This is a genomic window from Candidatus Zymogenus saltonus, from assembly GCA_016929395.1.
Classification (GTDB): Bacteria; Desulfobacterota; Zymogenia; order Zymogenales; family Zymogenaceae; genus Zymogenus; species Zymogenus saltonus.
The window spans coordinates 1-114,163 of the sequence record JAFGIX010000086.1 but is presented as its reverse complement, the minus strand read 5'-3'; the positions used below and the strand labels follow the sequence as shown (position 1 = coordinate 114,163).

The window sequence follows — 114,163 nt, the reverse complement described above, 5'->3', positions numbered from 1 at the left end:
TATTTTAAAAACCAACGGGGGAAACAGGCCGCATGATCCACCTTAAAACCCCCGTTTCACTGTCTACCATATTGGGTCCACTTCAGTCCTTAAAGGGATTAGGCCAACCTGCTAAAATATAGCTAAAAATAAACCAGCTTGGGCTAATAGGGCACAGCGCTCCGGAAATGGTATCTTCCTTATGGCTTCCGAAAGGGTAACATCAGCAGGATGCATTATTAATCGAAAGAGAACAAGTCGTGCGCCTTCCTCCTATTTTTGCCTCACACATAAAAGTAGATTCAGTCGAATTTACCGACCCTGTAGTATCTTTATGTACCCCCATTTGCCGCCTATTTTCACCGGGGCTAGACCCTGGGCAAAATCCCCGGAATCATCAAACTGGGGATTGACGACATATTTTCCGGTCTTATCGATGTATCCCCATTTGTTGTCTATAGACACCCGAGCAAGACCCTCGTGGAATTCGTAAGCTAAATCGAACTTTGGATTGATGACATACTTTCCTGTCTTGTCAATGTAACACCATTTGCCCTCTATTATGCCACCCATTTTCACCCAAGCCAGCCCCTCCCTAAAATGCCACGCAAAATCAAACTGGGGCTCTATAACATACTTTCCCGTCTTGTCAATGTAACCATATTTGTTGTCAGGTATCATGTCTTCAGTGCGAAATATTTTCACCCGAGCCAGACCCTCGCTGAATTCGAAGGCATCATCAAACTGTGGCTCAATGACATGCTTCCCCGTCTTATCGATGTATCCGTATTTGCTGTCGATCAATACGCAAGCCAGACCCTCGTGGAAATCACAAGCTAAAGCGAACTGAGGTTTGATAACATACTCCCCAGTCTTGTTGATGTACCCCCATCTCCTGCCTACTTTCACCGGAGCCAAGTCCTGGGCAAAATCCCCAGAATCATCAAACTGGGGATTGACGACATATTTTCCGGTCTTATCAATGTATCCCCATTTGTTATCTATAGACACCCGAGCAAGACCTTCGTGGAATTCGTAGGCTAAATCGAACTTTGGGTTTATGACACGCTTCCCAGTTGTGTTGATGTATCCGTATTTACCGTCCATTTTCACCACAGCCAGACCCTCGCTGAATTCGAAGGATAAGTCATCGGAATAATCAAACTGGGGCTCTATAACATACTTTCCCGTCTTGTCGATGTATCCGTATTCGACACCTATTAACACCGCAGCAAGACCCTCGTGGAAACCCCAAGCATAATCAAACTTAGGGATTATTGCCACGAAGGAACGATCCTCAAGAGTCTTAGTTGCATCGGGATTTGTTCCTTCTGATAGATCAAAATAAAAACAAACCGAAATCCCGGGAACCGCCTTTTCGGTCTTGGTGTCTTCCGTAACGACTGTTGTTGTGTTGTTAGTCCTGAGGGCAACTATCTTGACATCATCAATCACCCGGCCGTCATTTTTCACCAATTCCATTTGTTCATCCGCCAGGCCGTCATTGCAACCAAGGTCGAGAGTAATTATCGTCCCCTCGTTCCCGTCCTCACTAACCAAAGACACAATAGCGCAAATGGTCTCAGTCGATGCTCGAGAGTAAAGCGGCAGGAACAGTAAAATAATTGCGATTAAAAGTAAATTCCTGGTATATCTATCCATCTCATGCTCCTCTTCATCTGCCGTGCATAATCAATCGACGACGTTAGTCAATCTGTTTATGTGTGATTTCCTTTATATAACACGATCAATTCTATCATATCCTGATCTGCCCCCACTAATGGAACCAGTCTTTACGTCGGCCTCTACGCAAATGTTTCGTGTCGAGGTTCCGAATGCCGGGTAGGTACAACTTCAGCGGCCTAGGGCTGTAATCAAGAAAGCGGCTCGGTCTTATCTAGCAAAAGGGCACGATCGAGCAAGGGGGGCGTTTTCTTTGCCCCCCTTTCGTGATCAATTGTAACGGATTGCTGTGCCATATTCGTCGATCGTTCGGAAAACATGAACGGGTTTATTATCATAGACCAAGACCGCTTCTGGCCTCTTTGTGGTTTAAGGGGAGGGATATTTGATAATCCCAACCTTACTTCCAATTTGGACATATGCGATCCCCCCCGAAAACGGCTCTGCCCAGGTCGCATAATCGTCTTTATAGAACGAGGACTTTTCGACATCAATTATAGTCTTACCCGTTTTATCGATGTAATACCAACCGCCTAGCGCATATCCGGTCCATTCCATCACCGGCGCAAGCCCTTCCGAAAATTCCTGGGCGTTGCCGAATTGGGGCGGTATCACAAACGAGCCTGTTTTGTCGATATAACCCCACTTGCCGTCAATCGAAACCGCCGCAAGACCCTCGGAGAAATTCTTTGCTCCATCGAAGGAGGGGTCAATCCTGACATCACCTTTACTATCTATATACCCTCGTTTGCCGTTATCGTCGTAATAAATTGCGAGCCCCTCAGAAAAAATATACATTTCGGGATATGATGAAAAATAGCTGAATTTGGGAGCTATCACCACCTCACCTTTTGTGTTAATGAATCCAGCCTTTCCTTTCAGCACTACTAACGCCATTCCTTCCTTGAAGAGCCCTATTTCGTCGAATCGAGGCTTGACGAAAATATCTCCCAAATCATTGATCATACCCCACTTGTCACCGATTTTTATTCGGGCAGTGTTCTCTGAGAAAGGTTCGGCATCGTCAAACTGCGGCTTTATAATCGCCCTCCCCTGCTTATCAATATAGCCCCATTTTTCACCGACGCAAACGGGGGCCTTCCCCTCCGAGAATTTCCTGGTTTCATTGAACGTGTGGCCGAATATAAACTCTCCTGAGACATCAATAAACATCCATGCTTCTTCTGACTTTACCTCCGCAAAACCTTCAGAAAATGTTTTAACCTCATCGTAGATCGGCTTAATGACAGGAACACCCTTATTGTCAATGAAACCCCATTTCCCGTCGACCTTTACCGGCGCCCGCCCGGAGTCAAAGTCGCCAACGGAAACGTATTTCGGATCGACCAACACGGTTCCGTCTTCTCTGACATAACCGTATAGTTTGTCGACCTTGATCACGGCGATCCCTTCATAAAAGGGGGCGATAAAATTATATTTGGGTTCTATTACAAACGTTGGTGCTTTTGCGGTTCCACCGGCAAAAGAAAAAAGACCTGCACAAACAATTACCGATCCACAAAGGATTAGACGGTAAATCTTTCTGTTCATGGAAAATCTCCTTTTATATGGATTGATCAAATAAAAAAGTTTTTTTATCTTACGACTATAGAGGAGACATGCGGAATAAAAATATCATCCGCGAGTCAATACCGATCCAGTATTATTAATATTAGATACTTTTACCAACGCTTAGTCAATTCCTTTAACTCAAATAAATGGCGTACCCCCCATTAGCAGTATTTATACTTAAATCCATTGAGATCACTGCCGATCATCATTCTCGATATTTACGGCATAAGTTTTGTGGTTATAATGTTTACACAAGACCACATTTCCTGCATTGATTTCCTGTAAACGGGGAATTACTTCTTGTTTTTCATATTCCGTCTGATAATAAAGAATATCAGACAAATCCCAAATAAGATGGAAATAAGAAAAATGAGTATCAACAATTCGTAAATACTTATTATCATATCAATTTCTCTCATTCAAATTTTAATCAACAACTCTATATGCTCTACGTTACTCCACGATAAAACTTTTCGTCCATTCCGGCAAAGTAGGCCTCTTATTATTCTCTCCCATTTCTTGCCATTTTTCATCCGTCAGTCGATCACTCATAGGTTGTTTGAATTCATAGTAAGAAAACACGCCACCGCGGCAAACTCTTTTACCCATGCTGTCATCAATGAGGACGTAGATATTGCACGGAGCACCCACCCCCTCCTCGAGGACCTGTCCGGTATTAGAATCTGTATGAACATCGGCAATTACGTCCATCTTTGTGTCCGTTTCGGAAGTTATCTTATTCATCAACTCTTTGGGGAAATCTGCCAGGGATTCGAGCGTATTTCCTATATTTGATATAGCATCATACTCTTCTTCGGTGAGTTTCTCGTTCTCCAGCTCCTTTTCGGATATTACTTTAAGTCGGGTAAGCAACTTCTCAAATTCAGCGATCTTCTCAGGAACGCCCTCCGGTGCGATACCAAGTGTCGTGAGACTATTTCTGAGGTCACCCATCATCTCCCCGAGACGTCCATAGACCTCCGGATATGGTTCAACATACCCATAGGTTTTCTTTTTAATAAGAATTGACTTTCCCATCATTGTATAGCTCTGCTTGGCGTACAGGATCGTATCGTGGCGAAGCTCCGTCCAGGAACCAAGAGCCGTGGCAAGGGATTTATCCATCCATGCGCTCGATAACATGAATTTTGGGACACCGCTTCCCTTTGGTTGCTGCAAGAGAGGCAATAATGAATACAGCCACCGCCAGTAGAGGTTTTGTTTCCACTCCGCCTCGGTCTTGGTTGAGAATTCCAACCGCAGGATATCAACCTGTTCAAAATAGCCTTTATACTCAGTATCTCCCTCACGGTCAAGGATTTCAGAGGCCCTTTCGGATCCAAACACGGACATTACGTCCAACCCCCTGGGGAATGTCCTGGTTGGCCCAACACTGTCGACAATTCCCCAAGTAAAAGGTTTCCCTGAGCCAGTGAATTCAAGACTCTTTACGCCGAAGACGAGCTGTTGAAAAATATATGAATCTGGGATGAACCGCTGTCCCATAAATCGAAAGCCCTTGTTTGTATCCTCGAACTTGCCGTTTTCTACGAATGCCGCCCCGGACAGTATTTTGGGCGGGCGAAGTTTTTTCGCCTCCTCGATGAATTTGGAGAGAGCTTCAGGTTTTCCGTATCTATCGATCGACCCGCCCGAAGGGAAAATTTCACTGGAAAGCGCCCTGTAATCATCCACGGTAAGATCATCGGCAGTGCCGACAAAATAGGCCGTCGGCTCATAGATTTTCCGCCACAACGAGAGGGTCTCCTTATCTCCCGAGAGAGCATCAACCATGAGCAGCGCCTGGAGCGTCATCATTTGGCCGTGGTTTTCACCCTCCAAACTGCCCCCCTTTAACTTAAAGTCTATCCTGCCATACCACATCATTACATTGAAGTATTCTTCAAACGTCTCATTCCTAGTATAGTGGCCCCTCGGAATGTACTGGGAATAATCCTCGTATGCATATGGTGTATTATAAAAGTCGGGGTTTTCGACGTACCTGAGAAGCTCTCGAAATGCGAATCCTTTGTGAGCCTTGATATTTTCGATTTCCTTATTCACAATTTCGTCGAGGCCGTATTCCACCGTATAGTCCGGATCCCAGATCTTTTTCGGAACGGAAAAATAACCGATGTTCAAAAGCGCCGCCTCTTTCACCATTGGGTCTTTTGCCGCCTTATACTGAGCTATCGAAAGCGCAAGCATTTTGTCGGTAAGGGCCTTTGCCGTATCGGACAGCACTTCTATCTCTAAAATTCTCAGGAGATAATCGAAAAAGACGTGACCCGTGTGCAAAACGGCGTCCGTCGTGACAAATGCCGGCTGGCTTTGGTCGTTAGTACTATTGTAGATTTCGTAGATTTCCTTTTCGCCGCTTTTGGTCACGACAAAACCGTTCTTTTCGAGAAGTTCTTTCGCTTCATTCGAAAGGGTAAGCTGGGTAAGAAGCGCCTCGTAGGAAAATAAGGGGCTTGATGTAAAAATTACGAACAGAACCATGGTAAAAAACAAAATTTTAATCTTCTTCATTTCTTGATTCCCTAAGAAAGTTACAGCAAGAAACTCTTGGTCTCATAGACTTCGGGAAGAACGTTTTCCCCGAGTCCGTATATATTTTGATTACCTGACCTTCGGTGAATATCGCTTCGGGTCATGAGGGTCGATCTGGACACCTTTGTCAACCTCATCATCGAAGATACAATAGGGTACAGGCGATTGTTCGGTCTGCTCCCAGATGTCAAGATTGGGATCTCTGTCAATATTACCCCATATCCTAAAGAGGAATCCTGCCTCGTCGGCCGAGATGAACTCGTACTGGTATATAATGAGCAGATAATATTGAAGTCGATCTTTATCAATGCCGATGGCTACGGGATCCTTAGAGAAGGCGCTATTTTCGGTAAAGTATTCCATTTGCGCCTCATAGACTTTCTCGAAGAGGTAATCTCTCTCGCGACTTATCCTTTCCTTCTTTGACTCAGTGATCTGATGATTCATCCAGAAAAGACAAGCAAAGACCACGGCCACCAGGGCAATTCCGGAAACTATCATCCTTAAAGGATGTACGGGTTCAAGGTAAGCCGGCCGGTTTGGCGTGAGGCTCCGAATTCCAAGGTAAATCATAAATCCGCCGATGAGGACGCCAAAAAAAGGGATGACGGCTATCATGGAAAATTCGCCGAAATCCATTAGCCAATCTAGTCCAAAGTACACCGCTATAACCAAAGCCAGAACCGCAACCCCGATGTATCCGAAAACAAGAAGCAAGATTATCCTTCTATACCTCTTTCTCCGATCTTTTATGAGATATATCCCTCCCAGTTTCAGGAACAGGTAGATAAAAGGTACAATAGATATATAGGGTAATAGTGTAAAAATCCCGTATCCAGTATTCGCGAATGCGGAATCGACGGTAAAGAATATCACGAGAATCGTCATCGTAAGAGTGTATACTTTATTCATGATTCCCTAACTTTACAGGTAATCAGTTCTATGGAACGGTAAAGATCGCCAAGTCACTCTATTGAAAATGAAGGCAACAAAAAAGAAGAATATTATAATAGAATAAGCGTGGTTTTCCTTCTGACCATATGTTTTCGTTGGAAATCTCTGCTTATTGGGCTTATATGTAAAAGCTCCAGTCCCGATGTACTCCTTGAAGCCTTCCATAATTCCACACCCTTCGATACACCCCAAAGCAAAATTATCCAAACAGTGAGGACTTTCTGGTGGCCGGTGAGCAACAATACGGTTTTAATTAACTGACAGGATTGTCCTGCCCCCGATAATGACACCAGTATTGAAGTTAATCTACAGGTGGATTTTACTCTCTCCGCCACTTTTCTGTCAAGACTAAACCATCTATCAGCTTAGAAAGGTACTTAAGACCTGTTTAAAGAAAATCTTGCTCTTTTTTCTGTTTTTTTCAGTATACAATATCATACCAATTCATAGGTTATATCCTGTATTGTGGCGGGTAACAGGGATCAGTACACGCACAGCAGTAATTTCTTGACAATACCGTATTTTTTCATTAGCCTCCTCTAATGTCTTTGCATAGTAGATGAGGTTCGCCTCAACATTGCCTGTTGTCCTGGTCTTATACTTTACGCAGTAGGCGTTAACATCCGGGCAGTACTCCGCGGTGGAGATCCCGGAAATAATAAAACAGCACAAAAAAGCGGCGATGGTAATGAGCCTTTTTATCTTTTCCTCCAATAAAATAGATATCAGCTATTACATTCCTTAATTTACACCCGTTTCACATCAAAATCTGATTCGTAACAAGGGCTCGTTTCCGAGGGGCGGGCTGGGATACGAATATGGAACGGCGGCTCCTTTGAACTGTGGCTCCCGACAAATGATAAGTGTGACCCGACGAATAACACTGGTGGATGTACCGTAAGAATTAAAAGAGTGAGGAAGGAATAAACTATCTTAGAAAAGGTTTTTTAGCTTCTGAATTACTTCTACAATTTATACACAGGATTTGTTTAATCATAAAATATATGAATACCTTTTCCTGATATACTATTACCCGCTTACTAGAAAAGGTAGTGTCAAGATAATTGTGTGCGGGTCGATCCTCTCGTGGACGTGGAGCGACACCGTCGGCACATCAAAGGTCGTCCTTTCCAACTTCCCCGCCCAGTTGAGGTACGGCTCCTGCCTTTTCTTCAACTCCTGAAGGGCGGTCTTTGCTTCCTCAAGGCTCTCGGCAGAAAGGCCGCCGTCAATGATATTCTCGATCTCGCTCCTCCCCGAATCGAACATCAACTCCGGGTCGATATGAGGATCATAGGCGTATCTTTGCTTCCCCTCGTCCTTGTCCGTCTCTGCGGTAACCAGCCCGATGGGGGGATTGTTCATACGATCCTTGTCTTTATGGTCGTATTGGCCTATTCTCTTTTTCTTGCTCATGATAGAACCTTATGATTTTGCTAATGAATAATTGTTTGCATTTGTAAGAATCTATTTATTTTAATGCGTTTTGATACCAGAAAAGCAACTTACAATCAAACTGTTATTTTTAACATTTCTTCTATTTTGTGAAATTCATATCATGTTACGACTTAAATAGAAATATTCCAAAAGGACAATAATTGATAAATAAATTGCAAACAATTTTGAAACAAAGACGAAACAGAAAAGATGTGTTTACCTAACCGATGATGTTTTAGAGATATTTAGGCGCATTAACGGGGCAAGAAGCCACTCCCATAAGTTTGTTTTCATCTACAATAAAAGGAGGCCTGTGAAGAGTATCCGCACCGCCTTTGGAGGCGCCTGCAGACGAGCGGGGATCAAAGACTTCGTGATGCACGACCTGCGCCACTGTTTTGCGACAAACATGAGGAAGGCCGGGATCCACGATTCGGTCATTATGGCACAGACGGGACATAAAACCGCATCGATGTTTCTTCGATACAATGCCGTGGACGAATCTGACGGGAGAGATGCCGTCAACAGGTTATCGGATTATCTCGACGGCGAGACAAAAAAAGTGACACAAAAGCGACACATAAAGCGTTTTAGATTTTTCATGAACCAAAAAAAGGGCGGATTCTTTGCCAAGTTTTTGAAATCATTGGGGAAATTTGGCGCGCCTGGCAGGAATCGAACCTGCGACCTACGGATTAGAAGTAGCGTTTTCTCACCAGTTTATTCAATAATTTTCAATACTTACCGAAATTTAAAGAGACCAAAAACGACCAAAAAAGGCCATAAAATCAGGGGTTTTGTACCGATTATGTATCACTATTTTGGTAATTTTACCGCCCCGGAATAAGGTGGTCATATTTTTCACTCAAATTTAAGTGTTTTTTGGAGGTTTAAAAATGAGTAAAGTTACTTTGTATGACGAAAACGGTAACGCCTTGGGCCTTGTGGCCTATACCGACAATTTAGATCATTGGGACGGCCACAACATGACTTGTGGGGCGACAGGCCGACACTTGGGAGTTGGCAAGCTCAAAGACGGGCGTTTTTATGTATGTCATGGGACGAATTGGCAAGGCGAGAAAAATCACGCCGAGCTTATTTCGGAAGAGGAGGCGAAAAGCCTTGTATTAAGTCATAGGGCCGATATGTATCAGGAGATATTCGGCGAAGAGCCTCCGGTATTGGATTAAACACTTTGGGGGCCGTTTCAGGCCCCCTTTTTTTTATCTTTGACTATATCTTGTATTGTGGAATAATTATTTTAAAGGAGGGTGTGGACATGAAACAGACTATAAAAATTGATAAACGGATTAATGAAAAAAAGATATTAAGAGAGCTTGAGGAAAAACAACGTGAAATACCCAAAATTGTGATAATGAGCGATAAAACAGAAAGAACCTTAAATCCATCGACAATCCTTTTTGTTAATTATTTGAATAAAAATATTAAAGATATAAAATTGAAAAAAGAGATATTTGACATTCTTTATGAATTAATCGAAATTCGTGATTATTATTTCAAGGTAAGTATAGATATTCATAAAAGAGACGATATGTTTTCAAAGGCGAAAGATGCCGTCAAAAAAATAAATTATAGAATTGAGAGTTTAAACGCATCGATAAAACCAGAATTACATACATATTTCTCTAAAATTGGTGATTTCACTTTAAACCCCGGCGTAACTCTCCGTTTTGGTAATAGAGAACCCCGAACAAAAGAACATAAGGCATTTCTTTTATTGAGCGATTTTTTAAAATCAAGAGATTTTCATCTTTTGGGGCGATGCGCTTTTCGTGTTAGAGGGAGAAAATCATGCAATAACCTCTTTTTATCCACGAATAAAACGACAGAACATTGTAGTCGGTGGTGCGGGCAAACCCATTCGAGACTCAAAAAAGACTTTTAATTTCCGCCCTTTGACCCATTAGATTTTGACACCTTTTTCGCATTTCCCATAAAAAGCGTCTAAATAAGTGTATATATGCATATAAATACTCTTGAATTAAGAAAATTATCTTATATAATTAAAGAAAATAAGAATTTTTTGGAGTGTAGGAAATGTCAAAAAATATTGCCTTAAAAACAGAAATCTTAAGACAGGGGATCACGCAATATTGGGTTGCCTCCCAGATCGAAATGATACCATCTCGGTTGAGTGAAATCGTTTGCGGATGGCGGACTCCCTCGGAAGATGAAAAAGAGCGGATCGCCTCGGTGCTTGGAAAATCCGTCTCGGAACTTTTTTCGGAAACCAAAAATGACTAATTTCGAGTTGGTAAAATCCTTGACTGACCTCCCCTCACTTATGGAAGAGGCGGGGCTGGCGATTAATCGGGGGGGTTTTTGTAAGTGTTTTCTCCATGAAGATCGAACGCCGAGCCTCAAAATCTATCCCGACCAAGGGCGGTGGTGGTGTTTTTCGTGTAATCGAGGCGGAGATGTTTTTGATTTTTGCGAATGCTTTTACAAGCTGGACACAAAGTCGGCCTTGTCATTTTTAGCGCAAAAGGCGGGGCTTAATATAATCGGGAAGCCAATCGCCCCGGAAATAAGGCGGGAGATTGAAGAGAAGCGACAAAGGCGAGAACGGGAAAAAATGTTTAAGCAATGGGTAAAGTCGGAAACTTTAAAGTTGGCTGGGTTGTTGTACAAGCTTGACATTATGATCGACAAGATCACCCCAAAATCGCTCGGCTTTGAGTGGAGTAGATTCTTGATGGAGAGCCGGGAAATTTTTGAATATCATTACGAAATTCTTTTAGGGCATGATTGGGAAGCAAAACTCGAATTGTACGAGAGGGCTATTGATGGATAGACAGGAGCTTGAAGAACAGGAACAGATTGCAATCCGAGAAGAGGGCAACAGTACTGACCGCCTTCCCGGCCTCCTCTCCACTTATGACATTCTAAATACAGAATTTCCTGCACCAACTTGGATTATACCGGAGATGTTGTCGGTCGGAGTTGCGATTCTGGGGGGTCGACCAAAAACAGGAAAAAGTTGGATGGGCCTTCAGCTTGGACAGGCGGTTGCTTCTGGGGGAGTTGTTTTCGGAAAAAAGGTTGACCCTGGACGTGTTCTAATTATTGCCCTCGAAGATCACCCTCGCCGTCTAAAAGACAGAATGCAGAAACAAGGATGGTCGCCGGGATTGCCCGCAGATTTTATAACATCAAAATTGTTTAGAGAGCGTTTTGGTGATCTTGGGAAAGGCGGGGGGCAGTTATTGGCAAAGCAGATCGAACGTTGGCAATATCGCTTTGTTGTGGTGGATACGCTGTCAAGGGCCATTGGGGTTGATCAGAATGACGTTAATGCAGTTACCAACGCAATCGGCTCACTCCAAGAAGTAGCTCAAAATCTAAATACTTCCATTCTCCTGATCGATCATCATAAGAAGGCACTTGCCGACCCTGATGCTGTATCTGACATATTGGGGTCTACAGGAAAGGGTGCTGTAGGTGATTGTCTTTGGGGGCTTTACAGACAGGCCGGGAAGGTGGGGGCAAAGCTGATTTTAACAGGAAGGGATATAGAGGAGCAAAGCCTAAAATTAAATATCGATTGGGAGACCGGGCTTTGGAGTTGTGAAGGCGAGGCAAGTCTTTACGAATTGAGCGGACGACAAGGCGAAATTATAGAATTTTTACAGGATGCGGGGGCTTGTGGAATTACAGATATAGGCGATGCCCTTGGAATTAATAAAGGAAGCGCATATAAAATATTAAGCGATCTCGTAAACCGGGGGACAATCCTTAAAAGCGGTAAAGGTCGAGGCGGTGTTAAGTATTCTATCCTTTAGGGGAATATATATATTATGGCAACTAAACCAACCAACCCAACCAAGGCAACCAACCCAACCAAGGCAACCAAAAAGGTTGAAATAGGACAACCAAGTAACTTATTGATATTATTAAGGAAAATGGTGTTAGTTGCTTTAGTTGGTATAGTTGGGCAACTACTATGGTTGCACCATAGAAGGAATCTAAACTTATTAGTAAAAATTACTAAAATGCTTCAAGATCGGCGGGGTTTAAATGGGAATAGTCAATAATTACAGTAATTTAGGAATATTGCCCCTAAAAGAAGCATTATCAAGAGTTGATATTTTAGGGGAAAATAGGTCATTTTGTATCAAGTTGGTATCATCTCACTCTTTTAAGGGAAAAGCGTTGGGAAATCGGGGGGTTGGGGTGTTGAATACTTTACCAGAGATAAGTTATTCGCCATTTTTGGGGGGTTGTCAATGAGTTTGAAGCCTCATTTAAAGGTTGAAATAAATTATTACAGGAAAATGAAGGTCAAGGAATATGACTTTGAAAAGGCGGGTATTTCCCGGAGTGCATTCTTGAACGCCCTGAATGGCGGGAGTTGTGAGATTGTAACGATTCACAAGGCGTTTGATCTTCTCAATGTGCCGGAGAGTGAGCGCAAAAGTCTTATTGAATGGGGGGAAAATGACCGAGGATAAGATCAAGGCGAAATGTGAAGAGATCAGCGATCTCCTGATAAGGAAAAACTGGGATTACGGAAACTCGGTTTTTAATCCGGTCGGGATATTCTCAAAGGCTCCACCGATTGAGGCCCTAAAGGTAAGGATTGACGACAAACTTTCCCGCATCGCTTCAAGTGGGGAAAAGAACTTCAAAGAGGACACTTTACTTGATCTTACAGGGTATTTAATTTTGCTGATTATCGCATTGGAGGGTGAACATGACAGATAGAAATAAAAAGGGCCAGTTTTCAGGCCCAAATGAAACGTCTTTTAAGGAAGGGAATAAAACGCCCTCACAATTCAAGGAAGGCAATAAGCAAAGCCTTAAACACGGGGGAAATGCTTATCTACAAACGGGAGAGGTGCCGGACTTGCCTTGGAAAACGGAGATTGAGGGGGAGCTTGACAGCCTTCGGGCGGGCCTTGTCGCTGATCTCGGCGGTCAGGCCATGATGACGGAGGGTCAATCGCTTTTAATAGATCAAGTTATCCAATTATCAGGGTACACGAGACTTATTGATTTTTGGATTCGAGAGAACGGAGGGCCTTTCGTTAAGGCCGAGGGGGGAGACTTAAAGGTCAAATCCGCACTATCCGCATTTTATCTGGCTTGTCATAACAGCATCCGATTAACTTTGACATTACTAAAACTACATGAACCGAGGTCATTTGAGCGGGCGACTCCCTTTGAGCAATACCTAAACGAAAACGAGGTAAAGCATGAAACCGAAAAAGATTGATTTCATAGAGTTTGCCGAAAAGTTTTTCTATGTGCGAAATAAAGACAACAGCGTATCGCCCATTAGACTTGAACAATGGCAGATCGACAACTTTATCCGGCCCGTGTTTTATGATCTCACCCCGGACGGATTGAGAAAATACGACCTCGCCGTTTTCTCGGTGCCGAAAAAGAATGGGAAAAGCACTCTCGCAGCCTTATGCATCGCATATCTTTTGTTGGCAGATGGTGAGCAATATCCTGAAATCATCTCGCTTGCAAACGACCTTGAACAGGCCCGGCGGATATTCGACTTTGTAAAACGGTCTTTTGAACTCTCGCCAGTACTGCGACAGGAGGTTGTGATAAAGAGAGATCGCATAGAGGCCCGGAATGGAGGCTGGTATCAGGTCATTAGTGCCGACTCGGTGAGCGCACACGGCTATGACTGCTCGGCAATCGTGATTGATGAAATGTGGGGTTTTCAGGATTACAAGCTATTGGAGGCGGTGGCTCCCTCTCCGGCGAGGCGAAATCCCTTGACGCTTGTCGTGACTTATGCGGGAAATCAGCCGTTTCCGGGAAATCCGCTTTTTGATTATTACGAACGGGGAAAAGAGGGCAAAGACCCGAAAATGTACTTTTATTGGTCGCATGAGAATTTAGCAAGTTGGGTTGACGACCAATACCTCGAAAGTGAGAAAAAGAGATTGCCGGAGTTTATGTTTAAACGCCTCCACAGAAATCAATGGACAGTTGGGAGCGATAACTTTTTGACAAAGGAAGACGTTGACGCATCGATTGACCCGGAATTGAGAAATCGGGATAGTGGACAGGGTGAACGGTTTACTATTTCATGTGATCTTGGCCTCCGTTCAGATCGAACCGTGATTAGTGTCGTTCACCGTAATTGGAAATCGGGGCGGATAATTCTTGATCATGTCAAGAGCTTTGAGGGGAAGCGTGGGGCCGAGGTAAACATTGCCGATGTTGAAAGTCATTTAATTCATTTGTGGCGCAACTTCCGACAATCAAGACTTGTGATTGACCCTTGGCAAAGCATCGGCCTGATACAGCGATTAAAGGCCCGTAATGTGAAGATTGAGGAGTTTGTTTTTTCTGGCGGAAATCTCACAAAAATGACCGAGGCCCTTCTTGGGGTTTTCAAAGACCGAACGATAAAGATTTTCAAACATGACGAATTAATCAAAGAATTGCTAACAGTAATGATTATTGAAACGAGTTACGGCCTCCGCATCGATCATAAATCAAACATGCATGATGATTTTGTGATTGCGCTCGGCATGGGCGTTTTTACTTTATCGGGAGAGCCGACACGAATTTATACACAAAAAGATTTTCAAAGCGTGGCCCTATTTTAAAATGGAAAAGCGAGAATATATTTTGAACGATTTAAGGGTTGGGTTGATTTCAAAAGAATTGGCCCAGAGAAAACTTAACGAAATAGAAGAGGACAAAAAAATGGAAAATGAAAAAAAGGAAAACCCGGCAAAAGAGGAGAAGGCGTTTCTGGTCGGTCGAGGCGATCTCGAAGGGGAGAGTTTTATTTTTCAAGAAAATCCGGCTTTGCGGAATGTGCGATTGAAGATTTGTTGCAGGCCCGAACTTTTGGGGGCTGATAGGCGGTGGTATTTGAAAGCAACCGGAGGCACTTTCGGACATGAACATATTTTTATCTCGGACATGATACCGATTAGCATGGACGGGCGGTATCGAATCGAATACGAAAAGACAAAATATGAGATGAAAATTTCTGAAAAAGATTTCGCTTTGGACGGCCCTGTATCAGCCGAAGTTGAAATCGAGAAAATGGAGGGAAAATAACATGGGCGAAATTGAAACGGCATTGGAGAAAATCAAAGAGCAGCGAGAGGCGGAGTTAATGGAGGCGGTCGATATTGTGTGTCGATTTAAGGAGCTTGACAAAGAATACGTTTTAAACGTAATTGCAAAAATGAGCGAAACACACAACATGACACCGGAGGAGGTCATGCGAAAGCGTTTTGGGATTGACGTTGAGGCCCGGCGCAAAAAGAAGGAAGAGGAGGCTTTCCATAAGGCTTTTAGGGAATATCGGCCTAAAACTATCTCGGCCTCGATAGGCGGAGAGCATGACGAAAGTGTCAAGGCCGGAATTGAAAAAGGAAGGCGGCTAAAAGAGGTTTATTCAAAATGGGGCCAAGTGCCCTTTGAAGAGCGTGAAAAGTATCAGGGCGATCCTGAAACCAAAGAAGAGTAAAAACCAAGGCCGGGGTTGTAATGGCCCCGGTCAATTTTTAGTCTATATCTGTATGGAATGTACCAGTTAGTGGTAGTGGGATGAATAAAATACATGAATAAACTATTTAAAATATTTCTTGACATTTTCTTATGCAGATATGGTATAATTTTATTGGAATATTCTAATAAATGGGGTTATTGCTATATGAAAAAGACCAAGCAACTACTTGCTTATTTGATAAAAAACCATCAATCACCAACAATTACTGGTTTAATGAAACTCGCCTATATAAGCGATTTAGTATCAATGGAAAGGCGTGATCTGCAAATGTCAGATTTTGAATATTTGAGATATAAACACGGGCCATTTGATAGAAATATCTATGATTATATTCAAGAATTATTATCGGAGAATAGCATTGTCGAAGAACCAAACTATACTACAAGAGGTGATGAATATATAGTCTATAGATTTAAAGATAAACAGAACGTTTCTTTTGATGAATTAGATGAAGAAGATCAGGCTATTTTAGATGAAGTATTAGAGGCGCTTTCAGGATATGGGGCAAAGGCTCTTGTTGAGATAGCTTATAATACAAAACCCATGAAAAAAATAGGAGCTACACAAAATAATAAGAAAGGTCTAAATCAAGTATTAGATTTATCGGCCAAATGAGTGAAAAGTAAGCTTTTCCAACATACAGGGTTATTGCCGATTTTTCGGAATAATGTTTATTACGATACTAAATCAATTGAAAAATCAACTCGCATAAAAAAACCAAAATATAAACTTGCTGGACATAGTTTTTTAGAAAATTATTTTTTCCACGTCCTTACTACTGATTATGATGCTTGCAAGAAATGTTTAACTGTAAAAATAAAACAAAGTGATTGGGAAGATAAGGTTGGTGGACATCTTGAAGAACGAATATCGTTTTGTGATGTTAGACATTGTGAGAGTATTGTCAAAAATGAACTCTTAAGGAAAATAGAGGATCCAAAAAACGGGTTTAGGTACGTAGCAAAGCTATGTTCTGCTAAATGCGATTCAATAAAGAAATTAAGTAAAAAGGCATTGAAGCGACCAGAAATTTCTGACGATACCAAACGAATTATTGAACAAACCGCTATTGATCCAAAAATTCCTTTAGAAAAGCTGAAACTTATTTAAGAATTATTCGATTAATCTTCAAATAAATCTGTTTGATAAGTCTGTCCCATTAATCTTGCATAATTATTCTTCATCTTCCTCATTATTTAGGAACGGTGAAAGTTTTTTCCCTAAATTGTGACTTTAATTATCGAAATAGTATTTGGATTTCGATTGAGAGGTTATTATGAAAGTTAAATGCAATAATTGTGGATTTGAAGGTAATATAGCTGATAGTCTAATACCAGATGATGGGAAAAAAGTATCTTGCCCTAAATGCAAAACATCTTTTGTAGTTAATAAAAAGACGAAGCCTTTGCCGATTGATCAAGAAAATCAAAGTAATTCTAAAATGACAACATGGGACTACATTAAGGGTGATTACTCAAAATTGGAGTCTACTCCTGAAAAAAGAATTGATACAGAAAAAGAAAAAACAATCACTCCAAAAAATAAGGCTGAAGATATAAACAAAACAACGTTATTTTTGATTCTAATTATTTCTTTAATTGCTGTTACTGCATATGCATATTACTACTTCAACTTTAGTATTTACTCTAAATATCGTGATTTGAAAAAACAACACCCTGATTATGTTCATATTTCCTCTTTGCCTGAAATAAAAACGGGCTCTTTGACTAACGTGCAAAAAGAACAATATGCAAATATGTATGTTGGGAAAAATTGCATAGGTATAGGTGAAGTAGTATCCGTGGAGAAGTATAATAAATCTATTGTCGGTTCTTTTATGGAAGGTTTTACTGAAGGTTTAACTGGAACTTTTACAACACCTAAAAAGGAATTACCTTCATCAGGAGTATTGATAGAATTAAAAAATGCAAATAGCATAACCAAAATCTATCTTCCTGAAAACACAACTTTAAACTATTTTTCGTTAAGTAAAGGACAAAATATCGTTTTTATAGGAGTAATTGAAGCAGTTAGTGTGGGCTATAATATGACTTTTCACGTAGTAAATGTATCATTAGAGTAATAGAACGAAATACTAAAATGATGAAGCACAACGGAATATATGTAACCATCGAGGAGCTTCTTTCGGGAAAACAGCCAAATATGTCGTCTGCCTTGCCTTCACATAAGAAAGCAGAAAAAGTAAACAGATCATTTTTCTAATGAGGTTAACAGAGTATCGTTTTGTAGATAAAAGGAAGAAGGTTTTTTAGAAAGGAGGTGATAAAGTATGGCAACTATTGAAAAGGTTGTTTTTTCAGGGTATAAGCTCCGTCTTATCGAGTACAGAGGAGGTTATTATTTAGAAGCTGAAAACATGAATTTGAAAAACCGGAAGCGTAAAAGATGGGCGGTCAAGACAACGGTTTTATCGGAGGCTAAAGACGAATTTTACAAAGCGAAATCAAAGCTCCAAGAGACGGGACGGCTTGACGTTCTTTTTGAAACGAACCTGAACGATTATATCGAAAGGTTTTTGAGATGGTCAAAGATTCACTCTAATTCGCCACGGACGTATGAATATCATGCGGAGGCGATGAAGGTTTTCCAAGAGTTTATTTCCGAAAAGAAAATCAAAAGTCTCTCGCCGGAGATTTACGATCAATACAAGGAATGGCTTTTTGACAAGGGCCTCGCCCCCCGGACGGTGGATCTAAAATTAACAGGAATAGGGAAAATGATCACAGTTTTGGAGAGCTTGAAGATAATTCCTAAAGGTGTTGTGGAGAGGCCGAGGTTGATAAGGGCAAAAACCTCAAAATCGCCCACTTTTTGGGAAGAGGGGGAAATTTCAAGGATACTTGCATCGGCTCAAAATATGCACATTTACGACATGGTTATCCTTGGATTAAACACGGGCTTGCGTTTGGGCGAGTTGACGCATCTTCGATGGGGCGATGTCAACCTTGACGGTGGATTTATTCTTGTTCAGGGATATTCAATGGATTTTGGAGGAGAGACATTTTCCTTTGAACCTAAAGACCACGAAATCAGGAGAATAAAGCTCAATGCGGCGGCCTTTGAAGTGCTTTCCCGTTTACGGCCTAAATCTGAACTTTCGCCTTGGGTTTTCGCTAACAAATACGGAAAACCCCGAAAAAACAATCTTCATCGAGATTTCAGGATTGTTACAAGACGGGCCGGAGTGGAGGATAAGGGGGGTTGGCATTCCCTCCGGCGGACGTTTGCCGTTCATCTTTTAATGAACGGGGCTGATCTTGAATCGTTACGGCGACTTTTAGGACATAGCGACATTAAGACGACACAGGTTTATTTAAACGTAACGGCCAGATTTTTAGATGAAACGGTCAATTTAGTTGGATTTAGGGGTCAGAAGGAGACGGGTGTTGTTATCCCCTTTAAAAAGGGCATGACTACTTGACTAAAAACGGTGATTTTTTAGCGTTTTTTTTGCGCCTTATTTGGTATCATTTTGGTATCAAGGAGCTTTTGTAAAAAAGTGAAAACGTGTAAGTACTTGAAATCATTGGCGCGCCTGGCAGGAATCGAACCTGCGACCTACGGATTAGAAGTCCGTTGCTCTATCCCCTGAGCTACAGGCGCGTTTGATTGCTACAGTTTTTTATTACTCTCTAAAAAATCCTCCGTTTTAGACTAAACCTGCCCGAGTGAGGGCCGCTGTTTTATCGAGATGATGGCGTGTTCTTCGTGCCATACTATACCTTTCTATTTTCGCAAATCATTGATAGGGATCAACTCCGTCCCAAAGGGGGCAAATCGGTTCTTTCCGCAATCGACATTGGGGCCGAATTCTATCACATTATTGTGTGTCGTCCAAGAAATATTTTTAAGAATCCATCCTTTCCAGCAGAGTCCGGCGAATGGGCATCTTCCCTTTCAGAGATACGCTGTTAAAAGCCGGGTCTTTCGGCAATGTCTCAATCACATTTGAAATTTGGCAAAAGAAGATTTTCTTTTGGCTGTTTTCCCGGTCTCCTCCAAGTATATCACGGCCTGATTATCATCCTTCAAAAAAAGTATTTAAAGCTTGGTCTTTTCGACTTCACTCCTTCGTGGGCAGAACAATCGTGAAGGTGCTGTACTCTCCCTCCTTGCTGCTCACCGAAATACTGCCGCCGTTTGACTCGATGAGATTTTTAGAGATTGCAAGGCCTATCCCCATCTTTCCGGCTCTGGTCGTGGAGAGGGGATCGAAGAGCTTTTTGAGATCCTTTTTAGGTATGCCGGGGCCGTTATCCGAGATGGATAGCAATATAGCGTTGTCATTGGATTTGGCGATTATTTTAAGTTCCCCCCCGTTGGGCATGGATTGGTCCGCATTTATGATCAGGTTGTTGATGACCTGACCCGTTTGAAGGGGATCGACGAACACCCGGGGCAATTTATCCGAAACATCGGTAATTACCTTGACATTACCCGAAGGCGGGTATTTTTCAAGGACCCTTTGCACCAGTTTATGCACCTCTACTTCCTTTTTGTCGGGTGTCTTTGGTCTGGCGAAGTAGAGGAGCAGGAGCATTATCTGTTCGGTCTTTTTTATCTCGGACGTGATCACCTCCAAGACCTTCTGGGCGGCCTCATCGTCTTTTGAGATTTTCTTTTTCAAGGAAAATACCTTTTCCGAAATTATCTCCAATGGCCCGCGAAGCTCGTTGCCGACACCCCTCGCAAACTGCCTCAGAACGGTGTTTCTCGTCTTGTCGACGAGAAGTCCGGGAGCTTCTTTAAGCTCCTTCGTCAATCCCCCGACCATCTGTTTGAAGTGCTTTGAATATTGGTTCAGCCTTTCCTCGGCCTCTTTTTGTTGAGTGATGTCTTTAAAGATTATTGCGGAGCCCATTACAACGCCACCATCGTCAAAAATAGGGGACACGGATATATGAAGATAGGCTTTAACGCGATCGTCGTATTTGTCTATCTGTACCCCCTTTCCGTTTAAGATGGCCTCTTCGTGGGGACAGTCCTGACATGGGGCGTCATGTCCCTGAAGAAGCTCGTAACATTTCTTCCCGACAATCTCTTTAGGCTTCATGTTGAAGGAATCGGCGAGTGCCATGTTTACCTTTATAAACTTGTAGTCTTTGCCTATGATCGCGACCATGTCCGTTATGGAGTCAAATGTGGTCCTCCATTCACCGGAGGCCTGCTTTAACATACCCTCCCACTCCTTTTGTGCCGTTATATCCGTCTTTACCTCTACCACTCCCTCAACCTCGCCGTTGTCGTCCAATACAGGATAGGCCCTTACGAACCAAGCCTTTCCGTCTTCGGAGATTATCTCGGCCTCTTTTGATTTGCGTGTTTTTTGAGCCTCCACAATGGGGCAGCCGACACACGGATCGAGGTTGTTCAATATGACATGATAACAACGGTGGCCCACGAGCTCCCTCTGGGTGATTTTTGCGAACTCGGCTACGGCATTATTCGCCCAGATGACGTTCATGTCTTTTCCGATGAACATCACCATCTCGGAGAGGCTGTCCAAAATAGCCGTTTTCTCTTTTTCCGCCCGGCTTTCCCTCTCCTTTTCAATACGGCTTACTCCCTCTTTTTTTATGTCTGCGGGTTTTGTCGTGGATCGGGTCTCTTCCTTTACGGGCTTTCCCCTTTTTAAGATATTGTCAATTAAGGCCGGAACAAGCTCTAAATATTTTCGTTTGCGGTCCTTTACGATGTAGTTTTCTACTCCCAACTCCAATACACGGGCGATGGCGCTCTCTGTACCCTTGCGCGCGAAGTAGATCGTGGGGGGGAGGATTCCACCGAAGGCGAGGTCTTCTATCAGATTGAGGCTCTCCTCGTTTTCAAGATCGTGATCCACGGCAACGATGTCGAAGACATTTCCTATTATTGTCGATAGGCCCTCATCCCTATTTTTTGCGCTTTCAAAGAGATATTCTTTGCGGGCGGTCTCTTCTTTTATGTAACTCGAAAGGCTTTCATCTTTACCTAAATAGAGGATGCGGGGGGAATTTGAACCGTTCATAGCTCATCTCCGAGTTTGAGTAACGGATACCATAAGCACTTATTCAATTTCTTATACCACAAAGGCGACCTACAACAAAATAATTTGTTTCGTTTCCTTCCTTTTTGTTAAAGGGCGGAGAATTGTCTTGAGCTCCTTCTATCCCGAGCTCTCCATGGGCCACAGCTCATGGAGTTTCTTCCCTTCAAAGGGGGGCGAAGCGGCGCTGTAATAAATCAGAACCGCCTTGCCGTCTTTTATGAGACTGTGGGGTTCATTTGACGGTATAAGTATGCAATCCCCTTCAACAACCCTTTTCTCCTCATTGTCGACGGTCATTGTTCCTCGCCCTTGAGTATGAAATAGCGCTGCTCATTTTCGTGGTTGTGTATATGCTGTTTCCCCCGGGGCCCATCTCCACCAAGGATGTGGTCAAATTCCTGGAGTCGTTGGTTATCTCGGATATGAGAAGGCAGGAAGTTATCCCGTCCCTCATATATCTTGGCGAGTCCGTCTTTCGCATGATCTTCATTTTCCCCTCGTTTTTAGCATTGATTATTTTGGCGTTATCGTATATCTTTACCCGATGATTTTAACAAAAAAACCAAATTTTGTAATATCAAAATACAAGAAAAGAGATTTAAAGATTTTTCGCTTTATGGTAGAATTCCCGTGTCCTTTGAAATTAACTCCTTTTGAATACTTTATAGCGCTGAAAAATCGTCCTTTATATCAGTATGGCGCTGATAATAAACAATAAGGTGTTGCTCCTCTTCGGGTATTTTTGGAGTTGAAGGATGCCGGCTAAGGGCGTTGGTGACAGGATAAAGAGCACGGGCAGGCTTATGCTCGGAAGGGATATAACTCTCGGCCCCCTTGTAAATGCGATAAATGTGGGCTTCGGATGCACAATCGGGGATGACGTTTTGATCGATCTGCCGGCCCTGACGCTGGGTGATTACGTGACGATCGAGCGGGGGAGCGCCATTCGGGGATACAACAGCTGTACCATCGGCCACAACGTCTTTATCGGCGAGTTCTCGATGATCGATACGGTCGGCAACGTCGAGATCGGAAACAACGTCGGGATCGGCGCCCACAGCCAGCTCTTGTCCCACCAGATGTTCGGCGACAGGACGTTCGGCAGCCGCTTTTCAATAAAGGAGAGCCTTACAGTCGGCGATGACGTATGGTTTGCGAACCACTGCATCGTGCTTCCGATAAAGGCGGAGGAGAGATCGATGGCCCTTGCCGGAAGCGTCGTCACGGATAACATGAAATACAACAGGGTGTATGCGGGGGTTCCCGCAAAGGACGTTACGGAGGCCACCGGCCCGCAGTTCGATGAAAAGATCAGAATCGAACAATCCCAAAAGAAATTAAACTCGTTTCTCATCGAGTATGAATCCTACGGCAACAACCTTGCCTTCATGAAGATAACCGATAACCTCGACGAAGAGGAAGAGGAAGAGAGGCTGACCCTCTTCAGCCTGAAGGATCGGCTCTACCTCCCCAGGAGGACGGAGAGGGAGTACAACCTGATGAAGTACCTCCTCTATGACAAGGCGAAGTTCCTCCCCTATACCCCGCCGAAGAAGAAGTGATTCGATCCTGCCGACTTCCGCCGCCTGTCCTTGAGATCTATGCGGCCGGGGATGAGGGCTACATATTATATGTGGAAATCTCCACAGATCCGTATTTGAATTGACACCGGCCCCTTTATTCCATAATATAAAACAATCTTTGAAAGGTAACAATCTATGGAAACGGGCGGCGTACTGATCACGGGGTGCATGGTGGCCGACGGGACGGGGAGCGAGCCGGCCCCCAAGGAGATCCTCGTTAGGAGGGACAGAATCGTAGAGGTGGCCGGGTCCATCGAGGCGGCGGATGCAGAGATATTTCGCGCCGACGGCCTTATCGCCGCTCCCGGATTCATCGACATCCACTGCCATGGCGACTTCGACAGGATGAAATATCCCATAGCGTACGAAAAGCTTACCCAGGGCTGCACCCTCGAAGTGGTGGGAAACTGCGGATTGAGCCCGTATCCGGTAAACGAGACAATAATGATGGATATGGTGCCCCTCATCACGACAATGGTCGGCGGAACGGACTTTACCGGCTATTCGGGTCTGGGCGAATATTACGGATTCCTCGAGGAGAGGGGGATCGCCATAAATATCGCGTCGTTTGCAAGTCAGGGGATGATAAGGGGAAACGTCATGGGGATGTCCCTTGATATTGCCGGTAAGGCGGAGCGCCGTGAGATGGAAAGCCTTCTCGGCGAGGCGATGGAAAGCGGGGCCCTTGGCGTCTCAACCGGATTGATATATCCCACAGGCGCAATGACAAAGACGGAGGAGCTGACGTGGTTGATGACAAGGGGAGTGGAGATGAGGGGGAGCACGGGCGCGGTCCCGGCCTACGCCACCCACATGCGAGACGAGGGTGACGGGATAGCCCTTGCCCTCGATGAGGCCTTTACGGTTGTCAAGGAGAGCAATGCCAAGCTCCAGATTTCCCACATCAAGTGCATGGGAGAGAAGAACTGGGGGAGGGCGGGGGAGGTGATCGAGACAGTGGAGTCCGCAATAAAGAGCGGCCTTGACGTCACGGCCGATGTATACCCGTATCTCTTCTCCTCCACCTTCCTGGCGATGATCGTGTTGATGCCCGGGGCCGACCCTGACAGCGTCTTTGTGTCAAACGCCGTAAGGTCCGACGGCGGGATGTGGGAGGAGGTCGTGGGGCGCTCCATGACGGAGCTGGCCGATATGTGGGGGGTGTCCGCCGACGAGGCGGGAAGGAGACTCATCGCCGAGAGCCCCTCCGCCTTCGGCGTGGGAAGGGGAATGTCGGAGGAGGACATGGTCGAGTTTCTGAGGCAGCCCTGGACGATGATAGGGTCGGACGGGATAGAGGACAAGAGGGGAAAGCCGCACCCCAGGGTGACAAGCACGTTTCCGAAGATCCTATCCAGCTACGTCAGGGAGAGGGGGATTCTGACGTGGGGAGAGGCGATCTCAAAGATGACGGGGAAGTCCGCCGACAAGCTCGGCCTAAAGAAGAGGGGATATATCAGGAAGGGGTACTTCGCCGACATCACGTTGTTCAATCCCGAAGAAATAAAAGACAACGGAACCTTCAGGGAGCCGAACGTGAGGCCCTCCGGCATCCCCCATGTCATGGTAAACGGGGAGTGGGCGCTCTTGAACGGCCAGGTAACGGGGGAGCTTCCGGGGAGGGTTTTGAGGGCGGAGTAGCAGTCGTTTCTCATATAAAGGGAGGGGTGATTATATCGTGAAAGAGAGCATATCATGCAACGTCTTATCTTTTTTCACGACCTTAAAGGCCGCATTTGTGAGTTGAATTCACAGGGTGATTTTAAGGGACACGAGGGGAGTTTTCTGATATAAAAGGTAAAAGTATTTTCATATACTTCATGATTGGAATATCTAAATGTCAAAAAAAGAAATGTCTAAAACCTCGAATATTTCAGTGGTAAGATTCACAGATGCCATAGAGAAGATGGACGAAAACCTTAAGGCGATATCGTCAGGCGGGAAAAAGGTCTTCGGCTACTTTTGCACCTACACCCCGATCGAGATGATTCACGCCGCGGGATTTCTGCCGGTGCGGATCGCGGGAGGCCAGGGGCGGGTGGATAACGCCGATTCTTTAACGCCGAACTTTATCTGCCCCTATGTCCGCCTGGCCACGGAGAGGGCGCTCATGGGCCGATACGATTACCTGTCAGGTGTGATCGAGGGATACACCTGCGATGTAGTCTGCGGGGCGGTGAACGTCTGGGAGGACAATTTCAAAGGGGAGCTCTACCACACGATCCCCCTCCCCTACGATAATTACCCCGCCGACAGGGATTTTTTCGGCGCGGTCTTGGAGGAGCTCAAGGATAAGCTTGAAGGCGTGGGTGGGGCGGTGACGGAAGAATCCCTCGAGGTCTCCCTTGACCTCTACGGGAAGATAAGGGGGATGATCCTCCGGTTCATGGAGATGAGGGAGAAACGGAGCCTTCCCCTTACCGCGGCGGAATTCCTGACGGTGATCAGGGCCGGGTTTGTGACTCCTCCGGAGGACTACCTCTTGATGCTTGAGGGGCTGGCTGGGGAGATCGAGGAAAAGGGCGACAAGGCCGAAACAATAAATAGGAAGGGTATCCCCGTCCTTGTCTCCGGGAGCCTTGTCGAGGAGCCGGGGGTGCTGGAAATATTGGAGGAGTCGGGGGGTGTGGTAGTCGCCGACGACCTCTGCACCGGGTTTAGAAACTTTCATCCGGAGGGGGGGGAGGGAAAGACTTCGACCGAGAGGCTGATAGACCGCTACATAAACCGTTACCCCTGTCCCTCCCGATCCCGGACGGGGGTCAGGGTGCCGAGGTTGGTGGAGCTTGTTAAAAGCTCGGGGGCCAAGGGGGTCGTCTTCCTCTTCCAGAAGTTCTGCTCCCCCCACTTGGCCGACCACCCGGTGGCGGTGGAGATGCTGAAAAAGGAGGGGATTCCCCAGATCGCAATCGAGATGGAGGAGACCGGGATAATGGAGGGGCAGCTGAGGACTAGGCTCGAGGGATTCTTCGAGATGATAGGAAGTTAGATATTTATAGAAAAACGTTTATAGAAAAGACACGTTATGGAAAAGACGAGCAAATCGAAAAAGAGGCTTAAAACCGCCAAGGAGCTTAACAAAATAGTGACCGAGTTCTACCTCGAGGGTCACAGGGCGAAGGAGGAGGGAAAGCCGGTGGGGTGGCTTCCGGTGATGATCGGCACCACCGAGATATTCTACGCCATGGACCTTCAGCCGGTATTTCCGGAGAACTGGTCTCCGGTATGCGCCGCCTTCGGCCTTACGCCCACGGACTTCGAGGTCTCGGAGGGGATGGGCTACTCCCAAGACCTCTGCGGATACTTGAGAAACATCGTGGGCTACGTCTACGGCCTGATGGGAAAGGACGACGTCCCCCTGGGCGGGCTCCCGGAGCCTGACATCATCTTCTCCGGCGGCGGGGGGTGTGTTCCCGCCATGAAGATTTTACAGGCTATGGAGAAGAGGTTCCCGGACGCCGCCCACTTCATCGGCGGCATCCCTCAGGTGGCGCCGGAGAAGATCCAGAGACACCACATCGAGTATGTCAAGAGCGTCTTCACCCGGCTCATAGATTTTCTCACCGAGGTGACCGGCAGAAAGTTCGACATGGAGAGGCTGAGGGAGGCGGTCAGGCTCTCTGATCGGGCGTGCGAGCTCTGGGACGAGATAACCTCCCACCGGCGGTTTATCCCCACCCCCATCTCGGCCGCCGAGATAGGGATCATGTTCGTCATGGTGACCCGCCAGGGGACGCAGATCGCCGTGGACTACCTTGAGAAGGTCCTCGAAGAGGTCAAGGAGCGGGCTGCTGCGAAGATCGGCATCATCGAGGACGAGAAGATCAGGCTCTTCTGGGACAACATACCCCTCTGGTACAACATGGGGCTCTTCAACTACGTGGAGAAGATGGGGGGCGTCTTCGTGGCGGAGACCTACTCCGCAGCATGGTCCATCCGCCTCGACCCGAAGGACCCGCTGGAGGCGATAGCGATTAAGTCGCTGATGTCGTATCCCCTCGTCTCGTGCACCTCCACCCGGAAGAGAAAGGAGATGGTCTTAAAGGCATGCAGGGACTTCCACATCGACGGGGCGGTGCTGCACAGGAACAAGTCGTGCGTACCCATCACGCTGGGGCAGATGGATATCAAGCGGGCGCTTATGGAGGAGCTTAATATCCCGTCTGTCATAATCGACGCCGACCACATGGACGAGAGGAACTTCTCGGTCGCCCAGTTCCAGACGAGGATGGACGCCTTCATGGAGACATTGCTTGAGAAGAAGGGGCTGTCGTAATCATGTAATAGATAATTAATATTTAGAGGAGTCCGATATGAGCGGGAAGACATTGAACGCAATATTCTTGGATCATGCGAATAAGTACCCCAAAAGAGTTATCTTAAAGCACAAGGAGGTGAAGGGGGGAGAGTACGTAGACGTTACGTGGGGCGAGCTTAAAGACCTCGTCCTCTCCTTCACCGCTGGATTGGTCGAGATCGGCGTAAAGCGCGGCGACCGGCTCGCCATCCTCTCCTTTAACCGGATCGAGTGGCTGGTTTCTGATTTGGCCACACTTTTCATCGGCTGCGTCAACGTCCCGATATACCACACTAACACCCCGGAGCAGTGCGTCCATATAATAACGGACTCCGAGGCGGGTTACGTCGTCGTGGAGGACACCGCCCAGCTCGAAAAGATCCTCTCGGTGAGAGATAGGCTCAAGGGGCTGAAAAAAATCATCCTTATCGAGGGGGATGTTCCAAATGGGGATAAAGACGTAATCACGTACTCCGGGATCATGGAAGAGGGCAGGGCGAAGAGGGACAAGCTGGAGGAGAAAATTGTGAAGGCGGCAACGGGCATAAGGCCGGAAGACATGGCCACTATCGTCTACACCTCCGGGACGACAGGCCCGCCCAAGGGGTGTATGCTCAACCACGGGAACATCACCTACGTCATAGACTCCACCGACGATATAATCAAGATAGACCCTGAGACCAACATGTCGATCATGATCCTGCCCGTCTCCCACTTCTTTCCCCGCGTCTCCGGCTACTACTACAACCTGGTAAAGAACATCCCCTTCGTGGTTGCCGAGTCCTTGGACACGCTGGCGGTGAACCTCATGGAGACGTCGCCGACCTACTTCACCAGCGTCCCGAGGATCTTCGAGAAGGTCTACGCCCGGATCGTCTCGGTGGCGGAAAAGGGATCGTTCGTCAAGCGACTCCTCTTTCGCTGGGCTGTTACCGTGGGGAGGAAGAGGAGCCGGCGTCTCAACAACAAGAAGCGGCTTTTCCCGCTCCTTCGCGCGAAGTTCGCGGTGGCCGACGCCCTCGTCTTCAAAAAAATCAGGGCGATGCTGGGGGGCGGGCTGACCTTCGCCCTTTCCGCGGGGGCGCCCTTGTCGTCCGAGGTGGGGGAGTTCATCCACAGCGTGGGAATACAGGTGCTGGAGTTCTACGGCCTGACCGAGACCGTGGGCGGCACCATGACTACCTTCGATCACTGCCGCTACGGCACCGTGGGAAAGACGATGCCCGGCTTCGATGTAAAGCTCGCTCCGGACGGCGAGATATTGATCAAGGGGAACAACTTCATGGGCTACCACAAACAGCCGAAGATGACAGAAGAGCTGATAAAAGACGGCTGGTGCTATTCGGGCGACGTGGGCAGGTGGGACGAGGACGGCTTTCTTGTCATCACCGACAGGAAGAAGGACCTCATCATCACGTCGGGCGGCAAGAACATCTCCCCCCAGAACCTGGAGAACCACTTGAAGCAGATCAAGCTTGTGGCGAACGCCATGGTCTACGGCGACAGGAAGAAGTACCTGACGGCGCTGATCACGCTGGACGAGGCGGAGCTCCTCGACTTCGCGAAGGGGCTGGGGCTTGAGGGCGCGGACTTCGCCGAGCTCACGAAGAACCCGGAGGTCGTGAAGATAGTGGAAGAGGGGGTCGAGAAGGTGAACGCCACGCTTCCCTCATACGAAACGATAAAGAAGTTTCGCATCCTGCCCAGAGATTTTTCGCAGGAGGAGGGGGAGGTGACCGCCACGCTTAAGATAAAAAGAAAGGTCTTAAAGGAGCGCTACAATGATGTCATCGAGTCGATGTACGAGGGGGAGGGGTAGGGGGGTGGCAATTTATACGGTTAATGGATAAAACCTGTTTATTCAGTTAACAGTTCAAAAAGCGCCTGATCAGCGGTGCAACAAAAATATCATTGATACTACAAATCTCTCATGAATCCTATCACTAATCCAACAGGGAAACTCAAGAATAACATAGAAGTAAATAGAATAATTGAATAATTACTATCGAGGTAACTACTTGTTAAAGAAAAAACTTCACTTGCTGTTGGTGAAACTAACTTCGCCGACGCCATAACAATGCATATCCCTATTACAATTGCCATATTTCTTTTATATTGAGGAATTGATATTGCTAATCTATACAAACCATGGACTGAAAATGCAATACTGCATAAATGCAAAATGACTATTATGAAGGGGGGGGAGATACTAAAGAGTCTGTTTCTGTATTTTGAAATAAAATATGAAATCGAAGTCCCAATTGCCAGACCATCCAAAATACGCCCTATGGAAAAGAATGGTATACTGATTAGTAAAAGTCTTTCTCCAGACGAAGAAGCAATTCCTAAAGCACTAAGTGTACCGATGGAAATAGCTATCATTTTTGCCCTTGAATAAAAAGGGCTTTCGTTTAAAGCATTGAATGAGAAACCACCTACCATAGAACCAATACCGATTAGACACAAGACAGCGGAAGTCTTAAAGCTTAAAATCCTAAACGAAGGTGTTATTAGCTCAAAAATAGCAAATAAAATATTAAGTATCTTATATAAATTGTCTGATATCATCAATTGTTCGACTATTTTATTGAAGGCTTTTATTCAATACATCAAGTACTATTCTTAACTAACACATTTTTACAATATATTCAATTGCTATATATATTATTATTAAAAAAACGCCGCCCACCCCATATAATTTGGATTTATCATTAATACCTGATATATATTCAATCCCCGCCCCCAAACACCACATACCCTTCGATGAGTTTTGTCTTGTACCTCCCTATCCCCTTGACCCTGGTCAGGTCACCAACGCACGAAAACGGGCCGTAGCTATCCCTGTACTCGACAATCCAGCCGGCGCTCTTTTCGCCGATGCCCGGGATGAGGGCGAGGTCTTCTGCGGTCGCCTCGTTTATGTTGAAGGGAAGGCCCAGGATGAAGAGCTTCCGGGCGGGTAGGGGTGAGACCTCGATCTTGTCTCCGCCGTCGGCATGAAGGACGGCCACCGATGCGCCGCCCGGCAGTCTCTCATCGAGGGTCTTGGGATTCAAATCAACGTTGTCAACATCAATGCCCCATTTGGTAAGGGCATCCCTTAATGTTGTGCCCGGCGGTAGTATCTCGATAACGCCGTCGGGGTTCGAGACGGCGATTCCTGCGACAGGCTTTGAGGGCCCATTGAGGCCCTTCAGCTCGGCCGAGAGGTGGGTTACGGCAAGAAAGGTAAAAAGGAGCGAGGAGACGATTAGAATCCCCCTCCGGTAGCGAAGGAGACCGGCGTTGTTCTTCATCTCCTTATCCTTATCGTGCATAGCCCTTTATACAATCCTTTATAGAGACTAATCTTCCTCGAGGGCCTTTCTCTTCTTCTCGTCCTTGTAGAGCTTATACTCGATGCTGTCCACGAGCGCCGTCCAGCTCGCCTGGATGATGTTTTCGTGGACGCCCACCGTCTCCCAGGTGTCCTCGTTGTCGCCGGATTCGATCAAGACGCGGACCGTTCCGGCGGTGGCGGCCTCGGTGGTGAGAACCCTCACCTTGAAGTCCACGAGCCGCATCTCGGAAAGCTCCGGGTAGAACTTCATCAAGGCTTTTCTTATGGCGTTGTCCAGCGCGTTTACGGGGCCGTTTCCCACGGCCGCGGTGTGCTCCACCCTCCCGTCCACGTCGATCATGATGGTCGCCTCGGAAAAGGGTACGTCGTCCTCCTGCCTCCGCTCCACGATCACCCGAAAGCCCCGGAGCCTGAAGTAGGGCTTGTAGCGCCCAAGGGTCCTGTTCATCAGGAGCTCGAAGGAGGCGTCCGCCCCCTCGAACTGGTAGCCCTTCTCCTCGAGATCCTTGACGTTCTTGACCAGCTCCTTCGCCCCCTTCTCCTCGTCTGTGAGGTCTACGCCGAACTGCTTCGCCTTGAACTTTATGTTGGAGAGTCCCGACTGGTCGCTCACCAGGATGCGCTGCCTGTTCCCGACCAGCGCCGGGTTTACGTGCTCGTAGGTGAGGGGGTTCTTGGAGACGGCGCTGGCGTGGATGCCCCCCTTGTGGGCAAAGGCGCTCTCGCCCACGTACGGGTAGTGCTTGTTCGGGATGCGGTTCGCCATCTCGTCGACGAACCTCGACACTTCTTTCAGCCTCTCCATCTGTTGGTCTGAGATGCATTCGATGTCCATCTTGAGCTTGAGGTTGGGGATTATCGAGCAGATGTCGGCGTTTCCGCACCGCTCGCCGATCCCGTTTATCGTCCCCTGCACCTGAACGGCCCCCGCCTGAACGGCCGTCAAGGTGTTGGCCAGGGCAAGCCCGTTATCGTTGTGACAGTGGATGCCGAAGGGGATAGAGACCTCCTTTACAACCCGCTCGATGATCTCTTTTAAATCCCACGGCATCACGCCGCCGTTGGTGTCGCAAAGAATTAGGGAGCTTGCGCCGGCGCTCTCCGCCCTTTTCAACGTTTCGAGGGCGTAATCCGGGTTCGCCTTGAACCCGTCGAAGAAGTGCTCGGCGTCGAAAAATAGCTCCCCGGTCTTGTCTTTCAGGTATGCGAAGGTGTCGTATATCATGTCGAGGTTTTCTTTAAGCTCCACCCCCAGCGCCTGGGTGACGTGGATGTCCCAGGATTTTCCGACGATGGTGATGGCGTCGGTCTCGGCGTCGAGAAGCGCCTTTATCTGAGAATCCTTTTCCGCCGTCTTGCCGGCGCGGCGCGTGCTCCCGAAGGCGACCAGCTTTGCGATATTGAAGCGGGTGCCCTTGATCCCCTTGAAGAATTTGTTGTCCCTAGGGTTCGCCCCGGGCCACCCCCCCTCGATGTAGTGGACGCCCAGCTCGTCGAGCTTCTTTGCAATCCTGATCTTGTCGGCGGCGATAAAGGAGATATCCTCCGCCTGGGCACCGTCCCTGAGTGTCGTGTCATATATTTTAACGAGTCTCATAACGGACTCCCATTATAGTTCCTCTTTTATCGCCTTGGCGCCTTCCGCCAGGCCGAAGACGTCGTGGAGGACCCTGACGGCGAGCTCGGTGTATTTTCTCTCGATGGCGCAGGAGACCTTGATCTCCGATGTGCTGATCATCAGGATGTTGATGTTCTCGGACGCCAGGGCCTGAAACATCTTCGAGGCAATCCCGGCGTGGCTCCTCATTCCCACGCCGATGATCGAGACCTTTGCGATGTCCTCATCGGCGATAATCTCCTTGGCGTTGAGCTCTTTCTTCAGCCGCTCCAGTATCTCCTTCGACTTCTTCAGGTCGTTTTTCGGCACCGTAAACGTAATGTCGGCGTTGTTTTCCGCGCTTATGTTCTGGATGATCATATCGACGATTATGTTCGCTTCCGATATGGCCCCGAATATCTTCGAGGCGATGCCGGGCCTGTCCGGCACACTCCTAAGCGTAAGCTTACACTCGTCCACGTTGTACGCTATACCCGATACTACAACCTCTTCCATGTCTTTATCCTCCATGGTAACGTATGTCCCCGGCACCTCCTTGAATGTCGATTTGACCAGAATGGGGACCTTGTATTTTTTCGCAAACTCGACCGACCTCGTCTGGAGCACCTTCGCCCCGAGGCTCGCCATCTCGAGCATCTCGTCGTACGAGATCTTGTCGATTTTCCTTGCCTTGGGGCAGATGTTGGGATCGGTCGTGTAGACCCCGTCGACGTCGGTGCAGATCTCGCAGAGGTCGGCTTCTAAGGCCGCAGCTAAAGCGACGGCGCTGGTGTCGGAGCCGCCCCTTCCAAGCGTTGTGATGTTCCCGTCGTCGTCCACACCCTGAAATCCGGTTACGACGATCACCTTCCCCTTTTTAAGCTCCTCCTCGATGAGGGTTCGGTCGATCTCCTTGATCCTCGCCTTCGTGTAGGCGTTGTCGGTGGAGATCTTTACCTGGGAGCCGGTAAAAGACCGGGCGGGGCATCCCATGCCGTTGAGGGCAATCGACAACAGCGCCACCGTTACCTGCTCCCCTGTGGAGATAAGGACGTCCACCTCCCGCTCGTTCGGGTTGGGATTAAACGCGTAGGCGAGGTCGATGAGCCTGTCGGTCTCCCCCGCCATGGCGGACAGGACAACCACCACGTCGTCACCGTCGTCCCTCCTCTTCTTGACCTTTTCGGCGACCTTTTTTATCAGCTCCTCGTTCCCCACCGATGTGCCGCCGTACTTCTGAACAATAAGTGCCACTTTTGGTTTTAACCCCCCTGTTGAGATTTAAGAAAAATCTATGAGTTTAACCGCGATTTTTTTGTAATTTATTGTATCGCCTGAAAACGTTACGTTGAATTCCCTGTCGTTCTCGCCCAAGATGGAAATCGATATATCGAGGCGGTCGTCCGGGAGGAGTTCGTCTGCCCTCTCCGCCCACTCCACGACCGTAACCCCGTCGCCGTAGAAATACTCCTCGTAGCCCAGATCGATCAGCTCGTCCGCCACATTGAGCCTGTAGAGGTCTATGTGGTAGAGGGGAACCTCCCCCGGGTACTCGTTGATCAGGGTGAAGCTGGGGCTCACGATCCTGTATCCCTCGTCTATCCCCAGGCCCACCGCCAATCCCTGGGTCAGCTTCGTCTTTCCCGCCCCCATCTCGCCGGTCAGCGCCAGGCAGATCCCACCGCCCTTAGTATCATTATCCTCGGCCCCTCTCATGGCTGCAAAAATCCCCTCCCCAAGCGCTACTCCCAACCGAACCGTCTCACCGGCGGAGCGGGTCCTTATCACCACCCCGTCCCCCTTGCGCTCGGACGCGCCCGTTACGGAACCTCCCCTTGAAGTCATCCTTCGCCCCCCGCGGCATAAGGCGGATAGGGGGAAGTCCATCTCATCTCCCCGCCGCCCCAAGCCCGTTTTTTTAAGAATTTCAAATCCCGGGTTTCAATTTAATCCTGCCTGTTTGGCTAAACCCTGTACATGCCCCGCGCCGAAAAGCCATCAATGCCGTCCGATTCCAGGGCCTCGCCGTTGTAAAGCGCCGCCGTTATCCCCGGTATCTCTTCTAATATATCGGCCGTGCCTAAGGATACCTCTCCGACCCTCTCCGCGGCCGAATCACCCGCCATGCCGTGTACATACACGCCGGCTAGGGCGGCCTTCTTTGGGTTTTCCCCGACCGCCAAGAATCCCCCGATAAGCCCGGTCAGGATGTCTCCCACGCCCCCCCTGGCCATCCCGGGGTTGCCGCATGTTGCGATGAAGAGCTCGCCGTCCGGGGCCGCGACGATCGTCCGGGCGCCCTTGAGAACGACCCAGATTCCGTACTCCAGGGCAAAGCCCGAAGCCGCTCCCACCCTGTCTACCTGAAGTTCGGCGCTCCTTTTTCCTATCAGTCTTCCCATCTCCCCCGGATGCGGTGTGATTATTATGTCCGCCTTCCTCTTCTTGAGGACTGAGCAGTCGCCCGCTACGGCGTTAAGCCCGTCGGCGTCGATGACAAGGGGAAGGTTCGATTCGAGGACAAGCCCCCTCACTACGTCGGCGATCCCGCCCTTTGTCCCCAGCCCCGGCCCCAGGGCGAGGGCGTTGACGGAGCTTCCATCCCCCGCGAGATCCAGGACACGATCCAGGGCTTTGGGCGTTAGATAACCCCCGTCGTCCGGGAGGGGTTCTGTCATGGCGGCGGTCGTCTTTACCTCCATGACATCGTTTAAGGACGCAGGCACACCCACGGTGACCAGGCCCGCCCCGGAGAGGAGGGCGCCTTCCGCGGCCAGGGCCGCCGCACCCGTCTTTCCGGGAGAGCCGGCCACTATGAGGAGGTGGCCGAAGTCCCCCTTGTGGGCCTGGGGATTCCTCTTTGCGGTGAGGGAGAAGAACTCCCCCGGGGTGACGAGGCTGGTATCGATCTCCATCCTCTCGACCAGCCTCTTGGGGATCGAAATGTCGAGGACGTAAAGCTCCCCGGCGTATTCAGCCCCGGGGTAAATTATCTCGCCCAGCTTCGGCAGCGCCAAGGCGAACGTGGAGTCGGCCTTAACAGCCACGCCCATGACCCTTCCCGTATCCGAGTCTATGCCGGAGGGGATATCGACCGCGACGACTTTTTTGCGGTGTCCTTTCGGCATACGGGATGAAGCATCAACAATGTCGTTTACGGCAGTGATCATCCGGGCGTAGATCCCCCCCACCTCCCGGTCGAGACCGGTCCCCAACATAGCGTCCACGACGAATCCCCGCTCCTTTATCGATTCGGCGAAGGGGAGGAGGTCTTCGTCCCTCTTAACCTCCGCCACCCCGATCCCCATCTTTTTCAGGATGTCGAGGTTGGTCTTGGACTCCCCCTCCCTGACCTTTTCCGCCTCCCCTGCGATGAAGACGTCAACGGAAACGCCGCGGTTTGCGAGGTGCCTTGCGATCACGAAGCCGTCTCCGCCGTTGTTTCCCCTTCCGCAGGCGATCACCGCGCCCGTCTCCCTGACCTCCGGGAATTTCTCCAAAAAGAGTCCAGCGACCCCGAGGCCGGCGTTTTCCATGAGCACGGCACCGGAGATGCCGAACTCCGCCATCGCCCGCCGGTCAAGCTCTCTGATTATTTCGGCCGTTGCAACCTTCATCCCGCACCCGATAGACTTGAAAAGATTTCTCAACCGCATATAAAAGATCAGGCCCAAGGCCCGACAAATGGATTATCAAACAAATATATTACTGCAAAATTAAGTACAATTCCCCTTTAAGGCCTTGTTGATTTAACCGGTATTCCCCGTATAAATCCATTTACGATATTCCCCACGGCCCCCAATTTTATAGGCCGCCGCTTCCGTCCCGGCCCCCCTCGAAGATGACCACCGCAAAGGCGATGTCCCTTGAATGGGTAAGGCTTACCGTGATCGACTTCCCCCCCATCTCCTCGAAGAGCGCTCTTCCGCCCCCCTGGAGCCGGATGTCCGGCTTTCCCCTCGGCCCCCTTACGACCTCGATGTCTTTTAACGCCACCCCCTGGAATAGCCCCCTTCCCAGCGCCTTCAGCGTGGCCTCCTTGGCGGCGAACCTGGCGGCGTAGGACGCCGAGGGATCCCTCTTCCTCTTGCAGTAGGCGTTCTCCCCCTCGGTGAAGACCCGCCTCTCGAAGCCCGCCCCCCTTCTCTTCAGGGCCAGGGCCATCCGCTCTATCTCCAGGGCGTCGGTCCCAATGCCGATTATCATCCAAGCTCCTTTTTGATGCACTCTATTATATCGTCGACCAGAGTTGAGATGAGTTTTTCGTCCTCCCCCTCCGCCATGACCCTCAACTTCGGCTCCGTCCCGGAGTATCTGACGAGGACCCTCCCCTTGTCGCCGAGGCGCTTTGTCGCCTTGTCGATCTCCTCCTTCACCTTCGGAACGGTGTCGAGATTAACCTTCTCCCTTACCATGACGTTTTTAAGAACCTGCGGGAACTCCGTCATTATTCCGGAAAGCTCCGACAGCTTCTTCTGTTTTCTGACCATGACCGAAAGGAGCTTTAAGGCAGAGAGGATTCCGTCGCCGGTGGTGTTGTAGTTGATGAAGATTAGATGGCCCGACCGCTCCCCGCCTAGGCTGTACCCCCCCTTGACCATCTTCTCCACGACGTACCTGTCCCCCACGGGTGTCCTCACGAGCCTTCCGCCGATCTCCTTCATGAAAAGCTCGAGGCCCATGTTGCTCATAACGGTGGCTACGAGGACGCCGCCGACAAGCTCTTTGTTCTCCATCTTCTCCCTGGCGCAGATCGCCATGATCTGGTCTCCGTTCACCTCAACGCCGTTTTCGTCCACGACGATGACCCTGTCCGCGTCGCCGTCCAGCGCGATCCCGATGTCGGCCCTGTTTTCTTTAACGACCTTGCTTATCACCTCTGGATAGAGGGAGCCGAACTTGTCGTTGATGTTCTCGCCGTTCGGCTCGTCTCCGATGGTGATCACCTTCGCCCCCAGCTCCTCGAATACGGAGGGCGCCACCCTGTACGCCGCGCCGTGGGCGCAGTCCACGGCGATGGTCATCCCTGTGAGGTCGAGGTCTTTGGGAAAGGTGGCTTTTAGAAAAACTACGTATCTCCCCACCGCGTCGTCGACCCTGAAGGCCTTTCCCACCTCCTGGGCCGTGGGGCGGAGCTCGTCGATCTTGTTGGAGAAAATCAGCTCCTCGATTTCCAGCTCCTTCTTGTCCGGGAGCTTGAAGCCGTCGCCGGAGAATATCTTTATGCCGTTGTCCTGAAACGGGTTGTGGGAGGCCGAGATGACGACCCCGGCGTCCGCCCTCATGCTCGACGTTATGAAGGCGATGCCGGGCGTCGGGAGGGGCCCCACAAGGAGGACGTCAACGCCCATCGAGCAGATGCCGGAGGCCATGGCCGTCTCCAGCATGTAGCCGGAGAGCCTCGTGTCCTTGCCGATGACTATCCTGTGTCTCCTGTTGCTGTCCTTAAAAATATAGGCCGTGGCCCTGCCCACCTTCATGGCGGTCTCGGTCGTCATCGGCTCCTCGTTTGCCACGCCCCTGATACCGTCCGTGCCGAAGAGCCTCTTCGTCTCGCTGATCATATATAATTTCCTAAATACCTAAAAAATCTTTCCCTGAATCTATCGCCCAAGACTAATTTATAAAATCAGAGCGGTCCGCTTCCCTTCCAAGATTTTCCCAATCTCCCCCATCCCGTTTGCGTCGAGGCCCAATCGAAACCGCCTTCCACCACCTCTTTTGCCATCGCCTTTTCCTATCGTATCTTCCCGATCCCTTTTCCCCTTCCCCACCCTAATATCGCCGCCGCCCGTCTCCGCCCCCTTGAGATCCTAATTGGAAGGAGAGCCCGAGATAAAATAACTTCCCTACGCCCTTCTCTCTATCGACTCCCTCTTTACGGCGTCGATTACCTCTATTACCTCTTTCGTCTCCGGGACGTTGTGGACCCTGACGATGTGGGCGCCGTAAATTGCCGCCGCCGCCGCCGCCCCCAGGCTCCCCCAGAGCCTGTCTCCCGTCTCCCTTCCCGTCACCCCGCCGATGAAAGCCTTCTGGGAGGCCCCGATGAGGACCGGCCTCCCCAGGACGTAGAAATCGGTGATCCTCTTTATTATCGTGAGGTTGTCGTCCCAGGTCTTCCCGAAGCCTATTCCCGGATCTACTATGATCTTCTCAAAATCTACACCGGCCTTCACGGCTATCTCGATAGATCCCCCGAGATAGTCGGTTATCTCGCCTGTCAGGTCGTCGTAAGTCGGGTTTTTCTGCATATCCTTGGGCGTCCCCTTGATATGCATCAGGACGACCGGGATGCCGAGCTCGGCCGCAAGGGGGGCCATCTCCTCGTCGAACCTCATGCCGCTGATGTCGTTTATCATAGATGCCCCGGCGACTACGGCCTCTTTTGCCACCTTGGACTTGTAGGTGTCGATGCTTATGGGGACATCGCTCCTTTCCCTGACGCCTTCGATTACGGGTATGACCCTGTCAAGCTCCTCCCCGATCGTTATCGACTCGGCGCCGGGCCGGGTGGACTCCCCCCCGATGTCTATTATGTGGGCGCCGTCATCAATCATCTTTAGGGCGCCGTTTAACGCGTCGTCAACTCGGTAGTGCTTTCCGCCGTCGGAAAAGGAGTCCGGGGTGACGTTTACGATACCCATGATTAGGGTTCTGCCCTTAAGGTCGTAATTCCTTCCGCCGACGGGTAGCCTGAAGTTCCCCTCTTCGCACCTACTTATCATGTCTTCCGTCTCTATCTCGGATCGGATTTTATTCTCCCTGCCCACCTCATCCTCCATCTTTCCTCTTCCGTATTTCAAGAGCCTCGTCATTGTTTGAGCAATATCCTTAAAGCAGGCCCGTTCATAAGACCGGGATCGCCCACAAAGCCAACAAAACCACCTACCTTACAACGCCTTTCCCCCAATCATAAAAAGCGTTTATTATATTCAAGCCGGAGTCAAACAGGGGGTCAACCCGAAGGTCAAAACGGAGGCTCAATTATTGGATTAATCTTGATGCAAAAGGTGGGATGAAAATCCGCTGCGCCGTCCGATGAGGCCGTCAACTTCTATTTCGTCTTGGCCGCCGATGTCTCCGTCTTCGCCCCAAGGAGCTCGCCCCGCTTGAATATATCGTCTATCTCCGCCCCCGTCAGAACCTCCTTCTTCAGCAGCTCTTCGGCAAGGGCGTGGAGCTTGTCGATGTTCTTGAGAATGATCTTCTTGGTCTTGTTGTAGCACTCCTTTACTATCGCCTTTACCTCGTCGTCGATCTCTTGGGCGGTCTTTTCGCTGTAGTCCTTGTGCTGGGACATCTCTTTGCCGAGAAAGACCATCTCCTCCCGCTTGCCGAAGGTCAGGGGTCCGAGCTTATCGCTCATGCCCCAGTTTGTTACCATCTTTCTGGCCAGGTCGGTCGATACCTCGAGGTCGTGGCCGGCGCCGGTCGATATTTCGTCGAGAACCAGCTCCTCCGCTATCCTGCCGCCCAGAAGGACCTGGATCCTGCTCAAGAGGAAGTCCCTCTTGTAGCTGTGGCGATCGTCCAACGGAAGCTGCTGTGTGACTCCCAATGCCCTCCCCCTCGGGATGATCGTGACCTTATGAATGGGGTCGGCCTCGGGAAGTATCTGTGCCACGAGGGCATGGCCCGACTCGTGATAGGCGGTGAGCCTCTTCTCCTCGTCGCTGATTATCATCGATCTTCTCTCGGAGCCCATCAGGAGCTTGTCCTTTGCGTGCTCGAAGTCGACCATCTGCACGTTCGGCTTTTCGAGCCTTGCGGCGATGAGCGCCGCCTCGTTGACGAGGTTTTCCAGGTCCGCCCCGGAGAATCCGGGGGTTCCCTTGGAGATGACCGTAAGATTCACGTCGTCGGCCATCGGTATCTTCTTCGTGTGGACCTTCAGGATCTTCTCCCTCCCCACGTAGTCGGGAGTGGGGACGACGATCTGCCTGTCAAACCTGCCGGGGCGCAGGAGTGCGGGGTCGAGGACGTCGGGGCGGTTTGTGGCCGCGATCAAGATTACCCCCTCGTTCGCCTCGAATCCGTCCATCTCGACAAGGAGCTGGTTTAAGGTCTGCTCCCGCTCGTCGTGGCCGCCCCCCAGGCCAGCCCCCCGGTGCCTGCCTACGGCGTCTATCTCGTCTATAAAGACGATGCACGGCGATCTCCTCTTCGCCTGTTCGAAGAGGTCCCTGACCCTCGATGCGCCGACCCCGACGAACATCTCCACAAAGTCGGAGCCGGAGATCGTGAAGAAGGGCACGCCCGCCTCTCCAGCTATGGCCCTGGCGAGAAGGGTCTTCCCTGTGCCGGGCGCACCCAGAAGGAGGACCCCCTTCGGAATGCGCCCCCCCAGACGGGTGAACTTCTTGGGGTTTTTCAGAAAGTCGACTATCTCCCCCAGCTCCTCCTGTGCCTCGTCAATGCCAGCGACATCGGCGAAGGTGACCTTCTTGGTCGTTTCATCCAGGAGCTTCGCCTTGCTCTTCCCGAACGACAGCGCCTTCCCCGGCCCCCCCGCCTGGATCTGCCTCATGAAGAAAGCCCAGAAGATGACCAGCATCAGAACGAGGATCATGATCTGGGCGATCCCCGTCTGGTACCATGGGACCTTCTCCTTTTCCGATTTTATTTCAATGCCGCTTTTCAAGAGTCTGTCCACAAGGGTGGGGTGTTCCGGCATATGGGTTTTATACTTGTTTCCCTTTAAATCCTCGCCGGAGACCTCCCTCCCCTGGATAGTCACCTTGGCGATCTTGTCCTTTCCCGGCTGCTCGACCTTTTTCAAAAAATCGCTATAGGTAAGCTCCTCCACCTTGACCTCCTCTCTCTGCAGGAGGGTCGCCGCAAGGATTATAACGAGGATGATTATAAGCCAGAGGAACATGTTCTTGGTCGATTGATTCATGAGATTCCCTTTTTTATCGTCACTGCCCATTGTTCTCTTCCGAAAACGGCCCTATGAAGATGGCCGTTTAAGGCATCTTTCAAAGGCCCTTTATTATGAGTGTTTAGCTATATTCTTGATTTTAAAATTAACCTTGTAATATTATCACTCTTGCTATATATTGTCAATTAGATTTAGGGTTGCTTTTGAGTTTGTTCAGAATGCCGTTTTTTGCTCCGATTTGGGATTGGAGATCGGGGGAATTACCGATGTCCCGAATCGACACTTAAAGGCCTGACGGGGAGGATAAAATCGAAAAAATGATGGATAAGATGACCGTGGGATTTTTGGGTTCCGGTAACATGGCGGAGGCGCTGATCAGGGGTATCTTGGGCACCGGCCGCGCCGGGGCCGATAGGATAATCGCGACCGATATCTCGAGGGATCGGCTTAAATATATCTCCGAGACCTACAGTGTTAAGACGGCGGAAAATCCGGTCGATATGGCAAGGGGATCCGATGTGATATTCATCGCCACGAAGCCCGCCCAGATCGGCGAGGCCTTGAGGTCGGTGAATGATGTTATCGATCAAAAAAAGCTCGTAATATCGATCGCGGCCGGGATCACGATCGCCTTTATCGAGCAGAGGCTCAAGAAAAACGTCCCGGTAATCAGGGTGATGCCGAACACGCCCGCCCTCGTCCTTGCCGGGATGGCGGCGCTCTCTGCCGGATCGTCCGCGACGGATGAGCATATGCAGATCGCCCTTTCGATCTTTTCCGCCGTGGGGGAGGCGGTCGTGGTGGACGAGGGGCTGATTGACGCCGTGACGGCCCTATCCGGAAGCGGGCCGGCCTACGTCTTCATGGTGATAGAGGCGATGGCGGACGGCGGGGTCAAGGCGGGGCTTTCGAGGCATATCGCCCTAAAGCTCGCCGCCCAGACGGTCATGGGGGCGGCGAAGATGGTGATTGAGACCGGAAGACACCCGGGCGAGCTCAAGGATATGGTGACCTCCCCCGGGGGAACCACCATCGAGGCGCTCTCGGTCCTGGAGGACAACGGCGTTCGGGGGGCGTTCATCGAGGCGGTGGAGGCGGCCTTCCTGAAGGCGAAGGAGCTGGGGAAAAAGGGTTGAAATATTTAGTGGGTGGCAGGCAGAAGGACAATCTCCACGGGGATAATCGCAGCGGGGGCTACAGCAACTGGGGGCCGATTGCAGCAGGGGTGGCAACGGCAGCAGGGGGCCGATCACAAAGGGCAAGGAGGCTGACAGTATAAGGAGGGGAGGGGATTTATACCGTAAGGGGGAGAGGGAAATTCCCTCTCCCCCCGAATTTCAATGCCTCACCTCGCACGGACTACTCGAACCACTTCTTCTTCGCCCTGTCGACCTCGCTGTTCAAAAGCGCCTTGCCGACCTCGTCGTGCTGAATCCAATCTTTGATCCCCCAGTCCCGCGTGTCGGCAAAGGTATCCTTCACGCCCCAGTGGATCTTCTCCACCACCTTAAAGCCGTCGTCGGTCAAGAGGAAGTGGTAGTTAAAGAGCAGTCCCACAAATATTGCAAGGAAGATTGCAAAGACGATAAGAAGCGCCACGGAGCCTCCCAGAAGAAGGACGGGCCCCTTGCTCTTCCTTCCCCCCTTCGATGTATTCCTCTTTTTTGCCACGATTGCCTCCTAATATTAATTAAACTAATTGAACTGGATATACGATTTTAGTCGCCTCTCGAAACCCTACCATATGCGTCGATTCAGGGTTGCTCCCCGTCAATGCCCCTCTACCGTCTCTGTCCGAAGATCGCCGTCCCGACCCTGACCATCGTCGCCCCCTCCTCGATCGCCACTGGGTAGTCCGCCGACATCCCCATCGAGAGCTCGTCCATCGAGACCCCTGGGATATTCTCCGCCTTGATTTTCTCTAGCAGCTCCCTTAAGGCTGTGAAGAAGGGCCTTACCTCCTCGGTGTCGAGGCCGAAGGGAGGCATCCCCATCAGCCCCCGAACCTTGAGGTTTTCGAGGGTCGATATCCCCCTCACCAGGTCTACGACGCCGGAGACCTCTATCCCGGACTTACGCTCCTCGTGGGAGATGTTCACCTGAACGAGGATCTCCTGAACCTTCCCCACGCCCTTCGCCCTCCTGTCGAGCTCGACCGCCAGGGGAAGGCCGTCCACGGAGTGGATCAGGTCGAAGAGCTTCACGGCGTACCTCGACTTGTTCCTCTGGAGGTGCCCGATGAAATGCCACCGGACGCCGCCCGCCCCGGAGCCCGGCATCCCCTCTATCTTCTCCTTCGCCTCCTGCACGTAGTTTTCTCCCAGGTCGGCCGCCCCGGCCTCGATCGCCCGCTCGACCACCCCCAGGTCAAAGGTCTTGGTGACCGTGATCAGGGTGACCCCGGCCGGGTCCCTTCCAACCCTTCCGCACGCATCTCTGATCTGGCCCAGCACCCGCTCGAGGTTCTTCTTGATCTCTTCTGTTTCAACCACGAGACGCATCCTCCCTTCACGCTTAATTTAATATGTTACAATCAGAGGCCGTTTCTACCCGGCGTACTTCAAAGCGCCGAGCTTAATCAGCAGTTCCACCACCTCCGATACCGGAAGCCCCACCACGTTTGAATACGAGCCGTTGATCTCTCTCACCATGATTGATGCGTACCCCTGAACCGCGTAGGCCCCCGCCTTGTCCATAGGCTCCGACGTGGCCACGTAGGCGGCGATCTCATCGATTCCGAGCTCCTTCATCGTGACGAAGGTCTCGGCGTGGCAAGATACCTCGATGCCCTCGTCCTTTGCCGTGACGGAGTATCCGGTTATGACGCTGTGTTTCTTTCCCGAGAGGCTTTGGAGCATCTCCTTGGCGTCCCGGGCGTCCCTCGGCTTTCCCATTATCCGGCCTTCGAGGACGACCACGCTGTCGGCCCCTATCACGAAGGCGTCGGGGTAAATCTCAGCCACCTTAACGGCCTTTTCGAGAGACAGCCTCTCGGCGTGTTCCGACGGGGTCTCGCCGCCTATCAAAGACTCGTCCACGTCAGCAGTTATGACGTCAAAGATAATCCCGACGGAAGACAAAAGCTCTCTCCTCCTGGGTGAGTTGGACGCGAGGACTATTTTCCTTGTTGTGATGAACAACTAAACTCCCCCTCCGCTCTCGAATAAAGACCCTTTTTGCCTCGATTTTTTTAACCAACAGTGTATCTTATCACAACTATTGTATTAAAAAGTACTTGAAAAAAAAAGTCAAGGGTGATAGTTTAACATCCTGAACTTTTTTGAGAAAAATTTTATGAAACAGCTGAATATTGCGTCTCAAAAGCGGATTGAGATGATAGACATCACAGCCGATGTCAAGAGAGCAGTAAAGGAGACCGGGGTCATGAGGGGGGTCTGCCTGATCTACGTCCCCCACACAACGGCGGCCGTTACCATCAACGAAAACGCCGACCCGGACGTCCCGAGGGATATACTGGAAAGGCTCGACAAGCTCGTGCCCGCCGGCGACAATTACCGCCACAGGGAGGGAAACTCCGACGCCCATATCAAATCGAGCATCGTCGGGGCCTCGGAGATGGTGATAATCGAAAATTCCACCCTCGTTCTCGGAACCTGGCAGTCCGTCTTTTTCTGCGAGTTTGACGGACCCAGGAGGAGGAATGCCATCGTGAAGATCATTCCTGAAGCTTAAAAAAATGGAGTTGAAAATGAGAAATGCAGTAAGAACCGGCATAAGAATTGTTTTAAAGGCCCTTTTCCCGCTCTTGGCGATGTCGACATCGACGGCCGTGGCGTGGGACACAAGCAATATATTCCCCATCAACGAAGGGGCGAGGTGGAAATACACCGGAATGTGGGAGAACATCAACACCGGCAAGAAAACCCCGATATCCCTTGAGGCAAAGGTCTTGAGGTTTGTAAACGGCGGCGGGTATCTTGGCGCCCATATGCAGGGACATCCCACAGACATCGAGAGCATTAAATCGGGAGAGGTTGCCAAATCGACCTACGTTTACTACGTCCTCGGAAACAGGGTCTATAAGATCACCAATCCCTCCGACATGAACAGCGCCATGTCGGGCCGCTACGATCCAAGGGAAGACGAGATATTCATGACCTTTCCGCTGAAACCTGGGGCCTACTTCGGGAAGATGGCTGGCGATAATGGGTGGCAGGTGGAGGCGGCGTCTATTCCGATACCGGCCGTCAGGTGCAAGATGGACGGATACATAATAATACTGAAAAAGAAGGACATGATAAAGCTCATGACCTTTGTGCCCATCGTGGGGATAACGTCGTACCAATACTTAAACTACAACACCGGGGATAAGATAAAACTGAATCTCTCGGAATACGTAACTGGAGAATAAAAAAGGAGAGCTTTTATGCGCGTGCTTTCGGGGATTCAGCCTTCCGGTTCCCTCCACATTGGGAACTACTTCGCCATGATGAGGCGAATGATCCGCTATCAGGAAGAGCACACCCTCTTCGTTTTCATAGTGAACCTCCACGCCCTTACCTCTGTGTCGGACGGGGCAAGGCTCGGCGCCGATACCCTTACCGCCGCGGTGGATTTCATCTCCCTGGGGCTCGATCCGGAAAAGTGCTTCTTCTGGGTCCAGTCCGACGTCCCGGAGGTCACGGAGCTGACATGGATTTTGTCGAACGTCACCCCTATGGGTCTTCTGGAGAGGGCCCACAGCTATAAGGACAAGACCGCCAAGGGAATCTCCCCGAACCACGGGCTTTTTGCCTACCCGGTCTTGATGGCCGCCGACATCCTCCTCTATCAGTCGGACGTAGTCCCCGTGGGGCAGGATCAGAAGCAGCACCTTGAGATGACGAGGGATATCGCCATCCGCTTCAACAACGCATTCGGCGAGACCTTTACCATACCGGAGGCGGAGATCGACGAAGACCTCGCGGTAATCCCCGGAATCGACGGACAGAAGATGAGCAAATCCTACGGCAACACCATCGATATATTCGAGACGGAAGAGGCGCTGAAGAAAAAGGTAATGAGCGTCGTCACCGATTCCAAGGGGGTAGACGAGCCTAAAGACCCGGACAACGACAGCCTCTTTCAGCTGATGTGCCTCTTCATTGACACAGACGAGAGGGAGGCATTGAGGGACAGATATATTAAACCCGGGCTTAAGTATTCCGAAGTGAAAAAGGAGCTCTTCAAGAAGATATGGGAGTTCTACGCCCCGTATCGCGAAAAGAGGGAGGGGCTTCTAAAGGATGCGGATACGGTGAGGGATATATTAAAGGCAGGGGCGGAGAAGACGAGGGAGGAGGCGATGAAGACCCTCGATCTCGTCAGGGAGAGGGTGGGGTTGAAATACTGATTTTATACGCGATTCGTTCGCTCCTTTGCCGCAATCTCACACCAAAAACCACCTCTCCTCGGGTTTGGGGCCGGTGTCTTCTGATCGGTTACCGACGCCGTTTTTGATTTCTACTCTCTTCCTTGGATGGACTCTCTCCTCGAAAAAGAATGATTGCCAGTGCTTTATTCCAATGAAGAGCTCAATACCCCTTTAATTGTTCGCTTATATATTTTAGGAATGGTGTTAATGGTTGACACCCGGATTTAATAAAGTCAAGGCTGCTCCTTAATAAATCTCTTTTATCCAACGTCTACCTGAGGGATATGAAAATGATTATCATGGAAACAAAAGTGTATGTGGCGGGACTTTCGGGAAGAGAGGTAACGGATTTTATGCTGAATCCCAGCGACGAAAACTACAGGAGATGGTGGAACGGGACGCATCTCGAGTTTCACTTATTGAAATCTCGTCCGGGGCACGTCGGCGACGTGGTATATATGGACGAGTTCATAGGGAGGCACAGGGTGAAGATGAAGGGGGTGGTCGTGGAGGCGGTCCCTGGGGAGCTGATCGTCTGGCAGTTCAAAAAGATGATTAAGCTGCCCGGACGGCTCTTTCTTAAGCTCAAGGACGACAAAGAGGGGGTGAGAATCACCCACACCATAACGATCGGCTTCGGCGGAATCGGGAAAATTCTCGATCCGATCTTCAGGCTGTTCTTCCACAAAGATTTTGAAGAGGCAATGGAAGAGCACGCAAGGATCGAGTTCAACAAGTTAAGGGAGGTTCTGCATTGATTTAGCAGGACGCGTTTCATATCTATATCGCAAAACCTAAAAAGGCTTTGAGCTTTCCAACCTGAATTTAATATCTTGATTATATTATTTGAGGACAAAATTTGGATTTCAAGGACAACAGAAAAAGAAAAATAGTCTTTGTGAGCCATTGCATCCTGAACCAGAACCTGCGCTTCCCCGGCATCGCCGTCCAGGCCGGGGCGTGCAGCGAGCTGGTGGAGAAGCTGCTGGAAAACGATCTTGGAATCGAGCAGATTCCTTGCCTGGAGCGTCTCGGGTGGGGCGGGGTATCGAGGAAAAACTACTTCAGATACCAGCCCCTTTTTTTCGACTATGCGGACACGTTCCTGTCCGGATTGATCAAGTTTTTCGGGGCGCTGTGGATATACAAGTACGGCCTCCTCTGCAAGAGGGAGGCCAGGAGGATCGTCAAGCATACAAAAGACTACATCGACTCCGATTACTCGGTTGTGGGCATAATCACGGTGAACGACAGCCCGACGGATGGAATAACCCAGACCCTTGACCTCCTTCGGTCGGCCGAGAAGTTAAAGACTATAAAACATGGTCGGGAGATTTTGAGAAATCCCGAATTGGATAAGATGAGAGAGAGCATCCCCCTGCTGTGCGAAAAGGGAACGGGGATATTTGCAAAGAGGCTCAAACGCGAATTGAAGAAAAAGAATATCGATATAAAAATAGTAGGCTACGATCCCTGGGCCGACCAGGAGGTTGAATCGAAAAGGGTTATAAGCGATCTTAAGAATGGCGGATTCGAGCCCTCTAAAAAGGCTTGACTTTCGCTGGATTTTTGCCATAGTACATATTAGCGGATTAACGGTGAGTGTTTTTTTACTATACAAGGGAGGAACGAAAAATGAAGAGAACAATTAAATGGGCAATCGTCCCGGTCTTCGTGTCTCTTCTGGCGGTACAAATCTTCTTCTCGGCCGGCTTGGCCCAGGAGACGACGGTGTCCTTCGACAACGCCTGGAGCTTTTCCGACGGGCTGGCCAGGGTGGCGGTGGGAAAGAGCATCGGATACATCGATAAAACCGGAAACTTCGTCATCAGGCCCAGCTTCTATCAGGTATCGATTTTCTTCTATCCAGCCTACGATTTTTACGAGGGGCGCGCCCAGGTTATAATCGCGGAAAAGAACGGTTTTATTGACAAGACAGGGGGAGTGGTTATAGACCCCAAGTTCGACGACGTGTGGAGGTTTTCGGAGGGGCTGGCCCAGTTCGAGATGAACGATAAGATCGGGTATATCGATCTCTCCGGGAATATCGTGATCGAGGCGAAGTTCGACGAAGGGGATAGGTTCTCCGGGGGGCTGGCGCCGGTCGAGCTGGACGGTAAATGGGGATACATCGACAAGAGCGGAAATATGGTGATCGATGCCGTGTATAAGGAGGCGAAAGTTTTTAGCGAGGGTCTCGCCGCAGTAAAGGTCAACGCCTGGGGATTCGTTGACAAGTCCGGGGCTATGGTGGTCGAGGCAAAGTACGACGATGTCTGGGAGTTCTCCGAGGGCCTCTGCGCCGTGGAGACGGGGGGGAAGATAGGCTTTATCGACGCCTCCGGGAATATGGTTATCACCCCGGCATATGAGGACGGCGAGTCGTTTAGCGATGGACTCGCGTCGGTGGAGATCGGCGGCAAGGACGGCTATATCGACAAGACAGGGGCCGTTGTCATCCCCGCAACCTTTGACGACGCAAATCCCTTTTCGGGGGGGCTGGCGGCGGTTGAGGTGAACGGCAAGTGGGGGTTTATCGACAAGGGCGGCAAATTCGTGATCGAGCCGAGGTTTGACCGGGCAAACAGATTCTCCGAGGGATTCGCCTCGGTGGAGATCGGCGGGAGGTGGTTCTTTGTCGACAAAACGGGAAAGATCCTCGGAAGCAAATAGTCAAGGGGGGGTTGAACAGCTTTGAGCGGTGGGAGGCTCGGGGGTTTTTATCTTGACTGATACATTAAAGCGTGATAATTTCTCCTGGGGGGTGTGGGGAAATTTCATCGGGTTTTTTTGGGGGGGGTAGAGAAAGATATTTAGGTGCCGGGGGCAGGGGAGATGCAGGGCAATAAGATGCTGTGGTGATGGGGCAATGGTGGGGGTGGGGAAAGATATTTAATTGTCGGGGGCAGGGGGGGAGCATACCAATAAGATGGAATTGTGATTTGATGGTTGGGCAGTAGAGTGGTGGGGTTCAGGGCAGCAAGATGCTGTGGTGATTGGGTGATTGGGTGATGGGGTGGGAGGATAATGATTTTAAGGGAAGACGGGATGGTGGGGTGACGGGATGACGGGGTGATGAGATTGGGGGGTATGATATAGGAAACAGGTCGGATAACTTTTTGTGATCAGTAAACGGTATCGGGAAAGAGCGGTAGAGAAATGGAAGAAAATAAAGACAAGATAAGCGATGCGACAAAGGAGCTTTCCGAAAGGCTCCTCTACCAGCCGAAATCGGTCTGGGACAGTGTGGATGAGACGGAGTGGGAGAAGATATTCGCCCTGGGGGAGGACTACAAGTCCTTTTTAGACGCCGCAAAGACCGAGAGGCTGGCGGTCTCGGAGATAGTTAGGAGGGCAAAGGAGGCCGGCTTTACCGACGAGGGGAGGAAAGGAGGAAAGGGGGAAAAGCCCCTGAAGAAATTATACAAGACGGATAAAAAGAAGGCCGCCGCCCTGGTGGTCCCGGGGAAGGCGGATCCGACCGAGGGGCTGAACGTCATCGTTTCCCACATAGACTCCCCGAGACTCGACCTGAAGCAGCGCCCACTCTACGAGGAGGTGGAGCTGGCGCTGCTCAAGACCCACTACTACGGCGGGATCAAGAAGTACAGCTGGGTGTCGAGGCCACTGGCGATCTACGGGGTAATCGTCAAGGGGGACGGGACGGAGGTGGAGGTCGCTGTCGGTGACGACCCTGACGATCCGGTATTCACCGTCTCCGATCTCCTGATCCACCTTGCCGGCAAGGCGCAGATGGAAAAGAAGGTGGGGGAGGCGGTTCCGGGGGAGAAGCTGAACCTCCTCTTCGGAAGCATCCCCTTTGAGGACAAGGAGGCCAAGGAGAGGGTCAAGCTCTTTGCGCTGAAGCTCCTGAACGACAAGTACAACATTGTGGAGGAGGACCTCATAAGCGCGGAGATCGAGGTGGTCCCGGTGGGGAGGTCGAGGGATATCGGCCTCGACAGGTCCCTTGTGGGGGGGTACGGCCAGGACGACAGGGCTAGCGCCTTTACGAGCCTGAGGGGAGTTCTCGATGCCGGCGAGCTCAATAGGACCGCCGTGGTCTACTTCCTGGACAAGGAGGAGATCGGCTCCGAGGGGGTGACCGGGGCCCGCGGGAGGTTTATCGAGGACGTGGCGCTCGAGATACTGACGGCCGTCAAGGGCGAGTTCAAGGCGGGCGACCTCATGAAGACCCTCTCCAATTCCAGGTGTCTCTCGGCGGACGTCAACGGCGCGCTGGACCCTGACTGGCAGGAGGTACACGAGAAGCGAAACGCCGCCCGCCTCGGATACGGTGTCTGCATAACGAAATTCACCGGCTCCAGAGGGAAGTTCGGCGCATCCGACGCCCATGCGGAGCTTGTGGGGAGCATCAGGAAGCTCTTCAACGACAACGACGTGGTCTGGCAGTTTGGGGAGCTGGGAAAGGTGGACGAGGGCGGGGGCGGCACCATCGCAAAGGATATGGCCGCGAGGGGGATGGACGTTTTGGACTGCGGGCCGGTGCTTCTGGATATGCATTCCCCCTTCGAGATATCGAGCAAGGCGGACATCTACATGGCGTACAAGGGCTATAAGGTCTTTCTCGAATCGTAATATTTTTTGTGTGGAGGGGGACGGCGGGGCTAGGTCGTTTTTAGGGGTTCGGCCGTTTTTCAGGGTAAGGCCGTTTTTTAATAAAAGACTTACGGGTGGTGACTGTTTAGATGGATTTTGAAGGAGGCAGGATTAATAGGCGGGGCGGTATTGAGCGTCCTTCCTCGATTGAAACGGGAAGGTTAAAACTTATTTGGGTTGCGGTTTCCCTACTCCTCTTCCTCTCCGCTCCGGCCCCGCGGCTTTACGCTGGGGAAACGGTTGACAGGATTATGAAGGATGGGGTGGTGGTTGTCGGGATAGGGGGTGAGGTTCCGCCCTTCTCCTACTCTACGGGCGAGGAAGGCGATGAAGCCGAATTGATCAGCTTGACGGGCTTCGATGTGGAGATCGTCGGGGCCATACTCGAAGGGATCGCCGCAATCGAAGAAATTGGAAATATTGATATAACGCCCCGATTTGTAACGGTGGATCCTGTCGAGCTGATCCCCCTTGTGGCCGAGGGGGAGATTCAGATGGCTCCGGGCCTGGCCCACAAGATGGGTTGGGAGCGGGCAATCGATTTCTCCGTGACCTATTTTAAGGGGGGCACGGGGATAGCCGTGAAGAAGAGCTCCTCGATAAGGAGGTTGGGGCACCTGAAGGGGAAAAAGATAGCTCTGCCTCAAGGGATTAAGGATGATAAAATCGATACGGCTCTTTCAGGAGTCAATCTCGTCCCCGTGGAAGACCTGTCCTCGGGGTTCGAGCTGTTAAAGGGGGGGAAGGTCGTGGGGGTGGCCGGGGACGTTCGAGAGCTGTTGAGGATAATATCCCTCGAGGAGAAGCCGGAAAGGTTTATTCTGGTGGATGAGCTCGTATCAATGGTCCCATATTGTGTCGGGATACCACCGGAAGACCCCCGATGGAGGGAGATGATCAACTTCTCCATGATGAAGATATTCGAGTCGGGATTGTACAGGAAAATGTATGAGAAGTGGTTTAGGAGGGATTCCCGCACAAAGTATCCGATCGGATTCACGATGGAGATTTGGCCGAAGTAAAATGGAAAATGTAAAGAAGATCATCGCGGCCGTAGACGGCTCGGAAGTCTCCATAAAGGCCTTCGAGTGGGCGGCCGGGCTGGCATCGATGTTCGGTGCGGAGCTTATCGTGGTCTCCGTGTCGGACAAGCGCAATATCAAAGACGAAGAGCTTTTCCCCGCTTTTCTGACCGATAAAAAGCTCAACGAGATAGTCGAGGAGTTTTCGGAGAAGAAAGAGGGGATATTCAAATCCATCCAGAACAAATGTCTCGACATGAAGGTCAAGGTCTCTGCGGTGGTTCTTCATGGCTTGCCCTCGGACGAGATCATAAACCTCGCCGGCAACGAGGAAGCCGACCTGATCGTGATGGGGGCGCACGGTAAAAGGGAGGAGTTTTATCACGAGTTCAGCTCCACCTCGGAGAGGGTCTTGAAGAAAGCCCCTTGTCCGATCCTGATGATAGTTCCTCAAAGGCCCTTTAAGAAAGACAGCGGGAAGAAACCCCACCAAAAGCCTTACCACCCTATATTACACAGCACATAATATCGATAGTGGATGAGACCGATATTTTTGGGCTTTATAGGTTGACATTTATATATAATTTGTGTAATTTTAATCCAATGTGAGGTGATCGGCTCTAAATGATAATATTCAAGGATGTAGATAAATATTACGGCAACTTTCACGCGCTGAAGAGCATTAACCTTCATGTGAAACCGGGGGAGGTGGTTGTTGTCTGCGGTCCCTCCGGCTCCGGAAAGTCGACGCTGATCAGGTGCATCAACGAGCTCGAGCTCATAAACGGCGGAGAGCTGATCGTCGACGGCTTTAACCTCGCCGATTCGAGGACGAATATCAACGACCTCAGGGCGGAGATCGGCATGGTCTTTCAGCAGTTCAATCTCTACCCCCACATGACGGTTATAAAAAACATCACACTGGCTCCGATAAAAGTCAAGAATATGAAAAAGCACGACGCCGAGTCTCTGGCCTTGGAGCTCCTCGACAAGGTTCGGATCAAGGAGCAGGCCTATAAATACCCGGCGGAGCTTTCGGGGGGGCAGCAGCAGAGGGTCGCCATCGCCAGGGGGCTTGCCATGAGGCCTAAAATCATGCTCTTCGACGAGCCGACATCCGCACTCGATCCAGAGATGATAAGCGAGGTCTTAAACGTCATGAAAGATCTGGCCCGGGAGGGCATGACAATGGTGGTTGTCACCCACGAGATGGGTTTTGCCAGGGAGGTGGCCGATCGAGTCATCTTTATGGACCTGGGGCAGATAATCGAGGAGGGAACGCCGGAGCATTTCTTCAAAAGTCCCGAAGATGAGAGGACAAAGGCGTTTCTCAACGAGATACTATAAATATGGGTTTATTAAAAAGGAGGAATCGATGAAAAAGTTTTTTGTTATTGTTTTGGCCCTATCAGTGATGGGCGTCTTTTGTGCCTGCGAAAAAGCGCCGGCGCCTGAGACCGCCGGAGATACGGGGGGAGCCGCCGCTCCGGCCGTGTCCACCCTGGACAAGATCAAGGACGCCGGAAAGCTGGTGGCCGGCGTGAAGGACTCCGTTGTCCCCTTCGGATATGTTGATGAGAAAAAGCGGGAGCTTGTCGGTTTTGACGTGGACATCTGCCGCCACATCGCAAAGAAGCTGAAGGTGGATATCGAGTTCAAGGCCGTCACTTCCGCAAACCGCATCCAGATGCTCACCGACGGCGAGGTGGATATCCTTGCCGCCACCATGACCCACAAGATCGAGAGGGACGAGGTCATAGACTTCTCCATCACCTACTTCATGGACGGTCAGAGGCTCCTCGTGGCGAAAGACAGCACGATCGAGAGCGTCGCGGACCTTGCCGGGAAGAAGGTAGGATCGGTAAAGGGCTCCACCAGCGAGAAGAACGTCAAGGAGGCCCAGCCCAAATGTGAGGTGATCTCTTTCGAGGGCTACCCGGAGGCGTTTTTGGCCCTGAAACAGGGCAAGGTGGAGGCGGTTACCACCGACTCCGTCATCCTCGTCGGTCTTAAGGGAAGCGATGAACATCCCGAAAACTGGAAGATCGTGGGTGAATTCTTCTCCAGCGAGCCGTACGGACTGGGCGTTCCCGAAAACGACTCCGAGTGGCGCGACTTCGTTAACTTCACCCTCATGGAGATGTGGGTAGAGGGAGAATGGCAGAAGATCTACGACAAGTGGCTTGGACCGGATACCAATTACTACATGCCCTTGAGCTGGCGTATGGAGCTCTGGCCCTAAGATCAACGCATAATAGGGGGGGAGCAATCTCCCCCTTATTTTTTTAAGATGACAAAAAAACTCCACGATCTAAAAGTCGAAGCGTCAATCTTTATCGAACGGTACAGGTTTATCGTCATTCCGATCGTCCTTATATCGATCGGCCTCTTTTGTTATTTAGTACTGTATAAGCTGCTGATTGTCAGGGTATTTAATATTGAGATCAAGTACGAGCTTAACTACGCCGTATACAACACCTACTATATCAAGGCCACCAAGCTTACATATATTCAACTATATTTATCGGGTGTCTACACCACAATAAAGATATCCTTAATTTCTATTATCATAGCGATGAGCATGGGGACTCTGCTTGCGGTTTTCAGGCTGAGCAGGGTAAAGGTCCTCGACATCTTCGCCAAGGCCTATATCGAGTTCATGAGAAACACGCCGCTCCTCATTCAGATATTCTTCTGGTATTACGGCACCGACCCCCTGCTCCCCGATTTTTTCAAGAAATGGCTCTACAGTCAAACAAGCACGGAATTCGCCTACGGTGTTATAGCGCTCTCCATCTACACGTCCGCATTTATCGCCGAGGAGATAAGGGCGGGGATCCAATCTATCCCGAAGGAGCAGATGGAGGCCTCCAGGGCCCAGGGGCTCACATTCCTTCAGGCCATGAGGCTTGTCATCCTCCCTCAGGCCTTCAGGATCGTGATTCCGCCCCTCATCAGCCAGTCGCTGAACCTGACCAAGAACTCATCTCTGGTCATGGCAATCGGTGTTGTGGAGCTTATGGCCGCATCGAGATTCCTCTACGAGGGAACGTACAGGGTCTTCGAGGCGTTGACGGTCACAACCGTGATATATCTGTCGTTATCGCTTCTGATCTCGTTTTCAATAAACCAGTATAACAAGCACTTCCTGAAATATATTAGGTACTGATATGTCCCACGCCCGCACAAAGAGACTGACGAATATTGTCCTCGAGACGGTTACACTTGTAATCCTGATCTTGTTGTTCCTGTCCGAGATATTCTTCTCAAGCATAACTCATTTTTTCTGCAATTTTGTGGTGATTGTCAAGAGCTATCCGTACAGGGTCATAGCGAACAATATGATGTTCTTTCTCTTCGGCCTTCGGGGAAAGGTCGGCGGGATTACGCTTACGATCTTGGTGGCCGCCGTAAGTCTCGCCCTGGCCTTTATTACCGGTATCGCCTTCGGCCTTATGCGATACAGCAAGAGGTGGTGGCTCAGCTACCCGGCAGTCGGCTACATAGAGCTCATCAGGGCCGTCCCGCTTATACTCGTGATCTTCTGGTTCTGTTTTCTGCCCCCAGGGCTTTCAAAACAACTGAAGGACGTAAGCCGGGTCTACTACGCCATAATAGCCTTCGTCTGTTTCACCGGGGCGTACCTGGCGGAGATCGTAAGGGCTGGAATAATGTCTGTGGGGAAGGGACAGATGGAGGCAGCCCGCTCCACCGGCCTGACCCACACCCAGGCCATGACCTACATCATCCTCCCCCAGGCATTGAAAAACATGATCCCGTCTTTCGTAAACCAGTTCGTGAGCCTGATCAAGGACACGTCCCTCCTCTGGTTCGTGGGGGTGATGGAGTTCACCCAGACGATCTTCGCCACGAGCAACAGGGAGGTCAATACCGATGTAACCATGGGGCTCTATTTCTTCGCCGCCGTGGTCTACTTCTTTATCTGCTATCCCCTAACCGCCTCGAGCCGCTGGCTGGAGAGGAGGCTGGGCGTGGGGGAGAGATAGGGCAGATGAGTGTGGGGATGAGGGGTGTTCTCCAATAATTGGATGGGCGGATTAATAAGGAGGTATTGAGGGTTGGGAAGAAAGGTCGTGAGGGGGGATGCAAGACCGGGAAGGCGGGGGGGTAAGGGGGCAGATGGGACGGCGGCAAGGGTGAAGGATGTATTTGACGGGAAAGTGGGGAGTGTAGGACGGGGGCAGCTATTCAATAAAGAAGGATACTAATATGGATTCCCGCTTTCCAAGGGAATGACATATAAATCTACAATCTATATATAATCCCAACACAAAACTCCAATATTAAACTCCAATAGAAGATAAAATCGAAATCCCCGGGGATGGTTCGGGGATTTTTCATTTACGTTATATAATCTCAAGCTCCACGAAAGAAGGTTCTTTTAAGCATCAGACATGCTAAAAGGATTCATCAACGCTGTTTTCCATCCCCACTTAAATTTCCCGTCAGGCCGCCTCCAGCCGCCGGCTGGAGAAAAAACTCCGCGCGGGAGCAACGTAGAACTCCTTTAGGAAGAGGCGAGTGCAGAATCGAATGGGGTTGCAAAACGAGGGGAGGGTAAAAAGCAGAGCCGTTAATCAGAGGAATTGATAATGTAAAACGGGATATTGGAATATTAATACAGGAAACTCCGGGATGCCCCAGGTGCCTCTTTGCTGTGGGCGAAACTCTAAAAAAATCCAGCAGCCCTGCAATCAAATACAATTATCGGGTGAGGGATTTACTCGGAAATCCTGACCCTGTAGACAACCGTCTCTACAATGCTCTCTTCCCCCTCCCAGGGGCGCAGGTAGTTGAAGGTCAGCTTTGCCTTTCCCTCCAATTTAGGGCTGAACTTCCATACGGCCGTATTCGGGGCGCCTATCAGCTTTTTATCACCCTTTTGAAAGCTCCGCTTCTCCACCTCCACCAGGGCCCCCTCGGGATCGACGATTATTTCCCACTGGTATCCCGTGGACGGATTTTCCTCAAGCACCACGACCGCCGTATCCCCTGGCTTCAAATCGATCATCTCGTTCTCGTCTAAGAGGACGGTCCCCACGAGATATTCATCGAGGGTCTGGGCATCCTCCTCCTGGCCCATCGACCAGACAAGCGCTCCCAGGGACAATACGAGAACCGTAATCGAGACAATAATATATTTACCCTTCATCTTAGTTTCCTCCCTCTTCCATTGCCAGTTTTTCCAACAAAGACCTAACCTCGTCGACCGCCTTCTCTTTCTTTACAACGACCACCTCTCCGCTCCTCCTGACCTTTATTTCCACCTCCCCCTTCTCCACAAGTTTCTTGCTGACAACGACCCTCAACGGGAAACCCAGCAATTCGCTGTCCGCAAACTTCACACCGGCGGTCTCCTCCCTGTCGTCGAGGATCACCTCGAAACCATCGCCCAAACTTTTCGCGACCTCAAGAGCAACGCCTTTGACCACGTCATCCGCCCCGAGAGGAAGGACAACGAGGTCAAACGGGGCTACGCTCACGGGCCAGATTATTCCCCTGTCGTCGTGGTGAGCCTCCACGATGCTCGCCATCGCCCGCTCCACGCCGATCCCGTAGCACCCCATGACCACCGTCTCCTCCTTTCCCTCCTCGCTCAGATATTTTAGCCCCATGACCTTCGAGTAGCGCCTGCCCAGCTGAAAGGTGTGGCCGAGCTCGATCCCCCGTTTAAGGGTGATCTTCCCTGTCGTCTTCCCGCCTGTCTCCACGCAGCTCGGACAGGGGTCGCCCTCCCTGACTGTGGCCAAGTCTATGGTCGTATCGATCACAAAATCCCTTCCCGGGACGAAGTTCTTGATGTGGTAGTCGATCTCGTCCCCGCCGACGATATATACCGGCTGGGACAGGACGGTCTTGTCGAATATCACGGTAACGCCCTTCTTCCCCGCTACCCGGGGCGAGATAAATCCCGGAACGATCCCCAGCTCCTCCAGGGCCTTCGGGTCGGCGACATCGAGCTCAATCGCGCCAAGTCTGTTTGTGAGCTTCGTCTCGTTGACCTCGTAGGCGCCGTTGATAAAGACGATAACTATCTTGTGGCCGGAACCTTCACCGTCGTCATAGCTATAGGCAACCGCCTTAAGGAACCGGTCGTTTTCGATCCCGAAAAACGACTTCAGGTCGTCGATCGTCGTCATGTTCGGGGTGTGGACCTTTTCCGGCCCCGGGTGCTTCGCGGGTTCATCGGCTTTTGCGGTGATCACCTCGGCCCGCTCCACGTTGGCGCTCATGCCGCATACGTTACAACTGGCAAAGGTGTCCTCACCCCACTCGGTGGGCAGGATGAACTCGTGGGAGGCGCTCCCCCCCATCGCCCCGCTGTCCGCCTCCACCGGCACCGAAGGGAGCGCCATTCTCGCAAATATCCTGCCGTACGCCTCGTAGACATCCACATAATACTCGGAGAGGTCCGCGACACTCCTGTGGAAGCTGTACGCGTCCTTCATCAGGAACTCCCTGACCCGGACAAGACCGCCCCTCGGTCTCGCCTCGTCTCTTATCTTCGTCTGGATGTGGTAGAGCATAAAGGGGAGGTCCCGGTATGACGAGACGTAACCCCTGGCCAGGTCCGTTACCGTCTCCTCGTTGGTCATGGCGAGACACATGCCCGTCCCGCGGCGGTCCTTGAATCTGATCAGCTCCGGCCCCATGACGTTGTACCGCTCGGACTCGATCCAGAGGGAGGCGGGATTGAGAACGGGCATCAGAACCTCCTGGCCGCCGATCCCGTTCATCTCGTCTCTTATTATGGCCATTATCCTGGTCATGACCTTAAACGCCAAGGGCGTAAAGTCGAAGACCCCTGCTGTCACCTGCCTAATGAACCCCCCCCTGAGGAGAAGCCTGTGGGAGGGAATCTCCGCATCCCCGGGATCTTCCCTCCTGGTATTGATGAAGGAGTTGGAATATCTCGTGAAGCTGTCTTTCATTTGAACCTGACCTTTCGTTAGCGCCGTCTTCGGTAATTGCAATTTGGCAATTTGGCAATTTGGAAATATTGAAATGTTAGATTTATTTAGTACAGCAAGAGAGGGGAAAAGTCAAGGATTTAAGGGGCGCGAAGAAAATGTTTTTTATGCCCCGACCTTTCCCGTCGCCTCCTTTGTTCGGTTGCGAGGCAAAAATAATGTGAAATCGATCTGAAAAAATTCCCCGTTTTAGTAGAGTCTTGATAGAATATTGATAGAGTATTGACATATCAAAAAATAAATCATAAGATAAATATTGAGATGGGGAGCCGTCTCAAAATAGATTGTAGAGAATTGTTAAATAACTTTTTATGAAGTCAAGATGACAAACGGGGCACAGGAAAAGATAGCCGTTTACATTGATTCGATGGGCAAAACCCCGGAGCAGGTGGAGGAATTTGCTAAAAGGCTGTCGGTCCGCTTTAAGCTTCCCATGGAGAAGGTCCTCGGATTCAGCAAGAGGCTCCCGGCGAGGGTGGGGAGCTACGATCTCGAGAGGGCCAAAAAAATAGGGATCGAGATCAGGAAAATGGGGGGGGAGGTCACTCTAAAGAGGATCAAGGTGGTAAGTGATAAGGGGGAGCCGGGTGGAATTCCCCCGAAGGCGAAGCCCGCCGAACCCCCGCGCCGGCCTGCGCCGGGGGTGGGTGGGACTGAATCATCCTGGATTGTGAGGGACTCCGCCCTGACCGAAAAGGAGAGGTCGGGGATAGAAGTGGCACCGCCCGATGAGAGCGTTTCGTCTTGGATATCCCGTCACGATGATGCCGTTTCGCCGGCGGTGGGTCCAGCGCCGCCTCCTCCGGCGGAAGAAGAGGCCTCCTGGCTTTCCCACGGTGCTTCGGAAACGCAGAGCGATCTCGAAGATTTCTCGTATGCTGAATCCAAGAGGAAGGAGGAGTACCAGCCTCAGTACGACTACAGGCCCGAAGACGTGGGAACGATGCCGGACGACATAGGCCAAAAGAGAAAAATAGGAAACGTGGAGTCCAAGACCACATATACCGTGGACGGGTCGTCGAGCATCGAGAGGGAGGCCTACAACAAGGCAAGTCAGCTCTACGCCGGCAGAAAGGCGAAAAGCGGAATACTCTCCGGCCCCATCGCGAAGTTCGTCTACCTCGCCGTCGTTATCGCCCTCGGCTATTACGGATATATTAACAGACAGTATGTTCTCGATTACTTCATCCCTCCCGAAAAATGGGTCCTCGAGGACGCCTATATGATAAAGGTGAAGCCGGATGTCCTGTTGCCCGACGACCTTACCGGAAAATACATAGGTAAAACTCTATATAAGACGGGGTCCGGCAAAACGCACGTAGTCGAGATAGAGCTGAACGTCGAGGGGATGTCGGTCAAAGACTTGACCCTCGATATATCCTCCAAAGAGGATGCCTTCGAGCAGTACAGGACCTTTCTCTATTACGTTCCCGGCAGAATCACCTATCTCAGGGAAGTCGATTACGACGTCAAATATAAGATAGAAAACAAAGCCTTTAAATCGGACGGGGACGACATCGCCAAGATAAACGAAAAGGGGAGGTTCAGGTTCTCCATTGTTCCAATGGATATAGGGATCAATCCGGCGGACATCCCGGACAGCGAGACGGATTCCCTCGGCAGCACGACGTTTCTGACCATCGAGGGCATGTATGGGGACACGAATACCTTTTACGGGGGATTGAGGAGCAGCACTATCGAGCTCGTGGGCTGGGAGGCAAAAAAGAAGTAACTGGGCTTTTCCGCTTTACAATCCAATCCGCCTTTTTTTGTCTTTGCCATATTTGTCTTTTTTAAATCGCCAAATTCACATTGCGTTGAGAACGCTTCTCCATTTCAAGCCTCTTTTAAATATTTCCGGCTGAATTCTCTCCAAGTCGATTCCCACAAGGGAAACATAAAAATGTCGGGTCAAAAAAATCGACTTCCCCCAATTTTTTTATTGCAATTCATTTGCAAATGCACTATAATTATACTTGCAACAGGGGGACAACAATTTCGGGGGGCGATAATGGGTCGGGGGGGTGATCGGTCGGAATGATGACGGATTTGGGGAAAAATGGAGTGGGTCAACAAACAGTAAGTTGGGGCGATGACGGATTGGGGCAATAATGGGTTGGGGCTGTGGTGGATTGGGGCAATAATGGGTTGGGGCTGTGGTGGGTTTGTGTAATAGTAAATCAGGGCGATGGCAAGTCGGAGCAATGGTAATAATAGTATAGGATACTAAAAGATTGAACAATGGTGGGTCGGGGCGATGACGAGTCGTGGGTCGGGGTGGTCGTGTATTGTGATGGTGACAGGTTGGGGTGATGATGGGGCAGGGCGGTGATGAGTTGGGGAGATACTGGGTAGAGTGATTGTGGGTTGGGGCAAAAATAGGGTAGGGCGGCAATAGGTTTTAGGAAAATTAATTAGGGAATAGCATTTTGAAACATTAATATTTTGGGATAATCATAAGTTAAGGCAATAATAAATCAGATTAAAATGAGTCGGGGTAAAAGTAAGTCAAACAGGTATTCGGCGTGGATGATCGATCTTGAAATCTGTTTGAGTTGTGACAGCGGGAGATGATTGTAGTGCCTTAAAATTCAAGAGGAACTTCAAGTTATGAAGAATATCGGAGAAAAAGAAATTACTTCAAGCGATCCTGCGGTTATCTTGAGGAACAGTGGATTAAAGAGGACCCTGGGGAGGATCAAGATTCTCGAGGTCTTGATAAAATCGGTGCGCCCCCTGACCGGCAAGGAGCTGTTGGATAAGATGGGGGATGACGCCGTTGACCCCGCCTCGGTCTACCGCACCCTCAACGCGTTGTTCGAGAGGGAGGTTGTCCATAAGATCGAGGGATCGGATAACATCTATCACTTCGCCATAAACAGGGGGGAAGGCGCGCATCCGCACTTCACGTGCCGTACCTGCGGCCGGATGGAATGCCTCAAGATGACCGCCTTTCCACGTATCGATATTGATCTTGAGCAAGAGGGCTACCTCGTGGAGAGGGAGAATTTATTTATTGTGGGGCTTTGCCCAGCATGCAGTATTAAAGAATAATACAATATTTTAAGAGGTTGACATGATTATCAAAAGGGAAAAATTTAAGAACAAAGCGTCTATTTTGGGACTGTTCACACTCATTCTCGTTTTCTCCTCGATGCTGTTTCTCTCTTCCTGCGGGGATAGGGAGAAGTCGTTGAACGTACCGGAAGATACTGGAGATACGAAAGAAAAAATCAAGGTCGTGGCGAGCATCTTTCCCCTATACGAGTTCTCCAGAGAGGTAGGGGGCGATCAGGCCGAGGTCACCCTGCTCTTGCCCGCCGGGCTTTCCCCCCATTCCTTCGAGCCGACCCCCAAGGACATTCAGACGATAGAGGGCGCCGATATTTTCGTCTTCAACGGAGCTGGAATGGAGCCCTGGCTCGAAAATATCCTCTCCGGGATAGATAACAGCGACCTGATAGTCGTCGATGCAAGCATCGGGATTACGCCGCTTGTGGTATCGGATAAACACGGCGGCCACGATGTACACGATGAACATGAAGGGGAAAAACACGAGAACCACGAACATCCCGGGGGGATAGACCCTCACTTCTGGCTCGATTTTACCAACGCAAAGATACAGGTGGACAACGTCCTCAAGGCCTATAGGGAGGCCGATCCGGGCAACTCCGCTCTCTACGAAGAGAGGGCAAAGGCCTACAGCGGTAAACTTGCGGAGCTGGATGTGCTCTACAAGGATGCTTTTACCGACTGCGGCGCAAAAGACATCGCTTCTTCGGGGCACTTCGCCTTCGGATATATGGCGAGACGCTACGGCCTGGGCTACCATTCCGTCTTCGGCGTATCCCACGATGCGGAGCCCTCGCCGAAAGAGCTTTCCGAGATGGTTCAGATTATAAAGGACAAAGGGATCAAGTATATCTTTGCGGAGGAGCTCTTGGACCCGAGGATGGCAAAGACCATAAAGGAGGAGACGGGCGCCGAGATACTCATCGTCAACCCGGCCGGGAACGTCCAGTTAAAGGCGCTCGAATCGGGGATTTCGTTTATTGATATAATGAAGGACAACCTCGAAAAGTTCAAAATGGGGATAGAGTGTAAATAATGGAAAGAAAGACCAATTCCGACAAGGTCCTCGAGGTATCGAACCTCTCCTACAGCTACAATCACGAGACGATCCTTGAGGGGATCGACTTCTCGCTTGTCGGCGGGGACTACCTCTGGGTGATTGGCCCCAACGGCTCCGGGAAGACGACGCTGATGAAAACAATATTGGGAATTCTCAATGCCGGGTCCGGCTCCGTTAAACTCTTCGGTGAGGACATCGGCAAGTTCGAGGACTGGGAGAGGATCGCCTACGTACCCCAGAAACTCCTCTTTTTCGATCCCTACTTTCCCGCTACGGCAAGGGAGGTGGCGTCGATGAGGCTCATGGTGCTTGGGGGGCGTGAAAGGAGGCGGGACGGATTCGGGCGGTCGAAAAACGAGAGGATCGGCGAGGCATTCGAGAAGCTGGGGATCTCCTATCTGATGAACAGAAGGATAGGGGAGATCTCCGGCGGCCAGCTCCAGAGGGTGATTCTTGCCCGGGCCTTGATCGCAAACTCCGACATAATCTTTCTGGACGAGCCCACGTCCGCCGTCGAGCCGAGGGTGAGGGAGGATTTCTTCAATATAATCGACGAGCTGAACGAGGGGGGGGCGACGATTGTCCTGATCAACCACGACATCTCCGGGATGGGGATAAACAACAACAAGATCCTCTTCATCAACAGGAAACAGCTTTTCTTCGGCGAGGGAAGCGAATTCTGCATGTCGGAAGAAATGAGCGGCTACTTCGGAAGCTCCCAGCACGTTATCTGCCACCAGCATTTCGAGGAGGCAAGCGATTAGCGCCAGGGGAATTGACGGAAAAATTCGGGGGTTGTTTAGTATTTAGTTTTATGCCTGGTTTGATGCTCTATGCCTAATATAGATACAGCAACGTTCAAGGAGGCGCTCTCCCTCTTCGATTTTTTAGGCTACGGCTTTGTCCTGAGGGCCCTCTTTACGGGTATCTTCGTGGGGACAGCCTGCGCTGTCCTGGGGGTGTTTCTCGTGCTCAGACGCTACGCCCTCATCGGCCACGGCCTGACCCACGTGGCCTTCGGCGGCGTGGCGGTGGGGCTTTTGCTCGGCGGGCAGCCGTTCTGGTCGGCCCTCATAATAACGATCATATCGTCGGTCGGGATTCTCAAGCTCCAGGAGCGGGTGAAGATCCACGCCGACGTCGCCATAGGGGTGGTCTCGGCGGTGGGAATGGCGACAGGGATATTGATCGCCAGCGCGGCAAGGGGGTTCAACGTGGATCTCATGAGCTACCTCTTCGGTAGCATCCTGACCATCGGAAAGGAGGAGTTCTGGGCGTCCCTTATGATATCGGTGGTAATCGTGGTCTTCATCATCATCTTCTACCACAAGCTCTTTGCCATGACCTTCGACGGGGAGACGGCGATGGTCATGGGGATAAACGTGGGACGCTTCAACTACTTTTTTGCCGTAGTCACGGGGCTTTTAGTCGTAGTGGGGATGAGGCTCGTGGGGCTTTTGCTCGTCTCGGCGCTGATAATCCTGCCGGCGGTGACGAGCCTCCAGGTATCGAAGAGTTTCAGGTGGTCCCTTGTAATAGCCGCCTTGACCGCTATAGTCTCCGTCTTTTTCGGAATATTCTTTTCATACCACCTCGACCTCCCCACGGGGGGGACGATCGTGATGATAAATTTCATCCTTTTTCTCGCGGCATATCTGACCAAGTGGATTGTTTCGGAGGAAAGTAACAGAAGGAGACAGAAGGGGCTTTAGGGGTAGTCTCAGTTTTTTATTGAGGGATCGCTTCTGGATGAAAAGTAAGAATAACTTAAGACCACATATTGGGCGTGAACTTCGGGGCGGCAAAGAGGAGGTTATCCTCCCCATTATAGAGCGGGATGTTCATATCCATGACGTAGAGCACCCTCCCGTCCGATCCGAATAAAACACTGGGCCTCAACTGTATGTTCCAGCCGAGGGTAGAGTCCATCTCCTCGATCTTGCTTGCACGGGCGTTCTGAGAAAATAATCCAACAAGAATAAAAAATGAAAATACCAGAAATGTTAATATAATATGAATTTTTCTTATGCTATTGCTGTTTTTCATTTCTATATCCTCTTATAGTTTTTAATAGGATATTTCTATCAATTTACAGATAAATTCTATTTACTATCCATCTTTTATTTCTAAGGCGTAAAGATAGCCAATTCCTGCATTAAATCTTACACCAAAGCTTCCAAAGTAAATGACATTATCAACGACGACAGTCGAAGAGACAATAGGATCTTTTGATTTATATCTCCACATTAGCACACCACTTTTAGAGTCTATGGCATACATATAATGATCTTCACTTCCGATATACAAAACGCTACCAATCAAAAAGGGAGAGGAACTTATGCCACCTCCCGTTTTAAAACTCCACTTCAACTTACCACTGTTGCTGTTTACAGCATAAACATAAAAATCACCGCTTCCAACATAGACAACTCCGTCAACCACCAAGGGAGAAGAATATATATCGGAACCTGTCTCAAAGCGCCAATTAAGCTTGCCCGTTTTACTATCGATAGAATATAGATAATTATCATGACTCCCTACATAGACTACGCCATCCATAAGAGAGGGGGCGGAACTAATCAAACCTGTCTTGTATCGCCACTTAAAATCGCCATTTTTTGCATCAACAGCATAAAGATAATCATATCCACCTCCAGAATAAACCACGGCGTCTGCAACTGAAGGCGCAGAAAAAACTATAGGCCCTTCTGTTTCATAGCGCCATTTTAACGTGCCGTTGCTTGCGTCTACGGCATATAAATTTTTATCAGAACTACCTATATATACTGTGCCGTCAAAAACTACAGGTGAACCGGACGATGATCCAGGACCAGCCAACATAAAGCGCCATTTTAAAATACCACTTTCAGCATCTATCGCATAAAGGTGACTCTCTCCTTTCCATTTTGCCACATAAATTACACCATCAGCTACTGACGGGGATGTAAATATGGCACCCTTCTCATAAAATTTCCATTTAAGTTTACCAGTATCTTTATCTATGGCATAAACGCAATTTTGTTGGTCTCCCACGTAGGCCACTCCATCAACCACCGGGGATGATGAATAACCCCAAAAACCGGTTTTATAACGCCACTTTAATTTAACGGGAACGTTTATGTTTGTGATTCTGTCGTATCCGATAAATATTGTTGCAACCAATGATAGTACAACTAAAACTATCAGAAACTTTCTCATCTCTCCCCTTTTAGTTTTATTGTCAGATTTATTCTCATATTTATGGTTATATTGTATATATGTATTAAAAATTTCTCATGATGTCAAGGAAAAAATTTGGGTAAAATTTATACAATAATACACTATTGGAAATTTTACTAATTGATGTTTTATTGATATGTAACACGGACGGCATCAGTAAGCGGCTGATAATAATTGAACCTCCCCGTCAGTCCCAGGCCACCACCGTCTTCAAGGATACCGAACTCAGCCATCACCTCCGCCCCCACGCCCCACTGGGTGTGCTTTGTGCCCCAGGGGGTCTTTCTGTAGTCGTAAAAGGCATTTATGCCCAGCATAAGGCTGTCATCAAAAAGGATGTGCCGGTACCCGAGGCCCAGGTTCACCTCCCAACTGGACTCGTTATTCGGCGTGAACTTCGGGGCGGCGAAGAGAAGGTTGTCCTCACCCTGAAAGATGGGAATATTCATATCCATGACGTATAGCACCCTCCCGTCCGATCCGAAGAGGACGCTGGGCCTCAACTGTATGTTCCAGCCGGAGGGGGAGTCTAATTCCTCTATCCTGCTGGCATAGACATTCTCTGAAAATAGTCCAATGATTGTGACACTTAAAAATATCAAACATGTTAATAAAATATGTATTCTTTTCAAATTATTACAGTTTTTCATTGTTTATATCCTATTATTACTGTAAAACTCTTTTTAATAAATACTGTCTTTTATATATTAATTCTTCTTTATTTCTAAGGCATAAAGATAATTATCTTTTACACCAAAGCTTCCGAAGTAGATAACATCGTTAACAATGATGATGGAGGAAACTATGGAACCTTCTGTTTTATATCTCCACATTTGGAAACCATTACTGGAGGCTATAGCATACAAATAGTCGTCATCACTTCCAACATAGACTACACCATCAACTACAGTGGGAGGAGAATCTATAGGATATCCTATTTCAGCTCTCCACTTTAACTCACCATTTTTAGCGTTTAAAGCATAAAGATATTTATCAGTACATCCCACATAGACAACACCATCAACAACAGCAGGAGAAGAAAAATAATCTTCTCCCTTCTCTAAACACCACTTTAGCTTGCCGGTATCGGAATCAATAGCGTAAAGATGATGATCCGAACTCCCCATATAGACCACATTATCAGCTAATGAAGGAGTAGTAATTATTGGATTTCCTGTCGTAAATTGCCATTTCAGCTCACCGCTATCCGCGTCAATGGCATACAGATTGTTATTTAAGCTTCCAACATAAACCACACCGTCGGCAACTACAGATCTGGCAGGTGCCTTTTTAATTCTATAACTCCATTTCAGCTCACCACTCTCTGCATCCACGGCATAAAACATCTCGATTAAGTCTCCAACAAAAACCGTCCCGTCAACTACTATGGGTGTACTACACCCTTTTCCAGAATCTGTTAAGTCGAAACGCCATTTCAACTTACCAGTTGCTGCATCTATTGCATAAAGTCCACTATAGCTATCATAATGCCCACCGTAACCTCCCACAAAAACCAATCCATTAGTCACTGTAGGGACAAAAAATCCAATCCTACCCTCATGATAAAACTGCCATATCAGCTTACATGTCTCTTTATCTATAGCTTTTAAGTGACCATCTTGGTCTACTAAATAGATCACTCCATTAACCACCGCAGGAGCGGAATATCCATAAAAACCGGTTTTATAACGCCACTTTAATTTAACGGGAACGTCTTTATTTTCATTTGGGGCACACCCAAAAAAAAGTGGTACAATAAATGATAGTGCTATCACAATTACCAGTAACCTTTTCATCTCTCTCCTTTCGGTTCTATAATCAGGCTTATTCTCATATCTATTGTTATATATTTTACTAATTATCGTATTTTAAGGTTAAACCACATAAATATTTGTTGGGGGATGCCCTGGTCACTAAAAGTTTTGACAGGTGATGGGTTAATAAATGACGAATCATGGACTTCCCGTTAAGACGGATAAACTAAAAATGTCTTAACAAAATGAGAGAGGACCATAATTAATAAGAGCTAGCTTCCGGACATGCTCACTTCCTCCCCGGAAGGATCATCTCGAATGTGCTCCCCCCGCCCTCCGTATCGCTATTGTCGATGAGCCTTACGGCCCCGCCGTGAATCTCGGCGACCTCCTTTACGAAGGTGAGGCCCAGCCCCGCCCCCTTCTCGTCTCCGGGGACGTTCGCCGAGCGGTAAAACTCCTCGAAGATCTTCTCCCGGTCTCCCACAGGCACCCCGATCCCGGTGTCTTTAACCGAAAAGGACACGAGAGGGGCCTTTGCCCGCCTTCCTTTGTCGGCTCTCGCGATTGTAAGTCCCCCGTCGTACGATTTCAGCGTGAGGGTTATCCTCCCCCCGGACGGCGTGTATTTGAGGCCATTTGAGAGGAGGTTGGTCACGGCCCCCTCGATAAGTAGGAGGTCGCCGTCGAGGCTCAACCCCTTTTCCTCGATCTCGAGGGACGGGTCGATCCCCTTTTCCCTGAACCTCTCCTCGAACTCCCTGTAGAGCTTTGCAGCTATCACCCCGGGGTTAATCTTCTCAATCTTCGGCGTCAGTTTACCGGACCTGAGCCTGGTGATGTCGAGGAAGCCCTCCATTAGGGAGTTGAGCCTGTTCGTCTCGCCGTAGATCGCCTTCAGGTTCTTGAGCCTCCTGTCCTCCTGATCAAGCCCCTCCATGAGTATCTGGGTGTGCCCGATTATCGTGCCCAGGGGGGTTCCGACCTCGTGGGTGAAGACATTGATGAGGTGGGTCTTGAACTCCTCGTTCTTCTTGATCTTGTCAAACATGAGGGCGTTTTCCACAGACAACGCCGTGAGGTCGGCGGTCGACTCCAGGACCTCGATCTCATCACTCGTAAATCGCCGCTTCCCCCCGATCTCTGCCAGGTTTATCAACCCGTATACCACATCTTCCATGACGATCGGGATAACGAGGATGCTCTCTATCCCGATCTCGTTCAAGGTGTCCCTCACCCCGGCGACGACCGGATCGCCATCAACCTCCTCGATCATCACCGTCTTTCTCGTCTCGATTGCGGCCCGGTATTCCGGGTAGTCGGTAAGATCAATAAGGTGGGGAAGCTCTATCTTGCCCCTCATTTTTTTCGAGACCGGCCCGGTGGTGGCCATGAGTGCGGCATTTCCATCCGGCGTCAGATAAACCACCCCAATTCGGCTTGCGTAGACCGCCTTCTCGATGCTCTCGGTCAGTATCGAAAATATCTCGCCCAGCGCCAGTGCGCCTGAGAGTCTCCTCGACGTGTCGAAGAGGAGGCCGAGGTTTCTCGTCAGCATCACCCGCTCGGTTATGTCCCTAAGCGTGATGTGGATCGAATCCGGCGTCGATTTGGCCCCCTCCCTGTTAAAGAAGGCACCGCCGTTTATCTCCATGAAGCGGTAATCCCCCGATCTGTCGATGACCCTGACGACCCTTGGGGCCTGGGGTCTGCCTAAGCCGGTCAGGGAGTCTATCAGCTTAAGCGCCTCTCTCTTGTCTTCGCCGTGGACCAGGTCGAGAAATGAGGTCTTCTCAACCTCCGAATCCGCCCCGCCCATGCCGAGTATCTTTTTGGCGGCGTCGTTGACCTCAAGGACATAACCCGTAAGGTCGAGGATTACGGTAGGGTCGTTGTATTTTTCAAAGAGGAGCTGGTAGCGCATCTTCAAGGCCCTCACCCTCTCCTCGTTCCTTTTCAACGCGACGAAGTTGTCGACCTTGCTCAGGAAAATCTCCGGGTCGAAGGGCTTTATGATGTAATCTACGGCGCCCAGGGAGAGTCCCCGGTTCATCTCCTCAGATGACGTGTGTATCGCCGATATGAAGATGATGGGAACATCGGAGAGGGCGGAGAAGCCTTTGAGCCTCGTCGAGGCGTCAAATCCGTCCATCTCCGGCAGGTTGATGTCGATTACCATCAGATCGAACCGGCCGTCTGCCCCGGCAAGTTTTTCGATGGCCCCCCTCGGATTGTCGAAGTCGGCCACTTCGTATCCCTTCCGCTCGAGGAGCCTCTTGATAATGCTAAGGACGGATAGGTCGTCCTCGATCAAGACTATTTTCCCCTTGTCGGCCGGACGGTCTTTTGTGTCCGATTGTTCGGGCATGATTTGGGCCTCCCGCAATGTAAAATGATACCACCTTTGAGGGTCAAACGCAAACTTGTTCGGCTGATGAAGGGGACAATGATTAGTTGAAAAGGGGGCGGCGTTGTTGTATAATTCCATCGGAAATGTAAGATACGGGATACAGACTCCATAAAGGGGCAGGGGATTTAAAAAGGGGCTTTTTGATAATGGACTACAACAAGATACTCGTGGTCGAAGACGACAAGGCGATGTCCGAGATGTTGTCCGAGTTCCTATCGGGAAAGGGGTATATCGTGGATATTGCCTCAAACGGCCAGAGCGCCCTTTCGATGGCGAGAGAAGGGGGCCACGATATAATCCTCACCGACGTAGTCATGCCGAAGATGGACGGTGTGGAGCTTCTGAAGAGGCTTCGCGTGCAGGATTCCAATACCCTTGTTATTATGATGAGCGCCTACGGAACCATAGACAGCGCGGTGGAGGCGATGAAGCTGGGCGCCTTCGATTACGTGTCTAAGCCCTTCAAGCTGGACGAGATCCTCCTGACCCTGAACAAGGCGAGGGAGAGCCGAATCTTGAGGGACGAGAACCTCAGGCTGAGGAGGGAGCTCGAGGGGAAGTACCGATTCCACGACATCATCGGCAGGAGTCCCAAGATGCTCGATCTCTTCGAGACGGTAAGAAAGGTCTCCGCCTACTCGACGGGGATTCTGATTACCGGGGAGAGCGGCACGGGAAAGGAGCTTGTCGCCCGGGCGATTCATTACGAGGGCGGCAGAAAGGAAGGCCCCTTTGTTGCGGTGAACCTGGCCGCCGTCCCGGAAAACCTCCTCGAAAGCGAGCTGTTCGGTCACGTCAAGGGCGCCTTTACGGATGCCACAAGGGATAAGCCGGGGCTTTTTGAGGAGGCCCACAACGGGACCCTCTTTTTGGATGAGATCGGCGAGCTCCCCCAGGCGCTGCAGGTAAAGCTCCTGAGGGCCCTTCAGGAGGGGGAGATAAGGAGGATCGGCTCGACCGGCACCAAGCGCCTCGATGTGAGGATAATCTCCGCTACGGCCATAGATATTGAGGAGGCGGTCAAAAACGGGGATTTTCGGGACGATCTCTATTACAGGCTGAACGTAGTTCCTCTAAAGATGCTTCCCCTTCGCGAAAAGATCGAGGACGTAGTGCCGCTGGTGGAGCACTTCATAAGTGTGTTCAACAAGAAGCTGAACACCTCCATAAAGGGGATTGAAAAGGGGGCACTGGCGAAGCTAATGAATTATTCCTGGCCGGGCAACGTTCGAGAGCTGGAAAACTGCATAGAGAGGGCGATGATCCTTACAGACTCCGACACCATAGGCGTTTCAGACCTCCCCGGGGAGGTGGTAAGGGGGACGGAGGAGATCGAAACGCCCTCCGATCCATCATCATCTACCTTCTCGATAAAGAAGGCCTCCCGCGATCTTGAGAAAAGGCTCATCTTAGCCGCATTGAAGAAGACGGGCGGAAACCAGACAAGGGCCGCGGAGCTTCTTGAAATCAGCTACCGGGCGCTCCTCTATAAGCTCAAGGACTACAATATAGATAATAAGGGCCGTAAAGGGGATGAATGATGGGAGCGCCTTGCGGCAATTGTGAAAAATTTTCACAGTCATGCTGAAAAAATGTAACAATCCCGTCGCTTTTTAAGCAATCCTTATTAGGAGGCCTTCTCCCTTGAAGCTGATAAAAAAAAGCGCAGTGATTACAAGGAGATAACAGAGAATCGCCCCGCGGTTTTCACCCCGCGCAGGCAATCTTGGCACAAATAATGCATATTATATAAATTGAAGAGGTGTAACATGGTCGATCAAAAAAACTTGAAAACAGGTGGTTCAGTAAAGACCCTTTCCGGATGTATCAATGCCGGTTTGAAAAGTCCATTCTTAAGGCGACTTTACGGCAAGGGCGGCTTCACCATACTCGAGATGTTGACCGTATTGGCCATTATAGCCATCCTGTCTTCCATCGCCGCCATTACGGCGACCGGAAGCATCGACCGCATGAAGGCCGATATGACGGCCAGAACCGTCGCTTATGCGTTAAATAATGCGAGGATTCGCGCAATCACCGAAAATAATAACTACATCGTGACATTCTTAACCCGAGACCCAGGATCTACAGACAAAAGCGGTTATATCATAGAAATCCACGATGACGACAACAGGAACGGCACAAAAGACACCGGCGAGAAGGTGGAAGAAGAAGAGTTGACAAAAGGGGTCCCCTTTGATCTGCCGGAAGGCAAAGACATCTACTGTACGTCTCCTACATCCAGCTCGATGAGGGATGGAATAGTCTTCCCGGGAAATAAGGTCACCTTCTACCCGAGAGGAAACGCCTCCGACAGCGGAGAGGTGTATATCTATCCCCTCACGAGCAAAGAAAAGGGGAGAAATTGGAATCGAAGGGCGGTATCCCTCGAAAAGGTGACGGGGAAACCAATTATATGGTTCTTCGACAAAGAAAAGAACAAAAACGGTAAGTGCCCATGGACGAAAAAGTAATGGGGAATACTGCTAAAATAGTAATGGAAGGAATATTAGGATGAAATTACAAAAAATTGCGGAATTCTTCAATATCTTCGGCAAGCCTCGCTCAAGAAAAAACGGATTTACCCTGATAGAAACAATGATCGCCCTTGCCATATTCTCGGTCGGCATTATGGCCGTGGGCGCAATGCTGGTATACTCAACCCGAACCAGAGTTACCAACAAACAGATAGAATACTCCGTTACCCTCGCACACGCCAAAATGGAGGAGTTGAGAAAAGTCGCAACAAAAGAGGTGGATATAAGATACAGCACCGTCCTTAATTTTAGCTACATCCTCTCAAGAGATCCCAACTACGGCACAATAGGAGGATTTGCCCTGCCAGGAGTCCTCTCCGGAGCCGCGGGACTTACCGCAATAACCAATGACCTGAATGCAAAACTGGCCTCAGCCAACATAACCGCGGATGACTATCAAAGACGTATGGATGAAGCGTTGATTATGTACGATGACGGAAACGAAAATCATGGGGACGAGAACGCCGGCGATGGGATATGGTCCTCGCTGGAATATGTTAACATGAATACCCTCGAAGTGAAAACATACGACCGGTTTAACGCAATGTCAAACGCAGAAAAGAGAAAATGGGGATGGATTATTAAACGTAGAACAATGATCGAGCCTATAGCCCTCCTCGAAGTGGCCGGCAGTGGCTCAAAGAGGACATTGTCTCACGTTACCCTTGCGACAGACGTTACCGACACAACAGCGGCCGATGTCGCAAAAGTGACCGTCGAGTGTACCTTTACGGATATGACGAAAAGAGAAAGAAACATTGAATTTGAGACCCTGATAGTGAGAAGCTCCATGTAAAAGGGCCGTAAAAATGATAAAAACTTCGGGGCAATCAGAGGATCCAAGATAATCAGAGATGAGCGGCGTTTAAAAGGGAAGGCGGGGGTTGGTCAGATGAAGGGGGGGAGGGGGGAATGGGAGATGATGAGGGGGGGATAATTGGGGAGAGATGGGGGATATCGGGGGGGCGGGGGAAATGGGGGGAATGATGGGAGGGTGGTTAGGGGGGACGGGAGGAGACGAGGAGGAGATGGGGAAATGAAGGTGGGGAGATGGGGATTTGATGAGCGGGGGGTGGGGGTTGTATGGGGGGGTTGATTATTGGTTGGGAGGGAGTAGTTGGGGAAAGATGGGTCAAAGAGGATTAATTGAAGATGGGGCAAAGGGGATTAATTGAAAATAAGCGGTTTGTTTGTCGTTGGTTTTAAAAAAGTTTTTAAGAGGGGTTGAGTCATGATACGTAAAATGTTTTCACGAATAAGAGAGAGGAGGAGGGATAAAATGACGGCAAAAAATGGGAAATTCAATAAGATCATAAAATCCAATAAGGGTTACATATTGATGCTCTCGTTGGTTATTATGATGACGCTTACGGTTATAGCCGTAGGCTACGTCACGAACGTCACCCTCGAGACCTCTATTGTGAGTAATTACGAAAAAAATCGGGATACGATGAACTGCGCCGAGGCCGGTCTCGAGGCCGCCATGCTGATCACCCACGATGAGATCATTACCCAGCTCGAACCCTTTTCCGGCACCGAGAGAACGACCTATAAAGAGGACAACGTTACAAAGCACAGCTATGCCTTCATGGACCTCTTTGACGACTGCAGCGGTTCGAAGGTGAAATACAGGATCATCCCGGAAAACCCGGATCCCCAGAAGAACCGATTCATCTACAGGACGTATACATCGTGCCAGGAGATTATCCACTTCGCCTATCCATACGCGGTGGAAGTCGTTGCGGAGCCCTCGAACAAGTCCGGGAGGGAATATCTAAAAAGACAGATAAGGATTCTCGAAACACCTCTGGTGCAGTACTTCGCCTTCTTCGATGACGACATTGCCTGGCACAACGGCCCTGTCATGAACTCCTGGGGCAGAGTGCATACAAACGGGAATATATGGTTCGGCCCTTCAGACATGATCTGGATCAAAAACTATACACAACCGGGTAGCGAAAGGGTTCCCCACTTCATTACCGCTGCGGGAACGATAAAGTGGAATACGATTTTCAACCAGGGCCACAGGGGCAACGGCATGAGGGTCAAGATCCACGATCTCGATATCATCGGGACCGAAAACCAGTGTCTCGCCACCTACGACGGCTTTGGGAACAGGACAAACGACTGCGACTACGTTCAGATCAATGTCGATATCGATTCAACCAACGCCGAAGCCCAGATGGATCGCTTTACGGACGAAAACGACTGTACATACGTGATGGTGGGAGTTCCCAAGTCCCCCACCATCCACTTTAACGCCCTTTTCAGGGAATCGTTTTACGAGAACAGGGCAAAAGGGCCGACCAGAAGCGAATACTTCGGCATTGCCATCGTCATCGAATACCCCGTCATTAACAACTGGCCCCCAACCTCAACGGCCGACGTCACCGGAACACTCCATATCTATGCGGCGACCAAGGACTTCGCCTTCGACTCCCCAAGCTACACGGACGGCGTAAAGGTTGAAGACGTTACGGAGGCGGTCTTTATGGCGGGCGATGGGTTCAACGTCGATACCGCGGGCGATGTGGGGGACGGGATAATCGTCTTTTCTCCGGAGACCGTTGCAAATCCCCTCGGGGGGGTGACATATCAGTTCCCGAGCAGCGATATGAACACATCCCAGCCTGATGGAAATTACTATCCCGTTTACCTTGAGAAGAACGACCAGCGTAATAACATGAACGGCGTTGCCCTCACAACGGTGAATCTAGAGAGGCTGGAGGAGTGGTTTTACGAGCACTACCTCGACGAGCAGTATGACGGCGACAAGAATGACCAGTCCGTTGAAGATTTTCTCATCGACAAAAATACCGGCGACCCGACAAAACTCCTCATATACGTTTCAAGAACTCCCACGGTAGCTGAGACTTCCTCCACTGCATGGGGGGCGTCCTATGATGCAACGACCGGCCCGCCAAGTCCGTACTACTCCAATAGACATACACAAGTGATGCAGGGCATCAAGATATGGAAGACCACCAAGCTTATTTGTCCCACGACATTTGTTTCAGATAATCCCGTCTATATCCAGGGAGACACAAACACCACAGAGACGAAGGGTTTTGCGGTTATCGGGGACCTGGTAACCGTGCTCTCCAACAGCTGGGACGACGCATACGTGGGCGGTACGGATTATTCCAATAGCTTTACCGGGGGATTCAGGGGACAAATCGGCGGAAGGCCCCCCGCAAACGACACCCTCAGAATGAGCAAGGCGGAAACAACCTATTACAATTTAGCCTTCTTCTCGGGGAGGGATGACCTCGACATCTATTCCGTCCGGGGAGGGACGGGTGCGGGGTCGACTTACTTTTCAGCCGGTCTGCACAACTTCATTACCAAGCTGGAAGATTGGGACGGCAAGGGGGAGTATATTAAAGGATGTTTGATTAATCTCTGGGACAGGAGACAGGCCCCGGGTCAGTTCAATTGTGACAATCCATGTCTTGAAGACAATTGCGGCTGTGGCACCTGCGCGCTGTGTCAATATAGTCCACCGAACAGGTTCTACGGATGGGACCCCGGTTTTCTGGATCCCACATACTGGCCCCCCTACTGCCCGTCGTCGTACGGCGTAGAGCGGGTGGGATGGCTCGAGGGAGAGGAGTACCTCGAAAAATTCATACAGAGCCCGAAAGATTGATTTTTGACAATAATTTGTGAGCGGGGGATAAAATGGAAAAGATAAGAAAACTGATTAAATGTTTCGGGTCGAAAGAGGGCTTCACTCTGGTCGAGATACTGATTACCGTCCTGATATCGATGATAATCATGGCGGCGGTCTTCGAGGTGTTCATCGCCCAGAAGAGAAGCTATGTGACCGAAGGGGCCCTCTTGGAGGTGGAAAACACCGGGCATTTTGCAATGGAATACCTCACCCGGACCGTACAGAACTCCGGCTATAATATCAAAAACGGCATGAAGATAGAGTCCGCATCGGATCACTACTTTACGGCGGTTATGGACGAAGATGACGACGGGGTGATTCAGGCGGACGAGATACTTACGCTGGCGATCAATACGCCATACCTCGATATGGAGGATGATACTCCACCGACGGAGATCGTCCACGACCCGGAGCTGAACACCCTCGCCACGGGCGGTCCCCATGAATACTATATGGACGTGTATTTCGATATGGATGGGGACGGAAATGTCAAAGATTCCGAGGTGATGTTGTGCGGGTACGATCTGGATGATACCGCGGACGATGATGCCATGGGTCAGATGGACGCGGTCAAGCTATACCTGAACGGGCCGCCATACAGCCTGTACAGATACACGTTTAAGCTGCACAATGAAAGCAATGTCTACAATGCCGCCACAAATCCCTATATTGTCAATCCCAAGCCGGACACCATTGCGGACAACGTCGAGAATTTCATTATTAGATACTACGATGAAGAGAACCTCCCGCTTCCGGTCACGACCGACGACAACGGAAACCGTATAGTTCCAAAACCTCCCTATATCCTTACGAGGGAGGAGATGGGAAGGATCAGGCGTGTCGAGTTTGATCTCCTGATAAGGAGCTCAAAAGAGGACCCGAAATGGAACGACGATGGTACATATCCGGTGGGATCGGTTGCTACTTATGAGTCGGGCCTGCCGAAAGGGTGGTCCTGCGGGGATTCAGGTTTTCGCGATCAGGAGCCGTTTCTCACAGACTGCAACGGCCTTACAGACTGGGAGTGCTTCATCTCGCACTGTAACACCAAGCAGTATCCGACATACGGAGAATTTATTCCGTATTCGGACCATTACCGAAGGCTCTTTCTCTCGGCCTCCGCAACACCGAAAAACCTGATCCTGAATCCGTACGGACGGCTTAACCTATCCGCCACTCCGCCGAAGCTGAGGTGTCCCGATAACGAGGTGGAGCTGACGGCGACCTTGAAGGATAAGGAAGGGTTGCCCATCGCCAACAGAAAGGTAAACTTCTATTCCACCGCCAATCTTTCCCTCCTCGACTATTCGGATGTCACAAGTGTCGATGGGGAGGGAAATCCGATGACCGACGCCAACGGCGAGGTTTCGGGAATAAAACTTAGGCCGGACGCGCCGACAGGAGAGGCGAAGAAACCCGTAACGATCACAATATCCGCCGACTCTACCATCACGGCAAATATAAACGGAGTAGATAAAGAGTTCCCTGTTTATTCTTCTATCACGGTTCCCTTTATTGTGGGGCCTCCGGCCACATTGGAGTTCAAAGATGTCGTGATTTCTGCCTACGCGTGTGACGATGCGCCTTATAAGGCCTTTGAGGTTTATGCCAAAGACTGCAACGGCTTCGAGGTCGACGGCGCCCAGATAGAATTTGAGTTTTACGACGGCGGCACCAGTGGAACATTGGGATCAAATCAGGTTCCCGGTAAATATTTCATAATGGAGTCGGGAGGGACAAGGAGCTATTTCGATTCCGGCGACCCTAATATAGCCCTTGAGGTCGAGGATGAATCGGGCATGTACAAGATATGGTACGAGGCGCCCAAGATAATGGATACATCCAAAACCTATCCCACATCCCTCGGCATAAAGGCAAATGCGACAAAGTATGAGGACAAGCCCTTGGCCGATCCCGAGCCGGACGGATGGGATACAACTGTGCCGACCGTTGCCAAAGAGATTGTCCTGGAGACGGGGCTGCGTCCCTTCTATATAACCGCGGATCCGCCAAATTATGACGATTCCGGATGTAGGGGAAATGACACCTATGTTTATGTCGAGGGTTTCGACTGCGGCGGGTATCCCGTCCATAAATCGTCGGAGCGCGATTACGAGATTTACGGAGAGGTGGAAAACATTGCCGATCCCTCGGCCGATACGTTCGGCGAGCTTACAAATAAAGAAGAAGATTCCCTGTCCCCGCCGCACTACCTGCCCTGGGACAGCGACAGCCTGAAATTCATAGCCAAGTATCTTGTAACGGGATGCGCCAACCTCGATGTGGTGGAAAGGATAAAGCTTATCGCCCACAAGGACACCTCCGGCACGGAATACACGGCCCCCGATGTTGATGAAAAGGAGATCGATGCAAGCCTCGCGGAATGCCCCGAGGGGCTCAACCTCGTTTTGAGGGCAAAGGGGCCGCACACCGATCCATACGGAAGTGGGGAGATGACGGACGGCTTTTTCAGAGACGGTTGTGAATACGACAACCTCGATATAGAGGCGAGAATAATCCTCAATGTCCCGCCCACAACCAACTGCGATGATGTAATCAACAACCCGGTTACGTTTACGATAACCGGCGGCAGCAGTAACGCGAGATTTCTTAACACCGGCACCGGTGTTTATGACCTGATAACGGTGCAAGTCTATTCCAATTCCGAGGCCAAGGCGATTATTCCGATAAAGCTTCTCAGCGGTTGTTCTCTCACCGAAATCACTATAATGGTACACACCGACTATGGATCATACTCGGCCACAGAGTATATGATCCTGCCTGTGGTTCCGGACGAGGTGCTCTTTATGTATCGGGACTCCTGCTATACCGAAAGGCTTACATCGGCTAACGCCTTAAGGACCGGGGACACCGTTTATCTCGAAGTGAGAGACTGTTGTAGAGATACCTCCGCGCTTCCGGATGATTTGACCGTTATGGTGTACGAGTGGACTTCCACGTATGAGGATGTGGAGTATGTTACCTTAACCGAGACGGGAAACAACACCGGCGTATTCAGGGGAAAAGTGTTGACAAGGGGGCTCCCCGCAGGCTGGGCCTCCACGGATTACGACGGCGTTCTTGATATAACCAACGCCGGGCACATCAATATGAGATATTGGGATACCGGCGGCACTTTGTACATACACAACGAAGCGGCCCCCTTTGTCCCGACTGTTGTGGATAGATGTGCGGGCGGGATCAAGATAATGGAAAACTTCTCGACAAGCGCAGACGACGGCCTTACCGACGACAAGGCGAGATTCCCCTTCTTCAACGAGAACTCCAGCGAGTGGAGCGGTTTTTCCACAGCCAACATCACGGAGAGCACATCTCCCGTGTTGGTCCCGGACGCCGATACATTTAAGCTTCTGATGATGCAGTTCTGCGACGAGTTCTTCATCTCGGGATCGGTACCTTTTAAGGCTCTCTGGGAAACGCCCGGAACGATGTTTTTGCCCCCGTCGGTACAGCCGCCGATAGGCTACGTAAACAGCGAGTCCTTTGTGTGGATCGATCTGGACGAGTCGGTTGTGGGAGAGGATAATTCCGAAATGGCATGGGATCAGTACACGATGAACTTCCGCTTCAAGTACATCGGAGGCCCCGATAAGCCCAGCTACGCTCCGGTCGACGAGGTAAGCGTAGGAGATTACTATCTGCCGTCGTCGGTGGATGAGGGGGTTATCATAATATTCAGGGCGGCCGGCGGCAAGGAAACCATTTCGGCGGTTGACGGCTCACCCACTATGGATGTGCTCAACAGGGGTTATTTCGTGGTGTGGACAAAGGACTCCAGCGGGGATCCCCTTGTGCGGTTTTACAGGGTAGACAATCCCAACTGGTCGTCTCCCGACCCGGTAACATTGGTTATCAACCAGGTTGGTAACGACGTGACGCCGGAGGCGCCGAACTACTTCACGAAGCAGTACGATGACGGCAACTATCACAGGATATATGGAACCTTTGATGGTCAGTATTTCGATATCTGGATAGACGACCAGAAGCTCGATTTCGGCACCATAACGGGATATTCCGCCCACGACAGGAACTTCTTCTACGGCACCGCCGGATTCGGCGTCAAAAACATCATAGCCAAGTTCGACAACTTCCAGGTGTGCGGTTGTCCGCCTTTGACCATAGTGGCGGATGACGGGACCTTCCCTGAGGGAGTGGAGGTTGAGCTTACGATAACCGATGTCCTGACCGGTTATCCGGCAATCGCCCCGGTCGCCTGGACGGTAACACCGTCAAACGCAGGAGAGTTCAGCAGCCCCTCGACCGGAACTACGGTGGGCTTTACGAGAGAGACGGGCGATCCGTTCCCCGAGTACTTCATGGCGACGGACGCAAATAATTGTATCGCCTACCTCTACCCTGAACCGCCGACCCCGGCGTGCTTCATTGACGACTTCGAGGCGGATAAGGGTTATACCCTGAATACTCATCCTACTGACAATTGGGATGTTTACGGTGGAAATTGGTGGATAAGGAATTTCAATGGATCGTGGGTGGTTGCAGAGGAGTATAATAGTGGCACGAAGCTGTTGATATTGAAAAATCCGGCCGCGGAGCCTTACTGGCAGACCAGCGTGGATCACGCTACTGGAACCGTGATAGGCACTCACGACAACTACAGCATGAAGGCGGATATCTATTTTGATGATGATGCTAGAGCCCCATCTGGGGGTACAATGGCGGGATTCATTGTAAGACTCCAAAACAACACACACTACTACACTGTGATGCTCAGAAACGAATATGGGGATTACGGCGACAACGGGGATGTGGATTTGAGGATCTCCCGTTACAACGGTTCTTGGAACTACAGGTTCGGCGTCGACATTTCAAACAGCACGAGCAGTCCGGCATTTCCCGAGGATACTCTTGTTACAATGAAGTTGGACGTAGATGACAACACGATACGGGTAAGGCTCTACGACTCAACGGGGAGCCTCTACACCTATACCGATACGGGAGGCCCGGACGCAGCCACCGCAAACGACGGCGGCAACGTGGACTTCACCTGGACCGATAGCTTGGATTTATTTAAGACCGGTCGGCCGGCTTTCAGGATATACAGCGACGGCGCAAAATATGACAATCTTGAGATATGCCCGAATCCTTAAAGGGGTGTGGATAGTAACAAAAAGGGGGGCCATCAAGCCCCCCTTCTTTGTGGGTTTTTACAATCTTCAGCTAACGGTCAAAACGCGATGTAATGAACCAGCTCCTTGGTCATGTCGATCAGGTCCTCGATGAAGATGAACTCGTCCGCCGCGTGGGCGAGGATGTTCGTTGCCCTGACGGCGCCGAATCCCGCCACGTCGAGCTTCTTCGACTTCATCACCTCCTGGACGAACCCGAGGTCTGTAGAACCGCTTATCCCTCCCGAGATGAAATACTCATAACCCTTTACCGCCTTCATCGCCGCCTTCAGCTTCTCCTGGGCCGGAGTTTCGGGGTCGAGCTCCAGGGGCGGGTAGGCGTGAACCACGTTGACCTTGACATCCAGAAGCTTTGACTTCTCCCTTCCCCTCTTGATCGCAGCAGTGATCTCGCCTATGACGTCATCGAATTTCTCTTCAATGATGTAGCGTCGGTTTATGGTCAGGACCGCCTCCTCCGGGACGATGTTCTCCTTGGTGCCGCCGTTTATGATGGCGAGGTTGAACATCGGCGTCATCTTGTCGTAGGGGTTTCCCGGCAGCGGGAAGGTGGGTATCCTGGAGAGCCGCTTTTCCACGTCGGCCTTCAGCTTTAAAAGCTCGTTTAAGATGGGAACCATCTCCTCTATGGCGTTTATCCCGAGGTAGTTCATGCCGGAGTGGGCGCTCTTTCCCATCGTCGTCATGTCTATCCTTATGGAGCCGGCGGCCCCGATCGTCAGAATCGGCTCCATCGCCCCGAGCTCCAGCCACAGGAGGTGCGGCTCAAAGTAGCCCTGCTCGGCCAGGTAGCGCGCCCCCGGATAGACGCCGATCTCCTCATCGGTGCAGAGACAGCAGTTCATCTCGTAGTTCGGCTCCAATCCCATGTCATATATGACCTTCATGGCTCCGATGAAGGCGGCAATGGCGTTCTTCATGTCAACGGTGCCCCTGCCGTACAGCTTTCCGTCGATTACCTCGCCCCCGAAGGGATCCTGAGTCCACTTCTGATCGGCCGCCGGCACCACGTCCATGTGAGCGTAGGCGGAGGCCTTCGGCTTGCCGTTTTTCACCGATGAAACGAGGTTCACCCTGGGGCCGCTGATCTTCCACGGTATCTGGGCGACCACGTCGTCCGGCATGACAACCCTCTTGTTGGTAAAACCGATCTTTTCGAACTCCGGCTCGACTATCTCTATCAGCTTCTCGTAGTTTTCCCCCGGAGGGACGGAGGTATCCACCCTGATCAGCTTGCTCAGGAGGTCGACGATGTAGCCTTCGTTCTTATCAACTTCTTGAAATGCGTCCTTGTAATCCATATCGATATAAACCTCCTTTTACATCATCCCCTCGCCCTTGACCCAGCCCTTCTTGTACATTATCCAGGCCGCGAGAATCGAGAGGACCACCATCGGCGGGATCACTATCGACGACGGGATCTTTACGCCGAGAGCGAGGCCGATACCCGCGATAATGAAGCCGAGCCCCAACGGCACGATCCCGAGCTTCGGCACCCTGAAGAGAAATACTCCGCCCAGCGCCCCGAAGAGGGCCGGAAGAACCTGATTCAGCGCAACCTCCATTGCTCCGCCCGAATCATTGATCTCCTTGATGAAGGGAATCAACAACAGGATTCCTACTATCATGACAAGCTCACTGGCGATTAGAGACCCCGCGATGCCGAGGGTGGAGACGACCTCCGCCTCCGCCGTCCCCTCTTTAGTCCCCACAACCTGCTGGGCCGTGGCGGAGACGGGAACCCTGAGGTTCAGGACGTTTCCTACCAGAAACGACATGTACGTGCCGCCGAGGCCGAGTATAGGGAAATAGATGATCGGCTCCAGAATACCCATCACGACCATGAAAGACCAAACGGCAATAAGCGCTTTCATGAGGGGTCCAATGGTCGGGGCCAGACCGTGAAAGAGGTATAGATAAAGACCCGGGAAAAAGAGGCATACAATGGCCACAAGTATCGTGATTCTCCCCGTGCGGTGAACCGGGACTATGAACTTTTCCTGAAATATCTGCTCCTTATTTGACGACATCTTCAATCCCTCCTATCCCAAAGAAGTGGAACATAAGGCCCGCGGCGGCCATGCCGCCGACAATCGCGAGCGCAAGGGCCCATTCCTTCAGCCAGTTCTGTTTTCCAACGGTGATGATCACGCCAAGAAGGCCCATGCATAAGAATCCTGCAAGGAGGGCGATAAGATTGGAGCCTCCCTTAACGGCGGGCTCCGCCACCATGTAGCCGACCGCGCCGAAGAAAGCCGCCGCCGTCATCACCTTCATCCACCCCTCGTCACCCCCGGCCACTTTGTCCTTCAGCCATTTGATCCTCGGAGTAAAAAGCGCCACGACAAGAAGGCCAAAGAACACCCCGAGGGACATCGTCCATACCACATTGGTGAAGACCTGTCCGTCAAATGTGCTGTAGAAATCGACAAGCCCCAGCGCCTTTGAGGCCAGTCCCGCCGCCATAAGCTCGTAGGTAACCGAGCCGATTACCGAGAGCCGCATCCACGGGAAGGGCGCTCCGAGCTGTGTCATCAGGATGGCAAGTCCCAACAGAATCGCTATCGAAGGGACCAGCGCCGTGGTGAAGCCGGAGCGGACGGCCCTCAGCATCTGCGCCTTCGTAAGGCCTATCTCCGTCCCGGCCCTAAAGGAGATGACTATCAGCCGGATCACCTGTACAAGCACCACCACGATAATTGCGCTGCACGCCACCCACATTCCGGGGCTGTTGGCAATATCGAGATAACTACCGCCATTTTCCATAATCCACCTCATTAAAAAAGTTAGAAAATCCCACTAATATGCTATTCATTTCTACCATAAAACATCAAAAAAGCAACGTAAAATGGGATAAAATTTTCAAAACAATTCTTGAAATATATAATATATATAATATAATCTAAAAAAAAGGAGGAAATGAAGATGATTATTCAAAGACCGGGTAAATATGTGGTCGTGTTTACGTTTGCGGTTATACTCTCGTTCATGCTCGTCCTCTGCGGTTGTGAAAAGTTACAAAAGGAGGATACCGCCCCTGGCCCGGAGGCATCGGGCCCGGAGGTCTCCGAGCCCGAGAAGCACGGCCCGAAGACCTTTAACTGCAAATTCAAGGCGGATTTCGTGCAGAAGATGAAGGAAGCCGGAGGGTGGAAGACAATTGCCAAAGGCACGACCTGGGAAAATTGTTCGAGCACGAGAACCGAGACGTCGATGGATGCGCCGGGAATGCCCGCGCCGATAAAACTCATCACAATTACCCGTCCAGACCTCAACCTCTCCTGGCAGATCTTTGAAAAGAGCAAGAAGTATGTTGAGCGCCCCCTTGACCAGCCGGTGTCCGGGGAGGGATTTCGGGATCCATCGCTCTATAAAAAGGTTGATGTCGACTATGAAAGGGTGGGGACCGAGACGGTAAACGGACACGACTGTGTAAAGTACAGGGGCACGGTCTCGATTTCCGGCGAGGGGCCTCAGGAGTTTTACGTATGGTCGGCGAGAGACCTAAAGGACCTTATCATAAAGAAGGAGTTTGTCATGGCCGACGGCTCTATCTACAGCTGGGAGATCGACAACATCGAGCTGGGCGAGCAGTCGGACGACGTTTTCGAGATACCGGCGGGTTATACAAAGGCCTCGGACGATGAAATTGGCACCCTTATGATGATGGAGGTTATGGGCGGGAAGATGCCGTCGATGCCGATCGTGCCGTCTGCCGAAGAGTAGGGCGGCCCTTCGGTTTCAAAATGACTTAGGGGTATTTTCTTGAGTATTTGTTCATGGAGCGACAGGCACATCGAATCGATGTCGATGGGGGTAGATAGAGGCACCGTTTTCACATATAGATATTGGGGTGGGTGTCTGCTCCCCCACTTTGCGGGGTGGAGCTGATAAATGCGTCGGGGGAGCGAGGGCTTCAAATATCCCCGCCGGCCTGATAGATTTGGGGCGGATTTTGTAATCGGATATTCCTTTCGCCCCGTCGGCCCGACCGCCCCTTCCGTAACGCAAATAAAAAAATGGGGGGATGTCTTCCCCCCATTTTCCTTAAGACAATCGAGAGTTCCCGGCCCCTTTGCCAAATCAACGACGGGACCCCATCAATTCTAAAATCGAGGTCGGCCCCAATCTCAAAAAAACCACCCATTCAGAAGGGGAGGGCCTTCCCTACAGCTCCGCCACCGCCCTTATCCAACCCGCCGATGCGCCCTTTATCTTTATCGGGAAGCAGTAGAACGTAAAGCCGGTCTGGGGGATCTTGTCGAGGTTCGTCAGCTTCTCTATCTGGAAGTAGCCCTTCTCGATCCCGGCAAAGTGCGCCTCCCAGATAATGGAGGAGTCCTTCGTCTCGGCATATTCCTGGGCGATGAAGGGAAGCGGCCTGTCCCAGCTCCAGGCGTCTGTGCCGACGACGTTGACCCCCATGTTCAGGATATGGAGGGTGGATTCTCTGCCCATGCCGCACCCCCTGAGGAGATACTCCAGCTTTCCCCAGAACTTGTCGGCGCCGGTCATGATGAGGACCGCGTCTCCCGGCTTGATCTTGTAGTCGATCCTCTTCAGCTCCTCGTCCACGTCGTCCGGGGTGATCTTGTAGCCGTCGGCGAACCTCCTGAAGTCGAGGACCACGCCGTCCGAAATGCAGTATTCGAGGGGCATCTGGTCCACCGTCAGGGCCGGTTTCCCCTTGTCCTGCTTCGGGTGGTAGTGCCACGGTGCGTCGATGTGGGTTCCGGCGTGGGTGCTGACCTCGAGGAGCTCCACGGCCCACCCCAGCCCCTCCGGGAGGTCCCTCTCCGGCACGATCCCAGGGAAAAAGGGGATCATCGTCTCGGCGCCCTCCTTATGGCCGACGTACCTGATCTTAGGTATCATCAAAGGCGGGTCGGAGGGAAGCCCGTCCTCGATTGCGATCGAAAGGTCAACGAATTTCCTTGCCATGATTCACTCCTGAAAAGCTGATGGTTTTAGTAGGTAAGTCGGGGGCAAATCCCCCCGGCGTTAAATACTACAGGCGGAAGACCCTTGAGCTGCCCACTAGAAAATTTAAAATTCTGCCCCCCTCGGATTGAGATTAATACATAGGGACGGCAGCCCGACAAATACTTCATTTCATCGCGGAGACGATCCGCTCCCCCGCCTCCTTGAGCCTATCCTCGGTGGTGCAGAGGGTGAGTCTTATGTACCCCTCGCCGCTCATCCCGAATCCGTTTCCGGGCGTGACGACGATGTTCGCCTTTTTAAGGAGGAGCTCCGCGAACGATTCGGAGCTCTCCCCGTCGGGGGTCGATACCCAGAAGTAGAAGGTCGCCACGGGCTCGATAAAGTCGAGGCCGGCGGCCGAGAGCGCCTCGGACAGCACGTCTCTCCTCTTCTGGTATATATCCCTTATGGGGGCCGAAAGCTCATCGGCGTTTCTGAGGGCGTAGGCGGCGGCGTACTGGATCGGCTGGAATATCCCGGAGTCCATGTTCGACTTCGCCTTGCCGAGTCCTCCGACCGCCTTGCTGTTGCCCACGGCAAAGCCTATCCTCCAGCCGGTCATGTTGAAGGTCTTGGATAGGGAGTGGATCTCCATCCCCACGTCGGTAGCGCCGGGGGTCTCCAGAAAGCTTTTAGGCCTTTTGTTGTCGAAGTAGAGCTCGGTGTAGGCGGCGTCGTGGCAGACGATGACGTTGTTCTTCTTCGCAAAGGCCACCACCTCCTCGAAGAAGCCGTCGGCAGCCGGAGCGCTCGTGGGGTTGTTTGGGTAGTTGAGGTACATCAGGACGGCCCTTTTTGCGACCTCCTTGGGGATCGCGCCGAGGTCCGGCATAAAATCGTTTTTTGCGAGGAGGGGCATATAGTGCGCCTTGCCCCCCATGAATGCGCTCGTTATCGCGTAGACCGGGTAGCCCGGCTCCGGGACGAGGACAACGTCGCCCGGATTTACAAAGGCGACCGGGATGTGGGAGATCGCCTCCTTTGACCCGATGACCGAGAGCACCTCGTCCTTATAGCTCAGCGAAACGCCGAACCGCTCCTTATACCAGTCGGCGCAGGCCTTTCGGAACTCCTCCATACCCTTATAGAAGGGGTACCTGTGGTTTTCTCCCCTCTCCACCTCCCGCCTTATCACGTCAACGATAGGCTTCGGTGTGGGGATATCCGGATCGCCCACGCCGAGGTCTATGATGTCGACGCCCTTAGTCGTCATCTCGTTTTTTATGGTGTCGATTTTGTCGAAGAGATAAGGAGGCAGGCTCTTTATCCTTCTGGCATAGTCTATTTTCATACTAACTCAATCCTCTCGGAAAAAACCTCAAATGCGCTATTTCAATTATCTGATAAACTGGAACAATCAGTCCAGCTTCTTGTCGGAGGCGGCTCTGTTCTTCAAAGTTCCGATCCTCTCAATGGTGATCTCCACAACGTCGCCCGATGTGATCGGCCCTATCCCCGGCGGGGTTCCCGTGGCTATGATGTCCCCTGGGAGGAGCGTCATCACGTTCGATATGAAGGAGACAAGCTCGAAGGCGTTCCAGTTCATCATCTTGGTGTTGGACGACTGGACGACCTTCTCATTTACGGTCGTCTCTATGGCGAGGTTCGTCGGGTCAAGCTCGGTCTCGACCCAGGGGCCGATGGGGCAGAACGTATCGAAGGACTTCGCCCTCGTAAACTGGATGTCGGCTATCTGGAGGTCCCTCGCCGTCACGTCGTTCAGACAGGTATATCCAAAGATATAGTCCTTTGCCTTTTCGACTGTGACCTTTTTCGCCTCCCTGCCGATCACGATCCCCAGCTCCCCCTCGTAGTCGACCCTGGCGCTGCTCCCGGGAAGCACTATCTCCTCGCCCGGGCCTATGATGGAGGTCGAGGGCTTTATGAAGAGCATGGGGGATTCGGGCATCTTCATCCCCACCTCCTCCGCGTGATCGAGGTAGTTCAGTCCCACCGCCACCACCTTGGAGGGCGTTGAGGGGGCAAGGAGAATGACCTCCGAGAGGGGGTATCTGATCATTTCGAAATCGTCTTCAAAGGATTCTTCGTCCCCCATGTCGACGATCATATCCTCCTCGACCATTCCGTATTTCACGCTTTCATCCGCGAAGAACCTGACAATCTTCATCCTTCTCCTCCCATGTATTTCCCATCCTGCAATATCAATTAATATCTCAACAATATTGCCTTATCGATTTCCCATCTTTTGCGACATCGCGACACCGCCATATACACATAATATGGGGGCAAAAAAACTTGTCCTACCCCCCCTTCCACTATAAGACCTTTGCTTGAAGCTTAATGGATAGCAGCCCCTAAATCCCCAGAACGTCGCTCATGTTGTAGAGCCCCGGGGGTTTCCCCTTTATCCACTTGGAGGCCCTCACGGCGCCCCTGACGAAGTTCATCCGGCTGTGGGCCTTGTGGACGAGCTCCAGCCTCTCGCCGATCCCGCCGAAGATCACGGTGTGCTCCCCCACGATGTCGCCGGCCCTCACCGCAAACACCCCGATCTCCTTTCCCGTTCTTTTCCCGATGACACCCTCCCGGCCGTAGACGCCCACCTCCTTCGGATCCCTCTTCAGTGCCTTCGAGATTATCTCGAAGAGCCTCTTTGCCGTTCCGCTGGGGGCGTCCACCTTCTGGTTGTGGTGGGCCTCCACTATCTCCACATCGAAGTCGTCGCCCAGAAACTCCGCCACCTCCCCGGCGAGCTTGAAGAGAAGGGTTACACACATGCTCATATTGGGAGCCATGACGATCGGGATCGCCTCAGAGTGCTTTTTTATCTCGGCCACGCCGGCGTCGTCTATTGCTGTGGTGCCTGTGACGACGGCGACTTTTTTATCGGCGGCAGCTATGACCGCCTTCAGGGTCGACTCCGGCGTCGAGAAGTCTATAAGTACGTCGGCCTCCTCGATCGCGGCCCTGATATCATCGGTGATCGGAACTCCCAGTTCGCCCGCTCCCGCTCCCGTTCCGGCGTCCGTGCCGACGGCGGGGTTCCCCGGCGCCTCGGCGGCTCCGGTGAGCTTCAATCCATCATCCGTGGAGACCGCTCCGATGACCATCTTTCCCATCCTCCCCGCCGCCCCCGTCACAGCGATATTTATTTTAGCAGGCGTCATCGACCCCCTCCTATCTCAAGTAGTTCGTATCTCGTCAGTCCAACAAAATCCTGCGCTGTTTCAAGTATCCGTAGTCCGCGCCTCCCGCCTCTGCATTTACCTTTCCGAAGCGGTGCGTAAAAAGACTCAATACAACAATATCAAAAAATGCGACGGCCGCACCAAAAACCATCCACTGCAACTCCCATTGAAGCTCTCTTTGTCAACCTCCCCCGTTAATCCTCTTCTATCGCCTTTGCGCCCCCCGGCGGCCCGCTTACCAGCTTGTCCTCGAACTTCCCGAGCTTTCCCCCGGCGTCGTCGTACTTGCTCCGGGCGTTTTTCAGGTGTGTGCCCAGGGTGTCGAAATCCTCCTTGAATCTGGTGAGGTCGCTTTTCAGCCGCTCGAGGTGACCGTACATCAGCCGGGCGCTCTCCTCTATCTGAAGCCCCTTGAGCCCCATGACGATAGCCTGGAGGTAGGCGTAGAAGCTGTTCGGGGAGACGGGGATCACCCTGTTCGCCAGGGCGTAGCTTAGAATCGACTTGTCGCCCCCCAGATCCTCGTCCCGGATGATCGTCTCGTAGTAGATGTTCTCCGCCGGGATGTACATGAGGGCGAACTCGAAGGTCCCCTCGTCCGGGCGGATATATTTTTGCTTTATGTCGTCGATGTGTTTTTTCACGTCCCTTGCGAAGACCGCCCTGAGCCTCTTCTTATCCTCCCCCGTCTCTGTTATATATTTCTTGAAGTTTTCCATGGGGAACTTGGAGTCGACCGGGACGAGGCCGCTTCCGAGCTTGATGACGGCGTCTACCTTCTCGCCGGTGGAGAAGGCGAACTGGGTCTTGAAGTTGTTGGGGGGAAGTATCTGCCTCAGGAAGTCCTCGAGGAAGAACTCCCCCAACCCGCCCCGAAGCTTCGGGGCCTTCAGGATATCCTGAAGCTCCAGGATGTCTTTTCCCACCTCGAAAATCTTCTCCTGGGCGCTCTCGAGGCCCATGAGCGATTCGGTCACTTTTTCGAGCCTCCTGTCCACGTTTTCCCTGGTCCTGTCCATGGTCTGGCTGTTTTCCCTGAGGCGATCAGCCACGGCCCTGGCGTTCGCCTCGAGCCGCTTATCTATCAATCCCTGGACGCCCTTGAGCTGTTCGTTGACCTTCCCCATTACGTTGAAGAGCTGGTCGTTCACCGCCTTGGTGTTCCTCTCGAACACCTCGGCGAACTGACGGTGCAGGTCCGTCGCGGCGTCGTCTCCGGCCCCCCTGCCGCGTCCCGTTCGGAACAGGATGACGGCGACAAAGATGACGAGGAGGACCAGCAGCAATAACAATATCCCGACAATGACGGGGGCGTTTTGTTGAAGAAAATCCATGGCACTATATTAACAGCTTTTGACAGACGTGTAAATCCTTTTCTCCCGCCGTTTTGATTTTGAGTAATCGGCGTTGCTGTTGCGGTCGAAATGATCATCGATTAATGTTGGGGCCTTTCTATTTCCCCATCGACTTTTTGTTCAAGGCCTCGAGTATGATGAAGTAGAACGACTCGATCTTTCTCAGCCGGTTCTCGTACCACGCGTAGTAGAAGACGTAGGGGATTATCAGGATCAAGAGCAGCCCCTCGAGGAGCATCAAAGGGAAGGAGTACTCGCCCCCCGCGAGGGCCTGGGGGAGTATTATGAAAAAGAGGATAGTGACGAGGGCAAAGGCCCCGAAGTGCATCTTTCGTTCCTCCTTGAAATACTCGATCTTCTTGTCGTGGACGGAAAGGAGCCACGAGAGCTCCTCTTTAGTCAGCCTGTCGATGTTTCTGAACTTCTCCTTCAGGTGACGCTCGTAAAAGGCCATCGTCATGTTCACGGCACCCTCCTTTTATCTACCAATTGACCGTCGGGCAGTCGGCCGATAATGGATATTTGGTGGAATGTATTTGGGCATTTTCTTAATTATATGGAACAAAAACGCTTCAGTCAAGGTCTATGGAGATTTGAAATGGAAGAAGAGCTCCTTTAAATAGAGTACGCTTCATTTGACACCGCCTCCACTAATCTCTATAATAAAAAGATGGGAAGTTTTGGAACATAGGATTTGACGTCTTTGAACCTTTACGACAAACAAATTGGAGGTTGCCATGAAAAGGTGTATTTTTATTTTGGTTTTGTTTGCAATCGCGATCTTTTCCGCCTATGCCTTTGCCGAGGCGCCGGAGATATTCCCTTCGGAATCGATTCCACCGGGGGCCGGGGAGCTCGTCGACGTCAGCACGGTAGGTTCGAGCAGCGCAAACTACCTTATCCTCTACACGTTCAGGGATCCCTACGGGAAGCTCGTTACGTATGCGTTTCACGTTGGGGGGTCGAGGGTGTCGGATGCGGGCGATTTAACGGTGAGGCTCAGTCACATCATATGCCCGATGAAATAGTCTCCTTTCCACCTCCGGAATTTATCTGAATTGATATTTGGGATTGACATTTCAGATTGATATTTTGGAGCGGATCGATTATAATCGGAACGGAAAATTGCCAAGGAGATATATTTGTTGAAAAAGTCATTGAAGAAGCTTTTTTACACGGCTTTTATCCCTTTTATCGCTCTCATTGTAGTTTCCTGTGTTACTCCCTTCAGGGTTGGGGAGCCTGACACGACGGCGGTGGATGAAGACAAGATCAACGAGGCGAAACGGCACTACAGCCTCGGGGTCATAGCGTACGAATCGAAAAATTACGACGAGGCTCTCATCAACCTCAACAGGTCCCTCGATCTATATGGGGGAGACACCGAGGGGGAGGCGAAGGTCCGCCTCAAGAGGGCGCAGGTCTACTCGAAGCAGGGAAACCTCGACCTCGCGACGGCCGATATAAAAAGGGTCATCGCCCTTTCATATAATTTGCCGGAGGCCCACTACGAGAACGCGGTTATCTACTACAAAAAGGGCGACACCGAAGGGGCCTTGAAGGAGCTCGAGACCGCAACGACCATAGACGAACGATATGCCCCTGCCTACAACCTGAAGGGTATAATCTACAAATCGACGGGGAAGCTGGAGCTTGCCCTTGAGGAATACGGAAAGGCGATAATCAACGATGACACCTTCGCACAGTCCTACTTCAACAGGGCTCTGGTCTATTTTGAACAGAAGAACTATACCTCAGCCCTGACCGATTTCTCGAGCGCAATATCGAAGTATTCGGAAGGCCAGAAGGAGTACATGGCTTATGCGTACTGCAAGAGGGCCGAGGTCTTTATGATGCTGGGGAATCCGAAGATGGCCGAGCGCGACAGAGACAAGGCGAACAAGCTCCACCCCGGTCTGTGCGGAGAGGGGATTAATAGGGAGCCGGATTGGGGGAAGGGGGAGTTCCGCTCCGATTAGGGTCTCGAAGATAAACACCTTTTTGGGAACATCTGCAAGAGGAGATTGACGACAGGGTGGAAAGCAGGACTCAACGTTGTCGGCTGCGGGGGGGCATAGAAATGAAGGGGGGCCGTTTTGGGGGTCGATTGAAATCGCAGGGGGAGGGTCAGGGCCTCTAAAGATTCAGGGTGGACATTTTACTGGATTCCCGATCAAGTCGGGAATGACATTCAAAGATTCCCTGTCTGATTGAAGACGGAGGGGAGCGCCATCAACACGAAGGGGGGAGCAGCATATCTTGTTCAACCGGAGGGCGGTGTTGAGGGAGATAGGTTTTCGATTGGCTCAAGCTTCCTGTAAATAATTTGCGGAGGGGGAAACCCCTCCGCGCTAATCTTTTTATCCCGTCTTATCCGAATTTCCGTTTAGGCACATTTATTTGCCCGAGTTTCCGATGGCCGTCCCCCGTCTCCGCAATCCCTGTCTCTCCGCCCCCCGTCTATCTGCCCCTATCTCCCAGCCCTCTGCCTGATTGACGAAATTAATGATATATGGGTTCCCAATGAAACCGGTTCATCGATCCGCCCGACAACGGGGCCTTTGTCTTCGTCACAACACAAAAATTCCCTTCAACTCAAAGGCTTAATCCATCAAACGGAAAAACCAACTAAGCCTTGCCGGCGCACCCCAGGACGTTTTTGAGCTTGTGCCTGACAACCTCTTTGATCGCCTCCCTTGCGGGGCCGAGGTATTGTCTCGGGTCGAAGTCCGCGGGGTTTTCCGCCATGTATTTTCTTATAGTGGCGGTCATGGCGAGCCTCAGGTCGGTGTCGATGTTCACCTTGCAGACCCCCAGTGCGGCGGCCCGCCTTATCATATCCTCCGGCACGCCCCTGGCCCCGGGGAGCTTCGCCCCGTACCTGTTTGCGGTCTCCACAAGCTCCGGCAGCACGGAGGACGCCCCGTGGAGCACGAGGGGATATCCGGGGAGTTTTTCGGTGATCTTCTCGATCCGCTCGAAGTCGAGCCTCGGCTCCTCCTTGAACTTGTAGGCCCCGTGGGAGGTACCGACCGATATGGCCAGGGAGTCGCACCCGGTTCTCTCCACGAACTCGACCGCCTCGTCAGGATCGGTAAAGACCGACTCCTTGCTCTTCACCGCATCCTCGATTCCGGCGAGCTTCCCCAGCTCCGCCTCCACGGGCACTCCGGACTTCTTGGCGTAGTCCACAACCTCCTTTGTGAGGCGGACGTTCTCCTCGAACGGAAACTTCGATCCGTCTATCATCACAGAGCTGAAGCCCCCGTCTATGCACGACTTGGCGATCTCGAAGCTGTCCCCGTGGTCGAGGTGGAGCGCCACGGGAAGATCGGTGGTCAGAAGGGCCGCCTCGACAAGCTTGATGAGGTACTCGTGGCGGGCGTACTTCCTCGCCCCGGCGCTTACCTGAAGTATTAATGGAGCCCTCTCCTCAATGGCCGCCTCCACGATCCCCTGGATTATCTCCATGTTATTGACATTAAAGGCTCCGACGGCGTATCCACCCTTATACGCCTTTTCAAACATCTCTCTGGTTCCGGTAAGTGGCATTTGTCTCAGCCTCCTTATTAAATATTACTTTTCGAGAAGCTTCTTCACCGTCTTCAGCACCGCCCCCGGTGTGAAGCCAAACTTCTCGAAGAGGATGTTTCCGGGGGCGGATGCCCCAAATCTGTTTATGGCCATGATTTTTCCATCGTCGCCTACGTATCTATCCCAGCCGATGGGGGATGCGGCCTCCACCGCAATTTTTAATACCCCCGGCGGCAAGACCTTCTCCCGATACGCCCTGCCCTGGGCGTCGAAGAGATCGAAGCTCGCCATGTTTACGACCCTGATCTTCACCTTCTCCTTTTTCAGCATCTCCGCCGCGTCGAGGACGAGGGAAACCTCGGAGCCGGAGCCGATCAGGACAACATCCGGAGTGCCGCCGTCGTCCGTAAGCACGTAGGCCCCCTTCCTGATCTCGGCCGCCTTCGGGAATCTCTTCCTGTCGAGGATCGGGAGCCCCTGCCTTGTTAAGATGAGGGCCGTGGGGCCGCCCCTGTTTTCGATCGCCAACCTCCATGCCTCGGCGGTCTCTACAGCGTCGGCGGGCCTGATGACCGTGAGGTTCGGGATTATTCTCAGGCTAGCCAGATGCTCTATAGGCTGGTGGGTCGGCCCGTCCTCACCGACACCTATGCTGTCGTGGGTGAAGACGTATATCACGCCGAGCCCCATAAGCGAGGCTAGCCTTATCGCCGGGCGCATGTAGTCCGCAAATATAAGAAATGTCCCGCCGTAGGGCACCATTCCGCAGAGGGCCATCCCGTTCAGGGCCGACGCCATTGCGTGCTCCCGAACCCCGAAGCGGATGTTTCTCCCGCCGTAAGATCCCTTCTGAAACTCAGGGAACTCCTTCATATAGGTGTTGTTGGAGGGGGCGAGGTCCGCCGAGCCCCCCATCATGTTCGGCAAAACCCCGGAGAGGGCGTTTATGGCCCTTCCCGAAGCCGCCCTCGTGGCGATCTTCTTGTCCGCCTCAAACTCGATTTCGAGCGCTTTTTCCCACCCCTTCGGCAGCTTACCATCGAAGATGTCGCTCAGCTCCCTCCCCTCATCGGGATAGCGCCTCGAGTACTCGTTCATGAGGGCGCTCCATTTGTCGTTGAGGAGCTCTCCCCTCTTTCCGACCCCCTCGAAAAACTCCTTTACCCCGTCCGGCACATAAAATTGGGGCTCTGTCGGCCACCCGAGGTTCTCCTTGGTCTTTACCGCCTCCTCCTCCCCCAGGGGCGACCCGTGGGCGGACTCGGAGTCGACCTTGTTGGGGCTGCCGAACCCTATGTGTGTTCTTATCCTGATGAGGGATGGCTTCTCCCCCTCCTTTATCGCCTTTTTTATCGCGGTGGCGATATTCTTTACGTTGTTTCCGTCCTGTACCGTAAAGACCCGCCAGCCATAGGCGTTGAACCTCTCCGTCACGTCCTCGGTAAAGGTGATTTTAGTGCTCCCCTCGATCGAGATCTTGTTGTCGTCGTAGAGATACACGATGTTGGAGAGCCCCAGGTGCCCCGCCAGTGACGCCGCCTCCGAGCTTATCCCCTCCATCAGGTCGCCGTCGCCGACGATCGCGAAGACTGAGTCATTTACGGGCTTGAAATCTTTTTTGTTGTAGCGGGCGGCCAGGTGTCTTAAGGCTATCGCCATCCCCACGCCGCTGGCGAAGCCCTGACCCAGCGGCCCCGTGGTCATCTCAACGCCGGGGGTGTGCCCGTGCTCGGGATGGCCGGGGGTCTTGCTCCCGTACTGCCTGAAGTCCTTGATGTCATCGAGGCTGATATCATACCCGAGGAGATAGAGGAGGGAGTAGAGGAGCATCGAGCCGTGGCCGGCAGAGAGGATAAACCTGTCTCTCCCAGGCCAGCCGGGGTCTTTCGGATTGAATTTCAGAAACTTCGTAAAGAGCGTATATGCCATCGCCGCGGCACCCATCGGCATCCCCGGATGGCCCGATTTTGCCCTCTCGACCGCGTCCACGGAAAGAAGCCTGATCGTATTTATGCAGGCCGTCTCAAAATCCCCCTTTACCATTCCTTTCATCTTTTCCTCCGATCTTCACTTTCATATACGAGATGTGGAATTCAGATATTCGTCCATCCTCAAGCCTTCAAATCAAACAGTACGTTTCGCCGCACCCAGTCAATCCGTTTTTTATAAGATCTCCATTTTATCGATTTAGGCGATGATCTTCTCCCCCTTTTATCGGGAAGCGCCCTTGAAAAAGCGAGGCCAGCCTTAAAAAAACCTCCCTTGTAAACAGGTTATGATAATAGCATAAATTCTCTCGTTAAGGAATAAAAATATGTCAAATAAGGCAGGCTCTTTTCTACATAAAACATTTTCTCTAAAAATTCTTGACACGAAGGGCCGCCTATTATATTAGTAAGATTGATATTTAAGATTGATATTGCAGTGACGCTTCAAGTTTGCAGTTTGAATAGTGACTTGGACCTTTGTTGAATGAAATTTGAGTAGTGAGGGGATTATAATGACAAAGAAGTATAAGGTCTTTGATGTTGAGAGAAAGGGAGCCATCGCCTGGGTCTTTATGAACCGCCCGGATAAGCTGAACGCCTGCGGGCCCGATTTCTGGCGGGAGAGCATCGAGGTGATGGCGGAGCTTGACGATGACGACGAGATAAGGGTAGTGATCCTGGCCGGAAGGGGAAAGTGCTTCACGGCGGGGATCGACCTTATAGGGATGGCCCCCGAGGTGCCCGGGCTGTCCGAAAAGGGCATCATGGGGAGAAAGAGGCTCAATATGGTGAAAAAGATATTGGAGCTTCAGGATTCCATAACGGCGTTTGAAAAGTGCAGAAAGCCGGTTATCGCCGCGGTGCACGGTTACTGCATCGGCGCCGGGGTGGACATCATCACCGCCTGCGACATACGCCTGGCGTCCAAGGACGCGACCTTCTCCGTCAGGGAGGCGAGGGTGGCGATAGTGGCCGACGCGGGAACCCTTCAGAGGCTCCCGAGAATAGTCGGAGAAGGCCACACAAAGGAGCTTACATACACCACCAGGAGCATCAGCGCCGACAGGGCGAAGGAGATAAACCTCGTAAACGAGGTCTACCCGGATATGGATGCCCTCTTTGCCGGAGCGCAGGCATTGGCCGAAGAGATAGCGGAGCAGGCGCCCCTGGCGGTCATGTCCGCCAAGGAGGTGATACACTACTGCAGGGACAAGAACGTGGCCGACGGCCTCGATTACGTCGCCAACAGGAGCGCAAACATCCTGCCGTCGGAGGACTTCTTCGAGGCGATTACCGCCTTCGGCGAGAGGAGAAAGCCGAAGTTCCCCGGAACTTAACGGATCGAGGCTGCCGAGATTTTTACGGGCGGGGCTGTAATTATGGGGAGGTCGTAATTATGGTGAGGTGCCGTAATTATAATCGGCTGGGGAGCGGTAGGGTGGGATGGGATGGTAAACGGGGGGGCTAGCGTAGGGGGTCGGGGGTCAAGGGGGATGGGGCGTAGAAGAACGGGTGGGAGCTGAAAGGGGATCGAGGGCTGGAAGGTGGGCCGGGTGCGGAACGGCCGCAATGTTTCCGACAGGGGCGGCGGCGTACGGGCCTTTTCACGCCGGTGCCGTTGGTGCGGTGAAGTCTATTCGCTGGATGTGGCAAGGGGTGGACGGAATTGACTATGAGAGGTCGTAATCGGCTAAGGGAGTTAGGGATTTTTCGGAGGCGGACTATTATGACTTGATATAGATCATCTAATCATTTAATATATTACATTAATAGGTTAAAGGAGGAATATACATGTCGGAGAATTTAGTTAAAGCAAGGCTGTTTCTCTACGCGATACTTCCGCTCTTTGAAGAGATAGCAAAAAAAGACAAAGATGCCAAAAAGATCTTAAAGGGTCTTAATGGCGTAATTCAGTTTTCCGCCCCGGAAGACCTTGCCGCCCAGGTGGAGTTTGTAAACGACGGAATCGTCGTCACGCCGGGGAAGGAAAAGAAATCGACCGTGAGCCTGGTATTCATATCCCACAAGGTCGTATCAAATATGCTGGCCAAAAAGGGCTTCGGGATACCGCTTCCCGTAAAGGGCTTGTTGAAGCTGGGACTCACCAAGAAGTTCGAGAAGATCGGCGATATCCTCGACAATTACATGAATGAGAAGAATCCGAAGGGCGAGGAGAAAGACCTCATCGCAACCCTTCTCCTTTACGCCGCCGTCATGGGCGCGGCCCAGGTGGGGCAGGCGGACAAGTCGATGGCGGACGTGGTAAAGAAGATCCCGGACGGGATCGCCCACGTGGAGATAAAGGACGGGGCAAATAGCGGACCTTCGGTCTATATCGTAAAGAAGGGGAAGGACTTCAAGGCCGTCAAGGGGAGACCGGACGATTACAACGCCTACCTCGGCTTTAAAAACTTCGATATTGCCTATGCGATGTTCACCAACCAGCTTGATCTCATGGCGGCCGTAGCGCTGGGAGACATCGAGCTTTCCGGCTCTCTCGCCATTATCGAGCAGCTCGCTTTTCTGATGGAAAAGGCGGGCGCATATCTCGAATAGGCGTTTAGCTGCTTATAGAACTAAACGGTTATAAGTTCGGAGGAAAAAATGACTCAATACACGGATAGATATAAAAAATCAATCAGTCTTTTTAAGAGGGCGGCAGAGGTGATCCCCCAGGGAATATACGGCCACATGACGCCGGTTATCGTCGGCCCCCTGGCCTCTCCATACTACATAGAGAAGACCAAGGGATGCAAGTACTGGGACGTAGACGGAAACGAGTATATAGACTACTTGTGCAGTTACGGCCCGATGGTCCTGGGCTATAACCACCCGGAGGTGGACAAGGCCGCCGAGGAGCAGAAGAAGAAGGCGGATATCTGCAACCACCCGGCCGAGATTATGGTGGAGCTTGCAGAGCACATCACCAAGCTCATCCCCATGGCGGACTGGGTCGTGTTCGGCAAGAACGGCGCCGACATGACCAACCACTCCCTGATGATCGCAAGACACCACACAAAGAGGAAGAAGATCATCATGGCAAAGGGCGCCTATCACGGTACGGCGCCGTGGGCTACGGGTGCCGGGCACGCCGGCGTCATCGATGAGGACGTTCAAAATCTCCTTTACGTAACATGGGGAGATCTGGACGAGTTCAACGAACTGGCGAGAAAATATAAGGGCGAGATAGCCGGGACGATCCTAACGCCGTATCACCACCCGACCTGGGCGAATCAGGTGATGCCCCCGGAGGGTTACTGGAAGGGAATAAGAAAGACCTGCGACGAGGAGGGGATAGTCCTGATTTTGGACGACATCAGGGCGGGCTTCAGGCTTGACCTCAGAGGTTCGCACGAGCTCTTCGGCTTCCAGCCGGACATATCCTGCTACTGCAAGGCGATCGCCAACGGCTACGCCCTCTCCGCAATGGTGGGAACGGATAAGATGAGGATAAGCGCCTCCGGCGTGTTCTACACCGGTAGTTACTGGCTCTCCGCCGTTCCCATGGCGGCTTCTCTGGCCACCCTTAAAATCCTGAAGAGGGACAACGCCATCGAAAAGATAAAGAAGATGGGGGAGCTTCTTAAATCCGGCCTCGAAGAGATGGCCCAGGCCCACGAGCTGGAGGTCGAGGTGACCGGCCCGCCGGCGACGCTATTCATGACCTTCAAGGACAGGGGCGATTTCAGAAACAGCCAACTGTTTTCTATCGAGGCGATGAAGCGGGGCGTCTTCTTCCACCCGCACCACAACTGGTTTGTCAGCGCCGCCCACGAGAAGGCGGACATAGAAAAGTCCATCAACGTCGCCGATGAGGCCTTCAAGGAGGTAAGGAAGGTCTTCGGGCCCTCGGAAGTTTAGTCTTTGGACGAAAAATGCTTTAAGGTGTGACGGCAGGCACAGAGTCTGAAAATTGAAAACGATAAAAAAGGGGGGATTGCTCGTTATTTCAAATAATGTTCAATCTCCCCATTTTTTGATCCTCAAGGATTTTGAATGCCTGCCCCTTTGCGAACGTGACGGCGGGCAACGGGGCTTAACAGGATATTAGGATACTAATATTGGAAATGTCACCGAGATTTAAGGCAGTTTAATTTGAAGAAGATTGGAGAAGACCAAAAGAACTTCGAGGTAAAAAATGGGCGAAAAATACAAGATTATAGACTCCCTCTGCTATCTCCCGACGGAAGAGGTTATGCTGGACCTGATAGCGTCTCTCCCCCCGCAGATGGCGGGCTACCTGAAGGACGTCTTCGGCCCGAGGGTGGCGCCCGTTCTCGGCATGATGCCGGAGGAGCTCTACCGGATGAAAACGACCCTTCCGAACGATGTTTTGAGGGAAGAGCTAAAGCCAAGGGTGCAGCCCCTTATTACGCCGATCGAAGAATTCATGAAGCAGCTGGATGAGATGGGGGTGGAAAAGGCGGTCATCTTCAATCTGGACGAGGAGAGCAAGAGCGGGATCAAGGGTCTCAAAAACGACTACTACGCCGACATGGTAAAGAGGTATCCGGACAGGTTCGTAGGGGTCGCCGGGATCGACCCCCTGAAGGGGATGGACGCCGTCAGGGAAATCAGGAGGTGCTACGACCTGGGCTTGAGAGGAATCGCCGTTCGCCCCTTCATGTTTCAAATTCCCCCCCATCACGCCAAGATGTATCCCCTCTACTCCACCTGCGTCGAGCTCGATATCCCTGTATGGTTTCACCTCTCGATAAATTACTCCACCCACACCATGGAGGTGGAGCGCCCGATTTATCTCGACATCGTGGCTCAGGACTTCCCGGAGCTCAAGATGATCGCGGGGCACGGGGGATGGCCCTGGGTGGAGGAGATGGTCGCCGTGGCGTGGCGGAACAAAAACATCTACATCGACATAGCCTCTTACCTGCCGAAGTACCTCGGGACGCCGGGGGCGGGGTGGGAGGCCCTCATAAGATACGGAAATTCGATCTTGAAGGATAAGATCCTCTTCGGCTCCACCTGGCTCTTCATGGGCCTTTCGATAAAGGAGCTAGCCGACGGCGTGATGGAGCTGCCCTTAAAAGAGGAGGTGAAGAGGAAGTGGGTCTACGAAAACGCAAAGAGCCTCTTCGGCCTGTAGGCCCGCATCTTATTAAAAACATAAAATTCTTTACACTTTTCCCGCCATTTGCTATCATTAACGCGGCACCCGGGAATTTTTCAAAGAAGGGAGTTCAATTAAATCAACTGTTTCCTTGTGGACAGGGGGGGGATCCGTATTTTCTGTATATATGTACAGGGCTTGTAAAAAGTTTTTGCCACATCCGCCTTGGCCGGATTCAAGACAAAGAGAAAACCGCTTGTTGTTTGAACGTTTTTAAAAATAGTATCTCTCTCATTATTATATAGGTGATGAAAATGTCGGACGTAAAACAAAGGGCGACCGAGCTCGTTAAATCGGGAGAGCTCAAGGCATCCAAGGGGAAATACAAGGATGCGATAAATGATTATCTCGAGGTCATCAGACTGACCAATTCTCCGGCGATTCACACCAAGGTGGGCGAGTGTTACGTCAAGATGGGCCAGAAAAACGAGGCTATAAAACATTACAACTTTGCGGCAAAAAAATATACGGACACAGGGACGCTCCTCAAAGCCATAGCGGTAAATAAGATTATCTTAAAGATCGATCCGAATAACGCTGATGTAAAAGGCAGAATCGCCGAGCTCTATAGAAAGCAGAAGGGAGAAGAGCCGGCTTTGGGACTGGGAGGCGGGAAAGGGGTGATAGAAGCCGAGGTCGTCTCGGAGCCGGAAGAGCCGGATATAATGGACCTCATCGACCCGGACGACCCTCAGATGTCGGAGTATTCCCTCTCCAGAAAGAGGGTGATGTCATCATATTCAACAAAGATGGCGGGCAAGCAGGAGAAGATAGAGCTCTTTTCGGATCTGTCCCGCGATGAGTTCATAGCCGTTGTGGATAAAATCAAACCGATCACTTTCTCTGCCGGGGAGGTTATCCTGAGGGAGGGTGAAGAGGGGGATTCCATATACTGCATAGTATCTGGGGAGGTGAGCGTCTCAAAGCGGAGCGAACAAGGGGAAGAGGTGTACATAAACAGCCTGGGGGAGGGGGATTTTTTCGGGGAGATAGGCTTCTTTTCAAATGCGGTCCGCTTTGCCACGATAAAGGCGGTTGTAGAAACGACCCTCCTCGAGCTGACGAAGAGGGATATGGACAACGTTGTGGAAGACCATCCCCAGGTTAGGGACGTGCTGCTGAACTTCTACAAGAAGAGGATTCTCGACACCATTCTTGCAACATCTCCCCTCTTTTCATCCCTCTCCGCCAAGAAGAGGAGCGTTATTCTCGACCTGTTCAAGCCGAGGAGATTCGGCGAGGGCGATGTGGTCATAAAGCAGGGGGCCCCGGGGGATTCCATGTATTTCATTCAGTCGGGATACGTAAAGGTGGTCGCCAAAAAAGAGGGTGGGGGGGACTTCACGTCCCGGCTCTTGCCCGGGGACTTTTTCGGAGAGGTAGCGTTGATAACCGGAAAGCCAAGGACCGCAGACGTAATCGCCGAGAGCGACCTCAGGTTATTGGAGATCACCAGAAACGATCTGAAGGCCGTCGTCCAGAGGTATCCCGAGATTCTGGAAATCCTCAAGAAGAACGTCAAGTCGAGGGTGGAGGCCATCAAGTAATCAAATGGGGATGCCGTCCAAGAAGGGCTTGTTTTCTTGACCGATAGTTGTCATTCGAGTCGGGGCGTTGGGGTAAGCTGGGGATTTAATATTGATTGCCGAGGCTTTTAATAATCCGGCTCATGGGATGGAAAGGCCTATGGAGAGACCTTTAATTGTTGTTCCGGTCTTCCTTCTGGCGGTCGCGGCTCCTGTCATTGCCAGCGCGGGGGATGTGGAGATCAACATCTACACAACCGGGTCCGTCGGTCACCACACCTGAACCCCGAGCACTTATGATATAACGTATCCGCACATCACATCGGAAAACGAGACGCCCTCCTGGAATAAAAACAAGTATTGGCTGAATATAGCCGGATACAATGCATCAGGTCGCTATTTCATGGCATGCATACCGGTACCGGAAGCTAAGTGTGTTGAGACCATCATCTACGACGAATATGGGGGACCGCTTCGCTTCATCAATGCGGATGCCTGTTTCACCCGCCCGAACCCGGGCCTGGGGAGCCGCAAAATCGACTGGAGAGACAAAACCATCCACTTGGATTCTAATCCCAACGGGTGTAAAAAATTCATGCTATACATCAGATAGCCCAAAGGGACACCCAAACCAAACCAACCGGTTCGGGTATATTACGTAACACCCCTTTTAAACCCTATTCGTCATAAACCTCTTTATAAATGCGGTCACACCACCCGGGGGATTTTTAGACTATTTATCTTCACGGCAACGGGTTTCCCCTCGGCTAAAACTATGTCAACCTCGTTTCGTATGAATCCTCCCGAAAGAACTCGGCTTCAGCCGGCTTACCGGCATCCATTCAAGAACCCTTGAACTTGAAAGCTCGATCTCCCTCTATTATTCATATTAATATAAATACAATACAATTAACTTGACACAGAGCGTCTTTTTTGATAGTAAAATAACCAGCAAAGCCCTTTTGTTTTATTTTTTTAAGCGTATTTAAAATGTTTAAAAGAAAATATCTGTTCACTTACGTAGTCCTTTTCATACTATCGGCATCGACTGTCTCCTTTGCTCAGTTTAAGGATATGGATTTTGGCGATAAAACCATACCTATCCTGATTTCCGCCGACATGCTTACGTATGATCGGGAAAACGCGGTTTACACCGCCGAGGGTAATGTCGAAATAACGAGAGGAAACGCCCTGCTCAAGGCCGACAAGGTGACCTTGTGGGCGGAGACCAAGATGGCCGAGGCGGAAGGCAACGTCTCCCTATACGACGGCGAGGATAAGGTCGAGGGCGACCTGGTAAAGATAAAGATGGACACCCAGACCGGCATTATCTACAACGGCATGATCTTTTACGCGGAAAAGAACTTCTATATCTCCGGCAAGGAGCTGGAGAAGTTAGGGGAGAAGGACTACCACCTTTTGAGAGGCACTTTCACCACCTGTGACGGGGAATCTCCCGCCTGGAAGATTAAGGCGAGAGAGGCCGACCTGACCGTGGAGGGCTATGCCACGGCCTGGGGAAGCTCCTTTCACGTAAAGGAAATCCCGGTCCTCTACTGGCCCTATGCGATCATACCCGTCAAGACCAAGCGTCAATCCGGTTTTCTGATCCCAAGAGTCGGTTTTTCCGATGAGAGCGGCGCAAAATTCCTATTCTCCTATTTTTGGGCGATAAACAAGAGTACGGATGCCACGATCGTCACAGACATCATGACAAAACGCGGCGTAAAGCTCGGCCTCGAATACAGATATTTTCTAAAGGAAAACCTGAAAGGTCAGACAAACTTCTCTTTCATAGAGGACTTGATAAAAGATGATTTTCGCTGGGCGTTTAACTTTGACCACGAACAAGAGCTTCCCTGGAATGTATATACCATATGGGATATAAACCTCGTCAGCGATGACGACTACTATGATGATCTGGGGTCATTCTACGACGACTTGATCAAAAGTAAGCCGAGATACCTGACATCAAAAGTTTCCTTTAAAAAGGAAGTCAGCTGGGCGGATTTCTACATCAATTTCATATACCGTGATGATATGGACGACAAAAAGGACAGGAAGACGATCCAGGTCCTGCCCGAATTCCTTTTCATAACGAAGCCGTATAATATCCCGGGGACACCCCTGGTCTTTGATATGGACTCATCCTTTTCAAATTTCTATCGTAAAAGGGGCGTCAGGGGAATGCGCGTTGATGCCCGGCCGGGGCTGACCGCCCCCATCGCCATGGGACCTGTCACCGTGGAGCCGTGGATTGATGGAATATTTACATGGTGGTGGCCCGAAAACGACAGGGACTACCCGTCGAGTATGGACCGATTTACCTTCGAGACCGGCGTAAAGACTCACGCGGATTATTCATGGACATATGACACCGATCTCGGATCGTTCAATTCAATAGAGTATACGCTGAGTCCGGCTGTCGGTTATACGTTTTCGCCCTATATCGACCAGAACAAATACCCAAGGCTGGATGACAAGGACAGGGTCTGGGGCAAGAGCATATTGTCTTTTGCCCTGATCAATAGTCTCGCGGGGAATGTCGCATCACCAGAGAGAGATGCGCTCACAAGAAATTTATTGAATCTTGAGTTGGGAGTCAATATAGATTTTGATAAAGACCCCGACAGCGTGCCGTACGATGTTCATGGAAATTACATAACCACCTACGCAATTCTCAGTTCCAAGCCTTCAGACTATTTGAACTTGACCTTCAAGACGGAGTATGATCATTTCTTAGATGATTTTACGTTGATCTCCGGGGGCATTACCCTGAAGGATCTAAGGGGCGACTATCTTTCGGTTAGTTACAACAATGTGAGTAAGCACGTCTATAAGAAGGATGAGGAGAGATTCAGACTGCGTGAATACGAGTATATAAACGGAGAGCTGAAGTTCGTGGTCTACGATGACCTGGACCTATATTTTTATTCCATTAACTATCTGAGAAGCGGGGACGATAGCGAAGATGAAGAAGAGAATGAAATAGGGCCCGACTATTTGGGTATAGGTATCGACTATCATCCCCAATGCTGGGGAGTATATCTTGAGCTTTATCGTAAGCGCTGGGAACACGAAGACAACAGCGAAGACTATGGGTTCATGCTGACCCTTACGCTCGAAGGGTTGGGCTCGATGAGATTCAGGTAATATCTGCCGCCCCGGTCGTAAAAGTGCTCGCTGGCAATGAGAAAATGGGTTGCGGGTCATGAACCTCCACTTAGACTGGACAAAGAATTAGGAATGCCATTGTTGCTAATAGTGCTTGCGGGTGATGAGAAAATGGGTTGCGGGTCATGGGCTTCCCCGAAAGATAAATAGATAAAAGGCGCCCCTGTCATAAAACCGCTTGCAGGAAATGGGGAGATAGGGGCTTTTAATCGGCTTCCCCTCAAGGTAGGGAAATTAAAAAGCATCCTAAGAAGGGGGGAAGAGACACGACCCAAAGAGAGCATGTCATGGGTCGTAAGCGGGGTTGGGTGAAAACAGGGGGGTCGGAGGTCGGGGGAATCGGGTGAAAACTGGGCAATGGACGAGGGGCGGACGAGGTTGAAAAAAGCTCCCGTCCCGGCCGATTTTTGGCTCTCAAATCTCGTTATTTCTCTGTGATTTAATCACTCTAATTCAGTACTTCACAGATTTCAGACAGGCTTTACGACTAACTCAAAATTCCATTTTTTTAATCAAGTGATTGCTCGTGCCCTTCGCCCTTAAAAAAGGGCCAAGGCCGCCTCTGTTAAATCTTCCGACGATTCGTGGTCTCTATCGTTCCTTCACTGACCGCTTCGATTTTTTCGCATTTGTGCCCGCTGGACAGATCCAACCTGTTTATCCCGTATAAAATCGCACTTCATCGAATCCCGGCTTCGGTCCGAGAGACTTAAAAATCATAAAATACAATAACAGCCGATAAGAGGTATTTGTCCGGTCGGTCGAGGCCTGCCTCTCGATCCGAATAATCTCTTGAAAACGACAATCGATGGAAAGCGCGTTTTTTGCGGTTTTTCCTTTTGACATCCCGTCGACTTTATATTAAAAAACGGTTGGGGGTATTTATGATAGATTACGAGCTTTTCAGAAAGGTCGATATGAGAGTGGGGACGGTCGTCTCGGTAAAGCTTAACGAAAAGGCGAGGGTTCCCTCCTACGTGCTTACGATCGATTTGGGCGGGCTCGGGACGCGGCTTTCGAGCGCCCAGATTGTTGACCTTCACAAGGCCGAGGAGCTTGTCGGAAGGCAGGTTGTCTGCGTGGCGAATTTACCGCCCAAGCGGATTGCCGGGATCAAGTCGGAGGTCTTAATACTGGGGGTCGACGGCGACAGTGGCGTGGTCCTCCTCGCCCCGGAGAGATCGGTCGGAAACGGCGTCAGGGTTTATTGAACGCCCGATGGAAAGTCAATCTGTCCGGGGTAAAATCAGTCACGTTTTTTTGAGGGGTGACACCTTTTTTATTTTTCCAAAGAAACCCGACGGGATAGAGGCGGGATCAAAGGATAGAGGAAATCAATATGTCCGGTGATAAAAGCGATTTTGCGGGGGCCGTTGAGCTTCTAAAAGATACCTACGAAAAACGGATGCCCTACAACATGTTCTTGGGGCTTGAGGTCGTTGCCGTCGGCCGGGAAGGCGTCACGGTCAGGATACAGATGAAGGAGGGGCTGATAGGGAATTTTATCAGGGGCATGCTCCACGGCGGGGTAATCTCCTCCCTCATCGATATCGTCGGCGGGATCATGGCGGCGGTGGAGGTGATAGAGAAGATGGAGGGGATGTCGAAGGAGGATATTTTTCGGCGCGTCGAGAAGGTCAGCACGGTGGACCTCAGGGTCGATTATTTGAGGCCCGGCCTCGGAGAGTACTTCTTGTGCGAGGGATCAACCGTGAGAATGGGTGGGAAGGTGGCGACGATAGGGATGGAGCTTACAAATGACAACGGGGAGACGATCGCGGTGGGACGTGGCACCTATCTCGTCGGGTGAGCGCGCGGCGGACTATTTTTAAAAGCAGGAGCTGATCTAAAACAAACTGAATTAATAGTAATTGAAATGGGGGCATAATTTATAAATACTTTTCATATAAAAATTTTTAAGCTTTATAACAGGAGGGGGGAGATGGCGAAGAGCATAAAGACGAATATGGTGTGGAAGGCCTTTAAGCAGGCGACGGCCGTGACCGGCCGAAGACTACCGCCGAAATTATTTTGATCGAGGCGGAATCGAAAGAGAATGCCTGACACTGCGATCGATTTGATGGGGATTAAACCGGCCCGATTCATCGCGGTTTAGAGACGCCGGCCCTAAAAGGGGGGGTCTCTCGATATTCGCGCCGCAGCATCGTGATGAGAGGAAGATGCTGCGGCTCACTGTTGAAGGTGTCGTAATCTGGCAGTCTCCCTCACGCATTTAGACTCTTATCTTATTGTTTGCCCTTGCAATTGAGGTCGAATGTAATTATAATCAAATCCTTTAATTGAAAAGGCAATCTTTCTATAATTTGATCCTATTAAGAGATAATCCGAAAACAAAGTGATTTTTTGAGTTGATGGTGTTGACAAGCTTTCGGAAAGCCAGGATTATTGCGGCGTTAGTCGTGAGCGCCTTTGCGGATGAAGAAGGGGGTACGATAGAGAGACTTCGCTAAATGTCGGTGTTAGGGGTGTTGAGTGACTTGTTTAAATCCGGTGATCTTTTAGGTATCACCGGGAGTACCGTGCCAATTGGGAGGAATTAGCAGACGATCATGGCCGTTGACGGGAGTAATAAGGATTTCTCTTCCGGTCGTCGCATCCTTATCGTAGATGACGACCGGGATTCTATCGAGAGCCTGAACGAGGTGCTCAAGTCGCGGGGATACCTGACCGAGGCGGCGAAGGGCGTTGAGGAGGCCTGTAACAAAATCGAGGATTTTGACGCGGACGTGGCTCTCGTAAATGTTTGTCTCGGGGGGGAGAGAGGGATTGACCTCCTCTCGTGGTTGAGGGGGAAAAGGCCCACTTTGATCTGCGTGATGATGGTCCTCCGTGAAGCCGCCGATACGGCCATCGAGGCGATTCAGGAGGGAGCCTATGACTACCTCCAAAAACCTCTCGAGGAACGGGAGCTTTTGGCCACGTTGGACAGGTGCTTTGAAAGGATAAGGCTCGAAAATGAAAGAGAAGCCGCGGAACACGCCATCAGGGAGAAAAGCAGGGAGCTAACGGATACGAACAGACGTTTGAGGGCGATTGTCAAGTCGACCGGAAAACTGACGGCCGCCTCAAAGATCAAGGAGATGGGGAGAATACTCCTTGAGGAGTTTAAGGAAAACATGGATGTAGAGGGGGGAAGCCTGTATATCATTGAAGACGATTCGCTGATCCTCGCTCATTCCCTTGACCCCGGACACGCGGCGGAAAAAATTCCCCTCCCTCTTGAAAAGGGCACGATATTGGAGAAAGCCTTGAGGGAAGGGGGGGCGACGCTTATTGAAGACATTGAAAAGGCGGGGGGACTTAAGAAAAGCGGGTGGAATGGATACAAAGACGGCTCTCTCCTCGTATTTAGCCTCAACGATTCAACGGATGAGATAAAAGGCATAATCACTCTTCATAACAAGGCCAGATCATCCTTTAATGATAAAGATTCCGAGATGGGCCAAATTCTGGCGTCCTTCAGCTACGAGGCTCTCCGTGCGGCCGGAGCCCTGGAAGAGGTTAAAAAGGGGAGAGAAAACCTGCAGACCCTTTTTGATACTATGGAGGACCTCCTCTTTATCTATCAATATGACGGCAAGATCGTTCATGTCAATCCGGCGGTGGAGAGGAGGCTCGGGTATCCGATCGAGGAGCTTTTAGGCACCGATTTCAATAATCTCCTCTCTATCGGGAGGGGGCAGAATAAGGATAAGATCGCTGGCGCTCTTTTTAAAGGTAACTCCGGTATCTACGCTGTACCTTTATTAAAGACAGACAAGACGTCGATTCCGGTAGAGGCAAAATGCACAAGGGGACGGTGGGGGGGAGATGATGTCGTCTTTTGCATCTGTAGAGATATCTCCAAGAGGATATTGGCGGAGGAGGCGTTAAAGAGAAGCGAAGAGAAGTACAGGGATATAATCGAAAATGCCGTAGATGTTATCTTCACCATCGATCTAAAGGGCGCGTTTCTTCAGGTCAACGATTCGTTTCTCAGGGAGAGCGGTTATCGGAGAGACGAGATAATCGGGAAAAACTCCTTGACGACTACTCACCCCGATGATTATTCAATTCTCAGGGAAGCCCTTAAAGAGAGTTTAAAGGGGAATTCCTTCGAGGCCGAAATCAGGGCAATAGATAAAAAAGGTGATTACAAGTGGTTTTCCACCATCACAAGGCCGGTGAAAGATAGGGGTGGATCTGTTGTATCTATCAATATCGTTGCCAGGAATATAAATGACAGGGTGCTGACCGAGAGGGCGCTGATTGAATCGGAGGACAAATATCGGACGTTGGTGGACAGCGCCAAGGAGGCCATACTCGTCCTTCAAGACAATCTTGTCAAATTTTCAAATCCAAAAACCGTAGAGATTTCGGGATACTCGGAAGAAGAGCTTGCCTCGATACCCTTAGAGAAGTTTATTCACCCCGAAGATTTAGAGGAGGTCCTTTCGAGATATTTCAAGGAGATTAACGGAGAGGATTTCCTCAAACCGAATCTCTACAGGCTCTTAAGGAAAGATGGAAGCATAAGGTGGGTCGAGGGAACAGGCATTTCGATAACATGGGACGGGAAACCCGCTTCCCTCACATTTTTAAGCGATGTTACGGAAAAGAAGAAGGCCGAAGAGGCGCTCGTTGAAAGCGAAGAGAAATATCGAATACTTGTGGAGCAGGCGAATGACGGCATTATTATTGTTCAAGAAAAAAAGATCAAGTACGTAAATCGACGCGTGTGTGAAATAGGCGGTTATGATGCCAATGAAATAATTGACACGGATTTTTTCGATTTCGTACATCCGGACGAGGCCGACAAGGTTTCTGCTAATTACAGAAACAGAATTTCCGGCAAGTATGTGCCTTCAACATATGAATCGGCGGCAAAGCATAAAAACGGTCGCAGGGTGGACGTAGAGTTCAATGCAAGCATGATTATGTATAGGGGTGAGCCTGCGATTCTCATAATCATTCGTGATATAACGGAGCGAAAGGCGGCCGAGGAGGCCTTGAAGGAGAGTGAGGAAAGGTACCGCAATCTTTTCCAATCCTCCAGGGATACGATCTATCTTTCAACGATAGGGGGAAGATTTGAAGATATAAATCAGGCGGGCGAAAAGCTTTTTGGTTATGCCCGGGATGAGCTTTTAAATATGGATTTAAAGGATATCTACAAAGATCCCGACTACAGGAAAGAAATTCAAGAGGCCCTGAACAGGGAGGGATTTTTGACGGACTATGAAATCACCTTTAGAAAAAAGGACGGGACTTTTATAGAGACCCTCGTTACGTCGTCTGTGAGGAGAGACGAGACCGGAGAGATAATCGGCTATCAGGGGATAATAAAGGACATGACCGAGAAGAAGAGCCTCGAGGCCCAGCTTGTCCAGACCCAAAAGATGGAGGCCTTGGGCACCCTGGCCGGAGGGATGGCCCATAACTTCAACAATATTCTCGTGGGGATCATGGGTTATTCGGAATATCTCCTTATCAAAAAGGATGAGGACGATCCCGACTACAAGGCCTTGAAAACGATCTATGACGGAACGCTGAGGGCGTCCGACCTCACGAAACAGCTCTTGAACATCGCCAGAGGGGAGGAGTACAAGTTTACAAATCTCAACCTGAACGACGTGGTTGAAAGGATACTGCCGTTAATCTCCGGCATATTTGAAAAGTCCATCACGATCGAGACCTGTCTTGAGGAGGACCTCTTGACGATAAAGGGGGACAGGGGACATCTCGAGCAGTGCCTCTTGAACCTATGTATCAACTCCAAGGACGCCATGCCGATGGGCGGGAGGCTTATTATCGAGACCAGAAGCAAGTTGTTGGATGAGGATTTTGTCAGGATGCACATCGGCGCGAAGAAGGGGGATTATGTGGTGCTGACCGTAACGGACACCGGAATCGGCATGACAAAGGATGTAAAGGAGCGCATCTTCGAGCCCTTTTTCAGCACGAAAGAGCACAAGGGAGGAACGGGAATGGGGCTCTCGACGATATACGGCATCATGCAGAAGCACTCCGGGATAATCACCGTCTACAGCGAAGTCGGGGAGGGCAGCTCCTTTAAGCTCTATTTCCCCGCGATTCCCGAAGCGGCAAAGGCGGCCGATTCCGAAATGGATATCGGAAAGGCAGCCGGGGACGAGACCCTCCTTATCATTGACGATGAGGCGATTGTGGTTGATATGTGGAGCGATTTCCTTAAAGATACGGGATATAAGGTGATTACCGCGACCAACGGTGAGGAAGGGATCGGCCTTTTCACGGAGATGCGGGACGAGATCGACCTGGTCATCCTCGACTACGTCTTGCCCGGAATGAGCGGCATGGAGACGTTCAGAAAATTGAAGGAGATAGACCCGGATGTCAAGGTGCTGATCTCCTCCGGCTACACCGAGAACGGAAAGGCGAAGGATATTCTGATGGAGGGCGGGGACGGTTTTATCCAGAAGCCCGCCCGCCTCAATGACTTGAACGGCAAGATCAGGGAGATTCTGGACAAGTAGGGGTAAAATTCTTCTTTCTTTTCGTTCCCCCAATTTGTTTTGATGGCTTTGGACTGAGTTTCAATATCAAACAGCAAACAGCGAATCCCCAACCACCCTTTTCAGAGTAGGTTTTCACTTTTCCTTCGTGTCTAATTAATGTGATAGACCCTTTCTTTTCATTTCTCATGCTAAATAATCCCTTTCCTACAAAAACTATTAAGAATAAATGAAATCGGAATGAAATTTCCTGTCGATATCGATCATGCAATTCGCCCATTTGTATTTCCACCGTCTGCCTCGCCTCATTTCTTTACGACTAAATACAAATTAAAAAATTCTGGAGCCTCCAATTCCCCCAAAACTTTGTTGACAAAACCCGAATATACCAATATATTGCACAATACATTTGCCGATTCTATAAAGAAACGATAAATATATACTACCGGAGGAAATAATGGCTAATGCAAAAAATGCGAGGATGGTA

General features: G+C 50.7%; 97 protein-coding genes, 1 tRNA gene and 1 pseudogene. 57 read left to right on the top strand and 42 right to left on the bottom strand.

The genetic code is table 11. From position 1 onward, the window contains the following. Positions 1-291: 291 nt before the first annotated feature. From JW984_16235 to JW984_16205, 7 genes are all read right to left on the bottom strand, one after another. Entirely contained in the window at positions 292-1,641 is a 1,350-nt protein-coding gene (locus tag JW984_16235; protein ID MBN1574746.1) for a WG repeat-containing protein, read from the bottom strand. A 390-nt stretch (positions 1,642-2,031) separates the two neighbouring features. After that, positions 2,032-3,213 (bottom strand): WG repeat-containing protein, encoded by a 1,182-nt coding sequence (locus tag JW984_16230; GenBank protein ID MBN1574745.1) that lies wholly within the window; start codon positions 3,211-3,213, stop codon positions 2,032-2,034. A gap of 474 nt (positions 3,214-3,687) precedes the next feature. After that, positions 3,688-5,766, bottom strand: coding sequence for a DUF3160 domain-containing protein (locus tag JW984_16225; GenBank protein ID MBN1574744.1), 2,079 nt, complete (start codon positions 5,764-5,766; stop codon positions 3,688-3,690). Positions 5,767-5,856: 90 nt separating this feature from the next. Beyond that, positions 5,857-6,699, bottom strand: coding sequence for a hypothetical protein (locus JW984_16220; protein ID MBN1574743.1), 843 nt, complete (start codon positions 6,697-6,699; stop codon positions 5,857-5,859). Between the two features lie 486 nt (positions 6,700-7,185). Continuing rightward, positions 7,186-7,455: a hypothetical protein gene (locus JW984_16215; protein ID MBN1574742.1), complete on the bottom strand. Its 270-nt coding sequence runs from the start codon at positions 7,453-7,455 to the stop codon at positions 7,186-7,188. A 315-nt stretch (positions 7,456-7,770) separates the two neighbouring features. After that, entirely contained in the window at positions 7,771-8,157 is a 387-nt protein-coding gene (locus tag JW984_16210) for a hypothetical protein (protein ID MBN1574741.1), read from the bottom strand. A 315-nt stretch (positions 8,158-8,472) separates the two neighbouring features. Beyond that, positions 8,473-8,703, bottom strand: coding sequence for a hypothetical protein (locus tag JW984_16205; protein ID MBN1574740.1), 231 nt, complete (start codon positions 8,701-8,703; stop codon positions 8,473-8,475). Between the two features lie 371 nt (positions 8,704-9,074). On the opposite strand from JW984_16205, the gene JW984_16200 reads away from it, so the two are divergent. The 14 genes from JW984_16200 to JW984_16135 all read left to right on the top strand — a co-directional run bounded on the left by JW984_16200 (position 9,075) and on the right by JW984_16135 (position 19,136). Next, positions 9,075-9,368, top strand: coding sequence for a hypothetical protein (locus JW984_16200; GenBank protein MBN1574739.1), 294 nt, complete (start codon positions 9,075-9,077; stop codon positions 9,366-9,368). Positions 9,369-9,457: 89 nt separating this feature from the next. Further along, positions 9,458-10,084 carry a hypothetical protein gene (locus JW984_16195; GenBank protein ID MBN1574738.1) on the top strand — a complete coding sequence of 209 codons (627 nt, stop codon included), beginning with the start codon at positions 9,458-9,460 and terminating at the stop codon, positions 10,082-10,084. Between the two features lie 351 nt (positions 10,085-10,435). Then, on the top strand, positions 10,436-10,993 hold the full coding sequence (locus JW984_16190; protein MBN1574737.1) for a hypothetical protein: 558 nt from the start codon (positions 10,436-10,438) through the stop codon (positions 10,991-10,993). After that, complete coding sequence (locus tag JW984_16185; GenBank protein ID MBN1574736.1) at positions 10,986-11,981, top strand: AAA family ATPase; 996 nt, start codon at positions 10,986-10,988, stop codon at positions 11,979-11,981. Before JW984_16190 ends, JW984_16185 begins: the two co-directional genes overlap by 8 nt. A gap of 444 nt (positions 11,982-12,425) precedes the next feature. After that, the gene (locus JW984_16180) at positions 12,426-12,650 is read left to right on the top strand and encodes a hypothetical protein (GenBank protein MBN1574735.1); all 225 of its coding nucleotides are present in this window, start codon (positions 12,426-12,428) and stop codon (positions 12,648-12,650) included. Further along, positions 12,637-12,903, top strand: a complete 267-nt coding sequence (locus tag JW984_16175; protein MBN1574734.1) for a hypothetical protein — start codon at positions 12,637-12,639, stop codon at positions 12,901-12,903. The genes JW984_16180 and JW984_16175 overlap by 14 nt, the downstream gene beginning before the upstream one ends. Beyond that, positions 12,893-13,414 carry a hypothetical protein gene (locus JW984_16170; GenBank protein MBN1574733.1) on the top strand — a complete coding sequence of 174 codons (522 nt, stop codon included), beginning with the start codon at positions 12,893-12,895 and terminating at the stop codon, positions 13,412-13,414. The genes JW984_16175 and JW984_16170 overlap by 11 nt, the downstream gene beginning before the upstream one ends. Beyond that, complete coding sequence (locus tag JW984_16165) at positions 13,395-14,774, top strand: hypothetical protein (protein ID MBN1574732.1); 1,380 nt, start codon at positions 13,395-13,397, stop codon at positions 14,772-14,774. The genes JW984_16170 and JW984_16165 overlap by 20 nt, the downstream gene beginning before the upstream one ends. A gap of 1 nt (position 14,775) precedes the next feature. Next, on the top strand, positions 14,776-15,237 hold the full coding sequence (locus JW984_16160; protein ID MBN1574731.1) for a hypothetical protein: 462 nt from the start codon (positions 14,776-14,778) through the stop codon (positions 15,235-15,237). Between the two features lies 1 nt (position 15,238). After that, positions 15,239-15,652, top strand: a complete 414-nt coding sequence (locus JW984_16155) for a hypothetical protein (GenBank protein MBN1574730.1) — start codon at positions 15,239-15,241, stop codon at positions 15,650-15,652. 186 nt (positions 15,653-15,838) lie between these two features. Further along, positions 15,839-16,309: a SocA family protein gene (locus JW984_16150; GenBank protein ID MBN1574729.1), complete on the top strand. Its 471-nt coding sequence runs from the start codon at positions 15,839-15,841 to the stop codon at positions 16,307-16,309. After that, positions 16,310-16,804, top strand: coding sequence for a hypothetical protein (locus JW984_16145; GenBank protein MBN1574728.1), 495 nt, complete (start codon positions 16,310-16,312; stop codon positions 16,802-16,804). Between the two features lie 166 nt (positions 16,805-16,970). After that, entirely contained in the window at positions 16,971-17,777 is an 807-nt protein-coding gene (locus tag JW984_16140) for a zinc-ribbon domain-containing protein (GenBank protein ID MBN1574727.1), read from the top strand. 207 nt (positions 17,778-17,984) lie between these two features. Next, positions 17,985-19,136, top strand: a complete 1,152-nt coding sequence (locus JW984_16135; protein MBN1574726.1) for a site-specific integrase — start codon at positions 17,985-17,987, stop codon at positions 19,134-19,136. A 106-nt stretch (positions 19,137-19,242) separates the two neighbouring features. On the opposite strand, the gene JW984_16130 is transcribed toward JW984_16135, so the two are convergent. The 3 genes and pseudogenes from JW984_16130 to JW984_16120 all read right to left on the bottom strand — a co-directional run bounded on the left by JW984_16130 (position 19,243) and on the right by JW984_16120 (position 22,201). Beyond that, positions 19,243-19,318, bottom strand: a tRNA-Arg gene (locus JW984_16130). Between the two features lie 460 nt (positions 19,319-19,778). Beyond that, positions 19,779-21,722, bottom strand: a complete 1,944-nt coding sequence (locus tag JW984_16125; protein ID MBN1574725.1) for a PAS domain-containing protein — start codon at positions 21,720-21,722, stop codon at positions 19,779-19,781. A gap of 138 nt (positions 21,723-21,860) precedes the next feature. Beyond that, a pseudogene (locus JW984_16120) lies at positions 21,861-22,201 on the bottom strand (cupin domain-containing protein). Between the two features lie 297 nt (positions 22,202-22,498). Here JW984_16120 and JW984_16115 point away from each other — a divergent pair. The 5 genes from JW984_16115 (at position 22,499) to JW984_16095 (ending at position 29,442) form a co-directional block, all read left to right on the top strand. Then, positions 22,499-23,305 (top strand): acyltransferase, encoded by an 807-nt coding sequence (locus JW984_16115; protein MBN1574724.1) that lies wholly within the window; start codon positions 22,499-22,501, stop codon positions 23,303-23,305. Positions 23,306-23,461: 156 nt separating this feature from the next. Then, a complete protein-coding gene (locus JW984_16110) occupies positions 23,462-24,967 on the top strand; it encodes a D-aminoacylase (protein ID MBN1574723.1) in 1,506 nt (501 codons plus the stop codon). A 196-nt stretch (positions 24,968-25,163) separates the two neighbouring features. Next, positions 25,164-26,315: a 2-hydroxyacyl-CoA dehydratase gene (locus tag JW984_16105; protein ID MBN1574722.1), complete on the top strand. Its 1,152-nt coding sequence runs from the start codon at positions 25,164-25,166 to the stop codon at positions 26,313-26,315. A gap of 36 nt (positions 26,316-26,351) precedes the next feature. Continuing rightward, entirely contained in the window at positions 26,352-27,602 is a 1,251-nt protein-coding gene (locus tag JW984_16100) for a 2-hydroxyacyl-CoA dehydratase (GenBank protein MBN1574721.1), read from the top strand. Between the two features lie 37 nt (positions 27,603-27,639). Then, a complete protein-coding gene (locus JW984_16095; protein MBN1574720.1) occupies positions 27,640-29,442 on the top strand; it encodes a long-chain fatty acid--CoA ligase in 1,803 nt (600 codons plus the stop codon). Between the two features lie 98 nt (positions 29,443-29,540). Here the strand turns inward: JW984_16095 and JW984_16090 are convergent, their stop codons facing one another. The 10 genes from JW984_16090 to ftsH all read right to left on the bottom strand — a co-directional run bounded on the left by JW984_16090 (position 29,541) and on the right by ftsH (position 41,462). Further along, positions 29,541-30,065 (bottom strand): hypothetical protein, encoded by a 525-nt coding sequence (locus JW984_16090; GenBank protein ID MBN1574719.1) that lies wholly within the window; start codon positions 30,063-30,065, stop codon positions 29,541-29,543. A 287-nt stretch (positions 30,066-30,352) separates the two neighbouring features. Then, entirely contained in the window at positions 30,353-30,940 is a 588-nt protein-coding gene (locus tag JW984_16085) for a helix-hairpin-helix domain-containing protein (GenBank protein ID MBN1574718.1), read from the bottom strand. A 27-nt stretch (positions 30,941-30,967) separates the two neighbouring features. Continuing rightward, the gene (locus JW984_16080) at positions 30,968-32,560 is read right to left on the bottom strand and encodes a citramalate synthase (protein ID MBN1574717.1); all 1,593 of its coding nucleotides are present in this window, start codon (positions 32,558-32,560) and stop codon (positions 30,968-30,970) included. 12 nt (positions 32,561-32,572) lie between these two features. Beyond that, the gene (locus tag JW984_16075) at positions 32,573-33,814 is read right to left on the bottom strand and encodes an aspartate kinase (protein MBN1574716.1); all 1,242 of its coding nucleotides are present in this window, start codon (positions 33,812-33,814) and stop codon (positions 32,573-32,575) included. Between the two features lie 27 nt (positions 33,815-33,841). After that, positions 33,842-34,405 carry a tRNA (adenosine(37)-N6)-threonylcarbamoyltransferase complex ATPase subunit type 1 TsaE gene (gene tsaE, locus JW984_16070; GenBank protein ID MBN1574715.1) on the bottom strand — a complete coding sequence of 188 codons (564 nt, stop codon included), beginning with the start codon at positions 34,403-34,405 and terminating at the stop codon, positions 33,842-33,844. A 119-nt stretch (positions 34,406-34,524) separates the two neighbouring features. Next, positions 34,525-36,177, bottom strand: a complete 1,653-nt coding sequence (locus tag JW984_16065) for an NAD(P)H-hydrate dehydratase (GenBank protein ID MBN1574714.1) — start codon at positions 36,175-36,177, stop codon at positions 34,525-34,527. 187 nt (positions 36,178-36,364) lie between these two features. Then, on the bottom strand, positions 36,365-36,766 hold the full coding sequence (gene acpS / locus JW984_16060) for a holo-ACP synthase (GenBank protein ID MBN1574713.1): 402 nt from the start codon (positions 36,764-36,766) through the stop codon (positions 36,365-36,367). After that, positions 36,763-38,124 carry a phosphoglucosamine mutase gene (locus JW984_16055; protein ID MBN1574712.1) on the bottom strand — a complete coding sequence of 454 codons (1,362 nt, stop codon included), beginning with the start codon at positions 38,122-38,124 and terminating at the stop codon, positions 36,763-36,765. Before JW984_16055 ends, acpS begins: the two co-directional genes overlap by 4 nt. A 285-nt stretch (positions 38,125-38,409) precedes the next feature. Beyond that, complete coding sequence (folP, locus tag JW984_16050; GenBank protein MBN1574711.1) at positions 38,410-39,288, bottom strand: dihydropteroate synthase; 879 nt, start codon at positions 39,286-39,288, stop codon at positions 38,410-38,412. 329 nt (positions 39,289-39,617) lie between these two features. Further along, positions 39,618-41,462: an ATP-dependent zinc metalloprotease FtsH gene (gene ftsH / locus JW984_16045; GenBank protein MBN1574710.1), complete on the bottom strand. Its 1,845-nt coding sequence runs from the start codon at positions 41,460-41,462 to the stop codon at positions 39,618-39,620. Between the two features lie 302 nt (positions 41,463-41,764). On the opposite strand from ftsH, the gene proC reads away from it, so the two are divergent. Next, a complete protein-coding gene (proC, locus tag JW984_16040; protein ID MBN1574709.1) occupies positions 41,765-42,580 on the top strand; it encodes a pyrroline-5-carboxylate reductase in 816 nt (271 codons plus the stop codon). A 223-nt stretch (positions 42,581-42,803) separates the two neighbouring features. Here the strand turns inward: proC and JW984_16035 are convergent, their stop codons facing one another. From JW984_16035 to maf, 3 genes are all read right to left on the bottom strand, one after another. Beyond that, positions 42,804-43,115 carry a hypothetical protein gene (locus tag JW984_16035; GenBank protein MBN1574708.1) on the bottom strand — a complete coding sequence of 104 codons (312 nt, stop codon included), beginning with the start codon at positions 43,113-43,115 and terminating at the stop codon, positions 42,804-42,806. A gap of 110 nt (positions 43,116-43,225) precedes the next feature. Next, positions 43,226-43,945, bottom strand: a complete 720-nt coding sequence (locus tag JW984_16030) for a YggS family pyridoxal phosphate-dependent enzyme (GenBank protein ID MBN1574707.1) — start codon at positions 43,943-43,945, stop codon at positions 43,226-43,228. Between the two features lie 45 nt (positions 43,946-43,990). Continuing rightward, on the bottom strand, positions 43,991-44,578 hold the full coding sequence (gene maf, locus JW984_16025; GenBank protein MBN1574706.1) for a septum formation inhibitor Maf: 588 nt from the start codon (positions 44,576-44,578) through the stop codon (positions 43,991-43,993). Between the two features lie 160 nt (positions 44,579-44,738). On the opposite strand from maf, the gene JW984_16020 reads away from it, so the two are divergent. The 14 genes from JW984_16020 (at position 44,739) to JW984_15955 (ending at position 56,689) form a co-directional block, all read left to right on the top strand. After that, positions 44,739-45,137: a YjbQ family protein gene (locus JW984_16020; protein MBN1574705.1), complete on the top strand. Its 399-nt coding sequence runs from the start codon at positions 44,739-44,741 to the stop codon at positions 45,135-45,137. 16 nt (positions 45,138-45,153) lie between these two features. Beyond that, the gene (locus JW984_16015; GenBank protein MBN1574704.1) at positions 45,154-45,816 is read left to right on the top strand and encodes a hypothetical protein; all 663 of its coding nucleotides are present in this window, start codon (positions 45,154-45,156) and stop codon (positions 45,814-45,816) included. 15 nt (positions 45,817-45,831) lie between these two features. Continuing rightward, entirely contained in the window at positions 45,832-46,797 is a 966-nt protein-coding gene (gene trpS, locus JW984_16010) for a tryptophan--tRNA ligase (GenBank protein MBN1574703.1), read from the top strand. Positions 46,798-47,108: 311 nt separating this feature from the next. Next, on the top strand, positions 47,109-47,576 hold the full coding sequence (locus tag JW984_16005) for a hypothetical protein (GenBank protein ID MBN1574702.1): 468 nt from the start codon (positions 47,109-47,111) through the stop codon (positions 47,574-47,576). Positions 47,577-47,677: 101 nt separating this feature from the next. Further along, positions 47,678-48,373 carry a hypothetical protein gene (locus JW984_16000; GenBank protein ID MBN1574701.1) on the top strand — a complete coding sequence of 232 codons (696 nt, stop codon included), beginning with the start codon at positions 47,678-47,680 and terminating at the stop codon, positions 48,371-48,373. An 80-nt stretch (positions 48,374-48,453) separates the two neighbouring features. Continuing rightward, on the top strand, positions 48,454-49,491 hold the full coding sequence (locus JW984_15995) for a WG repeat-containing protein (protein ID MBN1574700.1): 1,038 nt from the start codon (positions 48,454-48,456) through the stop codon (positions 49,489-49,491). Between the two features lie 486 nt (positions 49,492-49,977). Beyond that, complete coding sequence (locus JW984_15990) at positions 49,978-51,417, top strand: aminopeptidase (GenBank protein MBN1574699.1); 1,440 nt, start codon at positions 49,978-49,980, stop codon at positions 51,415-51,417. Positions 51,418-51,527: 110 nt separating this feature from the next. Next, on the top strand, positions 51,528-52,460 hold the full coding sequence (locus JW984_15985) for a transporter substrate-binding domain-containing protein (protein ID MBN1574698.1): 933 nt from the start codon (positions 51,528-51,530) through the stop codon (positions 52,458-52,460). 1 nt (position 52,461) lies between these two features. After that, on the top strand, positions 52,462-52,986 hold the full coding sequence (locus JW984_15980) for a universal stress protein (GenBank protein ID MBN1574697.1): 525 nt from the start codon (positions 52,462-52,464) through the stop codon (positions 52,984-52,986). Between the two features lie 98 nt (positions 52,987-53,084). After that, positions 53,085-53,807, top strand: coding sequence for an amino acid ABC transporter ATP-binding protein (locus JW984_15975; GenBank protein MBN1574696.1), 723 nt, complete (start codon positions 53,085-53,087; stop codon positions 53,805-53,807). A 28-nt stretch (positions 53,808-53,835) separates the two neighbouring features. Next, a complete protein-coding gene (locus JW984_15970) occupies positions 53,836-54,702 on the top strand; it encodes an ABC transporter substrate-binding protein (protein MBN1574695.1) in 867 nt (288 codons plus the stop codon). Between the two features lie 48 nt (positions 54,703-54,750). Further along, a complete protein-coding gene (locus JW984_15965) occupies positions 54,751-55,629 on the top strand; it encodes an amino acid ABC transporter permease (GenBank protein ID MBN1574694.1) in 879 nt (292 codons plus the stop codon). Positions 55,630-55,801: 172 nt separating this feature from the next. Then, complete coding sequence (locus tag JW984_15960; protein MBN1574693.1) at positions 55,802-56,467, top strand: amino acid ABC transporter permease; 666 nt, start codon at positions 55,802-55,804, stop codon at positions 56,465-56,467. Positions 56,468-56,539: 72 nt separating this feature from the next. Continuing rightward, complete coding sequence (locus JW984_15955; GenBank protein MBN1574692.1) at positions 56,540-56,689, top strand: hypothetical protein; 150 nt, start codon at positions 56,540-56,542, stop codon at positions 56,687-56,689. Positions 56,690-57,201: 512 nt separating this feature from the next. On the opposite strand, the gene JW984_15950 is transcribed toward JW984_15955, so the two are convergent. Both JW984_15950 and JW984_15945 read right to left on the bottom strand, forming a co-directional pair. Next, on the bottom strand, positions 57,202-57,633 hold the full coding sequence (locus JW984_15950) for a protease inhibitor I42 family protein (protein ID MBN1574691.1): 432 nt from the start codon (positions 57,631-57,633) through the stop codon (positions 57,202-57,204). Between the two features lies 1 nt (position 57,634). Next, positions 57,635-59,413 (bottom strand): proline--tRNA ligase, encoded by a 1,779-nt coding sequence (locus tag JW984_15945; protein MBN1574690.1) that lies wholly within the window; start codon positions 59,411-59,413, stop codon positions 57,635-57,637. A gap of 361 nt (positions 59,414-59,774) precedes the next feature. Here JW984_15945 and JW984_15940 point away from each other — a divergent pair, with 361 nt between their 5' ends. From JW984_15940 to JW984_15920, 5 genes are all read left to right on the top strand, one after another. Then, complete coding sequence (locus tag JW984_15940; protein ID MBN1574689.1) at positions 59,775-61,184, top strand: hypothetical protein; 1,410 nt, start codon at positions 59,775-59,777, stop codon at positions 61,182-61,184. A gap of 878 nt (positions 61,185-62,062) precedes the next feature. After that, entirely contained in the window at positions 62,063-62,506 is a 444-nt protein-coding gene (locus JW984_15935; protein ID MBN1574688.1) for a transcriptional repressor, read from the top strand. A 22-nt stretch (positions 62,507-62,528) separates the two neighbouring features. After that, entirely contained in the window at positions 62,529-63,560 is a 1,032-nt protein-coding gene (locus JW984_15930) for a zinc ABC transporter substrate-binding protein (protein ID MBN1574687.1), read from the top strand. Beyond that, positions 63,560-64,348: a metal ABC transporter ATP-binding protein gene (locus JW984_15925; GenBank protein MBN1574686.1), complete on the top strand. Its 789-nt coding sequence runs from the start codon at positions 63,560-63,562 to the stop codon at positions 64,346-64,348. Before JW984_15930 ends, JW984_15925 begins: the two co-directional genes overlap by 1 nt. A gap of 69 nt (positions 64,349-64,417) precedes the next feature. Further along, positions 64,418-65,296, top strand: coding sequence for a metal ABC transporter permease (locus JW984_15920; protein ID MBN1574685.1), 879 nt, complete (start codon positions 64,418-64,420; stop codon positions 65,294-65,296). Positions 65,297-65,351: 55 nt separating this feature from the next. On the opposite strand, the gene JW984_15915 is transcribed toward JW984_15920, so the two are convergent. The 5 genes from JW984_15915 to JW984_15895 all read right to left on the bottom strand — a co-directional run bounded on the left by JW984_15915 (position 65,352) and on the right by JW984_15895 (position 70,925). Next, positions 65,352-65,630, bottom strand: a complete 279-nt coding sequence (locus tag JW984_15915; GenBank protein MBN1574684.1) for a hypothetical protein — start codon at positions 65,628-65,630, stop codon at positions 65,352-65,354. A 63-nt stretch (positions 65,631-65,693) separates the two neighbouring features. After that, positions 65,694-66,782, bottom strand: a complete 1,089-nt coding sequence (locus JW984_15910) for a PQQ-binding-like beta-propeller repeat protein (GenBank protein ID MBN1574683.1) — start codon at positions 66,780-66,782, stop codon at positions 65,694-65,696. A 149-nt stretch (positions 66,783-66,931) separates the two neighbouring features. After that, the gene (locus tag JW984_15905; GenBank protein ID MBN1574682.1) at positions 66,932-67,306 is read right to left on the bottom strand and encodes an inverse autotransporter beta domain-containing protein; all 375 of its coding nucleotides are present in this window, start codon (positions 67,304-67,306) and stop codon (positions 66,932-66,934) included. Between the two features lie 204 nt (positions 67,307-67,510). Continuing rightward, complete coding sequence (locus JW984_15900) at positions 67,511-68,599, bottom strand: PQQ-binding-like beta-propeller repeat protein (GenBank protein ID MBN1574681.1); 1,089 nt, start codon at positions 68,597-68,599, stop codon at positions 67,511-67,513. 247 nt (positions 68,600-68,846) lie between these two features. Further along, positions 68,847-70,925 (bottom strand): response regulator, encoded by a 2,079-nt coding sequence (locus JW984_15895; GenBank protein MBN1574680.1) that lies wholly within the window; start codon positions 70,923-70,925, stop codon positions 68,847-68,849. A 188-nt stretch (positions 70,926-71,113) separates the two neighbouring features. Between JW984_15895 and JW984_15890 the strand changes: the two genes are divergently transcribed. The 5 genes from JW984_15890 to JW984_15870 all read left to right on the top strand — a co-directional run bounded on the left by JW984_15890 (position 71,114) and on the right by JW984_15870 (position 82,306). Continuing rightward, positions 71,114-72,508 carry a sigma-54-dependent Fis family transcriptional regulator gene (locus JW984_15890; GenBank protein MBN1574679.1) on the top strand — a complete coding sequence of 465 codons (1,395 nt, stop codon included), beginning with the start codon at positions 71,114-71,116 and terminating at the stop codon, positions 72,506-72,508. A gap of 297 nt (positions 72,509-72,805) precedes the next feature. Then, positions 72,806-73,441 carry a GspH/FimT family protein gene (locus tag JW984_15885; protein ID MBN1574678.1) on the top strand — a complete coding sequence of 212 codons (636 nt, stop codon included), beginning with the start codon at positions 72,806-72,808 and terminating at the stop codon, positions 73,439-73,441. 40 nt (positions 73,442-73,481) lie between these two features. After that, positions 73,482-74,300, top strand: a complete 819-nt coding sequence (locus JW984_15880) for a type II secretion system protein (GenBank protein MBN1574677.1) — start codon at positions 73,482-73,484, stop codon at positions 74,298-74,300. Positions 74,301-74,783: 483 nt separating this feature from the next. Continuing rightward, positions 74,784-77,153 (top strand): pilus assembly PilX N-terminal domain-containing protein, encoded by a 2,370-nt coding sequence (locus tag JW984_15875; GenBank protein ID MBN1574676.1) that lies wholly within the window; start codon positions 74,784-74,786, stop codon positions 77,151-77,153. A 32-nt stretch (positions 77,154-77,185) separates the two neighbouring features. Further along, entirely contained in the window at positions 77,186-82,306 is a 5,121-nt protein-coding gene (locus JW984_15870; protein MBN1574675.1) for a prepilin-type N-terminal cleavage/methylation domain-containing protein, read from the top strand. Positions 82,307-82,383: 77 nt separating this feature from the next. On the opposite strand, the gene JW984_15865 is transcribed toward JW984_15870, so the two are convergent. The 3 genes from JW984_15865 to JW984_15855 are packed head-to-tail and all read right to left on the bottom strand — an operon-like array spanning position 82,384 to position 85,111. After that, a complete protein-coding gene (locus tag JW984_15865) occupies positions 82,384-83,646 on the bottom strand; it encodes an ArgE/DapE family deacylase (protein MBN1574674.1) in 1,263 nt (420 codons plus the stop codon). Between the two features lie 18 nt (positions 83,647-83,664). After that, a complete protein-coding gene (locus JW984_15860) occupies positions 83,665-84,375 on the bottom strand; it encodes a hypothetical protein (GenBank protein ID MBN1574673.1) in 711 nt (236 codons plus the stop codon). After that, the gene (locus tag JW984_15855; protein MBN1574672.1) at positions 84,362-85,111 is read right to left on the bottom strand and encodes a DUF5058 family protein; all 750 of its coding nucleotides are present in this window, start codon (positions 85,109-85,111) and stop codon (positions 84,362-84,364) included. Before JW984_15855 ends, JW984_15860 begins: the two co-directional genes overlap by 14 nt. Before the next feature lie 159 nt (positions 85,112-85,270). Here JW984_15855 and JW984_15850 point away from each other — a divergent pair, with 159 nt between their 5' ends. Further along, complete coding sequence (locus JW984_15850) at positions 85,271-86,071, top strand: DUF4412 domain-containing protein (GenBank protein ID MBN1574671.1); 801 nt, start codon at positions 85,271-85,273, stop codon at positions 86,069-86,071. Positions 86,072-86,512: 441 nt separating this feature from the next. On the opposite strand, the gene JW984_15845 is transcribed toward JW984_15850, so the two are convergent. From JW984_15845 to JW984_15815, 7 genes are all read right to left on the bottom strand, one after another. Then, positions 86,513-87,286, bottom strand: a complete 774-nt coding sequence (locus tag JW984_15845) for a cyclase family protein (protein MBN1574670.1) — start codon at positions 87,284-87,286, stop codon at positions 86,513-86,515. A 166-nt stretch (positions 87,287-87,452) separates the two neighbouring features. Beyond that, a complete protein-coding gene (locus tag JW984_15840; protein ID MBN1574669.1) occupies positions 87,453-88,619 on the bottom strand; it encodes an LL-diaminopimelate aminotransferase in 1,167 nt (388 codons plus the stop codon). Positions 88,620-88,685: 66 nt separating this feature from the next. Continuing rightward, positions 88,686-89,456, bottom strand: coding sequence for a fumarylacetoacetate hydrolase family protein (locus tag JW984_15835; protein ID MBN1574668.1), 771 nt, complete (start codon positions 89,454-89,456; stop codon positions 88,686-88,688). 187 nt (positions 89,457-89,643) lie between these two features. Next, positions 89,644-90,456 carry a 4-hydroxy-tetrahydrodipicolinate reductase gene (locus JW984_15830; protein ID MBN1574667.1) on the bottom strand — a complete coding sequence of 271 codons (813 nt, stop codon included), beginning with the start codon at positions 90,454-90,456 and terminating at the stop codon, positions 89,644-89,646. A gap of 34 nt (positions 90,457-90,490) precedes the next feature. Next, the gene (locus JW984_15825) at positions 90,491-90,628 is read right to left on the bottom strand and encodes a hypothetical protein (protein MBN1574666.1); all 138 of its coding nucleotides are present in this window, start codon (positions 90,626-90,628) and stop codon (positions 90,491-90,493) included. Positions 90,629-90,671: 43 nt separating this feature from the next. Next, on the bottom strand, positions 90,672-91,763 hold the full coding sequence (locus JW984_15820; protein MBN1574665.1) for a DNA recombination protein RmuC: 1,092 nt from the start codon (positions 91,761-91,763) through the stop codon (positions 90,672-90,674). Positions 91,764-91,929: 166 nt separating this feature from the next. Further along, positions 91,930-92,298: a hypothetical protein gene (locus tag JW984_15815; GenBank protein ID MBN1574664.1), complete on the bottom strand. Its 369-nt coding sequence runs from the start codon at positions 92,296-92,298 to the stop codon at positions 91,930-91,932. 271 nt (positions 92,299-92,569) lie between these two features. Between JW984_15815 and JW984_15810 the strand changes: the two genes are divergently transcribed. Then, positions 92,570-92,860 (top strand): hypothetical protein, encoded by a 291-nt coding sequence (locus JW984_15810; protein ID MBN1574663.1) that lies wholly within the window; start codon positions 92,570-92,572, stop codon positions 92,858-92,860. A gap of 117 nt (positions 92,861-92,977) precedes the next feature. Then, positions 92,978-93,811 (top strand): tetratricopeptide repeat protein, encoded by an 834-nt coding sequence (locus JW984_15805; protein ID MBN1574662.1) that lies wholly within the window; start codon positions 92,978-92,980, stop codon positions 93,809-93,811. A 649-nt stretch (positions 93,812-94,460) separates the two neighbouring features. Here the strand turns inward: JW984_15805 and fba are convergent. Together fba and tkt are read right to left on the bottom strand one after the other, a co-directional pair. Continuing rightward, positions 94,461-95,384, bottom strand: a complete 924-nt coding sequence (gene fba / locus JW984_15800) for a class II fructose-1,6-bisphosphate aldolase (GenBank protein MBN1574661.1) — start codon at positions 95,382-95,384, stop codon at positions 94,461-94,463. A gap of 24 nt (positions 95,385-95,408) precedes the next feature. Further along, positions 95,409-97,409, bottom strand: a complete 2,001-nt coding sequence (gene tkt, locus JW984_15795; protein ID MBN1574660.1) for a transketolase — start codon at positions 97,407-97,409, stop codon at positions 95,409-95,411. 457 nt (positions 97,410-97,866) lie between these two features. On the opposite strand from tkt, the gene JW984_15790 reads away from it, so the two are divergent. The 10 genes from JW984_15790 (at position 97,867) to JW984_15745 (ending at position 113,697) form a co-directional block, all read left to right on the top strand. Then, positions 97,867-98,691 carry a crotonase/enoyl-CoA hydratase family protein gene (locus JW984_15790; GenBank protein MBN1574659.1) on the top strand — a complete coding sequence of 275 codons (825 nt, stop codon included), beginning with the start codon at positions 97,867-97,869 and terminating at the stop codon, positions 98,689-98,691. A gap of 175 nt (positions 98,692-98,866) precedes the next feature. Beyond that, on the top strand, positions 98,867-99,040 hold the full coding sequence (locus JW984_15785; GenBank protein MBN1574658.1) for a hypothetical protein: 174 nt from the start codon (positions 98,867-98,869) through the stop codon (positions 99,038-99,040). A gap of 105 nt (positions 99,041-99,145) precedes the next feature. After that, entirely contained in the window at positions 99,146-99,910 is a 765-nt protein-coding gene (locus JW984_15780) for a hypothetical protein (GenBank protein MBN1574657.1), read from the top strand. A gap of 48 nt (positions 99,911-99,958) precedes the next feature. Continuing rightward, entirely contained in the window at positions 99,959-101,215 is a 1,257-nt protein-coding gene (locus JW984_15775) for an aminotransferase class III-fold pyridoxal phosphate-dependent enzyme (GenBank protein MBN1574656.1), read from the top strand. 277 nt (positions 101,216-101,492) lie between these two features. Then, the gene (locus JW984_15770; protein ID MBN1574655.1) at positions 101,493-102,458 is read left to right on the top strand and encodes an amidohydrolase; all 966 of its coding nucleotides are present in this window, start codon (positions 101,493-101,495) and stop codon (positions 102,456-102,458) included. 278 nt (positions 102,459-102,736) lie between these two features. Beyond that, the gene (locus tag JW984_15765) at positions 102,737-104,029 is read left to right on the top strand and encodes a cyclic nucleotide-binding domain-containing protein (GenBank protein MBN1574654.1); all 1,293 of its coding nucleotides are present in this window, start codon (positions 102,737-102,739) and stop codon (positions 104,027-104,029) included. 969 nt (positions 104,030-104,998) lie between these two features. Next, entirely contained in the window at positions 104,999-107,161 is a 2,163-nt protein-coding gene (locus tag JW984_15760; GenBank protein ID MBN1574653.1) for an LPS-assembly protein LptD, read from the top strand. Positions 107,162-108,066: 905 nt separating this feature from the next. After that, positions 108,067-108,393 (top strand): tRNA-binding protein, encoded by a 327-nt coding sequence (locus tag JW984_15755; protein ID MBN1574652.1) that lies wholly within the window; start codon positions 108,067-108,069, stop codon positions 108,391-108,393. A 128-nt stretch (positions 108,394-108,521) separates the two neighbouring features. Beyond that, on the top strand, positions 108,522-108,992 hold the full coding sequence (locus JW984_15750) for a thioesterase family protein (GenBank protein MBN1574651.1): 471 nt from the start codon (positions 108,522-108,524) through the stop codon (positions 108,990-108,992). A 760-nt stretch (positions 108,993-109,752) separates the two neighbouring features. After that, entirely contained in the window at positions 109,753-113,697 is a 3,945-nt protein-coding gene (locus tag JW984_15745) for a PAS domain S-box protein (protein MBN1574650.1), read from the top strand. Positions 113,698-114,163 lie beyond the last annotated feature (466 nt).

What these genes read in the sequence shown, in the direction of transcription:
- JW984_16200 (MBN1574739.1), top strand. Translation starts at nt 9,075, where the DNA reads ATGAGTAAAGTTACTTTGTATGACGAAAACGGTAACGCCTTGGGCCTT.
- JW984_15750 (MBN1574651.1), top strand. Translation starts at nt 108,522, where the DNA reads ATGTCCGGTGATAAAAGCGATTTTGCGGGGGCCGTTGAGCTTCTAAAA.
- JW984_16085 (MBN1574718.1), bottom strand. Translation starts at nt 30,940, where the DNA reads ATGCACGATAAGGATAAGGAGATGAAGAACAACGCCGGTCTCCTTCGC.
- JW984_15865 (MBN1574674.1), bottom strand. Translation starts at nt 83,646, where the DNA reads ATGGATTACAAGGACGCATTTCAAGAAGTTGATAAGAACGAAGGCTAC.
- JW984_15840 (MBN1574669.1), bottom strand. Translation starts at nt 88,619, where the DNA reads ATGAAAATAGACTATGCCAGAAGGATAAAGAGCCTGCCTCCTTATCTC.
- JW984_16210 (MBN1574741.1), bottom strand. Translation starts at nt 8,157, where the DNA reads ATGAGCAAGAAAAAGAGAATAGGCCAATACGACCATAAAGACAAGGAT.
- JW984_16165 (MBN1574732.1), top strand. Translation starts at nt 13,395, where the DNA reads ATGAAACCGAAAAAGATTGATTTCATAGAGTTTGCCGAAAAGTTTTTC.
- JW984_15925 (MBN1574686.1), top strand. Translation starts at nt 63,560, where the DNA reads ATGGAAAGAAAGACCAATTCCGACAAGGTCCTCGAGGTATCGAACCTC.
- JW984_15790 (MBN1574659.1), top strand. Translation starts at nt 97,867, where the DNA reads ATGACAAAGAAGTATAAGGTCTTTGATGTTGAGAGAAAGGGAGCCATC.
- JW984_16185 (MBN1574736.1), top strand. Translation starts at nt 10,986, where the DNA reads ATGGATAGACAGGAGCTTGAAGAACAGGAACAGATTGCAATCCGAGAA.
- JW984_15855 (MBN1574672.1), bottom strand. Translation starts at nt 85,111, where the DNA reads ATGGAAAATGGCGGTAGTTATCTCGATATTGCCAACAGCCCCGGAATG.
- ftsH (MBN1574710.1), bottom strand. Translation starts at nt 41,462, where the DNA reads ATGAATCAATCGACCAAGAACATGTTCCTCTGGCTTATAATCATCCTC.
- JW984_16150 (MBN1574729.1), top strand. Translation starts at nt 15,839, where the DNA reads ATGAAAAAGACCAAGCAACTACTTGCTTATTTGATAAAAAACCATCAA.
- JW984_15980 (MBN1574697.1), top strand. Translation starts at nt 52,462, where the DNA reads ATGGAAAATGTAAAGAAGATCATCGCGGCCGTAGACGGCTCGGAAGTC.
- JW984_16235 (MBN1574746.1), bottom strand. Translation starts at nt 1,641, where the DNA reads ATGGATAGATATACCAGGAATTTACTTTTAATCGCAATTATTTTACTG.
- JW984_16105 (MBN1574722.1), top strand. Translation starts at nt 25,164, where the DNA reads ATGTCAAAAAAAGAAATGTCTAAAACCTCGAATATTTCAGTGGTAAGA.
- JW984_16125 (MBN1574725.1), bottom strand. Translation starts at nt 21,722, where the DNA reads ATGAACGGTTCAAATTCCCCCCGCATCCTCTATTTAGGTAAAGATGAA.
- JW984_16115 (MBN1574724.1), top strand. Translation starts at nt 22,499, where the DNA reads ATGCCGGCTAAGGGCGTTGGTGACAGGATAAAGAGCACGGGCAGGCTT.
- JW984_15910 (MBN1574683.1), bottom strand. Translation starts at nt 66,782, where the DNA reads ATGAGAAAGTTTCTGATAGTTTTAGTTGTACTATCATTGGTTGCAACA.
- JW984_15950 (MBN1574691.1), bottom strand. Translation starts at nt 57,633, where the DNA reads ATGAAGGGTAAATATATTATTGTCTCGATTACGGTTCTCGTATTGTCC.
- JW984_15890 (MBN1574679.1), top strand. Translation starts at nt 71,114, where the DNA reads ATGGACTACAACAAGATACTCGTGGTCGAAGACGACAAGGCGATGTCC.
- JW984_16190 (MBN1574737.1), top strand. Translation starts at nt 10,436, where the DNA reads ATGACTAATTTCGAGTTGGTAAAATCCTTGACTGACCTCCCCTCACTT.
- JW984_16160 (MBN1574731.1), top strand. Translation starts at nt 14,776, where the DNA reads ATGGAAAAGCGAGAATATATTTTGAACGATTTAAGGGTTGGGTTGATT.
- JW984_16220 (MBN1574743.1), bottom strand. Translation starts at nt 6,699, where the DNA reads ATGAATAAAGTATACACTCTTACGATGACGATTCTCGTGATATTCTTT.
- JW984_16005 (MBN1574702.1), top strand. Translation starts at nt 47,109, where the DNA reads ATGATTATCATGGAAACAAAAGTGTATGTGGCGGGACTTTCGGGAAGA.
- JW984_15810 (MBN1574663.1), top strand. Translation starts at nt 92,570, where the DNA reads ATGAAAAGGTGTATTTTTATTTTGGTTTTGTTTGCAATCGCGATCTTT.
- fba (MBN1574661.1), bottom strand. Translation starts at nt 95,384, where the DNA reads ATGCCACTTACCGGAACCAGAGAGATGTTTGAAAAGGCGTATAAGGGT.
- JW984_15960 (MBN1574693.1), top strand. Translation starts at nt 55,802, where the DNA reads ATGATGTTCTTTCTCTTCGGCCTTCGGGGAAAGGTCGGCGGGATTACG.
- JW984_15780 (MBN1574657.1), top strand. Translation starts at nt 99,146, where the DNA reads ATGTCGGAGAATTTAGTTAAAGCAAGGCTGTTTCTCTACGCGATACTT.
- tkt (MBN1574660.1), bottom strand. Translation starts at nt 97,409, where the DNA reads ATGGTAAAGGGGGATTTTGAGACGGCCTGCATAAATACGATCAGGCTT.
- JW984_16195 (MBN1574738.1), top strand. Translation starts at nt 9,458, where the DNA reads ATGAAACAGACTATAAAAATTGATAAACGGATTAATGAAAAAAAGATA.
- JW984_16180 (MBN1574735.1), top strand. Translation starts at nt 12,426, where the DNA reads ATGAGTTTGAAGCCTCATTTAAAGGTTGAAATAAATTATTACAGGAAA.
- JW984_15850 (MBN1574671.1), top strand. Translation starts at nt 85,271, where the DNA reads ATGATTATTCAAAGACCGGGTAAATATGTGGTCGTGTTTACGTTTGCG.
- JW984_16230 (MBN1574745.1), bottom strand. Translation starts at nt 3,213, where the DNA reads ATGAACAGAAAGATTTACCGTCTAATCCTTTGTGGATCGGTAATTGTT.
- JW984_15845 (MBN1574670.1), bottom strand. Translation starts at nt 87,286, where the DNA reads ATGGCAAGGAAATTCGTTGACCTTTCGATCGCAATCGAGGACGGGCTT.
- JW984_16030 (MBN1574707.1), bottom strand. Translation starts at nt 43,945, where the DNA reads ATGCGTCTCGTGGTTGAAACAGAAGAGATCAAGAAGAACCTCGAGCGG.
- JW984_15835 (MBN1574668.1), bottom strand. Translation starts at nt 89,456, where the DNA reads ATGAAGATTGTCAGGTTCTTCGCGGATGAAAGCGTGAAATACGGAATG.
- JW984_16175 (MBN1574734.1), top strand. Translation starts at nt 12,637, where the DNA reads ATGACCGAGGATAAGATCAAGGCGAAATGTGAAGAGATCAGCGATCTC.
- JW984_16110 (MBN1574723.1), top strand. Translation starts at nt 23,462, where the DNA reads ATGGAAACGGGCGGCGTACTGATCACGGGGTGCATGGTGGCCGACGGG.
- JW984_15995 (MBN1574700.1), top strand. Translation starts at nt 48,454, where the DNA reads ATGAAGAGAACAATTAAATGGGCAATCGTCCCGGTCTTCGTGTCTCTT.
- JW984_15930 (MBN1574687.1), top strand. Translation starts at nt 62,529, where the DNA reads ATGATTATCAAAAGGGAAAAATTTAAGAACAAAGCGTCTATTTTGGGA.
- JW984_15965 (MBN1574694.1), top strand. Translation starts at nt 54,751, where the DNA reads ATGACAAAAAAACTCCACGATCTAAAAGTCGAAGCGTCAATCTTTATC.
- tsaE (MBN1574715.1), bottom strand. Translation starts at nt 34,405, where the DNA reads ATGACTTCAAGGGGAGGTTCCGTAACGGGCGCGTCCGAGCGCAAGGGG.
- JW984_15765 (MBN1574654.1), top strand. Translation starts at nt 102,737, where the DNA reads ATGTCGGACGTAAAACAAAGGGCGACCGAGCTCGTTAAATCGGGAGAG.
- JW984_15770 (MBN1574655.1), top strand. Translation starts at nt 101,493, where the DNA reads ATGGGCGAAAAATACAAGATTATAGACTCCCTCTGCTATCTCCCGACG.
- folP (MBN1574711.1), bottom strand. Translation starts at nt 39,288, where the DNA reads ATGATAAGTAGGTGCGAAGAGGGGAACTTCAGGCTACCCGTCGGCGGA.
- JW984_15975 (MBN1574696.1), top strand. Translation starts at nt 53,085, where the DNA reads ATGATAATATTCAAGGATGTAGATAAATATTACGGCAACTTTCACGCG.
- JW984_15900 (MBN1574681.1), bottom strand. Translation starts at nt 68,599, where the DNA reads ATGAAAAGGTTACTGGTAATTGTGATAGCACTATCATTTATTGTACCA.
- JW984_15940 (MBN1574689.1), top strand. Translation starts at nt 59,775, where the DNA reads ATGACAAACGGGGCACAGGAAAAGATAGCCGTTTACATTGATTCGATG.
- JW984_15830 (MBN1574667.1), bottom strand. Translation starts at nt 90,456, where the DNA reads ATGACGCCTGCTAAAATAAATATCGCTGTGACGGGGGCGGCGGGGAGG.
- JW984_16155 (MBN1574730.1), top strand. Translation starts at nt 15,239, where the DNA reads ATGGGCGAAATTGAAACGGCATTGGAGAAAATCAAAGAGCAGCGAGAG.
- JW984_15970 (MBN1574695.1), top strand. Translation starts at nt 53,836, where the DNA reads ATGAAAAAGTTTTTTGTTATTGTTTTGGCCCTATCAGTGATGGGCGTC.
- JW984_16140 (MBN1574727.1), top strand. Translation starts at nt 16,971, where the DNA reads ATGAAAGTTAAATGCAATAATTGTGGATTTGAAGGTAATATAGCTGAT.
- JW984_15895 (MBN1574680.1), bottom strand. Translation starts at nt 70,925, where the DNA reads ATGCCCGAACAATCGGACACAAAAGACCGTCCGGCCGACAAGGGGAAA.
- JW984_16015 (MBN1574704.1), top strand. Translation starts at nt 45,154, where the DNA reads ATGAGAAATGCAGTAAGAACCGGCATAAGAATTGTTTTAAAGGCCCTT.
- proC (MBN1574709.1), top strand. Translation starts at nt 41,765, where the DNA reads ATGGATAAGATGACCGTGGGATTTTTGGGTTCCGGTAACATGGCGGAG.
- acpS (MBN1574713.1), bottom strand. Translation starts at nt 36,766, where the DNA reads ATGATAATCGGCATTGGGACCGACGCCCTGGAGATAGAGCGGATGGCC.
- JW984_16170 (MBN1574733.1), top strand. Translation starts at nt 12,893, where the DNA reads ATGACAGATAGAAATAAAAAGGGCCAGTTTTCAGGCCCAAATGAAACG.
- JW984_15755 (MBN1574652.1), top strand. Translation starts at nt 108,067, where the DNA reads ATGATAGATTACGAGCTTTTCAGAAAGGTCGATATGAGAGTGGGGACG.
- JW984_15760 (MBN1574653.1), top strand. Translation starts at nt 104,999, where the DNA reads ATGTTTAAAAGAAAATATCTGTTCACTTACGTAGTCCTTTTCATACTA.
- JW984_15915 (MBN1574684.1), bottom strand. Translation starts at nt 65,630, where the DNA reads ATGAAAAACAGCAATAGCATAAGAAAAATTCATATTATATTAACATTT.
- JW984_16135 (MBN1574726.1), top strand. Translation starts at nt 17,985, where the DNA reads ATGGCAACTATTGAAAAGGTTGTTTTTTCAGGGTATAAGCTCCGTCTT.
- JW984_16080 (MBN1574717.1), bottom strand. Translation starts at nt 32,560, where the DNA reads ATGAGACTCGTTAAAATATATGACACGACACTCAGGGACGGTGCCCAG.
- JW984_16095 (MBN1574720.1), top strand. Translation starts at nt 27,640, where the DNA reads ATGAGCGGGAAGACATTGAACGCAATATTCTTGGATCATGCGAATAAG.
- JW984_15945 (MBN1574690.1), bottom strand. Translation starts at nt 59,413, where the DNA reads ATGAAAGACAGCTTCACGAGATATTCCAACTCCTTCATCAATACCAGG.
- JW984_15825 (MBN1574666.1), bottom strand. Translation starts at nt 90,628, where the DNA reads ATGGTTTTTGGTGCGGCCGTCGCATTTTTTGATATTGTTGTATTGAGT.
- JW984_15875 (MBN1574676.1), top strand. Translation starts at nt 74,784, where the DNA reads ATGACGGCAAAAAATGGGAAATTCAATAAGATCATAAAATCCAATAAG.
- JW984_16020 (MBN1574705.1), top strand. Translation starts at nt 44,739, where the DNA reads ATGAAACAGCTGAATATTGCGTCTCAAAAGCGGATTGAGATGATAGAC.
- JW984_15985 (MBN1574698.1), top strand. Translation starts at nt 51,528, where the DNA reads ATGGATTTTGAAGGAGGCAGGATTAATAGGCGGGGCGGTATTGAGCGT.
- JW984_16065 (MBN1574714.1), bottom strand. Translation starts at nt 36,177, where the DNA reads ATGAAGGTTGCAACGGCCGAAATAATCAGAGAGCTTGACCGGCGGGCG.
- JW984_15880 (MBN1574677.1), top strand. Translation starts at nt 73,482, where the DNA reads ATGAAATTACAAAAAATTGCGGAATTCTTCAATATCTTCGGCAAGCCT.
- trpS (MBN1574703.1), top strand. Translation starts at nt 45,832, where the DNA reads ATGCGCGTGCTTTCGGGGATTCAGCCTTCCGGTTCCCTCCACATTGGG.
- JW984_15920 (MBN1574685.1), top strand. Translation starts at nt 64,418, where the DNA reads ATGCCTAATATAGATACAGCAACGTTCAAGGAGGCGCTCTCCCTCTTC.
- JW984_15870 (MBN1574675.1), top strand. Translation starts at nt 77,186, where the DNA reads ATGGAAAAGATAAGAAAACTGATTAAATGTTTCGGGTCGAAAGAGGGC.
- JW984_15860 (MBN1574673.1), bottom strand. Translation starts at nt 84,375, where the DNA reads ATGTCGTCAAATAAGGAGCAGATATTTCAGGAAAAGTTCATAGTCCCG.
- JW984_16090 (MBN1574719.1), bottom strand. Translation starts at nt 30,065, where the DNA reads ATGGTAGGTGGTTTCTCATTCAATGCTTTAAACGAAAGCCCTTTTTAT.
- JW984_15775 (MBN1574656.1), top strand. Translation starts at nt 99,959, where the DNA reads ATGACTCAATACACGGATAGATATAAAAAATCAATCAGTCTTTTTAAG.
- JW984_15935 (MBN1574688.1), top strand. Translation starts at nt 62,063, where the DNA reads ATGAAGAATATCGGAGAAAAAGAAATTACTTCAAGCGATCCTGCGGTT.
- JW984_16055 (MBN1574712.1), bottom strand. Translation starts at nt 38,124, where the DNA reads ATGATCAGCGAGACGAAGAGGCTCTTCGGCACGGACGGTATCAGGGGC.
- JW984_16225 (MBN1574744.1), bottom strand. Translation starts at nt 5,766, where the DNA reads ATGAAGAAGATTAAAATTTTGTTTTTTACCATGGTTCTGTTCGTAATT.
- JW984_16100 (MBN1574721.1), top strand. Translation starts at nt 26,352, where the DNA reads ATGGAAAAGACGAGCAAATCGAAAAAGAGGCTTAAAACCGCCAAGGAG.
- JW984_15990 (MBN1574699.1), top strand. Translation starts at nt 49,978, where the DNA reads ATGGAAGAAAATAAAGACAAGATAAGCGATGCGACAAAGGAGCTTTCC.
- JW984_15745 (MBN1574650.1), top strand. Translation starts at nt 109,753, where the DNA reads ATGGCCGTTGACGGGAGTAATAAGGATTTCTCTTCCGGTCGTCGCATC.